Consider the following 115,343-nt stretch of genomic DNA (forward strand, 5'->3'; position numbering starts at 1 on the left):
GGCAATCCAGAGATTTCCCTTTACAGTTTGTGAATTCATGGTTTTTAGTTTTTTAGTAAAAGATTTTCCGGTTTCTGATTTTTAAAATATTTTCTTTTTCCATATTTTTTATCACCCGTATCACCGTTTCTACACAAAGCCCCGTAAGTGAAGCCAGTTGTTGCCGGGTCAAAGGGATCTGAAAAGAATAGGGCGTTTTATCTTCATGGTAGCTTTTAAGATAATCCATCAGCAACTTTAATTTAGATGAAGGATTCTGAAAGGAGAGGTTATAAAACATGATATATTTGTGATACATCCTGTCGGCAAGGCAATGGTAAATATTCATCGAAATGTCCTGGTTTTCTTTAATTAAATTAAAAAAACCGGATTTTGGCAATCTCAGAACGCTGCATGGGTTCAGGGCTATTGCATTCATAGGATAGGGTTTTTCTACAAATAAAATCGATTCTCCGAAGCTATGACTATCTGAAAAAATATTCTGAATAAACTCTTTTCCATCTTCGTTGTAATTATTCAGTTTAACTTTTCCTTTCAAGATCTGAAAATAATAATTCGAAAACTCACCTTCACGAAAAATTATTTCATTGGCTTTATAATTTTTAACATCGGCACCATAAGTAAGTAATAACTGTTCAGAAATCATGATATTTTATTTAAGATTATTACAAATGATTGATAATATTAATAATCATTTAAGTAAAGAGAGACTTATTTTATCAAAGATCCTAACAATAGCATACCACATACATACCACATCCGGGATATTATTTTTTCTTAAAATTACTGAAAACATTGATCATAGTCATAAAAAGTATACGAAATATTCAACTAAATTTGAAGCCTTGCCGGTAGAAACAATAAATTTCGGAAATAACATTAAAAATTAGGGTAACCACAGTATTTAAAAGGCTTCACGTGGTACCTATGTGGTATTTCAATTTGAGAAAATGCTAATCATTTTTTCTTACTTTGCCTTTATTTAAATATTATCAGAAAAAATCTGATAATATTTTTAACCAAATCAAAGGATATAATGAAATTTTGAAAAATCTATACGGTACAATTTATTGATTTACCAATTTCAGAACTGAAAGAAACGGTAAGAAAATGGATTTAATTCTGTAGTAGCCTAAAAATATGGATGGAAGCTACAGCACTTAGAGATGAGAAAAAGTATTATGAAAAACGAAAAACCTGAATTCAATTTAGAAGATTTAAACCAAAAAATTTTTGCTCAAGACGAAATTATAGCATTAGCCAAAGAAAATTCCCCTCGTTTACTGAACAAATTCAGACTGGTTTACCCTGTTTTTTTTGATAAATTATCTGCTATACAGCCTAATCTTAAAAATTCGGAATTGATTTTCTGCATTTATCTGAAACTCAATTTATCCACCAAAGAGATTGCAACCTATACGTATGTTACCCCCAAGGCTGTTCAAAACCGTAAAAACAGGCTCCGGAAAAAGCTTTACATTCCTTCTGAAGTTGATATTTACAAATGGTTTAACGATTTATAACCCGGATTAAAAAGTTAATACAGCCTGATCAAGATCATGATACAGCAGTATTTTCCAGTGTTTTTCTTCAGCTTCTTTTTGCCAGGTTTGCCTTAATTCCATTGCTTTTCTGCCGTCATAATCGCTTTTGTAGACAACGTGGTATTTCAGGTAAGATGCCTGTGGAAGATTGTCTGCCCCGTAGAAAGCAGTTCCTGTTTCATCGGTAATCCAGAAAACCTGCATAAAAGGGGTATGCCCACCCACAACTTCATAAGAAATTTCTTCTGTAATCTGTCCCTTATCGTCATTCATCCAGATAATATGAGGCAATTGGATCAGCCTTTCCAAAGCATCAAAATCAAAAGATGGGTTTCCTTTATTTTCCATTGCAAAATCCAGCTCACGTTTCTGGATGTATATTTCAGCATTGGGAAAAAAGGATTCGAAACCATTTTCCGTATGTTTGATGATTCCTTCAATATGATCTTTATGAAGATGGGAGAGAAGGACTTTCGTAATTTGACCGGGAGAAATATTTTCCTTTTCAAGAATTTCAGAAATAACCGTTATTCCTGCATTATTTTTCCACCCGATTCCGGCATCCAGAATGATATAATCCTTTTCCGTAATAATCAAAAACGGCTGTACAGACATTTTGATTCCTTTTACCTTATCAAAATTCTCTTCTGTCAGAAGTGTGAAATCCTTAGTCTTACCGGTCGAGAAATTGCCTTCTTTTAGTGGAATGATTTTCATGCTGCAAATTTCCTCAATATTTCTAAAACTGTAAAACGTTTTTTTCGATACCGATCATCGGTAAAACCGATGATTACAGCTCGTGAATCTCAGCATCTGTAAATACAAAAAACTTTCCATCTTTAGGAATGTTTTTTGTATCCAAACCTGTAAACTCACTGAAAGCCGGCAGCAACAGCTGATTGGAAGTCTGTACAAAGCAGGGAAGCCTAAGATTTTTCACAGTGGAATTTAATACAATCCCGGGATGAATATGCCCTGTAATCTGAAATTTCTGCTCTGCTTTATCAAAATCATGTACAAAAATAAAATGATCCGTTTCCAATAATTGGGCTTTAAAATCAAAACAAAGCTTTGCTTCAAGTTCTTTTGAGATCCGGTCGTGGTTTCCTTCAATAAGAAAGAATTTCAGCTCAGGATACTGATTTTTCCAGTTACAGAATTCATCCACATCAGAATTATCTCCGGCATGAAGCAGATCCCCAACCACAATAAACTGTTCAGGCTGAAAATAAGCGATCAGAACTGATAATCTCTCAAGATCATTTTTCATGATATGATTTGCCAGTGCAATACCGTTTTTCCGGAAATGAGCAGTCTTCCCGATATGAAGGTCAGACAAAATCAATGCTTTCTGCTTTTCCCAAAACACAGCACGCTGGTTGGTTAAAGTAAAAACTTCGTTTTGAAGAGTGATATTTTTGGTAGCAAGATTCATGATTTTGAGTTATGAGTTATGAGTTATGAATTATGAGTTGAGAGTTGAGAGTTGAGAGTTGAGAGTTTACAATTTACAATTTATAGATGATAATTGATAAGTAATGAGTTTTGAGTTATGAATTATAAGTTATGAATTATGAGTTATGAGTAATAAAGTCTTTAAGTATAAAAATGACTACCAGAACCTCCAGCTTCCAGCTTCCAACTTCTAACTTCTAACTTTTAACTTCTAACTCATAATTCATAACTCCTAACTTTTTCCCGCTTGTTGCAACAGCCGTTTTATCCTCGCATCCAATCCTTCGCTGGATAATGATTGACGGAGGCTGTCGATCTTTATCGGGAAGCTTAGCGGAGTAAAGGTATTGGAATATTTTAAAATAATTTTAGCTTTTTCGATTCTTTTGAAAGCTTCTACCAACCGCTGCTCCTGAAGCTGCATGTTAAATACTTCCGTATAAGCCTGCCGCACGAGAAAATGATTCGGGTCATAATCTTCCAGCACTTTGAAGATCAGTCCGGCAGAGCTTTGTAAAGCTTTGTTGGAGCGTTGCTGTCCCGGAAAATTTTGGATCACCATTCCTGAGATTACTGCAATATCCCTGAACTTTCTGCGCGCCATTTCTGCAGAATTAATGCTTGAAATCACATCGATCATTAAATTTTCCCGGGTTAAAATCCGGTCTAAATTTTCTTCTTTTAACGGAATTTCCTTATCACTGAATAGTTCAAAGCCATAATCATTCATAGCCATTGAAAAGGAAATCGGCGCCAGTTTTGCAATCCGGTATGCAATTAATGCAGCCATTACTTCATGTACCAAACGACCTTCAAAAGGGTACATAAATAAATGATAACCTTCGCGGTTTTTAATAAGTTCAACCAGAAATTCATCTTCCCTGGGAATATGAGATCTTTGCTCCTGACTGGCCAGTAAAGGATGGAGAAATTTCAGCTCTTTTTCTGAAGCTTTGGGATTTAACGCTCCGGAGAGCTTTTCTCTCAGAAAATGCCCTAAGTTGGAACTCAATGGTAATCTTCCGCCTAAATAACTTGGTGTTTGAGCTTTGCCTTTTGCTGAACGTACATACACCGTCATATCTTTTACCATAGCAACTTCGAGAGCTCTTCCTGCCAGGATAAATTTTTCTTCTTTTTTCAGCCTGGAAATAAAATATTCTTCAATCATGCCGATATAACCGCCCGAAATAAATTTCACTTTGAGCATGGCATCGCTTACAATGGCTCCCATATTCATCCTGTGAAGCATTGCGATTCTCCTTGAGGTTACTTTAAACAAGCCGTCATCCATCACCACGACTTTATGGTATTCTTCATAGCTTTTCAATACGCTTCCTCCGATCGTCAGGAAGTCCAGGATACTTTTCCATTCTTCATCCGTAATTTCCTGAAAAGTATAAACTTCTTTAATCCTTTCATAGGTTTCTTCAGGATAAAAGCCGTCACCAACAGCCAGAGTCATCAGAAACTGAACGAGAACATCGAAGCATAAAACCTGTGGCTCACGGGGCTCTATCACTTTCTGTTTGATTGCTTCTTTTAACGCTGCTACTTCAATTAATTCCAGAGAATGCGTAGGAACGCAATAAATGACAGATGTTTCAAAAGGGGAATGCCCGCTTCTTCCGGCCCGCTGCAGGAATCTGGCAACCCCTTTTGCCGATCCTATCTGAATCACGGTATCAACAGGTTTAAAATCGATTCCCAGATCTAAAGATGAAGTGGAAACCACGGCCTTTAATTTTCCGTTGCTTAAATTTTCTTCAATCCAGATTCGTAAATGAGCATCAATAGAACTATGATGAATCGCAATTTGTCCGGCAAAATCCGGATGCGCATTTAACAGCAGCTGATACCACATTTCGCTCTGGCTTCGGGTATTGGTGAATACAATGGTGGATTTTGAATTAAGGATGATCGGAACTATTTTATCTGCCAGTTTAGCTCCGAGATGGCCTGCCCACGGCAATGTTTCAACTTCATCAGGAAAAACGGAAAGAATTTCAATTTTCTTTTGTTCTTTAGCCGTAATTTTTGTCTTTTTAATATTATAAGGAATCAAAACTTCCATGGCTTCATCGAGGTTTCCGATGGTTGCTGTAATGCCCCAGATCTTAATTTTCGGGACATATTTTCTTAGCTGGGAAACAGCAAGTTCTACCATAACACCTCGCTTTGATCCTAATAATTCATGCCATTCATCTACAGCGATACAATGTAAGGCATTAAAAAATCTCGCATGATTTTTCTGGGCAAGAAGCAAATGAAGGCTTTCAGGAGTTACTACGAGAATTTCGGGCATGTTTTTAACCTGCTGTTGTCTTACTTTCGGATCTGTATCACCGTTTCTCACTCCGACAGCCCAATCCAGGCCTATCTCATCTATGGCTTCCTGCATTGCTTTTGCAATATCTTTTGCCAGGGACCGGAGTGGAGTGACCCAAATCATTTTAAGCCCTTTTTTATATCGGTCAGGATAGCTGAGATAATCTGAAATCAATGCTAAAAATACAGAATAAGTTTTCCCGAAACCTGTAGGGGCAATCACCATTCCGCTATAGCCGTTTGCATATTTCCGCCAGGTTTCCAGCTGAAATCTGAAAGGGGGAATACCTTTATCGGTCATCCATTGCTGAATGACTTTGAATCCGTCGGTATTTTCAAAAGCAGTCAATTTATTGAATCAGTTTTTTTATTTCTTCCAGGTTATCTATTTCATCTACGGTTTTATCTTTTCTCCATCTTACAATTCTTGGAAAGCGCAGGGCTACACCGCTTTTATGACGGCTGCTGAATCCTATTCCTTCAAAAGCAATTTCAAAAACCAATTCGGCTTTTACGGTACGCACCGGCCCGAATTTTTCAATGGCATTTTTATTGACGAAACGGCTGACTTCCATTATTTCTTTATCAGTTAACCCTGAATATGCTTTTGCAATCGTCACCAAAGAGTCTCCGTTTTTCACGGCAAACGTATAATCAGTATAATAAGCGCTTCGCCTGCCACTGCCTTTTTGAGCATAGATCAGCACGGCATCAAGCGTGAGCGGATTGATTTTCCATTTCCACCAGTCGCCTTTTTTTCTTCCGGAATGGTAAGGTGAGTTTTTTTGTTTCAGCATCAGTCCTTCGCTGTTGATCTCCCGGGAATTTTCTCTTATGGTATTGAGCTCTTCCCATTTTTCAAATTCAATAATTTTAGATATTGTGATTTTATCAGGGGTTTGATTGAGGAGTAATTCTTCCAGCATTGCTCTTCTTGCAGAGATCGGTTTCTCGCGCAGATCGGTTCCTTCTAGCTCTATTAAATCATAAACAAAAACTTCAACCGGAATGTCTGAAAGCATTTTTTTAGTGATATTTTTCCTGTTCAGTCTTTTCTGTAATTCGTTAAAATTTAAAACCTTATTATCCTTCACTGCAAGTATTTCTCCATCGAGGACAAAATTTCCGGTCATCGCTTTTACCGTTTCCACGATTTCAGGAAACTGTTCGGTCACAAGCTCTTCTCCTCTTGACCAGATAAACACTTCATCATTTCTCCGGATGATCTGTCCGCGGATTCCGTCCCATTTATATTCGATCAGCCATTCATCCGGTGCACCCAATTCTTCAAGCTCTTTTTCCAAAGGGTAGGCAAGGCAGAACGGATAAGGCTTTGAGTTGTCCGGATTTACATTTTCTGCTGAAATCAACTCTTTAAATGAAATTTTATCCGGTTCCCATTTCCCCATCATGCTGTGCATTAAGGTACTGGTTTCCTGCCCTGAATATTTGGTCAGCGCATTGATCAGTGTTTTTGATGAAACTCCGATTCTGAAGCTTCCGCCTAATAATTTATTGAAAATCAATCTTTCGGTATAGTCTAATCCGTTCCAGGATTGCAGGACAAATTCTTTTTTTTCGGCTTCGGTTTTATCTTTTAAGCTGATAATATCGGTCATCCATTGTGAAAGGGAACGGTCAATTTTTTCTGTTGGCTGCGGCAGGATTAATGAAAGGGTTTCGCCGAGATCGCCTACGGAAGAATAGCTTTCCTGGAAAAGCCAGAAGGGAAGTTTTGTAATTTCCAGTGCCCACTCTTTCATCAGGTTGGTATTGACATTCCTCTTGGGCCTTTTTCCTGTAAATAAAGCAATAAACCATACTTTATCGGCTTCCGGGGCGCGCTCCAGGTAATCGATAATGGCATCAATTTTAGCATTGGTTTTATTGGTGCTTTCGAGGGCATTGATGAGTTCTGCGAAATGTTTCATGGCTCCGGATTTTCTATGATTTCTTTTTCAGTTTCTTCTTCATCTTCGCCATATAATGTTTCCACGACATCAGCTTTCATTCCGATCTCATTGAGGTATTTTGAAAAGACTTCGGTCTGGCCGTGGGTAACGTGTACAATCTCGGCCTCGGTGGCTTTTACAGTCTGCAATAATCCGTTCCAATCGGCATGGTCGCTCATAGGAAATCCGGCATCGGCACTCCGCCATCTTCTGGCACCACGAACCTGCATCCAGCCTGAGCAGATTGCTGTTGCTGCGTCGGGTACTTTCCTGATAATGCTACTGTCTAAAAGCGCAGGCGGCACAATGACAATTTCATTCTGCAGATGTTTTGTACTTTCTTTAAAATCGGGGATTTCATAGTCGGGAAGGGTTATTCCCACTTTTTCAAAAGCTTCGTTCAGTTTTCCGATAGAGTAGTGAACGTGTATTTTTCCAAGACCTTCCACAGCTTTCATAATCCGTTGGGCTTTTCCAAGAGAATAGCCTATAAACACGGAAGTTTTTCCGTTTTCTTTATTTCTCAGTACCCAGTTTTGAAGTCTTTTATTAAGATCATCAATTTCGAACCAATTGTAAATGGGAAGTCCGAAAGTACTTTCAGTGACAAATTCATTGCATTTTACCAGTTCAAAAGGAGTGCTTAATCCATCATCCTGAATTTTATAATCTCCGGAGATGACGCTGATATAGCCTTTGTATTCTAATTTGATCTGTGCTGATCCTATGATATGTCCTGCCGGATGTAACGAAACTTTTACCCCATTGATATTAACCACTTCATTGTATTCTACACTCTGGCAATCAATATCGGCACCGATTCTCTGGTATAAAATAGGTTTTGTAAAGTGATGGCAAAGGTATTTTTTCATTCCCCACCGGGCATGATCGGCATGACCGTGAGTAATGACCGCCATATCAACAGGTCGCCACGGATCAATATAAAATTTTCCCTGCGGGCAATAAATTCCTTTTTTTGTGAATGTAATTAGTTTCAATGGTGTGATTTGGTTTGTATTTTATGATTCAAAAATCTAACCAAATTCTTAAAAACGGATGAGTTAATCCTATTTTTCATCCTTTTTTAAAAAGAAAATTCCATGATCATCATCCGGAATACTTTATGAAAAGAAATTCCTGAATTCTAAAGGCGACTGACTGGTTTTCTGTTTAAACAGTTTACTGAATGACTGCGGATGCTCAAATCCCAATTCATAGGCAATTTCGCTGACAGATAAAGCTGTTGTACTTAAACGTTCTTTGGCATATTCAATGATTTTATTCTGGATATGCTGTTGGGTATTTTGCTGGGTATGAATGCGTAACAGGCTTCCTAAATAGTTTGGGGAAATATTCATTTCTTCAGCGATGGCTTTTACTGTGGGAATTCCGTTATTGATGGATTTTTCATTTTGAAAATATCCGGAAAGAATTTCTTCAAAACGATCTAAAACTTCATGGCTTGTTTTTTTTCTGGTGATAAACTGCCGCTCATAATATCTTTCGGCATAAATGAGCAGTAACTCTACCTGAGCTACGATAAGCTCCTGGCTGAATTTATCAATATTAGACTGATATTCTTTTTCAATATTCCGGAGAATATCTACAATCACATTTTCTTCTTTATCTGAAAGAAATAATGCTTCATTAACCGCATACTGAAAAAAATCATATGATTTGATCTTTTTAGCGAGAGAAGTTCCCCACAGGAAATCGGGATGAATCAGTAACAGCCAGCCGGTGGGTTCTACTTTAGCCTCAGGATTGATTTCCACTTTTAAAAACTGCAACGGAGAAATAAAAGTAAGTACTCCTGAATCAAAATCATACTGCTGCTGTCCGTAATTGAATTTAGCATTGACATTCCGCTTCAACCCAACGGAATAGAAGTTCTGAATCCATTTCATCTCACTGTCATCCACCGGATAAGAGACCTTACTGTAATCAACAAGACTGATCAGCGGATGCTCAGGATTGGGAAGATTGCAGAAATTGTGGAATTCAGCGATTGAATTAAAGCGAAATGTCTTTTTCATATGCTAATTTAATGATCTGTTTTCTTTATACAAAATCATACCGCCATGGTATAAAATGTCGTTTTTAAATTCGCCGTCTGCCGTAAATCCTGTATCGTCTTTGTAATCGATATGATTTCCTGATACGGTGTAACTTCCCTGATAGGCGCTTTTTCGGCTGCCTCTTGCTTCATCATATTGGTTATCGGGCAATAATTCGTGACGGATATGGCCGTCTTTAGTCATCCACATTCCAATATATTCTTTTGTTTCTTCTATCGTTGTATTCATTTTGAGATGATCTATAATGATGTTGAAAGTGTGTGGTGTTTCCATTCTTCAGTATCTTTTTTAAGGATCTCGATTTTATTTTGAAGCATTTCATAGGCATCGGCTCCTAATAATAAATGTACCGGTGGATTTTGCTCTTTACTGACAGCGATTAATATTTCAGCAGCTTTTTCAGGGTCGTTGGGCTGGCTTCCATTGATGCTGTCAAGATGTGTTTTCTCAGACTGACGTGCCGTTTCATATTCCATGATCGGCTGTTTCGGCGTTTTCACAGAACCCTGAGTAAGAAAATCTGTACGGAAATATCCCGGATAAACAACGGTTACTTTTACTCCGAACTCCTTAGCTTCTTCTGCCAATGCTTCTGTAAATCCTGCTACTGCAAATTTAGTGGAGCAGTAAATTCCCCAGCCTGCAAAGTTTCCTAAAATACCTCCAATCGATGAAATATTAAATATATTCCCTGATTTCTGCTTACGCAAATACGGCATTACATTTCTGATGACATTTAGCGATCCAAATACATTGACATTAAAATTTTCTCTTAATTCTTCATCGGAAAGCTCTTCCAAAGTTCCTATCTGCGCATATCCGGCATTATTTACGATGACATCCAGTCTGCCAAAATGAGCAATGCTTTTTTCAACAGCCTGTTTTACACTGTTATTATCTGTTAAATCAACTTCCAGCGGCAAAAATGTTTCTGACGCATTTCCGATCCCGTTAATCAAAGATTCTGTATTGCGGCTTGTAGCCACCACTTTAAAACCTTCCTGTAATAGCTTTTTAATTAATGTAAGTCCCAAACCTTTTGAAGCTCCTGTGACCAACCATACTTTTTTTGTTTCCATTTTTTTAATTTTTAGTATTAAATTATGTTGCAAAGATGGTAAGGAAGAAAGTTTTCTATGTAACCAGATCCGTTGGTGATGTAATCAAATCGTGAATGGGACTTTAAAGTGTTAGATTTTTAAAGAGGTTAGGATATTATATAAGCTTCTATATCACCAGATTCTAACACTGATAATCTGCTCAATCTGCATAATCTGCGAGACTAAAAAAAAAACAAAATTTAATCTACAGATCATTATTTTTCAAAATTGTAGAAATTAATTCCGGCATCTTCATCTTTGGTCTTGCTTATTTTTGTGTTTAAAGGGTAAAAGAAAAACTCTCCGGCACCATTGATCTTAGCATCCAGAAGATGTCCTGCCAATGCCGTGTAGTCTTGTCTTCCTAAAGTAATATGTAAATGAAGCAGGGGTTTACCATCAATTTCAGATACATTTCCGGAAATATTGCTTACTTCCATCTGTTCATTGAAGGTTTTGTCAACATACTTTTTAGTAGAAGGCTGGAAGAAACGCAAGGTGGCTTCACTCACTGCTCCGATTCCGGTAACCTCGCCTGACTGAATGTGTTGGCTGACCACGAAATCAGTCAGGGATTCTATAATGCCGGATCCGTTTTTTAGGCTTACAACAAAGGTATTATCAACTTTTCTGGCGGTCCAGTTGTTGCCTTTGTAATTCTGTATTTCCATATTTGATTGGTGTAATTGATAATAATTGTCTTCAGCAGTTTAAACAGATTTGCTGCCTCAGATTTATTATTTTTTAAGATAATTGATAATTCCGATGACATCGTCTTCCCCGTAACCTTCATCGTGAGCTGCCTGATAGGTTTTTATCAAAGTTTCCGACAAAGGATAATCAGCCCCAGCATCTCTTGCCAGAAGAATATCTTTCAGCATCAGGTCTAATGCGAATGCCGGATCATAATTATCCTCAATCAGCAAAGGGGTTTTTACTTTTGTGGCACCGCTTCCGCTTGCACTTTCATTGATGATTTCCAACATGTCTTTCCGTTCTATTCCTAATTTACCGGCGAATAAAACCGTTTCAGCAAGCCCCTGATAAATTGTTGACAAAAAATAATTGACTGACAGCTTTGCGGCAATTCCTTTTCCGTTTTCTCCCAGATGCCTGATTATTTTTCCCAGTTTCTGTAAATAAGGTTCTGCCCGATGTACATCTTTTTCATCACCACCAACCATTATAATCAATGTTCCGTCGGCTGCCGGCTTTGTACTTCCTGCCACCGGTGCATCAATAAAGCCCGCTTCTTTTATTTTTACTGCACCGGCCATCTCATTGGTGGCATCCGGAGAAATGGTACTCATATCTATAAACAGCTTACCGCTGATATTCAAAGACAGGATTTCTTTATAGACTTCTTTCACAGCATGATCATTGGTAAGCATGGTAAATATGATATCACTGTTTTTTACCAGCTCTTCCACACTGCTGCGTACGATAGATTTGTCTTTAAAATCTTCTGCTTTTTCTGCCGTTCTGTTAAAAACCGAAAGTGTAAGCCCTGCTTTTTCTAAATTTTTTGCCATCGGATGCCCCATATTTCCTAATCCGATGAATCCTATTTTTTCTGTTTCCATTTGTTTTTTTATTAAGTGCTAAAGATTGTTAAACTATATGGCTTTAAAAGCACATGAATTTTATTTCCGTCCTTTTATCTCTTGTAAATTTAAAACATAAAATAAAAACAATCTGAACTTTTAGAAATTGATTTTTCTGTTTCTCGCGATCACAGATTTTAAAGTTCAGAATCCATTAATTACAAAAAAGTCCTGAACATCTAAATATTCAGGACTTATGAAGTACCTTACAGTTACTTTTTCTTACAGTTTTCAGGGGAATTTACAGGGTTGCACCTTGCGGTATCTCCTCCGGGCAGGGTTACATAATAATCGGTTCCGTAAGTATTTCCTTTTCTGAAAAAATCTGTCGATACCACTTGTGCACCACTTGAAAATGCCGCTTTTTCTCTTGTCCGGTCATTTACTTTGGCCTCATAAGTTTCTATATCAGACCGGGTTCTTACAAGATAGCCTTCTTTTACTACTTTCTGAATTTCACTTTGTCTTACAATTGCATTGTCATAAAGTATAAAAGCGGAGTAATCTTTTCCGGGAGCAGATTCTATGAACATCATTCTTCCTTTAAGTCCCGGATGTCCCGTTAAATAAGGGGATTCATTATTGCTGATTCCTGCACTGGATGGTAATAAAATGAATACAAATTTTCCTCTTGATTCATTTACTGTCGGCCAGTTGTTATGAAGTACAGCCTCATTCAGGGTATTATATTTACCTTTAACATCATCAGGTGTAATGATCTTATTCCTTCCCAATACTGAAACAACGTCCTGATCCAGCTCATCAAATGCTTTTTTATCAAACTTCAGAACTTCGGCAGCGTTAGGAAAAATAGGAAGCCCTGAATCTTTAGCCTCTATCTGTATGAAAATAGGAATATGATCCGGATTTTTATCAGACCAGTCTTTTAAAGCCTGCAATGCTTTTTTTAAAGTTGTATAATGGGTTCTGAAATCAATATCTGCCATATGCAATACCTTAAAGCCGGGCTTGTCTAAGTCTTCAGCAGAATAAGGGGCAAGATCGGTTACGCCCTGTTTTTTCAAAATTTCGTAAGAAGCAGGTTTATTAAATCGGTTTCCTGTAGGGTCATAGTAAACATCTATCTCAAGATTTCTCATACCTGCATTGAGCTGTTCATTAAAATCGGGATGATTATAATTCAGTGCTTCGGTAAAATCCAATCCGTTAGGATGATATTCTTTAAATTTAGCTTTTTCATCAGCAGACATGCTATCAAAAAATGAATCTTTGAATTTAGCCATAATCCCGGTTGCCAGATTAAGGACTCTTGGATCTACAGGCTTTGCATAGCTGTTGTGGGTTCCCAGAATCTGGATCTGATTAATTTTAAGATCTTTTGGATAGCCATTGAATTCTTTTTTGCTTTGTGCAATAGCCATAGCAGATAATAATCCGAATGTGGATATTATTATTTTTTTCATGTTGAAATATTTAGATTAAAAGTTTAATGAAACACCTACCTGTCCACGGAAACCTGTATAAGAGACGCTTTCTGTTCTTTCTTTTTCTCCGTGATAGAATCTGTTGGGTTCATTGAGTAAATTGTTGAGCTCTACAAACAGTCTTATTTTTTTTGAAAATGCATAAGAAGCCGTTGTATCCAATGTAAAGTTTTTATCAAACCACTGATAATGTTCAGGTCCGGCCAGAGAACGGATGGCATTGAGGTATTTTCCTTTATAGTTTCCGGCAAGTCTAATCATCAATTTATCGGTTTCATAAAAAACACTTGCATTGAAAATATGTTTTGCCTGTTTGGGCAGGGTAGTTTCAATTTTATTTACGGTTGTTCCGTTCTGATAGACCGGTATTTCTGTTTTTGAATCTACAAAGGTATAGTTTCCTTCAACCCCGAAATGCTGCAATAAACCGGGCAGTTCTGTAAAACGTTTGCTGAAATTGGCTTCCAATCCAAACAGCCATCCCTGTTCCAGGTTACTTGGTGAAGTTTTAAGATAAGTAAGGCCGTTTCTTTGTTCCGTAGTCTGGTCCTGGTAAATGATATTGCTGAGGCTTTTGTAGAAGCTTCCTACAGAGATGATCCCGAGATTGGAAAAGTATTTTTCAAACATCACGTCAAAACTGCTTGCATAGGTTGGTTTCAATCCGGCATTACCTTCTGTGATGGTTTGAAGTGCATCGTTGATCTGTAAACCCGGGTTCAGATCACTGAAATCGGGCCTTGCAAAAGATCGGGTATAGGATGCCCTGAAAATCGTATTTTCATCGAGATTATACTTCATATTGACCATCGGTAAAAAAGCATTGTACTTGTTTTCTTTTTCTACCGGCTCTGCACTTGTGGCATTTCCCTGTTGTACAACCCTGTTTCCTCTGAAATTGGTGACATTATATTCATTTCTCACTCCTCCGATGATGGTAAATTTATCCGTCAGCCTGAAATTCCCCATTACGTAAGCCGAATACACATTTTCTTTTCCCGAGTAGGAGGAAGCAAGGTTACTTGCCGTATTGGCTCCCTGAATGTTTAACATCGTATTACCGGCTATAAATTCCGGAGAATAAATCTGGTCGATCTGGCCATTTGTAATCTGGTTGATCAAAACATTATTGTAAGGATTGTCTAAGGGATTAAGAAACCCTCCGTTGTAAGGAAAACCTTCCGTCTGCAGCTGATTGAGATACACAAGAGGTGCTGCTCCGGGAATCCCCAACAGTTTTGAAGGCATCCATACATAAATGCTTGAAGCAAAGTCTTTATCTTTATTGATTAGTTTTCCTCCGGCTTTCAGATTGACCTTGTCATTAAGCTTATACTTAAAATTAAACTGGGCCCTGTAATCTCTTTCGCTGTTTTTATTCCTGCTGATAATAGTTTGATATAAATAAAGTTTAGAAGAGTCCAGCGCACTTAAGTTATGTGGCAAAACAATATCTGAAGCATCTCCGATACCGTCCGGAGAATCCATGGCCAGATATTTAAGCCCGTTACCTGAAAGATTTCCATAGGTCATATCCTGTCTGAAAAGCACAATAGGATAGCCTCTTTCATCTTTGCTTAAGTTTTTAGGAGAATTGAATTCGAAACTTGACCTTGAATTGACCAGGGACCAGTCTAATTTCAATTTATCTGATAATGTATGTTCACCACCCAAATCAAAAGAGTACAGATCAGTAATATAATCTGCATGTCTTGCCTGTAGCTGAACATTTTTAGTATTAAAGTTAAAATAAGATTCCCTTACAGATTGCCGATCTATATACTGGCTGTATAATCCCTTGAAATAAAGCTTATTATTTTTATTGATCTGGTAATCTAAAGCTCCATTAAAGCCTAATGTTCTTCTCCGGGCAACATAGTCTCTCAATTGTAACTGGTTGATTGCAAAGGATTTTACTTTATCCTGATTGTTGAAATCATACACCATCTGGAAATTATCAATGGCTGTTTCCCGGTCCCATATAACGGCAGAGGTGATAAATTTAAGCTTATCAGTTATTTTATTTCCATACACTACTGAAGCATTGTAGCTGGGAGACTGGGACTGGTTGACGTAGCCACCAGCAAGGTTTACAGAAAATGTTTCTTTGTTTACCGCTGTTTTGGTAATGAAATCTATGGATCCGCCAATAGCATCACCATCCATATCAGGAGTCAGGGTTTTAGATAATTTTACATACTGGATCAGTTCCGAAGGGAAAATATCCATCTGTAAGCCCCTGTTGGCAAAATCTCCGCTGGCACTCGGCATTCTGTTTCCATTAAGCGTAGATGAGCTCCACTGGATAGGTGTTCCCCTCACGGCAGCAAATCTTCCTTCTCCCATATCCCTTTCAATCGTTACGGCAGGCAGCCTTTGGATGGCTTCAGCAGCATTTCTGTCCGGCAGTTTTCCAATTGCATCTGAAGCCAATACATCTGAAATAGTTTCTGAATTCTTTTTAATATTCAGTGCCCTGGCCTGGGATGGTTTGTAAGCAGAAGTAATGGTAACCCCTTCAATACTTTTTACTTTTTCTCTGTTTTCTAAAACAATTACACCTACATCTGCAATTTTTGAATTTGCTGAGGGATGTATTTCGATCATCTTATCGGAATAGCCTTCATAAGTTACGATAATTGAAGTAGAACCTTCGGGAACGGTAATGCTGAAATTCCCCTGGTTATCTGTGAGAACAAAGATCTTGTTATCATTCGTTAAAACCTTAGCTTGCGGGAGTCTTCCCTGTGAATCTTCCACCTTTCCGCTTACCTGAATCTGGGCATAAGATTGTATAGAAGCAAAGAAAAGAGCAATGGCCAAAGTTGATGTCAGTTTTTTCATTTTTACAGGTACAGTTTGATTTGCTGCAAAACTATTCCGACTTTAATTTTGAAAAGTTCATTTGTATTGAGATGAACTTATTTCTACAAAATGAACTTGTAATTATTTGATTTAAAATAATTTCCCTTATTTTAATTATTTATTAACAGATAAACAGTAAATATTAAACAGGTGGTTCCAATTCTTTTTCTTCGAGTATTTTTTTTCTGTAATCGTTAGGATTTATTCCTGTTTCCTGTTTAAAATATTTATAGAAGGTGGCCTTAGATCTGAATCCGCATTGGTAATAAAGTTCACTGATCTGCAAATCCGGCTTTTGATTAATCTGTGCAATGAATTCTTCAATCCTGTACTTATTGATAAGATCATAAAAAGTTGTTTGAAGGCCTTCGGAAATGCATTGGGATAAATGGTTCTTAGAAACATGAATCATATTGGAAATATCTTCCATATTCAAATCTTCTTTGGTATAGATTTTTTTGTGTTTTAGCAGTTCTACTAATTGCCTGTTCGTATTATCAATATAATCTTTGCTGAGTATAGAAGTTTTGTATTTTATGTTTTTTTTCTGAACGGTTACGGTTTCCTGAACATCATTCACCACTATATTTTCATTTTTATGGTCTGTGCCGGGCAATTGCCTGTCTATTTGATTGAGCCTGATCAAAAGAGCAAACTGAATGAAAAAGGAAAAGGTATAGATAAGCCTTAAAAGCTCTTTGTCTGCTAATTTTCCGAATATGCAGACTGTATATATGATCACTGAAGCAAGAACAAAGCATAAGAATTTGATAAACAGCATCTGAAATGCATTATCCCTGTTTTTATGCCTGATCTGTACGACAAGTGCAGCAATGAGATAACCGCACCAGTATAAAGGATAAATTTTAAAGATCCATAAATAAAACCGGTGAAAACTCTGGGATTCCGTGCCTATAAAAAGAACTATAACATTACAGATGAATACCACAAAGAAAAGAAGAAAATGAAGATAATGCTTCCAGTTAATAGGATACTTTAATAAACACCTGCCGGCCAAAAATAAAAGCGGTCCCTTCAGAAGCCTGAAACTTGAAGGGTATGCGTCTATCAGTAAAGTACTTTTATTATCATAATTAAAAATAAAGTATTCCCAAAGAAGGTCTAAAGTTACCGTGACAATATAAAGTATTAAAAAGAGATTTTTCTTTGATTTTTCTTTTTTAATCAGAAAAAAGGAGAGAATAGCTTCTATAATGACGGCTAAAAAAGCCCCGGAAATTTCCATAATAAATTTATAAAATTTGGCAGAAAAGTAATCTTTTTTCGTAAAATTTTAATAGAACATTGAATTAAGATATTGTTAAATATATTTTGAAATGATTATCCGGAATTCGGGTAAAAGCTCATGAAAAAATATTCAATAACCCAACTTTCTGTTCCTGCAATTTTTTAAAACCGGAAAACTTACGGAAATTTGCAAAAAATAAATCAGGATAAAATGAAGATCATAGACCCGGAAAAATGGAACCGAAAAGAACATTTTGATTTTTTCTCCAATATGGCAAGTCCGTATTTCGGCTTTACGGCTGAGGTAGACTGTACTGAAGCTTATCGTACCGTAAAAGCAAAAGGCTATTCTTTTTTTGCCTATTATCTTCACAAATCCATGATTGCCATCAATTCTGTCGATGAATTAAAAACGCGGATCATCGATGACCAAATTGTCCTGTTTGACACCATTCATGCAGGAAGTACCATTGCAAGGGCAGACGGTACTTTTGGTTTTTCATACATTCCTTTTTCAGAAGATTTTGAAACTTTCAATGCTGAATTACAAAAAGAAATTGAAGCAGTACAAAATTCTACCGGCATCAGAATACATAATGATAGACTGGGAAAAGATCTCATAAGACACTCTGCAATTCCCTGGAATTCTTTCAGTGCTTTACTGCATCCTACCAATTTTGATAAAACAGAATCTGTTCCGAAAGTTACCTTCGGAAAATTCAGCATCCGGGACAGAAGGAAATATCTTCCTGTTTCTGTTGAAGCTCATCACGGTCTGGCAGACGGATTGCATATTGCGAGGTATTTTGAAGAGTTCCAGAAACAGCTTAATGCTATATAACTTTTATGATCCGGCAAAAACAGTTTGTTTCCGATTGATTTAATGAATTTCATCATTAATGATTAACAATTTGAAATAACCTCTAAATTTTACAATCTATCTTTAAATTTGAAGCAAAATTCCACTATGCAGATGAACTCTACCAACACCATTTCCCGAACGGTAATCTGGCTGATGGCCATTATTTCAGGACTTGTAGTAGCCAATAATTATTATAATCAGCCGTTACTGGCTCTTATTTCTGACGATTTACATATCTCTGAAAGTGCAGCAAGCAAAATTTCCGTTCTTACCCAGATAGGATATGCGCTGGGACTGCTGTTGATCGTTCCTTTGGGTGATAAATTTTTCCGGAAAAGGCTAATTCTTATCGACTTGTTTCTGGTTTTTGGTTCCTTATTATGGATGACCTTTGCCGATCAGTTGTGGATGTTATATGCAGCCAGTTTATTGATCGGAGCGACTTCGGTGATTCCTCAGCTGTTTGTTCCCATTGCAGCCGAACTCTCATCTGATAAGGAAAAATCTTCCAATATCGGACTGGTAATGTCCGGTTTATTGTTGGGAATCCTGTTGTCCCGTTTTATCGGTGGAATAGTTGGTGATATCTGGGGCTGGAGAGCCATGTTCGGCATTGCAGCAGGATTGATGGTTATTGTTTGGCTGGCCGTTTACAAAATGCTGCCCGAATTACAACCTAACTTTAAAGGAACTTATAAAGAGTTAATGCGTTCTGTCGCTCATTTAGCTAAAACACAGCCAATTTTACAGCTCGCTTCCTTCCGGGGAGCAATGGCTTTCGGATCAATGTGTGCTTTATTTACTACACTGGTTTTTCATATGGAGAAACCTCCGTTTAATGCTGGTTCTTCCGTAGCGGGAAGCTTCGGACTGGCCGGAGCTGTAGGTGCTCTGGCAGCAGCTAAAGTCGGAAAACTGCAGAAGTTTATGGATCTGAACCGGATCATTGTTTATTCACTGCTTATTGTATTGGGAAGCTGGGCATTCACTTATTTTGCGGGAGAAACCTATTGGGGATTGATTGTTGGGGTTATTCTTGTTGATTTAGGTGTACAGTCGAGCCATATTATGAATCAGACCAATTATTTTTTAATAAAATCCAATGCGGTCAACAGGCTGAATACCGTTTATATGGTTTCCTATTTTATAGGCGGATCATTGGGAACCTGGCTGGCTTCCGTTGCCTGGCAATATGCCCAATGGGATGGGGTTTGTTTTGTAGGAGCAAGTTTCGGTTTACTGGCCCTGATTGCCCATCTGTTATTCAGTCAAAAAGTGAACAGTACTTCTTCTTAATTATCCGGTTAAGGAATATTGTATTATATTTCGTTTGAAGGATCAGTTATCGGCATCAACTTCCTGAACTATACTTCGATGTTTGCTTCCCCATTTTTCAAGCTGTTTCCAGATTGGGATCAGCTCGCATGCAATTTCTGTTAATTCATAATCTACTCTTGGCGGTACCTGAGCATGTACGGTTCTTTTTACCAGACCTTCTTTTTCCATTTCCCTTAGCTGTAGCGTAAGCATTCTCTCCGTAATCCCGGAAATCCTGTCACGCAGCTCACTGAAACGTAATTTTCCGTCTTCAAGCTTACACAAGATTAATAATTTCCATCTTCCGCCAATTTTACAGACAGCATAGGTCAAATCACATTCCGTAAGATATTGTGCATTAATACTGTTCGTTGAATTTTCTTTCTTTTTACCCATTACTTACAAATTTGTTAGTACCATACAATTAGCTGTGTACGATGCAAATTTAAGGCTTAAAATTAATTTTGCACTGTAAAAAATAATCAACATGAAAAAAATAATCGGAGCCATCATGATAACAGGAATTATTTCATGCAAAAGTAGTAACAACCTTAACAAAACACCCATGCAATTAACACTCGAAATAAGTAAAATTCTAAGTCATTTGGAGAAAATAGAAGTGTTTGACGGACAGAATCCCTTAGATATAAGCCGTAAAAATTACGAAACAATGGCGCTTCAGTTAAGTGGCAGGAAAGAAAGTGTAGCCATGATCGAGGAATTTAATATCCCATCGGAAAATCATCAGATCGCCGCCAGATTGTACAGACCCGAGGGAAAAACCGGTTCAAAATCACCTGCTGTTGTTTACCTCCATGGAGGCTGGTTTATTTCAGGAAGCTATGAAACTCATGATGCAATCGTCCGGAAACTGGCTAATGCAACAGGTGCAGCTGTATTATTTGTAGATTATCGTCTTGCCCCGGAATATCCTTTCCCTGCAGGCCTTGATGATTGTGCAGCAGCTACAAAATGGCTTATAGATCACGCCGAATCTTTAGGAATTGATCTTCATCAGATAGGTGTGATAGGAGACAGTGCCGGAGCTGCTTTAGCTGTATCTGTAACCCAACAATTAAGAAATCAACTAAAATTCCAGGTTCTTATCTATCCGGCCACAGATCCTTCACTCAGCACAAAATCCTGGGATACTTATGCAAATGGCCCCGTATTGAATAAAGAATGGGGAAGGCAGGCCTGGAACTGGTACATTACAGAAAAGGATCGTGAAAATCCTTTAGCAGTGCCTGTCCTTATAAAAGATTTTAAAGAGGTTCCACCAACACTGATCTTATTGGCCGAACATGATCCTTTACATGATGAAGGTGAGCAGTTAGCCCTGAATATGAAAAACGCAGGAGTTTCTGTACAGACAAAAACATATAAAAATATGGTTCACGGGTTTATGCATATGGGCGGAGTGCTGCAGGAAACACAATCTGCAGTGGATGAAATAACTCTTTTCACAAATAACAATTTCAAAGCCATACAATAACAATGAAAAAATTTGCATACATAGGATGTTTAGGCTTTATAGCCGTAATCACCACTGAATTTGGAGTCATCGGAATTTTACCGCAAATGGCTGATCACTATAAAATAAGCATTGATAAAGCAGGATATTTACTCAGTGCTTTTGCTCTGATTATTGCTCTTACCGGACCTTTTATGACATTATTGACATCAGGATTTGACCGTAAAAAAATAATGTTTGCAGCCATTTCTATTTTTCTTATTACAGGAATTGTTTCATCTTTTTCACCTCCGTTCTGGTTGCTGATGCTGGTAAGAGTTTTACCTGCGTTCCTGCAGCCCGTCTATATTGCCACAGCGTTATCCGTAGCGGTTTCAGGAGCAGATAAAAAACACAGCAACCAATTGATGAGTATTGTATTTAGCGGTGTTGCCATTGCCATGGTGACCACAGTTCCGTTTGCGACGTGGGTGGCAAGTCTCTGGTCCTGGGAATATTCATTTATGATCCAGACTATCGTAAGCTTAGTCGCCTTGGTCATTATTTACTTTCTGTTACCAGCAATGCCTGTTAAAGAGAAAAAATCTTACGGAAGTCAGCTTAAAATACTCGTTCAACCCACTTTTATCATCAGTACCGCTATGAATTTTTTTATGATCACAGCCTGGTTTTCTACCTACAGCTATTTTGCAGATTATCTGAATAAAGCCAAAGGAATGGATGCTGCCATGGTAAGTTATATGCTTTTCCTGTTTGGGGTTATTGGGGTGTTTGCCAATTGGATAGCCGGAAAAATGCTCAGTAAAAATATCGTGCGTACAACGGCATTTTTCCTCTCAGGCACTATCATTATGCCCGTATTGCTTTATTTCTCTGACGGAAATTTAATGGCAACTATTTTTACTATCGGAATTTGGGGCTTTTTATATTCTCTCAGCTTTTTGAATGCATCCACTTATATGATTTCGTCAGTTCCCGATTCTTTGGAATTTGCCAATAGTCTGGCCACTTCATTCGGAAATTTAGGAGTAACTTTAGGAACAACGCTAGGAGGTTGGGTTATAGTTTCATATGGTGTTCAATACAATCCCTGGATTGGTTTTATCTTTGGATTGCTTGCCTTTCTAATGATGACATTAAGAAGCAGTATAGAACGAAAACAGAAGCTGACAATCTGCAGGGCTTAATAAAATGTAATACATTTCGTTACATTAAAAAACATCTGTAACTTTGCATTGATAATTAAAAATCAAAACAATGAAAATAGAAATTTGGTCGGATGTCATGTGTCCGTTTTGTTATATAGGAAAAAATAATTTTGAACAGGCCTTGGAAAAGCTCCCGTTTAAAGATCAGGTAGAAGTAGAGTGGAAGAGTTTTCAGCTGGATCCTACCTTAGATCCGTCGGAAACTAAAAATACCCTTACTTATTTCAGAGAGAAGAAAGGTTTTCTGGAAGCTCAGGCCAGTCAGATGATCAGCCAGGTAGCGCAGATGGGAAAAGGAGCAGGAATTGATTTTAATTTTGAAACCGCTTTAATTACCAATACTTTTCCGGCGCACAAGCTGCTTCACTTATCCAAAAAATATAATAAATCTTCAGAAATGGAAGAAGCATTATTTGATGCGCATTTTGTTGAAGGTAAAAATGTTGGGGATATTGAAACTTTAACTGCTCTTGCCGGGAAACTGGGAATCGATAAGGAAGAGGCCAGACTTGTATTAACATCTGATCAGTTCGATCAGGAAGTTAATCATGATATTTCCGAGGCTAAAAACAATGGGATCTCAGGAGTTCCGTTTTTTGTTCTGAATGGTAAATATGCCGTTTCAGGAGCTCAACCTGTAGAAGTTTTTGAAAATGCCCTTCAGCAAACATACAAGGAAACCGTTTCTCCCTTCAAAGATCTTTCCAATGGAGAAAACGCTTGTGACGCTGACAGTTGCAGCATATAAAAACACCAAAAGGTGGCTTCGAGAGCCTCAGCCACCTGTTTTATGCCCATTAAGAAATACCCAAATGATGACTAAAACTCACCAAACTGTCATTGCATTTAGAATCTTATTTTATAAATTAGCGTTACAGCAAATATAAACATCAAAGGTGGTTGAGGCTCTCGAAGCCACCTCTTATTTAACTCAGAAAATATGACCTCAATCATCATCAACAAAGCTTCTAATGAAGATCTTGAAACCTTACAAAGTATCGGAAAACAGACCTTTTCTGAAACCTTTTCAGCAGATAATTCGGAAGAAGCCATGAAAGAATACCTGGAAAAAAGCTTCAATACAGAGAAAATAAAAGCCGAATTAAACAACCCCGATTCTTTTTTCTTTATTGCCTGGGAAGAAGACAATCCGGTCGGTTATCTGAAGGTAAATTCAGGAAAAGCACAGACGGAATTGCAGGATGATGCATCTCTTGAAATTGAACGTATCTATGTAAAGAGCAGCCATCACGGGAAAAAAGTCGGACAACTCCTGTATGATCAGGCTTTGGAAACCGCTCAGAATTTAAATAAATCTTATCTCTGGCTGGGTGTATGGGAAGAAAACCTCAGAGCACTGAACTTTTACAGGAAAAATGGTTTCATTGAATTTGATAAGCACATTTTCAGATTAGGTACCGATGAACAGACCGACCTGATGATGAAAAAAACATTAGAATAATTCAATTAAAAATAATCAGACAAAATAAATCCTTTTTAAGCATAACGTTTAAAAAGGATTTATTATTTAAAATCAAATATCAGAGATCCGGATCTTTAAAGTTTCTTAAAGTTTTTACCCAGATGTTCTTCTATAACAAAAAACGGGTCTTCCGTAAGTGTATGTCCTCTCATCTCGATCAGGCTTACCTTACTCATCATCCGAAGCATGATCCTTCTTTCGCAGCTGTATTCCACACCGTCTATATTTCTTATCCCGGCCCGGAAAGCTGATCTTCCGTGAGCACATAAATGATTATTGACCAGGATCACATCTCCCGCCTGCGGAGTAAAATCTGAATACACAAGATGTTTTGCCTCTTCCCAGAACTTATTCAGAGCGTGATGCGCCAGATCAGTCTGCTTTATATTGGGATTGAATAACTGTTCAGCAGCATCAAAACGCATAAAAGGCAGTTCCTGATTACCATACAATACAGAATCCAAAGCAGCTTCCTCATCTTCTTCATTCTGCAGATTGGCATCTTTGGGGATTTTAAAGATAGGATTGAATAAAGCCCTGAATTCTTCTACCGATTCATGGGAACGGATGGAGTAGAGTGTAGAAGGAACCTGTTCTTCATTACGGATGTACATAAAGCTTAAAAAATCGGCCTGATTTTTAAGAAAAGCATCTTCCGTATGAACATATAAATCAGTTGCCGACCCCGATCCTGTTTGGGTTTCGCGCATTTTTTCATCCGGGATTATCGCATGGATCAGCCCTCCGCCTTTACGCTGTGAAAAATACTGTACAGGCTTGGAAGGTAAGGCACCATGCAACAATGCGCAAACAAATCCAAATAAATTGAATTTGGAATAATCAGCCGACTGCCAGTTGGGTGGCGTGCTTCCTATTTTATCCTGATCAATATCCATCATTCCCTTGAAAATAACAGCTCCGTATTGATCTTTGGAAAAGTCACTGGCAAAAGCAGCTGCCACACTGAGGATTCTTTCCGGTAAAAAATAAGATGCCAGTTGATGGACATGCGTTACAAATTCACGGTTTTCAAAGCTTCCATATTTTTTCTGAAGATGCTCTGCAGCCTCTTTAATCAGCTTACGTTCGGGAGCAGTGATTTCTATGGAGTAAGGAAGCAGTCTTTCTTCTGTAAGACTGTCACTTTCTAAAGTTTTTAAAGAATTCATGAAAAAAAATTTTGTGTTATGATAAAATTGTTATATTTGTTTTTAATTATTCTAAATAACAATAACGTTGTCAAATTTATGACTTCTTAATTAAAATCCAAGTAAAAAATGAAAAATTTTAAAACTTAACGTATTGAATACGTGTTAAATAACTATGAAATCAAACTAAGAATCAAATACACTTATTTTTCCAATCATCAGTACAAATACATATATGAATAACGAAACAATACCTCTCGGCGAGGTGATAAATAGTCCTTCACCTCACTTATTGGGGAAATTTAATAACATTTTCCATCAGAATAATTATGATCATTACCGATCCGCAATTAATGACACTTTAGACCTGGTAGGAGAGTTTCTTCACAGAAACGACAAACCATTCAGCGGAATAGAAGCCCAGAAAATGAAAACGATGGTTCATCATATCGATCTGAACCGTAAACTTTCTTCTTATGAAGAGCTCCTGAACGAGGTAGATGATATCTATGTAAAGCATGCGACAGCATTTCACCTTCCACAATATGTTGCCCACCTTAACTGTCCGGTTGTTATCCCGGCTCTGGCAGGAGAAATCCTTGTCAGTGCCATCAATTCTTCCCAGGACACCTATGATCAGAGCGCTGGCGGTACTTTTATGGAAAGAAAGCTGATCGACTGGACGGCAGAAAAACTGGGTTATAATCCTGATGAAAGCGATGGCGTTTTTACAGCCGGCGGATCACAAAGTAATTTAATGGGACTGGTGATGATGAGAGACTGCTTTTCTCAGAAAAACTTAAACCATAATATCAAACTGGACGGACTTCCTCCTGAAGCAGGACGTTTCAGAATTTTCATTTCAGATAAAGCACATTTCAGCAATCAGAAAAATGCATCTATTATGGGACTGGGCGAAAAATCTATTGTGAAAGTCCCTACAGATGAACGATTCCGCATGGATATCACCCTGCTTAAAAAATATATGAAACGGGAAATCCTGTTGGGAAATATCCCGATCGGAATTATTGCTACAGCAGGAACCACAGATTTCGGAAATGTTGACCCATTGGAAGACATCGCCAATATTGCCGAACAGCACAATATCTGGATGCATGTGGATGCGGCTTATGGCTGTGCATTACTGCTGAGTAACAAATACCGACATCTGCTTAACGGAATAGAGCGTGCAGATTCTGTAACGATAGATTATCATAAATCTTTTTTCCAGCCCATCAGCAGCAGTGCATTTATTGTTAAAAATAAAAGAGAGCTTCGAATCCTGAAACACCATGCCGACTACCTGAACCCGGAAGAGATGGATGAAGAAGAAATTCCTGCGCAGATCAACAAATCCATTATCCAGAGTACACGGCGGTTTGATGCCTTAAAACTATGGTTCACACTGAGAATGATGGGGCAGGAGCAATTGGCGGAATATACGGACAGAGTGATTGATCTTACCAAGGACGTAGCAGAAATGATTACGGAAGATCCTGAATTTGAGCTTTTATCCGATACCGATTTAAGTGTATTGGTATTCAGATATATGAGGACTGATATTGAGGATCTGAATGCTCTTAACCAGTTCATTAAAATGAAGTTGTTCTACAGCGGTGAAATCCTTGTGGCAAGCACTAAAGTTGACGGAAACCTTTATCTGAAATTCACTTTCCTCAATCCGATCACGACAACAGAAGATGTTCATCAAATTTTAAACAAAATCAAATCACATGGAGAAGACTTTAGTACAGACAAGTAAGTTTAAAGAAAGAGCGCAGGACATTACTTTCCGCATTCTGTTAAACGGAATGTTGAGGGAGCTTGGAAACGGAAAATTCTACGAGGGCGTTCCAAAGTATGATAAACTGACTGCTCAGGCATTACAGGATAGCAAGTATCCGCTTCACGTCAGATTTGAATTAAAACAAAGTGAAATCTTTTTGTTTGCGCCGGTTTCCTATCGCTCTGAAAGCGCTTTTCACGACTATGGATTTCCGCTACGGATCGTTGATCATAAAAATGAAAAAGTTTCTGAACCGGACGTTGATCAACTGATCCAACTGGTTTATAAAGAATTTTCTGAAAGTTTCAATGAATCCGGATTCCAAAGATTTACAGAAAGAATCCACAGCAGCATAAAAAATCTTGAATTTACTCTGGCAGCCTGTGCAAAAGAAAAAAAGCCGTTATCCTGTTCTTTTTTAGAATCGGAACAGCAGCTTCCTGTGGGACATAACCTGCATCCGTTCACAAAATCGAGAATGGGCTTTTCTAAGGAAGAACAATTTCAATTCGGGCCGGAATTCAATCAGGAAATCCAGCTGGAATATTTTTTAGCAGATAAAAATTCTATTAAAGAAAGCTCTGTTCTAAAGACACCTTTAAAGGAAATCCTGGAAAATATAGCTTCATTACCCGATGGTTTTGAACAAAACCTTCTCAAAGACGGTGAAAAAATTTCCGATTTTTACTGTATTCCCTGTCATCCGTGGGAAGCAAATTATATCCTTTCAAACGAAGAATATTCTCAGATGATTGAATCCCGGAAGCTAATCTACATCGGGGCATCGGGCGAAAGTTTTCATTCAACCTCGTCAATAAGAACCCTTTACAAAGCTGATGCTCCTTGGATGCTGAAATTTTCACTGCATGTTCTTTTAACAGGTTCCGTGAGAATCAACAGTGAAAAAGATCTAAAAAGAGGATATGCTTCCTCTCTGTGGTGGCAGAATTTTAAAGCTTCTTTTGAAAAAGAATTCAATCACTTTAAATTATTATTAGAGCCGGGAGCAGTAAGCGTACACAATAATGACAAAAATATTGACAGCCTTAATCTGCTGATCCGTGAAAATCCGTTTTTGCCGGAAGACAAAGTATTACTGTTGGCAAGATTGTGTCAGGATGAGCCTGCTGATGACTATACTTTTATCCGACGATTTTTTAAAGATGTTTCAGACCGTTTAGGAAAAGATCCGGAAGAAGCAATAACAATATGGTTTGAAAAATATATCAGACTGTTGATAGCTCCGTTAAATCATCTGTTCAGCCGCTACGGAATGGCCCCTGAAGTCCATCAGCAGAATTTAATGATCGGCCTTGATGATCATCTTTTGCCTGAAACTCTTTTTGTAAGAGACGGACAAGGTTACTTGCTAAAAGAAAGCAACAGGGAACAGTATCAGGATCTGATTAAAGAACATCCGGAAATTGAAGAGCTTTTCATCAGAAATGAACGTCTTCTGGATATTATTTCCCATCATTTGTTGGTAAGCAACCTGTCAGCTCTGATTGCTTCATTAGGGAAAACAGGCTGGATAAAGGAGAGAAAGCTTATCAATATTACCTACAAAGCATTCGAAAAATTGCATGAATCCAATCCTTCAGGCATCACTCATTATGCTTTGAACAGAAGATATTGGGGAACAAAATCAAATCTTAAATCAGCCGTTCTGGATATGGATGGCGGAGCCAATGCAGCTGCACTTTCATACGCCCGGATCCCGAATCTGTTTCATAAATATTTCTTTTCAGATCAACTGATACAGCCTAAAGGAAATGATGTGTTTTTCAAACGTTACTTCCCGAAAGAAGATGTTACTATCAGCATGCGTCCCATCGATCTTGAAAATGACCTCAAAATGTTGCACGAATGGTTTAACCGTGAACATGCGATTAAAATCTGGCAGATGAACTGGCCTATTGATGAGCTTGAAACTTATTACCGCATCATGTTACCGGGAGATGAAGCCCACAGCTATATTATCCTGAGCAATGGTGAACCTTCATGCAATATTGAAGTTTATTGGGCTTCAAAGGATATTGTAGGCGATTACTATGATGTTCTGCCGACTGATTACGGAACCCATCAGTTTATTGCTCCGGTAGATCCTAAGAAAAAATATGTGTCACCCTCCACCCAGTCTATGGTAGATTATGTATTTGCACAGCCTGAGGTCGGTAAAATGGTCGGCGAAGGTTCTGTAGATTCATTTGCATCGATGATGAATAAGGCCCATGTTGGTTTCAAAATCGAGAAAGTAATCGAAATGCCACACAAAAAAGCCAATCTCAATTTTTGTTACAGAGAATGGTACTGGGAAAAATTCCCGCAAAATAACGACGTAAAAATCACCACGAAAATCACGGAACATGAGCAAGGAACAAGTATATAATTTAATTGGAATCGGAATCGGCCCATTTAATCTGGGACTTGCCGCATTGAGTAATCCGATTACAGAACTGAAAACCCTTTTCCTGGATCAGAGAGACAGCTTTAACTGGCATCCGGGATTGATGATCGATCATGTAACCCTGCAGACACCGTTTCTGTGTGATTGTGTATCGATGGCTGATCCTGCGAATCCCTTGAGTCTTCTGAATTATCTTAAACAGACAGACAGGCTGTATCAGTTCTTTATCAGGGAAAACTTTTTTATCCCCAGAAAGGAGTATAACCGGTATTGTCAGTGGGTCGTGGAACAGCTTCCGCAATGTCAGTTTTCAACTCAGGTGACTGATATTGAATATGAGGACGGGCTTTACATCATCACCGCCTATCATACAAAAACTAAGGAAACCCTGGTTTACAAAACTGAAAGACTGGTATTGGGAACCGGAACGCAGCCTTCCGTACCGTCATTTATTCCTAAAGATGATCCACGTATTCTGCATACCGGAAATTATCTGTACCGTAAAGAAGAGCTCTTGTCTAAAGGTAAAAAGATAGCGATTATAGGTTCAGGACAAAGTGCAGCAGAAGTATTTTATGATCTGCTACAAAGCAGAAGTGAAGATACAGATTTGGGTTGGTATTCCCGTCCGGATCGCTTTTTCTCGATGGAATATTCAAAGCTGACATTGGAGCTGACTTCTCCTGATTATGTGGATTATTTCTATAACCGCTCGGAAACTGCACGAAAAGAGATTTTAAGCAAGCAGCAAAGCCAGTTTAAAGGAATCAACTACGATCTGATCAATGATATTTACGATTTTATTTATGATTTAAGTATTGACAATGCCGATCCTAAATTAAAAATTATCCCAAACAGCCAGTTAAACAGGGTAGACAACACAAACCCTGATTATCTGAATCTTGAATTTACCCAGCTGGAACAGGATGTACCTTATGACCAGGAAGCCGATTATCTGATCTTAGGAACGGGATACCGTTATCATGAGCCTTCATTCCTGAAAAATATACAGTCGAGAATTAAAAGGGATTCGGCCGGATTGTATGATATTAACAGGAATTATACGATAGACCTTGACGGAAACGGAATTTATGTACTTCACGCCGAAGTGCATACCCACAGCTATATTTCAACTGATCTGGGAATGGCTGCCTACCGCAATTCTTACATCATCAATGATATTCTCGGAAGAGAACATTATAAAATCGAAAGAAAAATCGCCTTCCAGGATTTCGATGTGGAAAAATACACTTCTTTACCAACCGCAAATATCTAATAAAAAATGAATACAATTTCAAACAATACCATAATCAATCATGAACACTGGAAACAGGCCAACAGAAACCTGATGGCAAAAACCATTGCCGAACTTATGCATGAAGAACTGTTAAAACCCATCATCGATTTCGAAGACGAAGCAGGATACACGGTATTCAGGCTTGAAACCGGGAATGAAACTGTGGAATATAGTTTCAGAGGACAGAAAAGACTAATGGATTACTGGCATATCGATAAAGACAGTATTACAAAAATTCAGAATAATGAAGTCAGCTCATCCCTTGATGTTCCGCAGTTCTTTCTGGAAATGCAGTCTATATTTGATCTGGATTCCAATACCCAGGCAAGATATACGGAAGAATTATTGCATACTTTATATTGCGACGCACTGATCCTGGCAAAAGGACCGTTATCTTCCGGAGAATTGGCAGAAGCAGGTTATCAGATGATAGAACATAATATGACAGGCCATCCGTGGGTGATCGTAAACAAAAGCCGTTTAGGTTTTTCACCTACCGATCTGCAGACTTTTGCGCCTGAAGCAGATCAGCCCTTAAAAGTGTTATGGCTCGCTGCACACCAGGACAGATCAAGCTTTCATGCTCTGGAAGATATTGATAAAGAAACGTTTTACCGTTCGGAAATAGGAAATGATTTGTATGAACGTTTTAAACAATTGCTTGCAGATAATGGAAAATCTATCGATAATTATAATCTGATCCCGGTACATCCATGGCAGTGGGAAAACAAGCTCAGGATCCATTTTGCAGGAGATATTGCAGAAGGGCTTTTAATTGATCTCGGGGAAGGAAATGACATCTACAGCCCGCAGCAAAGTATCCGTACTTTGTTTAATACAGAATACCCTGAAAAAAGATATTTAAAAACGGCCGTATCTATCTTAAGTACAGGGAATATCCGTGGGTTATCTCCAAAACAGATGAAGATAGCACCTTCCATTACCGATTGGGTAAAAAGCCTTATCAGAGACGATGAATATCTTGCAGACAAAGGAACTATCTTTTTAGGGGAAGAAGCTTCCACAACCTATCTTCATCCCCAATACGGAGCCATTCAGAACGTGCCTTACCAGTACAATGAATTTCTGGGTGCCTTATGGCGTGAAAGTACCGAATCATATCTGACCAAAGAAGAAGAAATGGTTACAATGGCTTCCTTACTTTATGTAGACAACGATGAGGTTTCTCTGGTTCAGGCTTTCGCAGAAAAAGCAGGGATCAGTATTCAGGAATGGATTGCCTTATACCTCAATGCTTATTTAACCCCTTTACTGCACATTTATTACACCCATTCGTTATGCGTTACACCACATGGTGAAAACATCATGCTGGTATTGAAAAACGGAATTCCGCAAAGGATTGTGATCAAAGATTTTGTAGATGATATTGTTCTGACCACAGAAGCCAGGGAAAAACTGCCTTCCCATCTGGCAGACGGTCTGATCCAGTCTTCCAACAAAGAAAATGTGCCGTTATTTATTCTTTTAGGCGTATTTGATGCCTTCTTCAGGTATCTGTCAGACGTATTGCACAGCTATTCGGATTTTAAAGAAGATCAGTTTTGGATGCTTGTTCACAGCTGTATTGAAAGCTATAAAAATGACAACCCTCATTTGCAGGAACGATATGAAAAATACGATTTGTATGTTCCGGCATTCAAAAGATTTTATATCAACAGCCTGCGTTTGAAAAACAACGGATACAGTGAGAATAAAGCATTTGCCATTCCAAAGAAAGACGGTGCTTTACCGAATCCGCTGTATCATGTCGCCAATAAAAACTCCGTAGCAGCGCTATGAAGAATTTCTTGCAGCTTCTGAAAGGAGGAATGGTTTTTATCTACGGAGCTTTGGCCGGAAAAAAGGTGGAGCTGACTTCCGGAAGTATCAACCGTTCCATTTTCAGCCTGGCAATTCCGATGGTGATGGAACTTGTGATGGAATCTGTTTTTGTAAGCGTAAACCTTCTGATTATTGCCAAATTAGGCGAGAAAGCCCTTACCCTTGTTGGCGTTACCGATAACTACATCAACTTCGCTTATGCCGTTGCCGTAGGTTTGGGAATTGCAGCCGCAACACTCATTGCAAGACGGGCAGGGGGGAAAGATAACGAAGGGATAAGTAAAACAGCACATTACGTCATTTTACTCGCTCTGATTTTCGCCATACTGATCGGTGGTTTGTCAAGCTATTTTGCCGCTTATATCGTGGATTTTCTTGGGGTAAAATCTGATATTGTAAGCCAGGGACTTTCTTTTTCCCGACTTGTATTTATAAGTATCGGACTGGTTATTTTACGTCTTTCCATCAACGGGCTTTTCCGGGGTGTAGGAGATGCTGATCTGGCTATGAAATCCCTTTGGATCTGCCATATATCCAATATCATATTGGCAGTAATCCTTGTATTCGGGCTGGGCCCTGTTCCTGCTTTCGGATTAATGGGATTGGCTTATGCCACAGTTTTATCAAGATTACTGGCCGTAATTTATCAGTTCTTTATTTTATTTTCAAACAGGACAAGCATCAATATCCTTGTGAAATTCCAAATGGATATGCCGTTGCTGGTGAAAATATTAAGAATTGCATTCGGAGGGCTGGTTCAATACATCATCCCGACTTCCAGCTGGCTGATCATGGTGAAAATTATTTCCACTTTCGGTACCACCGCACTGGCAGGATATATCATCGCTCAGCGTATTGCTTCCATTGCAACAATGCCGGCCTGGGGAATCGGAAATGCAACGGGAGTTTTAACGGGTCAGAACCTTGGAGCCGGAAACTATGACCGTGCCGAAAAAACAGTATGGCGGGCAGGTGCCATCAATATGACCTACCTCATTGCAGTGGCTTTATTCTGGCAGCTGGCAGCAGAACATGTAGTAAAAATTTTCACAACAGATCCTGATGTGGCTCATTATGCCGTACAGTACATTCATGTAGTGTCTATGGCGTATCTGCTGCTGGGTTTCACCATGGTGATCAGCCGTGCGCTCAATGCCGCCGGAAATATTATGCAGGTGACCTTGCTTTACATCATTATGTTCTATATCATCCAGCTGCCATTGGCATATCTCCTGGGAATACGGTTCCAGTGGGAACTAAAAGGAATATTTACGGCTATTGTTTCTTCGGAAATAGTTCTGGCCGTATTATTCTTATTGATTTTTAAAAATGGAAAACTATAAAAATTTAACATGCACACAACAGAAAAATTTTATGAAGTGATTGCAGGGGCAATTGCAGTAAAAAAAGAATTAATTGAAGAAGATCTCGCCTACCAGCAGATTCCGGAGTGGGATTCCATGTCTCACCTCCTGATTGTAGAAGCACTGGAAAATTCCTATCAGATCAAGTTTGAGTTTGATGATGTACTTGATATGGGAACCGTAGGGAAAATTCGTGAAAAAATGAAAAAATACGATATCGTCGTAGAAATCTAAACACTATGAAACTTTTAGAAAATATCATAGCCAACAGAAGCCTCTCCTTTGCAGAGGCTTCCGGTGGTAAAAATATTCCGGTAGGAACATTATACAGAACACTGGGATTAAACCCCGTTGAAAAAGGACTGATCTTTCTTTATAATGACAACCAATTACCCGGAATTGAGGTCCTTCTCAATTTTTACAGTACCGCTCATACCATTGCATTGCTGGGACAGAAGCTTCACCCGGAATTCAAAACCCGCATGGAAGCAGAATACCGTCCGAAATATATTTTCGATCCGGCCAGAAACGAAATTGAAGGCTACCAGTTAAAAAACTTCTCCGAAAGCATTGCCATCTTTGTAAGAGAAAATTATCAGCATGAAGTAAACATTCATCCTGAAATAAAAATCCTGCTGAGTACTTCCGGAACAACAGGGATTCCGAAATTAGTAAAGCTGTCTGATGAAAACCTGTATCAGAACGCATTGAGCATCCTTCAATATATGCCGATCCGTGAAACCGATGTGGTACCTTTAAATGTTCCTATTAATTTCGTATACGGGTTTTCTATTCTCACCACAAACTCTATGCGGGCAGGGAAAATTGTATGTACAGACAAAGACATTATGCAGAAAGCTTTCTGGGATGAAATGGAAGAACACGGCTACAGTACATTGGGTGGTGTGCCTTATCTCTATGAAAATCTCAACAGGATAGGATTCTTCAGAAAGGAAAACAAAAGCCTGAAATACATGACCCATACAGGCGGTGTGATCAATGGCGAACTGAGGAAAACCATTTTCTCTTACTGTCATCTGTATGAAAAAGAATTTTTTGCACAATACGGCCAGACCGAAGCAGGTGGAAGAATGGCTTATCTGACGACGGCAGGACTTCTTGAAGACGAAACTTCTATCGGAACGCCGGTGCATGGCGGAAGCTTTCAGATAGATACGGATACGGATGAATTATTGTTCTCACATCCCGGAATTTTCGGAGGCTATGCCAATAAGCTGGAAGACCTCGCAACTTATGAGCAGCCTCGGATCCTGCACACCGGAGACACCGCAAGGAAAGGAAAAAACGGCCTGTACTACATCACCGGAAGGATCAAAAGGATCATGAAGCTTTTCGGGATACGCCTTAATCTGGATGAGGTGGAATTTATCCTTAAAAACGAACTGGAAAGAAACACTTTCGTCTGCCTGAATTCCAATGATAAAAAGATCATCATTCTTTATGACAATCAGGATTTAGATCCGCAGGTAATTAAAGATATCATAAAGGACAAGCTTCGCATCAATCCGCAATACGTTAACGTCGAATATATAACCCATTTCCCCTTATCACAAAACGGTAAAATAAATTATCCACTGTTACAAACCCTACAGCATGAAAACATTTAAAACACTCATCTTCTTTTTTATTCTTGTAAGCTTTCCGGCTTTTGTTTCTGCCCAGCAGCAGGAACGTGTTCACGGCAAAATTATGCTATCTGAACAGGTACCTGTAAAAAATGCTGTTTTAAGATTAATAAACACTCCTTATCAGGCAAAAACAAACAGTTCAGGAGATTTTTATTTAGATCATGTACCTCCGGGAGATTACATTCTTCAGGTTCTGGTAAATGATATTGAACTCTTACAGGAAAAAATCCGGATAGAGAAAGATGTCTTCGAAATTCCTACTATCTATGCGGCGATGCACAGTGACGAGCTGGAAGGAGTAACGGTTTATGCTTACAGCAGGAATAAATTTCTCGATAAAGACAGTACTTCTGTCGCAAAAATGCCTCTTAAAAACCTGGAAAACCCACAAGCTTATACCACCATCAATCAACAGATCATAAAGGAACAGCTGACCACCGATCTTTCGGAAGCGCTTAAAAATGTTCCCGGTATCGTAAAAATGCAGGGTAGCCCGGGAAGAGCAGGAGACGGAAGTATTTATTACAGCCTGAGAGGATTTCCTACCAGAGTTTCTATGGTAGACGGAGTTCCGGCCAATACCAACGGAGAAATTGACCCTGCCGATGTTGAACGTATGGAAGTGATCAGAGGGCCATCCGGAACATTGTACGGCGGGGCGGTAACTTCTTTCGGAGGATTGATTAATATTGTAACTAAAAAGCCTAAAGATTATTTCGGTGGCGAGGTATCTTACCTGTTCGGAAGCTATAACCTTAATCGTGTAACTGCCGATGTTTACGGACCGATCACAGATTCCCGCAAGACACTATTCAGATTAAATGCGGCTTACCAGTATCAGAATGGTTTCAGGGATTCTGAATTCAGAAAGTCATTTTTTGTTGCTCCTAAATTCAACTATCAGGTGAATGACAGGTTACAGTTCAACCTCGGAGCCCAGATCTATAATTACGAAGGAACCAATACCCCGATTATTTTCCTTTCAAGATCAAGACCATTTTTTGCACGTACTCCTCAGGAGCTCGGGTTTGACTGGAAACGTTCTTATTCCAACAACGATATGACACTGAAGGCACCTTCAATCAATGTAAAAGCAGAGATCAATTATAAAATTTCCGACAACTGGACTTCTCAAACCATCATTTCGAGAAACTTCAAAAAAACAGAAGGGCTTTACCAGTACCAGTTTATCAGAGGAAATGCAAGTGATGCTCTACTGGAACGTAATGTTCAGCAACAGAATTCCGAAGCGGCTTCTACAAGCATTCAACAGAATTTCAACGGGCAGTTTCACATAGGAAAAGTGAAAAATAAAGTATTGATCGGGTTAGATTATTTGAACCAGTCATTGCGTAACAACAATTCTCCTATTATTAAATATGACACTATTAACGGGCAGGATCTTAAGAACAGTTATGGTGCCATTTCCAGAGATCTGGCAATTGAGAAAATCCAGAAATCAAAAGCAAGCATGGTCAGAGATTACACCTCAAGTAATATTTACGGAGCCTACATTTCTGACGCTATTTATCTGAGCGACAGATGGATCACTTTATTAAGCTTGCGTGTAGACCATTACGAAAGCAGAGGCCAGCTTAACCTGAATAATAATACCCGTTCAGGAGATTTTACCCAGACAGCATGGTCCCCAAAATTAGGAATGGTGTATCAGATATTCAAAGATAAACTGTCGGCCTATGCCAATTATATGAACGGATTCAGCTATGTAGCACCGGTAAGCCAGGAACTTCCTGATTACAGTGGAGACCTGAAGCCTCAGATGGCCAACCAGTGGGAAGTAGGTCTGAAAGCCAATCTATGGAGAAACCGTTTCAATTTCACCGTTGGATATTATGATATTTTAGTCAATAATATGTCCCGCGGAATCGAAGTGATCAGAGATGGGAAACCCTACAATATTACCATTCAGGACGGAGAACAAAGAAGCAAAGGGATTGAAATTGAAATGGTAGCCAATCCGGTTCAGGGATTGAATATTATGGCTGGATACACTTACAATGACAGCAGATTGATAAAAGCAGATGCCACGGTAGAAGGCCGAAGACCGGGTTCTACAGGTCCTGCCAATGTATTCAATTCATGGATCAGCTATGTACTGCCGATCGAAGGGTTACAGGGAATAGGAGTTGGCTTTGGAGTTAACCGTGTGGGTGAACAGGTTTCTGAAAACAAAACCACCACAGGACAATTCAGGTTTCCTGCATATACTTTGGTCAATGCTTCCGTATCTCTTGAAAAAGAAAAATACAGGTTCGGAATTAAAATGAATAATATAGGCAATGCCCTTTACTTTGCAGGGCAGGGAGTGGTAGTCGCTCAGATGCCGCGAAATTTTGTAGCAGAACTCAGCCTTAAATTTTAAACCATGGAGTTCAGAAAACTGACCTTTCAATTACATCTATGGCTCGGATTAACGTCCGGGCTTATAGTTGTCATCATAGCAGCAACAGGCTGTATTTTGTCTTTTGAGGAAGAATTAAAACTCAGCATTCACCCTGAAAGATATTTTGCAGATTCTGTAAAAAAAGAAAAACTATCACTTCCCGACCTTAAAGCTAAAGCTGAGCAGGCGTTACCTGACGAACTTAAAGTCAGCAGAGTAGAGATTTCATCAGATCCGAAAAGAAATTATGTATTCCGTACTTTGAAAATAGATGATGATGCGCTGACGTTTTGGGGATCTTACATTTATTATTACAGGGTGTATATTAATCCGTACACAGGAAAAATAGCCGAGGTGGAAAATGCCAAACAGGATTTTTTTGAAATCGTCCTGAACCTTCACCGGAGATTGTTGCTTGGTGAAAAGATCGGAAAAAATATTACAGGCTATACATCACTTTTTTTCCTGATCATTATTTTCTCGGGGCTCGTCATCTGGTATCCGCGTAAAATGAGTAAAAATATGCTAAAGGGAATGTTTATGATTAAAATAACCTCAAACCTGAAAAGACTGAACTACGATCTTCATAATGTATTGGGATTTTATGCAGCCGTTCCTTTGTTGTTGATCTGTTATTCTGCCGTGATATGGAATTTCAAGGATATCGATCAGTTTGTTCAGGATACCCTGAACGGAAAACACCAGAAAGAAGAAAAAGTTAAAAGCGATCTTTCAGCAGCAGATACATCAGACCGTAAAAAAGTCCTGACTATTGTTGGGAATACGGTAGAAAAAAGTCTTTCCGACAAAGAATCGGCACTCATTACTTTTCCGAAAAAAGAAGAAGGAATCTATTATGCTGAAATTAAATACGCCCATAAACAATATCAGAATGACCAGTACAATTTTGACCAATATTCAGGAAAGATTCTGAAATTTCAATCCTATAAAGATCAGAATATCGGAAACGGGACTGCTTTACGGGAAAGAAACTACGACCTTCATACAGGAACCATCTTCGGACGGACCGGACAGATTTTATATCTATTGGCAGGAATTATTGCCCTTTCACTTCCGGTTACAGGATTTATCATGTGGCTGAATAAAAAGAAGAAAAGCAAAAATTCAAAGAGAAAGAAAGCCCAAAGGCTGAGCCATAAAAAGAAAAAAGCATCTTTAGTTAATTAATAAACCAGGAAAACAAAAATTGAAAAACAAATAGAGAAAGTGCAACTTAACTTACACTTTCTTTTTATTAAAGCAAAGCTTTTACACTGTCAGAAAGAATTTCGATACTGTTTTTCATCTCATCAAAATTCAGATGGCCATATCCTAATCGCATTGCGGAAAGCTCTTTATTCTGATACAACAGCGTTTTAGGGATAAACAAATTGTTTTTAGAACATTCCCGTCCAAGCTGCATCAGGTTGATCGGAGTTTTCCATTCGGCCCAAACCGCAAGACCTCCCGAAGGTTTGTTGAATTCAATAAAATCTCCCAGATATTGATCTAAAAGCAAGGCAAAATAATCCCGTCTTTCCTGGTACACCTTCAATGATTTCTTCAGATAACGGTTGATTTCTCCCTCAGCAATCATTTCCCCCAAAACCTGTTCCATCAGGATATCGCCCTGTCTGTCGATAATTCCTAAATATTTACGCAGTTCTGCCATCAGGTTTTCAGGAGCAACAATAAATCCGGTCCGGAAACCGGGCGCCAGAGATTTCCCGAATGATCCGATATATACGACCATTCCGCTTGTGTCTGCACTGGCCAATGGAAGAATCGGGCTTTTATCATAATGAAAATCATAATCGTAATCATCTTCAAGAATAATAAATCCGTACTCATTGGCAAGATTCAGCAGCCCAAGTCTTCTTTGTGCACTCAGGGTAACCGTAGTAGGATAGTGGTGATGAGGCGTAAGATAAAGCATGCGTATTTTCTGTTTTTTGCAGGCTTCCCTTACACTTTCAACGATAATTCCTTCCTCGTCAATGGGAATCGATTGGATATTGACTCCGGCTTTCTGAAAGATCATATTCACCGAAAAATAACTCAAAGCTCCCACCAACACTGTATCGCCCTGAGACAGCAAAACCTCTGAAACAATGTAAATACTCATTTCCGTGCTGCGGGTGATCAGAAGATTATCTTTAGAAATCGGTAATCCACGGGATAAATTGAGATAATGGGACAGGTTTTTCTTAAAAAATTCACTTCCGTCGTGATTGTAATGTCCCAGCATCTTATGATGTGCCTTACGTTTAAGAATCGAGCTGTAAATTTTGGAATGCTGGTCAATCTGTGTTAATCTGATATCCGGAACACCGTCATTAAAAAGATATTCGCAGGCTGAATGCTCAAAAGGATTATCAAGGATATTGGAAGTTTTAAAAGAAAATCCGGTTATTTTAGGATAATGCTCAAGATGGGTTTTCTCAAAATCTTTAAACGACAGCGGTTTTTCTTCATTCTTTCCGATCACAAAAGTTCCTTTATTCGGAATACTTTCTACCCAGCCCTGTGCAAACAGCTCGTCATAAACTGCTACGATTGTATTCCGGTGAACTTCCAACGTCCGGCTCAGCGCTCGCGTTCCGGGAAGCTTGGTCCCGAAAGGAAGATAACCTCTCTGAATGGCATTGATCAGCTGATTGGCCACCTGCATATAAATCGAGGTGTCTGAAGCTCTGCTAATTTTCACAAAACTCTGATAAGGAATTTCAACCGGACTATCCATAATATTAAAACTGGCACCATTCAACCATCCGGCAATATACTACATTTGGCTCAAAATAAAAATAATGGAATTTCACAATCTATTACAGACCATTGTGCAGGATAATGAAACACACGCCAAATGGCTGAATACACTATCCTTCATGGAGAATGCCGGAGCCAGAAAAATCTCCGGCTGTGAGCATCCTACACAAGTGACTCAAATTCAGCTGAAACACGCCGCAGAAGAACACCGCCATGCTTATTATCTGAAAAAGCAGATCGGAAAACTGAATCCCGAGCTCTGTAAAAACTATGAACAGCAGGAGCTTTTAGCACCATCAGCTACAAGGCAATACCTTCATTCTCTGGATATCAAAACCTGCAAGTACCTCCAAAAAACGTTTCAGTTAAATAAGGAAGAGCTTAGATATGCCGCCTATCTTTTCGTAACCTATGCCATAGAGGTACGTGCCGATGAGCTTTACCCGGTTTATCAGGATATTCTTACCAAAGAATCATCCAAAATTATGGTGAAATCCATTATTCTGGAAGAAGAAGGACACCTGGAAGAAATGATTAACCAGCTGAATGATTTCTCAGACGACTGGAAACTGCATGCAGAATATGTTCAGCATATTGAAAAAGAGCTTCATGATCAGTGGCTGAATTCCATAGCTAAAGAAATAACACCGCTTAACTGATATGCCGGATCGTTATTTCTCCCATTGGAAAAAGGCATTGGATAAAAGGAATGCAGAAGGTACACTCAGGTCTTTACGCATAAAACCGGAAGGAATTGACTTCTATTCCAACGATTATCTGGGATTAGCAAGAAATAAAAACTTCCGGGAGCTACTGTTAAAAAAAGTATCAGACTACCCGGAATTATTATCCGGGAGCACCGGATCAAGGCTTATCAGCGGAAACAGTCCTGTTGCCACAGAAACTGAAGAATATATTGCAAAACAGCACCATTATCCTTCTGCCTTGCTGTTTCCATCAGGTTATAATGCCAACCTTGCTTTATTTTCGACGCTTCTGGGAAGGCTTGATACCATTATCGTTGATGAACAGATTCACAGGTCGGTACACGATGCCTGTACGATGTCCAATGCTAAAAAAGTAAAATTCAGACATAATGATCTTGCCAGTTTAGAAGAAAAGCTTCAAAGACAGAACGGCCAATGTTTTATTGCTATAGAAAGCCTGTATTCGATGGAAGGAGATATTGCTCCGATTCAGGAAATTGCACAGCTTGCTGAAAAATATTCTGCCGGGTTATTCGTAGATGAAGCCCATGCATTCGGGGTTTTCGGATACGGCCTGGTTGCAGAATATCAGCTGCAGGATAAGGTGATGGCTGCGGTAATCACTTACGGAAAAGCACTGGGATCGCACGGAGCAGCCATTTTAAGTAACGAATTGATCAAATCTTATCTGGTCAATTTTGCATCACCTTTTATTTACACCACTTCCGCGCAGGATTTTCAATGGTCAGCTATACAAACAGGATATGAATACCTGAATCATCATCCTGAATTCCAAAAAGAACTGCGAAAAAATATCAACCTTTTCAGAAAACAGGGATTAGATTCTCCATCTGCGGAAAACAGTCCGGTACAGGCGATTCTTGTTCCGGATAATCGACGTTTAAAAACCTTACAGCAAAATTTATCAGAAAACGGATTCCTGACTTATGCAGTGTATAGCCCGACCGTTAAAGAAGGTACGGAACGTCTCAGGATCTGCCTTCATAGTTTCAATACGGAAGAAGAAATTGGAAAATTATGTGAAATCATTAAAAGATCAGGCCATTAAAAGATGCAAAAAAAATTATTTGTAACGGGGATAGGAACTGAGGTAGGGAAGACGGTTTGCTCAGCAATATTAGTTCAATATTTTCAGGCTGATTACTGGAAACCGGTACAATCGGGAGACCTTCATTATACAGACAGCATGAAAATTAAAGACTGGGCAGGAGACAATATATTCTGCCATCCGGAAACTTACCGTCTGAAACTTGCTGCATCACCACATCAGTCGGCGGCCGAGGAAAATAAACTGATCCGGGTGGATGATTTTCAACTTCCACAAACCTCAAAACCTTTAATTGTAGAAGGTGCGGGTGGATTGATGGTTCCGCTTTCAGATAATGAACTGATGATTGATTTAATCGAAAAGCTGAAGCTTCCGGTTGCCCTGGTGGTCAGAAATTATCTGGGCTGCATTAATCATACTTTACTTTCAATAATGGCATTAAAGGAAACAGGATTAATAATAGACACCCTGATTCTCAACGGAGCTTTTCCACCTGATACGGAACGGATCATCATTAATTATACAGAAAAAGAAACAAAAATCATCAGGCTTCCTGATATGCATTCAATAACAAGAGAAAATATTACAGCAATAACAAAACAATTAACAAACTTATGATAACGGATAAAAAAACAGAAATCAGAAATAACTGGACTAAAGAAGAGATAGAGGCAATTTATCACCAGCCTTTAATGGAATTAATTTATAAAGCAGCTACCGTACACCGTGAATACCATGATCCTTCAGAAGTACAGATATCAACATTATTATCCATAAAAACCGGTGGTTGTCCGGAAGACTGTTCCTATTGCGGGCAGGCAGCGCGTTACCATACCAATATCAAAGTTCAGGCTTTGTTACCTACCGAGACCGTAATTGCCCATGCCCAAAAAGCAAAAGACAGTGGCTCATCACGTTTCTGTATGGCAGCAGCATGGCGTGAAGTGCGTGATAACCGTGATTTTGACCGTGTGATTGATATGGTAAAAGGTGTGAATGAATTAGGACTGGAAGTCTGCTGTACCCTTGGAATGTTAACTGAAGATCAGGCCGTGCGCTTACAGGAGGCCGGATTATACGCTTACAATCACAATCTGGATACTTCAGAGCAGTATTATGAAGAAATTATTTCGACCCGTACTTTTGACAACAGGATCAATACCATCAATAATGTAAGAAAAGCAGGAATCACGGTATGTTCAGGAGGAATTATCGGTCTTGGGGAAACTCACAGAGACCGCATCTCCATGCTGTTGACATTAGCAACCATGCCTAAACATCCGGAATCAGTTCCCATCAATGCTCTGGCAAGGGTAGAAGGGACACCGCTCCAGGACAATGAAAAAGTAGATTCCTGGGAAATGGTAAGGATGATTGCAACGGCTAGAATCGTAATGCCTTCTTCAATGGTGCGTCTGAGTGCCGGACGTATAGAAATGACGGAAACCGAGCAGGCATGGTGTTTTATGGCCGGAGCCAATTCTATTTTTACAGGAGAAAGAGAAACCTTACTGGTAACCCCAAATCCGGGAGTTTCCGAAGATATGCAAATGCTGGAAACATTGGGACTGAAACCGATGAAAGTTTGTTAGAAGTTATAAGTTATGGGTTTTGAGTTATGAGTTGGAAGCGGGAAGCTTGAGGCTGGAAGTTATGAAAATACACTTTTGCACCTCAAGTCTTTGCTAACAATTCATAATTCATAATTCATAACTCAAAACCCATAACTTATAACTCTTAACTCTTAACTCAAAACTAAAAACTAAAAACTCAAAACCCATAACTCATAACTCAAAAAAGCTCATGCACAACGATTTACAAAAAAGGGACCGGGCAGTCAACTGGCATCCCTATACCCAAATTAAAACAGCTGATGATGCAATTCCCATCGTTAAAGGAAAGGGTGTTTATCTTTATGATAATGAAGGAAAAAAATACATAGATGCCGTTTCTTCATGGTGGGTTACTTTACATGGCCATGCGCATCCTTACATTGCCCAGCGTGTTTCTGAACAGCTGAATACCCTGGAGCAGGTAATTTTTGCAGGCTTTACCCATGAACCCGCGATACAGCTTTCTGAAAATTTATTGAAGCTGCTTCCGGAAAATCAACAAAAGGTTTTTTATTCGGATAACGGTTCTACTGCTGTGGAAGTCGCCCTTAAAATGTGCATTCAGTACACCTACAATCTCGGAAAATCCAAAACAAAGGTACTGGCTTTTAAAAATGCTTATCACGGAGATACTTTCGGAGCAATGTCGGTGAGTGGCAGAAGTGCATGGACAAAGCCTTTCGGGGATATGCTTTTTGAAGTGGTCTTCATAGATACTCCAACAAAAGAAAACCTGGAAGATTTAAAAGAACAGATTGATCAGCTTGGTGATGAGGTCGCCTGTTTTATCTATGAGCCATTAGTACAGGGCGCTGCGGGCATGCTGATGCATGAGGCAGAAGATTTGAGTGAATTGATGAAATTTTGCAGAAGTAAAGATATATTGATGGTTCAGGATGAAGTTTTTACAGGATTCGGAAGGACCGGAAAACTGTTTGCTGCCGATCATCTTTCTGAAAAACCTGATATCATGTGTTTTTCAAAAGGTCTCACAGGCGGAACGATGCCTATGGGAATCACAACATGTTCGGAGGAAATTTACAATGCTTTTTTATCTGATGATAAATACAAAACCTTATTTCACGGCCATTCCTTTACAGCCAATCCGTTAGCCTGTACAGCTGCTTTAGCGAGTATGGAACTTTTATTACAGGAAAAGACACAGCTTGATATCCAAAGGATCGCAGAACAGCATTGCAGTTTTACCGAAATACTTAACCAACAAACTTTGGTGGAAAATGTCCGTCAGACCGGGACCATATTGGCATGGGAACTGAAAACCACTCAGCAGACTTCTTATTTTAATGAAACAGGTAAAATGCTTTATAATGAATTTTTGCAACGTGGGATCATTATTCGTCCGCTCGGAAATGTGATGTATCTGGTACCGCCATACTGCATTACTTCTAATGAACTTGATTTTGTATATCGGCAAATCACAGAAGTTCTCAATCAATATGTATGTACTGATTGAGGAAGTCAGAATATATTTCTCTCTTGGCGTATTTTTTGAATATTCTGTTGTAAATCATTTTCTATGTTATCCGTATTTCTCTTAGAACTTAACTGGAAAGAACTGTTAATGGGACACGAAGAATGGTCATTTCTTCTGGAAATTATCCTGCGTACTGCCATTATGTTTTTAACGATTATTGTAGGGTTAAGAGTTTTAGGAAAAAGAGGAGTCAAGCAACTTTCTATTTTCGAGCTGGTCGTGATTATCGGCTTGGGATCTGCTGCAGGAGACCCGATGTTTAATAAAGATGTTGGAATTATTTCCTCTGTTATCGTTTTTATAGTTATTATATTACTGTATAGCATCATTACCTATTTCATCGGAAAGAATAAAAAATTTGAACAGCTGATTGAAGGAAAATCGATTTGCCTGATCAAAGACGGTGAATTTTCCATAGAGAATTTTAAAAAGGAAAATCTGGGAAGTGACGAATTCTTTGCCGAGCTCCGTTTAAGGGGGATTTCTCATCTGGGACAGGTTGAAAGGGCAATCGAAGAAATTTCCGGGGAAATCAGCGTCTTTTTCTATGAAGATCATGATGTAAAATACGGACTTCCCATCATGCCGGATTCTTTGGAGAACCCTCTCAAACATATAGATAAAGAGGGCCATTATGCATGTACATTCTGCGGACATACAGAAGAAAAAATTACCGGCACAGCTGCAAATTGCCCGAAATGTAAAAAAGACGAATGGGTATTGGCTGATAACAAAAGACGAATTACTTAGCTTTCTGATTTCTGATAATATAAACCACGGATTACACAAATTTTCACAGATGATAACCTCATTATTAAAAAAACTGTGCAAAATCCGCGAAAATAGATCACCACAAATCACACAGATTTCCACAGATGATAACCTCATTAAACAATAAAAAGAATATGTTTAATCTCCGGAATCTAAAGAATAAAAAGAGAACTACATAAAATTTACCTTCATATTTTTCCTTACATTTGTTGTTATCAATATCTGCTTAAAAAAAATAATAAAAGTTTATTGATACACAATACACCTTTCTTATTCAGTATCAAAGCGATACTGTTTTAACAGGAGTCGAATAGTAAATTTTTATCCGTGAAGATTCACAATAAAAGAAAATACCTGAGCTTTCTCAAATTTAAAAGAGATTTTCAACAGTACGGCCTTGAAAAAGTGCGTAGTTATGAACTTATCCTGCACTGGCTCAGTAACAGGCTCAGCAGAAGCCAGTTTCTTATACTGTCGGGTATTCTTGTAGGATGTACGGCGGGATTTGCCGGAGTGGTTTTAAAGACCTTGGTACATACTATTCATTATTTTATTGTTAATAAAGTTCATTTCGAATATCAGATTCTTTTTTATATCGTTTTTCCTTTTTTAGGAATTGTTCTCACTACAAGTATTGTTCTTACCTTATTCAAAGGGCAGGACAGAAAGGGCATAGGTGCTATTCTATATGAGATCGCACAGAATTCAAGCATTGTTTCCTCGGTAAAAATGTATTCACAGATCGTTCAGAGTGCTATTACCGTTGGATTGGGAGGTTCCGCAGGATTAGAAAGCCCCATTGCCGTTACAGGTGCAGCCATTGGTTCCAATTATGCCCAAACTTATAAACTCGGGTATAAAGAACGTACCTTACTGTTGGCTGCAGGCGCTACTGCAGGGATAGCTTCTGCGTTTAACGCACCGATAGCCGGAGTAATGTTTGCGTTTGAAATTTTGCTTACCGGTGTGGTGTTTTCTGATTTCATACCTTTGGTCGTTGCTGCTGTATGCGGAAGCCTTTTGTCGAGAATACTCCTTCAGGAAGATATTCTTTTCAGGTTTCATGCCAGAGAATCATTCAATTACCATAATGTTCCTTACTATCTTATATTGGGAATTGTGGCCGGATTATACGCCCGCTATTTTGTTATTATCTCTCAAAAAGTAGAACATTTTATCAAAGGCCTCAAAGTCTCAAGAATACGTAAAGCTATGATAGGCGGGGCAGCTTTGTCTTTACTTTGTGTTTTATTTCCACCGTTATTTGGAGAAGGTTATGAGACGGTAAAAGATTTTACCAATGGAAACGCCCATTCAATTATAGAAAACAGTCTTTTCAGGTATTTTGAAATAGGAAACTGGACCGTTATTCTCTTTTTGGTGCTGGTTTGTCTTCTCAAAGCTTTTGCTTCTTCTATCACTATTTTCAGTGGTGGGAACGGAGGGAATTTTGCCCCTTCATTATTTGCAGGAGGCACTCTTGGTTTCTTATTTGCCATGATCTGCAAACAGATAGGTTTTGAAGATGTGCCGGTGACCAATCTTGTTCTTGTCGGTATGGCCGGAGCGATGAGCGGAGTTTTGTATGCACCGCTTACTGCGATATTTCTTATTGCCGAATCCAGTTTTGGATATGATCTTTTTATTCCGTTAATGATTGTTTCCGTGATTTCCTATCTTATTGCAAAATGGTTTTCAGTGGTTTCTCCGGAGCTGAAAAGCCTGGCAGACCAGGGGAAAATATTTACGCACGAACACGATAAAAACCTGATGTCTTCTTTAAAAATAAAAGATCTTATTGATTTCAATTCCCAGACGATCAATGATGATGCTCCGGTTACTGATCTTTTTGAACTCATAAAAAACGGGGATAAAAATATCTTTGCCATTACAGATTACGAAAAAAAGCTCAAAGGAATTTTAACATTGGATGATGTACGCCCGTTGCTTTTCAACAGAGATAAAGATGCTTCCATCAGTATTCAGCAGCTTATGAAAGCACCACCTGCTGTTATTCAGCCTGAAGATGAGCCTTTAAAAATCATTCAGCTTTTTGATGATACCGGTGTATGGAATTTACCCGTTGTCGATCACAACAATCGGTTTATAGGATTCATATCAAAATCCACAATTCTAATGAGTTACAGAGATCTTCTAAAGGAATACTCAGACTGATACATCCAAAATTCAACAATAAAAAATAAGCTTAATCCGCTAAATCTGCGGAATTAAACACTCCGGTTAAGAATCAAAAAACCATACGATTCAAGAGGAATGTAAAAAAATTCAATAAAATAATTTCATAAAATATACCAATCGGTATATTATTTATATCTTTGTCAGACTTTTTTGAGAAGCTAAAAAAAGCAGTAATATTTTTTTACACTAAAATATACCGATTGGTATATTAATTTAATTAAAACTTTCCTCACATGAAAAGAATCATTCTAATCATAACCGTAATATCCGCAGCCATCATGGAGCTTATCGATACTTCAATTGTCAATGTGGCTTTGAATTATATGAGCGGAAATCTGGGAGTCACCCTTGAAGATATTTCCTGGGTAGTTACTGCTTATGGTATTGCAAATGTCATTATCATTCCCATGACAAGCTTTCTAGTTAATAATCTGGGCCGGAGAAATTATTATATCGGTTCCATTATTTTGTTTACGGTCTGTTCTTTTATGTGCGGAAATTCCACCAATCTCTGGGAACTCGTCACATTCCGGTTTCTTCAGGGAATTGGTGGCGGAGCTTTATTATCCGTCTCGGCAATGGTTGTCTACGAATGCTTTCCTAAAGAACAGCAGAATATTGCCAGCGCCTTATTTGGAATAGGAGTATTTATCGGGCCTACGATTGGTCCTACGTTGGGCGGATATATCACTGACAATTTTTCATGGAGATGGATATTCTATATTAATATTCCGCTTGGTATACTGGCTACAATACTATGTTTCCGTTTACTCCCCGAATCACCCACAAGACAGATCATTAAAAAGATCGACTGGGCGGGAATCTTGTTGTTAATCATTGGTATTGGTTCTTTACAAACCGTATTGGATTCTCGGTTTCAATCCCGCTCAGGCCGGGGTATTATTACTGCCTGGATCCATTATCGCAGTCTTCGCATTGATCGTCACCGGAAAGCTGCTGCAAAGTGGTGTTCCACCTGTTTTAATTGTATTGCTGGGATTTGGTTGTTTTATTTATTTCAATTGGTCGATGTCCAGAGTAAACCTGGAGGTTTCATCGGCAACCATTTCCATTAACTTAATCTTCAGGGCACTCGGAATGGCATTACTTACCGTACCTCTCGCTACACTTGCTGTTTCATCCTTAAAAGCAGAAGACATGCCGCAAGGAACAGCAATCAATAATATGATGCGGCAACTCGGAGGATCATTCGGGATCTCAATCATCAATACCTATATTGCCCGGCGAATAGCTCTGCACCGCACCGATCTGATATCAAACCTGTCTGCTGATAACAGATTTGTGACAGACAGGCTGCAAAGTTATACTTCAGTATTTCAAAGCAGGGGATTCGGTTTTCCGGAAGCCCGGCAAAAAGCAATAGCCTTACTGGAGAAAATAGTGGTACAGCAATCATCATTCTTAAGCTATATTGATGCTTATTTAGCAATCGGACTGGCCTTCATACTTGTATTACCTTTATTATTATTTTTCATTAAAAAGAATAAAAACAAAAAAATGGTCATCGTATCTGCTGATCATTAAAATAAAAACATCAAACAATAACAAACAATCACAATGAAAGAAGTATTTATCGTATCGGCAAAACGTACTCCCATTGGCGGATTACTCGGCAGTTTATCAGGATATACCGCTACAGAGTTAGGGGCAATTGCTATCCGGAACACTTATGAAAGCATATCATTAGCTCCGGAATGGATCGACAGTGTATACATGGGAAATGTATTGAGTGCAGGCTTGGGACAGTCTCCGGCAAGGCAGTCCGGAATTTTTGCAGGTATTCCTTATGATAAAGATGCCACGACCATAAATAAAGTATGCGCATCGGGAATGAAAGCAACCATGATCGGAGCTCAGCAAATCCAATCCGGACTGGAAGACATTGTTGTAACAGGCGGTATGGAAAGTATGAGCAATGTTCCGCATTATGCTTTTTTACGAAACGGAAAAAAACTGGGTGATCTTGCCCTCACAGACGGAATGATAAAAGACGGACTGTGGGATGTTTACAACGATTTTCATATGGGAAGTGCCGCAGAATTAGGGGTCAAAAAATACGGTCATACCAGACAGGAGCTCGATGATTATGCTTTATCATCCTATCAAAAAACCCAAAATGCAACAGCTCAGGATAAATTTAAAAACGAACTGATTGCTATAGAAACCAAAAAAGGGAAAGAAACAGTAATTGTAGATAAGGATGAGGACATTTACAAACTCATTCCTGAAAAGATATCCCAGCTGCCACCTGTTTTTGAAAAAGATGGTGTACTCACTGCCGCCAATTCCAGTAACCTGAATGATGGAGCAGCAGCATTGATTCTCGCTTCCGAAGCCGCCGTTAAAGAATATAATTTAAGACCGCTTGCAAAAATTATAAGTTATGCAGACAGTGCACAGGCTCCGGAATGGTTTACCACTTCACCGTCTCTGGCTATTCCGAAAGCACTCAGACATGCAAATCTCAATCTGTCGGATATGGATTATCTGGAAATTAATGAAGCCTATGCCTCAGTGATTTTATCTAACCAGAAAATTTTAGGTTTCGATCCTGAAAAAGTAAATGTTTATGGCGGAGCAGTCGCTTTAGGACATCCGATTGGTGCATCAGGAGCAAGAATTCTGGTTACTCTTTTAAATGTACTCCAACAGGAAAAAGGAAAATATGGAGTTGCTGCCATTTGTAACGGCGGTGGCGGTGCATCGGCTATGGTGATTGAAAATTTGAATATTTAATCGCAAAAAAAATTCAAAATCATCCTAAACCCTCATTATTGGGATATTTATAATTTCAAAACCCTGTAAAATAAAAAGTGCCCCCTTGGGAGGAAGGCACTAAAAAACACAAATGATGAAAAAAAATTATTTCGTATGCGAATATAACGAAAAAATATGATGCAATGGATTACAAATTATTAATATTTCAAATATAAATTATTAATAATATCTTAATACCAACATAATCAAGACAATACAACTAATAAATCAAAGACCAGACTTCAAAATTTATCGAAAACAATATATTTCATTATTAGCCGAATGTTAGTTTTCAAAAGCAAATGAATATTGTACATTCCACAACAGACTTTTGTATTTTTGTCACTAAGCCGACAAATTTATCATAAAAAAAAGAAAAACACTACCGTAATTATTACTAAAATAAATTTACCGTATTTATACGGAATCGTAAAAAACAAAGCTATAACATTCAGTCAGTTATAGCTTTTTATCATCTATTCATTATCCGTATTTTTCAGGATTTAGCAGTTGATTTCAATGCCCAGACAATTAAAGGCACCTGCAAAAAAAGCCTTGCGAACCTGAGCCGGTCGGTATTAAGTCCGAAAGCATCCCTACGGTTTTTATACTGTGCAATATTTCCGGGAAGGACAGCGGTAAAAAAGCCTGCCAGAAATTTTCCCATCATACCCTGATATTTTTTTGGAACAGCAATCATTGCCGTTCCTAACACTATTTCCGTAATCTCTGAGTAAACTACGGTATCATCTTTTTTTAAAGGAACCCATTCCGGAACCTGTGCCTGAAATTCTTTCCGGGCAAACGTAAGATGACTGATTCCGGCACTTATCAGAAAAGCACCCAATGCTATTCTGGATATATTTTCCGTTTCCATAATCAATTATATTTAGTGATTCTATTGTGTTATCTGAACAGGATAAAATCCGTTCTTTTAGATATTTATGTGAATAAATCCACCAAAATTCAGACCATAGCAGGAAACACAAAACAGAATGGCTTGATTTTTACTGCCTTATACATACAGAATTCAATTTCTTTTTTCTAAACACCAACAAAATTTAACGTATGAAACCTAAACAAATTCCCGGCGTACCGGAACAGATAAAAGGTGGATTTCACGACACTGAAAGCCAGAAACAATATGAAGATTTAGCAACAGCTATTCAGAAGTTTGAAATCCTGAAGCAACGGTTTCTTTCTGTTAACCAGTGGAAAGTTTATACCGGGGAAAACTCAGCAGATTTCTGTCTGTATGATTCATCCGGTAACCAACTTCATGGCAAGCCGCAAATCGGAAATTATGTAAGAATCGATATTCCCGGGCCGGGAGAAGCTGAAGCAAAAGGCTATGACTGGGTAGAGATTGTAGATATTTTCCATCGTCAAACCGATGAAGCCGAAAATCTATTAATGACCTGCAGGCCTTCGAAAATCCCTGCCCAGCAAAAAAATAATCATATTGCCCATTTTTATTCAGAAAAATCAATTTCTACTTTTATGGTTTCACGAAACGGTACGGCAATCCAGGCTGCTGTTTACGGCCGGAATGAGGTTCCCAATATGAAAGCTAAATTTTTTGACAAGATAAGAAACCTTGCCATTGCTATCGGAGGAATAATGGGAGTCTCTAAAATACAGTGGAAAGCACTTGCCGACGGTTTACTCAACTTTGATTGATTTCTTTTCAAATTTTGTATAAATTTTCAATCAATTTTAGCTATAACGACTATAGTCATAATGATCATAAAAGCCCTGTCTGCAAGCTTTAATCCGGGACAGGATTTCTTACCTTAGCTGAAATTAATATTTTAAATCTAAATCATTTTTATGAAAAAGAGAAATATAAAGAACACCGATCTGTCAATTGCACCCATTAATTTCGGGGGAAATATTTTTGGCTGGACATTAGATGAAAAACAATCTTTTGAAATTCTGGATAAATTTACAGATGCCGGATTTAATTTTATAGATACCGCGGATACTTATTCCTGGTGGGTGAACGGTAAAGGCGGACAGTCCGAGGAAATTATCGGTAAATGGATGAAGAGCAGAAACAACCGCCAAAGCCTCGTAATCGCTACAAAAGTAGGATCTGAAACTAAAGAACACGGCTTTGACATCAGCAGAAAACATATCTTAAAATCTGTAGATGAATCATTACAAAGACTTCAGACCGATCACATCGACTTATATTACACCCATTTTGATGATCATAAAACTTTGGTAGAAGAGACCTTATCAGCTTATGATGACATTATCAAAGCAGGAAAGGTTCGTTATATTGCAGCCTCAAATTTATCTCCCGAACGGTTAAAAGCGTCTTTCGAAGCAGCTGAAAAAAATAACCTCCCTAAATATGTAGCCTTACAGCCCCATTATAATTTAATGGAACGTGAAGGTTTTGAAAAAAACTATGCCCCATTGGCAGAGCAATTCGATTTAAGTGTATTCCCATATTGGTCACTGGCTGCAGGATTTTTAACCGGAAAATACCGTAATGAAGCTGATCTTACGAAAAGCCAACGTGGAGAAGGTGTGAGAAAATATCTTAATGAAAAAGGGCTCACCGTTTTACAGGCGTTGGATCAGGTAAGTACTAAATACAATACCACACAGGGTAGTGTAGCATTAGCCTGGCTTCTGGCAAACCCGTTAATTACAGCACCGATTGTAAGTGCAACAAGTGAAAGCCAGCTTGAAACTTTATTCAATGCACCCAACCTTGAACTAAGCAGCGATGATATCGATCTTTTAAACAAAGCCAGTCAATAATAGCGGAATCTTTTGGTTTCGCTTTTATATTTAATTTTTGCTACGTAATTCTGTGCTATTCTTCCGCTGAAATGGACTAAACCTTTTGCCCGCCTCTGCAATAACTTTGTCTCATCAAAATAAATAACAATCACCATTAAAATTTACAACAATGGCAAAAACAGTTTTTATCACAGGGGCATCAAGAGGCTTTGGAAAATTATGGGCGGAAGCATTTTTAAAAAGAGGCGATAAGGTAGCCGCGTCTGCAAGGAATATTTCTACGCTCAATGACCTGGTAGAAAAATATGGCGACAATATTCTTCCGGTACAGTTGGATGTTACCCAAAAAGAAGAAGTAACAAAAGCAGTAGAAAATGTGAAGCAGCATTTCGGAAGCATAGATATCCTGATCAATAATGCAGGATATGGATTATTTGGAACAGTGGAAGAAACATCGGAAGAGCAGGCGAGAGCACAGATGGAAACCAACTTTTTCGGATTATTATGGGTTACACAGGCAGTTCTTCCTGTAATGAGAGCTCAAAAAAGCGGACATATCATCCAGGTTTCAAGCTTTTTAGGTTTAACGACACTGCCCATGCTGGGATTATATAATGCTTCAAAATTTGCAGTAGAAGGCTTAAGTGAAACCATTGCTTCAGAAGTGGCCCATTTAGGAATAAAATTCACATTGATTGAACCTAACGGATATGCAACGGAATGGAGCGGAAACTCAGCCATCCAGACAACTTCAGATATTGCAGATTATAATCCTGTACGTGAAGGTTTTGCTGAAAGTGGTGACAATGCAGATATCTGGGGCAAACCGGAAGCAACCGTAGAACCCATTCTGATGATCGCAGACAGCCCGAATCCGCCACAAAGATTATTATTAGGAAAAATTGCTTATCATGCAATGCAGAATATATACACTAACCGTCTTAAAGAAATCGAAGACTGGAAAGAGGTAAGTATTGCGGCACATGGGCATTAATTAGTGATGAGTTGAGAAGTATGAGTTATGAGTTGGTAGAGTGTGGAGAATCTCAATGATGTAGGTAAATGGAAAAATCAAACTTATTCTGTATCTGAGTAATAAATCCAGAATTTATATTTAAAAATGCCCAACTCATAACTCATAACTCATAACTCATAATTTATAACTTATAATTCATAACTCTAAAAAAGAACCGATGAAACATTACAAAACCCTTACGGAATTACATCTGGAAAATGGCTGGGAAGCTCCGCAGCATCCGCTTTTCGGCATAGTTAGTTGTCTGGCATCCTGTCCTTTGGGAGATCGGGAATTTACTACGGATTGTTATATTATTGCATTTAAGAAAATAAAATCGGGGATATTCATGTATGGCCGTACGCCTTATGATCATGATAACGGCTGCCTGTTTTTTACAAAGCCACGACAGATCATTGAAATGAAAGATCTTGAGTTTGAAGAAAGGGGATATATGCTGCTCATTCATGAAGATTATCTTAACGGTCATGAACTTCACAAATCTATTGATCAATACGGTTTTTTCGATTATGAAGTAACGGAAGCGCTCCATCTTTCACCTAAAGAAGAGCAGATCATTCTTGAATTGTACGATAAAATTAACGGCGAATATTCTAATAATCCGGACGAATACAGCCGGGAGATTATTTTAAGCCATATTTCATCTATTTTAAAATATGCACAAAGATTTTATAAGAGACAGTTTATAGACCGGTCACAGATTATAGGAAAAACAGCATCCAGATTTAATGATGCCTTAAGAAAATATATAAATGAAGGAAATCTGGAAAAAGACGGACTTCCCAATGTAGCTTACCTTGCAGATCATCTTGCGATCTCTCCACGTTATCTAAGTGATCTTCTGAAACAGGAAACGGGGAAAACAGCCATAGAGCTGATTCATATCTTTTTGATTTCGGAAGCCAAAAATTTACTGCGCATCGGCGAAAAAGGAGTTTCCGAGATCGCTTATGAACTCGGTTTTGAGAATGCCTCTTATTTTACCCGCCTGTTTAAAAAACAAACCGGTATGAAGCCGTTGGAGTTCAGGAAAATGAATTTAAATTAATCGATAGTATTGAATACCCCTGCATGATGTTGGGGTTTTCTTTTTCTTTACTATTTTTGAGCCTGACACGTTATCAGAAATTAAAATTAACACCATACAGAATATGAAAGCAATCACATTAAAATCCACGGGCGGAGTAGAAAACCTCGAATATACCGAAATCGAAAAACCGACACCCGGAGAAGGGGAAGTCCTTATAAAAGTAAAAGCAATAGGCATTAATCCGATTGATGTAAAAACCCGCTCCGGAAAAGGTGCTTATGAAAAGCTTAAAGAAGAGAAGCCATTGATATTAGGTTGGGATATTGCAGGAATTGTGGAAGAAAGCCAAAGCCCGTTATTTAATACAGGTGATGAAGTTTTTGGAATGATCAATTTCCCCGGCCATGGAAAGGCTTATGCAGAATATGTTGCTGTACCGGCTGATCAGTTAGCATTAAAACCCTCAAATATTTCATTTGAAGTCGCTGCAGCAAGTTCGTTGGTAACTTTAACGGCTTGGCAGGCTTTGGTAGATCATGCCAATGTTCAGGAAGGGCAGAATGTCTTGATCCATGCTGCGGCGGGAGGTGTAGGCCATGTTGCTGTACAGATTGCAAAATATCTCGGAGCAACCGTTACCGGAACTTCTTCGTTAAAAAACAGGGATTTTGTGCTTAGTCTCGGAGCCGATCAGCATATAGATTATCATAATTTTGACTGGGATGCCGCGCCTCGTAATTTCGATTTTGTTTTAGATACCATTGGTGGTGACAATATCGATAAATCACTAAAGGTAATTAAAGAGAGCGGGACCCTTATCAGCATTCCCAGTGGTATGAACGAACAAGTAACTGAAAAAGCAGCAGCTAAAGGTGTCAAAGGATATCCCACAAAAGTGCACTCTGATGGTGAAGATATGAAACAAATCACTTCACTGCTTGAAAAAGGAATTATTAAACCTCATGTTTCCCATATTTTCCCTTTTGACAAAATAAAAGAAGCCCATCTTGAGCAGGAAACCGGAAGAACGGTAGGAAAAATTATCATCAACTTCTAATTCAAAATCTGTAGAATTAAAATTCATAGGAGCAAATACTTAAAAACTTTTAATTAGTATTTAAAAAATAATGAAAAATATTGATTTTAAGTAGGTTTAAGTTTATTATTTATTATTTTCCAACAAAAATTATATTGTTATTTTTGTATGATAAATCTCTAAACTATGAAAAAAATTCTATTACCCTTTTCCATCCTGATAGGGATATTTGCCAATGCACAGGAAGTAAAGCCTGAAGCTCCTGCAATAGATACAACAAAAGCATGGAGCATCCAGGGACAAAATACTTTGATGCTTAACCAGGCAGCTTTTTCAAACTGGGTTGGCGGGGGAGCCAATAATGTGGGCTGGCTTGCCGGAGTGAACTACAATCTTACTTATGAAAAAGGAAAAGACCTTTGGGAAAATATTATTATTCTTGGCTACGGACAAAATAATACAAAAGGAATAGGAACCCGAAAAACCCAGGATGTAATCAATCTTTCCACCAATTATGGAAGAGAATTTGCAAAAAACTGGTACCTGTCCGGCGGACTTGGCTTACAGACCCAGTTTGCAGCAGGTTATGAAGACGGTAACAATCCTGAAGCAGCTAAAATTTCGAATTTTATGGCTCCCGGTTATCTGAATATCGGAGTAGGAGTTACGTACCGCCCCAATGATAATCTCACTGTAACATTACGCCCGGCGAATGCAAGGTGGACCTTCGTATTGGATGAGGATCTTCAGCATGCCGGAACTTACGGATTGAAAAATGACGGCGATTCTTCTTTGTTCCAGTTCGGTTTCCTGGGAACAGCGATCTATAAGATCAAAATCATGGAAAATATCAACCTGACCAACACCGCTTCAGTATTTTCAAATTATTTAGACCATCCGGAAAGACTGGTCCTTTCTTACAGCGGAATTTTAAATATGAAGATCAATAAATTTATTTCCACCAATATCACCCTGGATCTGCTGTATGATCATAACCAGATTCAGAAGACCCAGCTGAAACAGACTTTAGGCGTAGGATTTGCCTACAATATTGACAACGGTAAAAAACGTTCTGAAAATAAGAATAACCAGACCTGGTTAAAATAATATAACAGAAAAAGAGGCTTAATCGCCTCTTTTTTTATTTAGCAGCTTTACTGTTTAAAGCCGTATCTGCAATTTTGGTGAGCAGCTCATCACATTTCTTTTCTTCACCGAGCGTTTTTAAAAGTGCCTTGAGACATTTGTCTTCTTTAAGAATCTTGGCATAGGCAGCTAGCGTACCGTAAGTTGCAATCTCATAATGTTCCACTTTTTGGGCAGCTGCAATAATACCAACATCTCTTACTGCGCCAGGTTCAGTTTCTTCCATAATGCTTTTACCTTCATCGAGCAGTCCCTGCATCGCATCACATTTTTTAGCCTGGGCTTTTTTTCCTAATGCTTTAAAACATTCTTCAAGCCTGGCCACGTGCATTTTTGTTTCAGCAAGATGGCTTTCTATCGCACTTTTTAATTTCTCGCTGGTTGCATTTTTCTGCATTTTAGGAAGTGCTTTAGTTAATGCTTTCTCTGCCCAGTAAATATCCTTTAATGAATCTTCAAAAAGGTCTTTCAGTTGCTTGGCAGCATCTTTTTTGGCTGGCGTTTTACCCGTAGCTTTTGAAGCGGTTGTTTTTTTAGCCGGCGTCTTTTTTACAGCCGCGCTTTTACGTGGTGTTTTAGTTTCCATAATAATATGATTTAGTGATTAGAATTGTGATAAGATTAGTCTATTACCTACAATTATAAGACCAAAAACAGTCATTATACCGTATTGAAGCCAGATGTGGTATGTATTTTTTTAATAAATAAAATTAAACTTCCCTCGATAATCCATACGAAAAAGCTAATCCTTGCTCGAATTCCGGTCAGGGTAAAGGATCAGTCTGATGGATGGGTTATTGGTGATGAATAACCTGAACCAATCCATTGCAAGACGAATTTTATTTCCAAATCCCACCAACGGAATGATATGAATAAACAGCCAGGTCAGCCAGGCAATAAAACCTTTAAATGAAAATTTCGGAAGATCTACAACCGCATTGAATTTTGAAATAATAGCCATGCTTCCCTTGTCATCATATTCAAACGGAACCAATACTTTTTCATCTTCTATCCGCTTAAAATTCCTTCCGAGATTTTTACCCTGCTGGATTGCGACCTGTGCAAGCTGTGGATGACCTTTGGGATATTGATCGGTAAGCTGAAGGCACAGATCTCCCAGTACATAGATGTTGGACATCCCTTCTACCTGATTGTACGCATTCACCAGGATTCTTCTGCCATGTCCGACACGATCTTCCGGGATACCGGGAACTTCACGTCCTATGACACCCGAAGTCCAGATCAGCGTTTCTGTTTCTATTGATTTTCCGTCAGACAGAATGACTTTCCTATCAACATAGTCTTTCACTGAAACATTCAGAATAATTTTCACGCCGAGTTTCTCCAGGGTTTGATAAGCCGTTTCCTGTGCTTTTTTGCTCATGGGTGAAAGCAGGGTAGGCAACGCATCAATAAGATACAGGTTAGAAAGGGCCAGCTTGATTTCCGGATATTCTTTTTCAGCAATATACCTTCCCATTTCGGCCAGCATTCCCGCCAGTTCCACTCCGGTGGGACCACCACCTGCAATGACTACATTCTGGAGCTTCTGGGCTATTTTTAAATCTTTATTCCGGGCTGCTTCTTCGAGGTTAAGAAGAATATGATTTCTTAAATAAAGTGCTTCTTCAATATTTTTCATAGGAAGTGCATATTTCTGCACGTTTTCCATTCCGAAGAAATTCGATTCTGTTCCCAGAGCAAGAACGAGATCATCATAACTCAGGTTTCCCGTATCGGTCTCAATAGTTTTACTTTCCGGAATGACTCTGAGAAAATTCCCCATATGAAAACGTACATTTTTATTGTTGGAAAACAGCTTCCGGAACGGATAACTGATATTCGATGCCTCAATAAACGAAGTAGCAACCTGGTAAATGAGCGGTGGAAAAAAATGATAATTATTTTTATCAACCAGCGTAATGAGAAACCTCCCGTCGTTCTGTAAGGCTTTGATTAGGTTGATTCCTGCAAATCCTCCGCCTACAATGATAATATGTTTTTTCATAATAGATTGATATTGAATTGGTCATCATATTCCTTCAATAATAAGACCAAAGATTCAATCTGTAAAACATAGAAAATACAACTTTATTTTATTTACGTGTATTCATTTATTTCTGATAAATGCATGATGTTTGCATCTTATGTAAAACCAAACACTTTAAATATTACAATTATGAAAACAGACATTCTAACAAAAACGCACAGGCTTGGACTGGGAGGAGTTGCCATAGGAACCGCTTTTGAAAATGTAACGGATGAAGAAGCTCATGATGTTTTACAGAAAGCATGGGATCTCGGGATCAGGTATTATGATACATCACCCTGGTATGGCCTTACGAAAAGTGAAAGACGGTTTGGAGAATTTCTGGCCGGTAAAGACAGATCTGATTTTATATTTTCTACAAAAGTAGGAAGGCTGTTTAAAGAAGTCCCGGAATCTGATGTTCCGCCTACCATGTGGAAAAAACCACTGAATTATGATTTTAAGCATGATTATACTGCCGATGGTATCAAAAGATCCATTGCAGGCAGCCTGGAAAGAACGGGGCTTAATCATATTGATATCGTTTATATTCATGACCTTTCGGAAGACCAGGTAGGAGACCGTTATCCGTATTTTTTGGAACAGGCAAAAAAAGGGGCGTTTAAGGCACTCTCGGAATTACGGAATCAGGGCATTATCAAAGCCTGGGGAATGGGCGTCAATAAAATCGAACCGATCCTGGATTGTATTGAAGCTGCTGACCCGGATATCTGTCTTTCGGCTACACAATATTCGATTTTGGAGCATGAAGATGCGGTAGACCGGTTACTTCCGGCTGTAAAGAAAGCAGGTGTAAAGCTTGTTTCGGGAGCAGGATATAATTCCGGGTTTATAACGGGAAGAGACCGCTATAATTACAAAGAAATTATTCCCAAAGGAATGACAGAAAAGCGTGACCGGATTAATGAAATTGCAAAAAAGTACAATACCAATGTTGTACACGCTGCTCTTCATTTTGTTTTGGCTGCAGACGAGTTTGCATCGATTATTCCGGGGGCAAGCAAAACTGAACAGGTTCAGGATAATGTAAATGCCCTTCACGAAAATATTCCGGCCGATTTCTGGAATGAATTGAAAGCTGAGGGATTGATTTATCAAAAAGCCCAGACTCCGGAATAATCCATTGAGTTTTACTAAAAAAATGTGAGTCTGTCATGGGCTCACATTCTTTTTATCTGTTAAAGTGTATTCAGGATTCAGAATTTCTACAGAATTGGATGGGAATTTTGAATCAAAAATGAAAACAGTAAATAAGGTAGCCGCAGTAACCGTTCTTTTCTGGTTAATGAAAATTGTGGCGACGACATTGGGGGAAACTCTGGGAGATTTTTATTTCCATGACGCTCAATTTAGGCTATACTATAGGGATTGTCGTCACTTTACTATTTTTCAGCATCATTATATCAGTACAATTAAAGGTTAAAAGATATATTCCGTTTATTTATTGGATGGTCATTGTGGGAACAACAACCTTAGGCACGGAAATTTCTGATTTTATCGACAGAACCTTAAAAGCAGGATATTTAATCGGCAGCTTATTATTGGTGGGTGGGCTTCTTTTCACTCTTTTTCTATGGTACAAAAAATACCGCAGCCTTGAAGTTTATCCTATTTTTGAAAGGAATAAAGAGGTCTATTACTGGATTGCCATTCTTTTCTCAAACAATTTAGGGACGGCATTCGGAGATTTCCTGAGTGATAATCTGGGTTTAAGTTATCTGAACGGAGCCGCTATCACCGGAATCATTATACTGCTCGTGATTCTGCTTCATTATTTCACAAAAATCAATCAGGTGGTCCTCTTCTGGATTGCTTTCGTTTTCACAAGGCCTTTCGGTGCCACTTTTGGAGATTTCCTCACTAAACCGATTGTTCATGGCGGGCTTAATCTCGGTACTCTCAATGCATCTCTGGTTTCCCTTGTCCTTCTTTTTTTAATGATTTTCATTTCTCACTCCCAACAGGGAAAAGAAAGGCTTCAAAACTAGATATTCAAAATTTCTTCTAAATCAGTCCGCATTATTGTACTATAAAATTAAAATTCTTAAAAGAGTTTAAAGATAAAAACAGAATGAATAAAATACGATTTTTACTTTTCCTGATGCTAATTGCTTTTTCTTGTACAGCCTTTGCGCAGGTCACCTCCGTTACACTTTCCGGTTTGGTAACTGATAAGGACAAAGCTACACTGCCTTACACTAATATTATTTTAAAAACATCAAAAGACAATACATTTGTATCCGGAACCATCACCAATGAAGAGGGAAGGTTTTCTATTACAGGCATAAAACCTGACAATTATAACCTGGAGATTTCCATCCCGGGATATGATGTGCAAACACAGCCTGTTTTTATCGGCAGCTTATCCGAATTCCTTGAAATCCCTGTGGTTGAACTTGAAAAAAAACAGGAAAAAGAAACAAAAATCGAAGAAATCGTTTTAACAGGTTCCAAAAAAAATGAAGTAAGCAGCCAGCTTGATAAAAAAACCTATTCTGTAGCCGACAATATCAGCCAAAGCGGAGGTTCCGTTTTGCAGAGCATGCAGAATTTACCGGGTATAACTGTTCAGGACGGGAAAGTACAGCTAAGGGGAAATGATAAAATAACTGTTTTAATTGACGGCAGACAAACCGCACTTACAGGTTTCGGAAGCCAGACCGGACTGGATAATATTCCGTCTTCCGCAATCGATAAGATTGAGATCATCAACAATCCGTCATCAAAATATGATGCCAATGGTAATGCAGGAATCATCAACATTATCATGAAAAAAAACAAGCAAAACGGATGGAACGGTAAAGCCGGCTTCACCACGGGATTAGGAGCTCTCTGGGTAAAAAAAGAAAACCTTCCCGGCATAAGGCCGCAATATACTTTAACCCCGAAAATCAATCCTTCGGTTTCTCTTAATTACAGAAAAGATAAGATCAATATTTTTCTTCAGGCAGATAATTTGTACACGCATACTCTTAACAAGAATGAATTTGTAACCCGTACCTATGACGATGGTACCATGATCAATTCCCAGTTAAAAAGAAACAGAAACACCAATTTTCTTACAACCAAAGCAGGAATAGACTGGAACATCAATTCTCAGAACACATTAACCGTTTCCGGGCTCTACGGAAGTGAAAAAATTATAGACCGGGGAGATCAGCCTTTTTTTAACGGAGACCTTTCTCAACGGCTCCGGCTATGGCAGTTTCTGGAAGACGAACTGAAAACCACGGCTATGGCTACCGCTTCTTATCAGCATAAATTCAAAGAAGCCGGCCATGTACTCAATGTCGGATTCAATTACACGTTTCACAGAGAAGACGAAAAATATTTCTATGACAATTATCTTCCGAATTCTACGGGTACCGATGCCTTTAAACTCCTTTCTGATGAGCAGGTATACGATTTCAATATTGACTATGTAAAACCGTTGAAATACGGCCGGATTGAAACAGGAATCAAGCTGAGAAACAGAAATATTCCTACTGATATGAATTTCATTCCGGGCACCAATTCTGTCTTAGATGCCAATGCGGGCGGCTGGGCAGATTATAAAGAATTAATTCCTGCTGTTTACGGGAATTATATTTTTGAAAATAAAAAATGGGAAGCCGAGCTTGGTGTAAGGCTTGAATATGTGAAAATTCAATATGATGTAAACCCCAATCATCCCACCTATAAAAGTGACGGCTATCATTATACCCAACCGTTTCCCAATCTGAGGCTGGCTTATAAGCTGAATGATCGTCATAAACTTTCCGTGTTCTACAACAGAAGGGTAGACCGACCCAATGAAGTAGATATCCGGATTTTCCCGAAATATGATGATGCCGAAATTATAAAAGTAGGAAACCCGGGATTACGGCCACAGTTTACCAATTCCATCGAGCTCGGGTATAAATACAATTGGGATAATGGCTATTTGTATTCGGCATTGTATCATCGTTTTGCAGATGGCACCATTACAAGAATCTCAAGTACCGTTCCTCAGAATACGCTTATTTATGCTGTGTTCCAGAACGCAGGGAAAAGCTATAATACAGGCCTGGAAGCCATCTGGAACCAGAAAATATCTTCTGTTTATTCATTGACCCTTAACGGAAACATATACAGGAATCAGATCAATGCTTTTTCAGTAGAAAATCTGTATCCGGAACCGACCCTGTTTTCAGCGGAAAAGCAGTCTGCCATTTCCGGAAATGTGAAACTGAATAATGTATTCCATTTTGCCAAAGGGCTTGATGTGCAGGTTTCCGCAGTTTATCTGGCTCCGAATGTCATTCCGCAGGGCAAAACCAATTCCAGGTTTTCTGTAGATATGGGATTGAAAAAATCAGTTCAGAAAGGAAAAGGAGAAATATTCCTGAATGCCACCGATCTGCTGAATACCATGGTTATTAAGAAAAACATCCGTGGGAACGGATTTGCTTACACAAGTAATGATTATTATGAAACCCAGGTTGTAAGGCTGGGATATAATTATAAATTTTAAAACAGTACATCATGAGTACAAATAATTTAATAGAGAATGTAAGCGGTTTCGTAATTCCGTTTCTTACCGAAAATCTTTCAGCCAATCTGCATTTCCATACAATAGATCACACTTTAGATGTCGTGCAGGCAGCAGAAGAAATAGGAATACAAAGCCGTCTTTCTGAAGAGGAAATGACAGTTTTACGGGTTGCGGCCTGGTTTCATGACTGCGGCTATGCTCATACGTATAGCGGACACGAAGAGGAAAGCAAAAAAATAGCAGTAAATTTTCTGAATAATACCGGATGTCAGCAGGATTTCATCGAAGCTGTTTTAAGCTGTATTGAATCTACAAAATATCCTCAGAACCCATCTTCATTGGTAGAAAAAGTGCTCTGTGATGCGGATTTTTATCATTTTACAAAACCCTGTTATCCGAGATACGAACAGGCTATAAGACAGGAATTTGAAACCTTCTTCGGACTGGTGTATACTGATGAAGAATGGTGCATCAAAAACTGTAGCTTTCTTATTCAGCATCAGTATTATACAGATTATGGGAAACAGGTGCTTTCCAGGTTTAAAGAAGTCAATATCCAATTGTTACAACCTAAATAAATATCTGAATTATGTGGTTTTATTACGCTTTATTATCAGCTTTATTTGCGGCATTCACAGCCATTTTCGCAAAAATAGGAGTGAGTAATATCAATTCCAACCTGGCTACCGGCATCAGAACGGTGATCATTCTCGTCATGGTATGGAGTATCGTATTGATAAAAGGGGAAGGCCAGGAAATCGGTTCCTTGTCAAAAATAAACATCATTTTTCTCGTCCTGTCGGGCATCGCTACCGGCTTGTCGTGGTTATTTTATTTTAAAGCTTTACAAATCGGAAATGTCTCACAGGTTGCTTCTGTCGATAAATTAAGTGTAGCTATTGCAATTATTTTATCGGTCATCTTTTTTAAAGAAAGTCTAACATTGAAAACCGTAATCGGTGCATTACTTATCATCAGTGGTACGCTGGTTTTTGCCTGGAAGTAGATCGAGGGTAATTATCTTCATCTTTTCGTAAAAATATTTCAACCAATTCTCGCATAACAATTATTCATTTATAATCATACAGCCGTATCTCATAACAAATATTTAATAAAAAATAAAAATAAATTTATTTTTTTCATTTACATATTTTTATATTTTTGCTGAAAACTAAGTAACATTAAAACTTTTAAATAATTATTATGAGACAAACTTTAAGTGTCGTATCTTCAGTAGCAATGGTATTTTTTTTAACAGGATGCCAGAATGAATCTTTTTCAACGTCACCGGACGCTTCAACATCTAAAAACATAACTACCGGTTCGCAATTAGTAAACAGCAGTTTCCATTTCACTGAAACCAGTTTAGCAGTTGCCAACTCGTTAGATGAAAATGGTTTCAAACCTGATACAGAAATCACAAAAGAATTGATTGACAAGTCTTTGGCTGGTGTTGAATTTCAGGGAAAAGAATTGGTTACTGTTGAGATGGTGAACAAGATTATCAGCTATGTTCCTTTGATGAAACAAAGCGGATTAAAAGGTCTTAGCCTGGAGCTGCAACATTCTGAATATTTTGCCCAGCAAATGGGACTACTTGAAAGCGGTCAGGATATTTCATCAAGCCTTGAAAGTACTGAATTCAGTGCTTTATCTCAGGAAGAAAAAGACTTATTAAAAGACATCGTGTACTTCCAGCAGGATTATATACAATATTCAATAGCTCACCCGAATTCAGCAAGCAGAGTTCTTGATCCTGTTTTAGGATTTGCAACAGGCTGTCTGTATGCTATAGGTGGAGCTGAGATCGGTTCTCTTTTTGGCCCTTGGGGAACTGCTGCAGGTGCTGTTATCGGCTTTGTGGTAGGTTTCTTTGTAGGTGGAAATAAATAATCATCTGAAAAAACATAGGAGGTAATTTTAAAGGAGCTCAATTCTTCTTAAAAATTACCTCCATTTTTAATATGTATTGGTAAGGGGTCAAATAGCTAATCTGTTTTAATGTATAAATATTCTTTAGTCTTGTTAATGCTTCTGGGAATAGGCTGCAGCAAGAAAAAAATGTTAGGCGATAATATAAAAAAGATCATTCCGGAGAAAAACCGTATTTATTTATTTTACAGAAAGACCGATTCCAAAAACGGGATTATTGCACAATCTTACAATAAATGGGGCTCTCAAATGTCTCATATTGCAATTGGCCTTACAGACGAAAAAAATAAGTTCACCATTTATCATATCCTGGAAAAAGACGTAAAGAAAACCAAAAACGACATCTGGTCTTCCACAGTCGAAGACTTTTACCAGGCCAAAAATGAAAAAATAATCGGAGCCGAAGTCTGGAAAAGCCAGGAAAAAATTTCTGACGCCCAGTTAAGTAAATTAAGATCTACTATAGACAGCCTGCAAAAAACAAATACAAAGTTTGATTTCGATTTTGATTTTAATGATCATCATAAAATGTATTGTTCTGAATTTGTTTATTATCTTCTTCATTCTATCAGTCAGTTCAAAATAAGCCCGTCCCTGAGTGAAAAAAAGCTGAGCGGAATCAATAAAACCTTTCTGGGCAGGTCAACCTTACATTATTTACCGGTAGATTTCTTACGTACAAATAAAAATTTTGTAGAAATTTATTCAGAATTTGATACGGAAAGTAAAAAATAATGACAAAACTGGAGCTGATCTTTTAAAATTGTAAATTTTTCTATCTCACAAATTTCCCGAAAATATAACCTACGCTTATTCCTAAGACGTGTACTTTGTTTATTTCATGCCACTGCATTTCAAAATTCAAACTAGGTTTTTTGTCTTTGTCTTTCAAACTTACGGGAATTCCAAGCTTCCAGTTTAAGGCATCGTAGGTTCCGAAGTTTTTTTCAAGGGCAGCACTTACCCCGATTGTATTATTAAAAAATAAAGAAGCTCCTTCTAATTTTAAAGCGGTAGTTGCAAACCTCTCATAATCTCCGATAAATACCAGATCGGCAGGATTTAAAATTTGCTGGGTTGAATTCTGGTCGGCAATTGTTTGAAAAGTCACTGCGCTCGTATTATTGGCTATGAAATTATTATTGTTAAAAACCGAACCAGATATTCTTCCGTTCAATGTAGTTCCCTTCAGGTAACCCGGAATATGGTATAAGCCGTTAAAGAACAGTTCCGCTTTCCAGCTGTAGAATTCTTTACTATCAAAGTTTCCGACCGTTTTTGTTGATTTTACATTGATCACTTTTTTCGTTAATGGTACACTCACATTTACACCCCACCAACTTAACTTATAACTACTGAATAAGGTATTATCCTTTATATTTTTGACTTCTTTGTCTGCAATCTTTTTATAATATTCATAATACTTTTTCCCAATATCAACATTTGAGGGATCTTTCAATTCTTCATCTTTCTCAAACTCAGATTGTAAATACTTTTCAATTTTTTCATTTCTGAATTTTTCAATCTGGGTTCTATGTTTATTATAAGTCCCGATAATATTATTATTGATATGGGTAAACTTGAAGTTCAAACTGATTTCACTGGCAAAATCATATTCATTGGTCTTATTGTTTTTAGAATAGATTTTGGAGAAACTTTTATCTATACTTGAAGTTGCGCTTACAGAGAGCATATTGGAAATTTTTCTTAAATCTTTATCCGGCCTGTTCTTGTTATTCTGTAAATTGATATTTCTCCCGACGGTAAGCGTTTTATTGTCCGTATTTACACTTACAATATTCGGATCTAAGGAAAGATCTTTCATCGTTACGGCAAAAGAATTGATTTCATTATTGAAAAAGACAGCTAACATTTGATTATTGAAAACCCATTTGTCATCCTCTTTTCTTGTTCTTATAAATTTTTTATTCTCTTTTTCATTCAAACTATCAATATCATTTTTATAATATTCGAGTGTACAATATTTAAGTTCATCTAAGATTAAAGGCTTATGATAACTTACATAATTATTCTTGTCTTTTTGAGAAAATAACACAGAATAAAAGACCAGACTACAGATAGTAAGGGTTGATTTAAAAATTTTCATGGTATCAGGTTTTAGTTTATTACAAAATTTCAATTTTTTCTTCCCGATATCAATACCCCATAAGGGTGATTTTTTACTTTATAAAAAGAAGCTAAACACAAGTAAAATCAGGTCATTTTCCCATTAAACTATATTTCAAAATAAACATTTATAGCAGGTTATTTATCAATGTAATTGAAAAAATAGGGTTTTCCCCATACCACATATGGGGTTTCTACTACGATTTAAGTAATTGATATACAGCAAATTTGTCTGTATAAAACTACTACCATGAAAGTCACAGATTTTCTTTCCAAAATTGTTTCCGCTGTCAATGCTGAAATAGTGGGAGCCCCGATTGTTGAATTAGCCAATATAGCGACGCTTAATGATGGTGATGAATTTCTGTCTTCCAAATCATCCATTATTTTATCCGTTGTCAATATAGAAGAAGATAAAGTACTTAAAAATCAGTCTTTATACAAAAATTACATTTCACCGGACAATGGTATAGAAAGATATAAAAACCCTGCCCAGAATTTAATTTTATCACTCTTATTTGCCTCTTACAATATAGACCAGTCTAAATATGCCGAAGGAATAGACAAACTGGAGGTTGTGATCCGGTATTTTCAAAATCAGCGTATCTTCTACTGGCAGTCTCCGAATTTATCGGAAACCATACCGGCTAGTGGTTCTTATGATAAGCTGATATTTGAAATGGTAAGCTTAAAAACCGACCAGCTCAACCAGATGTGGTCTTACCTCGGCGCGAAATATATGCCTTCAGTTCTGTATCAGGTGCAGATGATCCCTATTCAGGCCAACGAAACTTCCACAGACGGAATCATTAAAAAAGCTAAAATCCAGCTCTGGGAAAATAATCCTCATGATTCTACCGGACATCTTGAATCCGGAACCTTTACTAAAAATGAAAACAACGAAATCATAGAAACTAATTAAAATTAATTATCATGAATATTAGTGCCATTAAAACCCCGGGAGTATATATCAATGAGATTGATGCATTTCCCCCATCTATCGCTCAGGTAGCGACTGCCATTCCTGCATTTGTAGGCTATACCCAAAAAGCATCAGTTTCAAATGTACCTACGAGAATCTCTTCTTTACTGGAGTACGAACAAAATTTTGGCGGAGCTCCGGCCCCTGCAGAGATTACAGTAGATCTTGACAGCAATTTATTACCTACAGACAACAGCTCTGTTACGGAAAGTAAATTTAAGCTTTACAACAGCCTCCGGTTATTTTATGCCAATGGAGGCGGAGAATGTTATATTGTTTCCGTCGGGTTGTATACGGATAATCCTGCTTTTGATGCCGGAACAAAAACCAAATTTACAGAAGGGATCGATACATTAAACAAATTTGATGAGCCCACTCTGATCTTATTTCCTGATGCGATTAATCTGTCTGCTGCTAATTTAGGTGCAGTGCAGGTACATTCTTTAATGCAGTGTGGAAAACTGATGGACAGATTCACCATTATGGATGTAAAACAAACGGCAAATCTGAAGGACGACAGCGAAGATTTCAGAGATGAAATAGGAAATCAGAACCTTAAATACGGTGCTGCCTATTATCCTTATCTACAGGCTAACTTCCCTTATCAGTTCAGGTTCAATGACATCAACGGAAGTGCTCCCGGCAAAGTGGATTTCGCCTCCGTTTATGCTACAGATTTAGCCATAAAGCCATTATTGGACAGCTTTGATATTACTTATAAAAAAGTCTATCAGAATGTAGCTCCTAATGATACAAACAACGGATTCAGTGTAAAATGGGGTGAAAAGAATAAAGATAAAGTAACCATTGCCAATGATTTCAGCAATACGGCCACTTATGTAAATAAATTATTGGGATTCCTTGGAGTTCTGGGACAGACCACTTCTCTTGTTAACCCTTTTAAAACCTATGTGCAGGGGCTTATCTCTGTATCTCTTAAACAGTACGCTCAGAAATTAATTGATTTTACAGATGCGTATCAGGGTTTGAAAACCGTTGACGCAGATGCAGATTCAAATCCTGATGATATTGCTGACATTGTTCTTAATCCTGATCCTAATGTTACATTTGAAGACCATGTATGGAGAAACGGCTCTTTTGCTGCCACAAATCCTAATCCGTATACAGAAACATTAATTACGGGAGGCCTTGCCGATAAAGCAAAAATACAGGCAGCCCTGGATAAATTACATGCCCAGATCATAGCTGCAATGAATTCTGCAGTGAGCGCTTTGGAAAACTATGTATCAACAGAAGAAAATAATCTTACCTCTAACATTCCTATCTACTCAGCGATCGTATCCAAGCTGTCTCAGTCGATGAATACCGTTCCGCCTTCAGGAGCCGTTGCAGGGATTTATGCCCAGACCGATGCCACACGCGGCGTATGGAAAGCTCCGGCTAATGTGAGTGTAAACGGAATTATCGGATTGGCAGATGACATCAATGATAAAGACCAGGAAGAGATGAACATCCATGAAACAGGAAAATCCATCAATGCCATTAGAAAATTTACGGGCAGAGGAAATCTTGTATGGGGAGCCAGAACTTTAGCAGGAAACAGCAACGACTGGCGTTACATCAACGTAAGACGGCTTGCCAATATGATTGAAGAATCTGTGAAAAAAGCATGCATGCAGTTTGTATTCGAGCCGAATGTTGCCCAAACCTGGGTTAACGTAAAAGGAATGATCGAAAATTACCTGACCACCCTTTGGAATGACGGCGCATTAGCCGGAGCTAAACCGGAACATGCCTTTTTTGTTGCGGTAGGACTTAATCAAACCATGTCTGCACAGGATATTTTAGAAGGCAGAATGATCGTAAAAATAGGATATGCACCTTCAAGACCTGCAGAATTCATCATCCTTGAATTCAAACAAATGCAACAAAAATCTTAATTATTTAACCTTAAAAACTATACATCATGCCAAATACAGATTTTCCGCTACCAAAGTTTCATTTCAGTGTAGAATGGGGCGGTAGTAAAATAGCTTTTACAGAAGTTTCCGGATTAAATAAAGAAATGGATGTCATCGAACATCGCGTAGGCTCAAGTCCCGAGTTCTTTAAAAAGAAAATGCCGGGAATGCTTAAACTTAGCAATATTACCCTTAAAAGGGGCGTATTTGCCGGCGATAATGAATTCTATGACTGGTACAATACCGTTGCTCTGAATACGGTAGAACGTAGAAATATCACCATTTCATTACTGGATGAAAATCACGAACCCAAAGTGGTATGGAAAGTAAAAGACTGTTTCATTGTTTCTTTAAAATGCACCGATATGAAATCTGATGCGAATGAAGCGGCAATAGACTCAGTGGAAATTGCCAATCACGGGTTTACCGTAGAACACGTTTAAACTGAATGCCATGCCTGACAGCAATCCCATACCCGGTTTTTACTTTTCCGTCATCTTTGAACTGTTGCCGCAGTTTAGCATTGATACAAAATTTCAAAGTGTTAACGGATTAAAAGTGACAATGGAAACCGAATCCTATACCGAAGGAGGGCAAAATAAATTTAAACATCAGCTGCCGCTCCGTTCCGGATATCAGGATCTGGTTCTGAAACGAGGATTAACTTCAGATATGTCCGGTTTATCAATGTGGTGCAATCAGGCATTGGAAGATTTTGTTTTTTACCCGGCCAATCTGGTGGTTTCTCTATTAAACGAAAAAGGAAATCCTCTGAAAGTCTGGTATGTATCACACGCGATTCCCTTGAGCTATGAATTCAGTGATTTCAATGCTGAAGAAAACAAAATGGTCATTGAGACCATCACATTGAAATACAATTTTTTCAAAGAGCTCCCGGTACCTAACTTTTAATACGTACTGAAATGCCTATCCGGATCAAAGAATTACACATCAAGGTAAAAATAGAGGAGGAGCCGGTAAATTCTGCCCGCTCCCAGCCGATCAGTCCTTTAAAATTGCAGGAATTAAAATCGCAGCTCATTAAAGAGTGTACCCGTGAAGTATTAGAAAAACTTAAAGAAAAAAATGAACGATGATACAAGCAGCATTAGGGATTATAGACAAAATGAGGATTGAAGTATATGAAAACAATAAATATACAATGCCTAAGAAGACCATTTTTGTTCAGCTTAACCCTGAAAAGTATACGCTTAAGCATAACGTGGTTTTTTGTGAAGGCCAGCCCATAGGAGCCTCTTCCAATGATTTAAGTTTTAACAGGATTGAAGGGGAAGAAGTAACATTTGACTTTGTTTTTGACAGCTCAGGCGTTGTACCTCCCGGAAAAATAAAAGACGGGAAAGGAGAAATGTCTTTACTGGATAAAGCAGGAGACGTGCTGGATGCTTTGAAGCCCGCCATTGTAAACCCTTTTGCAGAAATAAAATCTGTAGAAGAAGATGTGGAAGCATTTAAAAACCTCATCATGGGATACAACGGCAGTACCCATCAGACAGCCTATCTTCAGCTTCTCTGGGGCGGATACAAACTGCAGTGCCGGTTAAAAAGCATGGATATTGAATACATGCTTTTCAGAAAAGACGGTCGCCCTATCAGAGCAAAAGTAAAATGTGTTTTCAAAGGAACTGCCACCTATGAAGTGATGGTTGCCCAGCAAAATAAAACATCACCTGACCTTACCCACGTAAGAACCGTGAGTATGAATGACAGGCTGACTCTTATAGCAGAAAACATTTATGAAAACCCATCATTTTACATAGACGTAGCCCAGACCAACCGATTGTTGAGCTTCAGAAAAATAAATACCGGACAAAACATATCATTTCCACCCGTTAAATAATCAGAATCATGCCCGTTCAATCTTACATATCAACCGATGACCTGCTAAAACTCGAGTTTTTAACAGACGGTGTCAATAATGGTCTTGATTCTTTATTAACAGAAGGGCAGGTTACTTTTGAACTGAACAAAATACCTTTTGCAAAATTCACTTTTACGGCATCCAATCCAGGTGTAGATTCTCAGACGACCCTACCTTCGGATCAGCTGAAAAAAGGGCAAAAAATAGAAATAAAGGTAACCGTCAGCAAAAAGCCTCAAACCCTGTTTAAAGGATTTATCAAGTCTATTGAAAAAACAATCAGCGAAAGCTGTGTAACCGTAAAAGTAGAATGTAAGGATGATGCCTATCAGCTGACCACTCCTTCAGAAGAAAGAGAAAATAACAATCAGACCTTTGAAGATAAGCTGAAATCATTTACCCGGCCTCTGGTATTGGGGAATACCCTTACCGGGCAGGATTGGGGGCAGGAAAAAATTTCCCATAATCTTCATACCATCCCGTGGGATTATCTGGTCGGATTTTTAGACTCCATCGGAATGATCGTAGCCGTAAGAAACGGAGAGTTTAATGCTTTAGATCTGTTAAAGCCTCCTCCTGATGAAAAATATACCGCTGAAAACGGAATTAATGTCTTTCGTTTTTCAGGGAGGGAAGATGAATCTAAAAAATTGAGCAAAGCCTCTATTGAATATTGGGATGCGTCTTCTCAGGCTCTGGAAAAAATAGAAGCCGAACAGGAAGCTGAAAAGAATCTCAAAGTTCTTACCCTCAATGAAAGCCGGCTTTTAGCTTCAACCATGACCCGGATGGTGAAAACTTCCCTGGAGCGAAGCAATCATGCCGTGATACAGGCCCAGGTAACCACTTTCGGGAATTTAGAAGCCAAAATAGGTGATTTTCTCAGCTGTAATAAAGTAAATCAGGAAATAGACCACAAAAAATTACTGATCAGTAAAGAGGTTCATACCATTGAAAACGCCTGCTGGAAAACAGAATATACACTGGGAATAGAAACAGAACAAACCTTTGCAGAAAGCAGTTCGCCATCAATTCCTGCTCAGCAGGCACAGACAGGGCAAACCAATTCTGTAAGCGGATTACAGATCGGAACTGTTACCCAGATCGAAGAAGATCCGGACAACCAGTTCAGAATAAAAGTAAGAATCCCCACACTTTCTGAAAGCGGAGAAGGGGTTTGGGCAAGGCTGGCCACCTTATTTGCAGGCAACGAAATGGGCGGTTATTTTATTCCCAATGTAAATGATGAAGTGATCGTAGGCTGTCTGGGAAATAACCCGGATACGCCGGTGATATTGGGAAGCCTGCACAGCTCACAAAACCCGATGCCGTTTCCTCTTGAAAAAGAAAATTACACTAAGGGGATTGTGACCAAAGAAGGTACAAGAATACAACTGGACGATCAAAAAAAATCAATTGAATTAAGCACCAAAAAAGGCAATAAACTTCTGATCAGTGATGACGAGAAAGGCTTCATACTCGAAGATGAAAACGGAAATAAGCTGATCATGAATACAGACGGAATCACTTTGGATAGTAGCAAAGATATTATCCTGAAAGCAAAAAAAGATTTTAAAATGGAGTCGGCAAAAGCAGAACTCACAGCTTCTGCCACGCTCGATGTAAAAGGTTCAATCATAAAACTTAACTGATATGCCCGCAGCAGCAAGAACAGGTGACATGCATGTATGTCCCATGACCACAGGAACGGTACCTCACGTTGGAGGTCCGATATTACCCGGCGGAGCCACTGTACTGATCGGCGGAATGCCTGCATCGGTAGTAGGAGACAGCTGTGTCTGCACAGGACCTCCGGATACTATTGTAAAAGGTTCGTCATCCGTATTGATTGGAGGTAAGCCGGCCGCAAGAATGGGAGATTCCACAGCACACGGAGGCAGTATCGTAGCCGGTTGCCCGACAGTGATTATAGGAGGTTAACAAAAACTAAAACATGAAAACAGACGATTTTTTAGGAACGGGATGGGGCTTTCCGCCCACATTCAATCCTGTAACAAGAACGGTTGAGACGGTTTCCGACGAACAGGACATCCATCAAAGCCTGCAGATCCTTTTAAATACACAACTGACAGAAAGAGTGATGCGTTCCGATTTCGGATGCGATCTCAGTCCGCTGTTATTTGAAAATATTACAGTGACCTTACTCACAAAAATCAAAGGCATTATTGAACATGCCATTTTAATGTATGAACCCAGAATTGATCTGAATGATATTTATTTCGCCTCTGAAAACAATGATACACAAGGTATGATCAGAATTGAAATTGAATACACCATCCGGACAACCAACTCAAGACATAATTATGTATTTCCTTATTATTTAGAAGAAGGAACTTATATTAAAACTTAGCATCATGGAAAATTGTTCTTCAAAAATATCTATTCCTCAAGGCATGGGAACTACCCAAGGCGATAGATTTTTGTCTGCCCTTAAAACCGATTATTTTTTATTAGAGGAAAGGGGTGAAATCGATCATATCGTCTTAGCCCGAAAAATGTCCGAATATCTCAGATATTTTGATGAATTCAATTTGGAGCAAGGGAATTGGTCTTCGTTTTTCACATGGGAATCCACAGCCGTTTTAGCCGGAATTTACACATGGGATATCAAAGCCTATGAAAAAAAATATGAGACCGGGAAAAAACTGATTCCTTTAATCAGCGACAATGAAGGACAAAAAGATATCCTTAAAGAAATTTTCGGAGGTCTTCAGCATGATTTAACCGAATTAACAAAAAAAATACCTGCATTAGATGATACCATTACCGTGAAGGAATTTCTGGTAAGCTCCCAGGGTACTATTGAAAGCCAGCTAAACGCCATTATCCTTAAAATAAATACTGAAACCTCGATCCTTACTTTATTACAAAGCTATCAGTTCAACAAAAGTATTCAGCAGCTTTTCGGGCTTCTTTTACACTGGAAAAACACAACGGAGGAAACACTCAGACAGCAATTGGAATCTTATCCTTCCCATTCACCGCATTATGCCCTGTTTCTGGCTTTCTTAAAGCTGTTGGGTATTGCAAAAAATCATCTGAATGAATTTACCAAAAGACATCTTGATTTTTATTACAAGGATATTCTTCAACTGTGTTCTCAAAAGGCACAGCCGGATCATGTACACTTACTGATAGAACCTTTTGCGTCAGCCGATTCATTTTTACTTCCTAAAAATACCATTTTCTCGGCAGGAAAAAACGGGGCAGGAAAAAATAAATTTTATGCCTCCACTTCCGATCAGGCGATTAATTCTACAAAAATTAAATCTTTTTTAAGCCATTATACTGATAAAACCTGGAAAAAAACAGATCTGTTTCCTCTCAACGGAACCAATACCCCTTTTTCTGCATTTCCCGTTTCAGCTGAAGATACCCAAACAGGCTTGCTTCTGGCCAGTCCTTTATTTTATTTAAAAGGCGGAACCAGAATCATCACCCTTAAATTTGACACCCAAAACTTAAGTCCCGATCTTTTTGATTTCCGGATAACCGGAGAAAAAAAATGGATTGAAATTTCCAAAACAGAATTAACCCAGGATAAAAGCATACAGCTGACCATTCCGGCCACTGAAAAAGCGATTGTCCCGTTTGATCATAAAATTCATGACGGAGATATCATCAATACCTTACATCCGATCCTTAAAATCATTCCTAAAAACAATACGATAGCCATAAAATGTCAGAGCCTTGACATTAAAATAAAGGTAACAGGCCTTAAAAATTTTATTGTTGCAACAGACACAGGAGTTGTAGATATCAATAAGCCCTTCAGACCTTTCGGGGATTTCCCGAGGAACGGAAACGGCTTTACGATTGGCTGTAATGAATTTTTCATGAAAAAAGGAGCTGCCGCCACATTCTCGATCAACACGAATATCCTCAGGTTCCATAGCAATACCAGCAATAATCAACAGAATTTGATTGCATACAATGAAGGTTGGCAGATGGAAAATACGGTGGCCAAAATGCAGGCCGTTGAAAATGAATCACTGATGTGGTTCGAAAATTTTGCACCTCAGGAGTTTACTGTGATGGCAGGGGTTTTCAAAAGTCTTGTCGATGATTCTTTATTATATGAAATGTATGACGGACAGTTTATTAAAACAGCCGATACTTTTAATTCTTCTTATACCAATAATTATAATTATCCCGTATCAGAATATCTGGAAGATGAAATTCCCGATCAAGAAAGTGTTTCAGGATATATAAGAGTTCAGTTGGATGATTCTGAATATGTAAAAGAGAAGTTTCTGCAGGATTATATTGCGGCAGCCAAAACAGCAAGCCCGGTATTGCCTGAAGTTCCCGTTATTCAATCCATCGTAATGAATTATTCCGTCAGTCAGAAATATACGTTCAAGGATTCGGACAATAGCTTAAACACCATAGAATATTATCATTTATCACCATTTGGCTATAAAAGAATAACACCAAAATCCTCTTTAACATTAATTCCTTCATTACCCCAACAGGGAGAAATCTATATCGGGTTTGAAAATGCACAGCCGGGAAACGGATTAAGTATTCTTTTCCAGATGGCAGAAGGAACAGCCAACCCAAGAAAAGACCCCGCAAAAATATCCTGGGCTTATTTAAACAACAATGAATGGGAAACCATAGATCCGTATGAAATAGGAGATGAGACCTTAGGTTTACTGCAGTCGGGAATTATACAATTAACCGTACCGGAGTTTGACAATACACAAACCACACTCTTACCCAATGCTCTTTTCTGGATCAAAATTTCAGTGGATGGATTAGACCGGATCTGTAATTTCACAGGCATTCACGAACAGGCTTTGAAAGCCGTTCTGACCGATTTTGAAAATAACGGAAGTCAGTTTCTGGAAACAACTCCGGCCGAAACTATTTCAAAACTCTATCAGCCTCATCCATTCGTAAAAAAAGTAAAACAACCTTACCCGTCTTTCGGAGGCAGAAAGCAGGAAGACGACAGTTTATTACACCAGAGAAGCAGTGAAAGGCTGCGTCACAAGCAGAGAGCGATCACTTCATGGGATTATGAAAGGCTTATTTTACAGGAATTCCCGGAAGTGTACAGAATAAAATGCCTGAACCATTATCGTTATGATACAGGAAATGTTTCCAATGTTTCCGCAGGATATGTTACCCTTATTCCTGTTGCAGGATCTCTCAGTTCATCAGCCGTCTGGGAATGGAAACCTTTACTCAGCCTGAGTACTTTGCAGCGCATTAAAAACAGGATAATTGAAATGTGCTCGCCCCATGCCCGCCTCAGTGTAAAACCTCCTGTTTTAGAAAAGATACAGATCACCTGCAAAGTAAAATACCGGGAAATTCCCGGTGCCGATACCCGGTTGTATGCTGACCTGCTGAAAGAAACCCTGAATAAATACATCAGTCCGTGGGCTTACAGCAACCTCGATATTGATTTTGCAAAAAAAATAGAGCTTTCTTCACTGATCCAGTTGATTGACAACCAGAGTTTCGTGGATTATGTCGTTGATTTCAAAGTCAATCAGATGATACTTGATGATACGGAAAATATCGTGAAAAGAATAATATCCGATGTAAAAGAGATCCTCCCGCAAACCGATTACACTTTGTTTATTCCTAATGATGTGCATGAAATAGAAGAACTTAAAAACAATTGCTAACCATGAACCCAACATATTACATACCATCAGAAAGAGTACTGAAGCCGTCGCAGGATTATGAATTTTTGCGAAAAGAAGGCTTGAAGCATGTTGAAAAACTTGGGAACAGATTATGGACGGATTACAATGCCCACGATCCGGGAATCACCATTTTGGAAGCCCTTTCTTTCATGATCACGGAACTTGGATACAGAACCGATTTTGACATTAAAGATTTACTGACCAATAAAAACGGACAGATCCAAAACCAGTCATTCTTTACAGCCAGAGACATCATGACCAATGCTCCTGTCACAGAACTGGATTACCGTAAGCTCTTAATCGATATTGAAGGTGTTTCTAATGCCTGGTATCTGGCCACAAAAAAAGAATCCGATCTATACGGATACCATTTACCCCATAAAGCAGAAAAAAACATCTACATCAATGTTCTGGAGGATAAATTAAGCTTTACTCCAAAAGATAAGAACAATAAACTGCTGGAACCTTTAGCTGTAAGAGGTTTAAATAAAATAAAAATAGAACTGGCTGAAGATCCCGTTCTCGGAAACCTGAATACCACAGAACTGGAATTTGTATTTCTGCAATCCGGAAAATGGGTACAGGTAAAGATTATACCGGATTTTTCCTTATGGAATGATTCTAAAGCGCTTCTCCTTGCCAAAATGGATAAGCCCACCAAAATAAAAAACAAAAAAACAGAGCTGAAAGACAATACGGTTGTGATTACCGTTATGCGGACTTTCCAGGAGAATGACATTCTGAAACTGGTCATAGAACCTTTTAACAGCAATGAAATCAATGAAGTAAAAGAATATTTCAGCACTGAAAAACCCGTCTGCGAGATCATCAGTTTATTAAAAGATAAAAAAATAAAGGCAGACCGTATCTTCAGAACCGTTCAGCAAAGACTGCACCAGAACAGGAATCTTACAGAAGATTTCTTATGTGTGGAAACCATCGAAACCGTTGATATAGGTTTTTGTGCAGATGTGGAATTAGCTCCAGAAACCGATTCCGTGGAAACAATGGCCAGGATTCAGATGGCAATTGAAAACATTCTGAATCCTCCGGTACGTTTTTACACTTTATCACAATTGACAGAGCAGGGATTAAATTCCACCGAAATATTTTCAGGCCCAAAACTTGAACACGGCTTTTTAAAAGACGAAGAGCTCAGAAAAGCCCAGTTACCGACCAGCATTCATGCTTCGGATATTATTGCTGCTCTGATGGAAATTGAAGGAATAACCTCAGTGGAAAACCTGTTGATGACTGCCTATAATTCCCTCGGAAAACCTATTGCAGGAAGTACCAATCAGAAATGGTGCCTGCATTTATCCGGTGAAGAAAAACCGGTATTTTCCAATGAACGATCAAAAATATTATTGTTTCAGAAAAACATTCCGTTTCTCTTATCTGAAACCAACCAGATGCTGGTGGAACAAAAAGTCTTACAGCTTAAGGCACAGCTGCAGAATTACAAACTTTATTCCGTGCAAAATGATTTGCCGGTTCCGCAGGGACAGTTTTATCAGCTGGATGAATACTACAGCATTCAGGAAGAATTTCCGATCACGTACGGATTAGGTAAAAATCAGCTTTCCGATAAAGTTCCTGAAAAAAGGAAAGCACAGGTAAAACAACTTAAAGCTTACCTGCATTTCTACGATCAGCTGTTGGCAGATTTTTTCAGCCAGCTGTACAATGCCAAAAATATATTTGATCTGAAACCGCTTCAGCAAACGTATTTTCCTAATTATCTGGATATAGATCCGAAAACGGGAGCAGACTTTTACGGTAAAGAAATATATGGCGACGAGTTTAAAAATAAGCTGTTATCCGGAGAAACAGATACCGATGTTTCATTAGAGGAAACGCAGGTTGTTTTTTATGACAGACGGAACAGGGTATTAGATCATCTGATGGCCCGTTTCAGTGAAAGCTTCAATGATTATGTCTTTATGATATACCGGGTAAGTCAGGATGCAGGCGGACTGGGAGAATTTTCTTTTCAGCCGCAGGATCTGATCAACGATAAAGAAGCATTTATAAAAGATTATGCAGAAACCAGCTATAAAAGAGGTCTCGGAATAGATTATCTGCATGCCGGACTGATCAATAATACATTTGATTTCCAGGATTTATGGGATACGGATCACAGCGGCGGATATGAAAGAAGAGTTGCAAGACTCTTGGGAATTAACCATATCGGGCTCAGAGATATCGTTACTGAAACCGAAGTACAGACCCAATGGACGCTGCCCGTGAAAATAGATCATGAAAGTGTGGTGTACAAGATTGTACAACCCGCTACGGATCTGGAAGAAAAATGGAAATGGGCACAACAGAATTTATTGAACCCAACTGCCTATTTCATTCATAAACAAGGCAATAAATTTTTTATTTACCTGGGAATACAACCTAAAAAAACAGCAACAGTAGATAAAACCTTTACAAGCCATGAGAAAGCTTCAGAATACTTTTATCAGCTGATGCAGGCTTTAAATGAAGCTTATGAAAACTTCTACTGCCTTGAGCATATTCTGCTGAGACCATTTTCGCATCTTGCTGATGATACCGAAGATTTGTTGTCGGTCTGTTTAAAAGATGACTGTAAAGATGAAGCCAATAACGATCCTTATTCCTTTAAAGCGACGATCGTATTACCGGGATATTTATCAAGGTTCAGAAGCATTGCTTTCAGAAGGTATGCAGAACAGATTTTCAGACAGGAAGCCCCGGCTCACGTACTTTTAAAGATCTGCTGGGTTAATTCCGAAGATATGTGGGATTTCCAGGAAGCCTATAAAAACTGGCTGGCAAACTACCGGCATTTCAGACTCAGATACTGCAGTAAAACCCTGTTGAAAAAAGATTTTACCCAATATACCAAATACCATAAAGCTTTGCTGAAAAGCCTTAAAAAACTCAATACCATTTATCCTGAAGGAAATTTATATGATTGTCAGCTCAGTGAAACCACAAACCCCATTATATTAGGAAGCACTTCGTTAGGAACCCTTTAAAAAAACATTACCATGAAAGCATATACACCATCCAAATATCCCGTTTTTGAAGCAGACCAGGTGCTCAGTCAAAAACATCTGAACCGTGCCATAAGTTACCTGGAAGAGCAGGACAGGCTTACCCGCGCAGGCGGAATCGGAATCGGAATTCTCTGCGGGCTGGACATTTCACACCCCAAACCGAATCAGATCACCATAAGCTGCGGAACCGCCATTACTTCCCTGGGATATCAGATTCAGTGGGAAGAGCAGACCTTCAGCTATTATCATTCCATAGAGCTGTCCTCTGATTTTTTAGCACCTACTTTTATAGATGGTGAATATCTGGATATGATTTTCCCGTACACAAAAATGTATGAACCGCTGAAAAAGTCTATAGAACTGCTCCCGACAAATACCCTGGAAGCCGACAGGATTGCGATTCCCGATCAGTTTTTCGAAAATAAAATAGTTGTTCTTTTACTGGAAGCTTCTTTAATCGATGAAAAAAACTGCGTCACCACCAATTGTGATGATAAAGGCAAAAGAATCGAATTTAAAATCCGTCCGTTACTTATTTCAGTGGATAAGCTGAACGCTTCCTTATTCCCGGAATATCCAAAAGAAATATCATTTGAAAAAGTTTCTTTACCTAGATACAATGTTCCTTACAACCCGTTAATTACCGGAACACAGGTCTTGAACGAATTCAGGAAAATTGTCAGCAGTTCTACTGTTGATACCCTGTCCAATAAGATCAGCGAGGTTTATAAACATTACAAACAACGCATCAGTCCTAACGTTGATTTTAATGCTCTGGAAAATGTTAAAACCACTCTTGAAACCATTATCAATACCCATAAAAATACAATCAATGTACAGTATTTATGGGATTGGATGTTTGATATTGCTGCTGCATATAATGAGATTGTAGACTTCAATATTCAAAATCCGTCCTTATGCTGTGTGGATGTAAGCATGTTTCCTTTTCATATTGTTGTCGGGGAAGCTGACGGTTCAGGTACTGAATACCGAACTCCTTTTTTCTCAACACAAAATACATCAGGAAAAAATGACAAGAAAAAACAGGAGCTCACTTTATTATTTGAAAGACTCGTTCATATTATAAAATCCTGGAAAATACAGAACAACGGTATTAAAGTAACGCCTTCCGTGTATGGAGATATTCCGCTTTCCGGAAAGTCAATCCCTTTTTATTATGAGGGGATTTTAGACTTAAATAAAAAATGGAGCCCTAAAAAAACGATAAAAAATAAAAACAACGAAATACTTTCTTATCATTCTGAAATACCTGGATATACCAACCTGGATAATGTAAAAAAACCTTTGCTTTATGATCTTGAAACATTTAATTTCTTCAGAATTGAAGGCCATTTGGGTAAAAAATATACTGATGTGGCTGAAGAGCTGAACATTATTAAAAACAGTTATAATCTTCCCTTCAAAATCACGGCTTTAAATGCCATTAATTATATCGGAAAAGAACTTGACATATCTAAATTTGAAGGCAGATGGGATGATCTGGAAACCGATTATGACCTGGCAAGAAAAAGACTGTATAACATCACGGAGTTTGTCATCAATTGGATCTCACAAAATAAAACCACTCTGGTTAACCAGAAATTATTAACGAATGAAAGTATCGACAGCTTTAAAAATATACTGCAGCAGATCAAAAATCTACTCACCAATGACCTGAAAGATTTTCTGCCCAATTTCATAAGCTTCAATGAGGTTTTCAAAGAACTGAACCAAATATTCCTGATGCACAGATTCTGTATTCAGTTTCTGAATAAAGACAAGCTGTCAATGATTGCGGAAGACCTGATAGACCGTTTTGATGATATCAATGAATTGTTTTTGGAAGATCCTTTTGCCGTTATTTTTGAAGAATCACAGATCAGATGGCAGAAAATATTTAAAGATTTATTCTTTTCAACCTTTATCCAGAAACATCCCGGAATTGATCATAAAGCCGGAGTTACCAAAGGCGGAACTTTTATACTGGTTTATGTGGACAGTTCCGTATTTAAACCTAAAACTCCTGTAAAACCATTATATCAGTTATTGGAATCTATAAAGATTTATAAAAAGGGATTTAACCTGGAAGAGAGTGTGATGCAGGATATTACTTCAAGCATTAAATTCAAAGATTATACTTCCCAGATTGTAAACCCGCCGATTGAAGAGCTCGATAAATGTAAGCAGGAAACGGAAAATATCAAAGCCAATATCCTTAAACTGGCAGATTATAACCTGTCTCCGGCATACACCAAAGAAATGAAAGCTTATCTGTTGGGAAATCTTTCATATGCCATGCAGTATTATTATCCTAATCAGCAGCCTCAGGATATTCCTAACCAGCAACTGGTCATTGCAGATTTTTTCCTTCCGTACCTGTGTTGCGGAGAAGGAAATACCATTGAACTGAAAATCGAGAAAAAAGACCCGCTTTCCATTTCATTGAATACCCTGAAATACTGTAATACCGACGATAAAGAATATGAAATAACCGTCAAAGGCAATACCGACGGAACTTTTACAGGAACCGCCAAAGACGCAGTGATTAAGAGAAGCGATAAATTCTTCCTTCAGCCTAACCACGCATCAATCGCAAGCCCTGCAAAATATACTTTACAATACGAAAGCGAAGGCGAGGTGAGCAATACCCTGGAATTTGAAATATTCAAGCCTGTTGAAATCTCTAACTGGAACGCTGCCAGAAACTCCAGAGATATTAATGCCTTTGAATTTACCAATTCCGACCAAAGTGATACCCATGAATATGAAATAGACTTTGGCGATAAATCAGATAAAATAACCACTGATAAAAAATTAGTCAGACACACATTCCCTTTCAATGAAAAGGTGAAAACATTTACCGTAACCATCAGACAATTAGGCGAAATATGTGACAATATGCAGAAAATCACAGTTGCTGCCGTCAGAGATTTCAACAATCCTGATTTTAATGACAAAGATTTCGATACTCAAAAATAATAACCACTTTAAAACTTAATATCATGGCAACAAGAACCGAAGTAGAAACAAGAATAGCAGCTATCAACGATAACGGAAATAATACGGCAAAAGAAGTACGCGATGTACTCACCAGTCTGCTGGATTATACAGAGAATACGGATAACGGCGCACAATTACCTTTATTTGATCTCTGGGATCAGAACCCCGTTGAAGACCCTAAAGGAACGGCAAGTTTATGGTATTCTTTCAGGGGAATAGAAAAAACAACCGTCAATTTTACGTTCAGATTGCTGATAAGAGAAGCATCTGTTACCAGCTTCCAGTTTCAGCCGGATCCTAAAATCATAGAGACACTTACCCCGCTTTTTCAGCAATATCACAATACGGTCATGTCTTTTGCCGTACCTGTAACGGATATAGAGAAAAAAACATGGCGGGTATGGACCCTGTTTTTCCGGCTTGTGGAAAACACATTAAGGATCAGCTTAAGACCAAACCCTTTTACAACCAATGAGATTATAAGGGCAGGAGATGAAGTTTTCACCTCAATCCAGTTTCATTGTCCGCCGTTTAATTTTGACGAAAAGAAATAAATAATGCATCTTCTCGGGCAACATATCATCGATGTTCAGTGCTCTTCCCAGCCTTTGGGAAAGGAGATACAGAATACGTTATCCGATCTGCTGGAGAAAACATTCTATCCTCAACTTGAAATTTTATTAGACCGGTATTCCGTTCAGAATTATAACTGGGAAATAGATCATTTAAGCGTCCAGCTGCCTGACATTTCTCAGAAAGAATGGAAAAAAGAGCTGATAGAGCAGTCATTGATTCAGGTCGAAGAATATCTGAAGAATAATTCCATAACTACAAAGTCCAATATCAACGAAAAAATTCATGTAGAGCAGGGCTTCATACCACAAGCTGCATATCTTGAAAATATTTTCACTGAATATTTAAAAACAGGAATCCTTAAAGAGAATTTATTTTCAGATCGTATTGATGAAATCATAGCAGCAATAGAAGTGTCCGAAGTTTTTATCAAAGAACTTCTTACGGTATTATACGAAAATAAAAAAGCCCTTATACGGTATTATTTTAATGTCCCTGATTTTTTTAAAGAAAAAATTAAATATGAACCAGTAAATAACTATATTTATGATGATTCAATTAAAATTTTTAATTTTTTAAACAGTAATACCGAATTTTATTCTACAGAAGAATTGGAATCCTATATTGAAGCAGCAGGATTGTACTCTGAAAATAAAAAAGAGAATTATTCATCATCCGAAAAAGATCATCACCCGGATTTTGAAAAAAATAAACTGAATCATCAGGAACTCAACGGGGAAAATACTCCGGATACTGGGAAAACCATAGAAAAAAATACAAAGAGCACCGAAATTACTGAAGATCAGGATTCATTCATCAACGTTAAGGAAACCCATCTTCAGGAGAAACAAGAAAATACTGATCTTACAGAAGACAGCAAACAAAGAAAAATAAAAGAAAAAAGTAGCAGATCAACCAAGTCTTTTCAGCAATCAGAGAAAAAATTAGAAAAAAACCATTATACGGTTTTACCATCTTCATCCCTTTATATTGAAAATGCAGGCTTGGTGATTCTCCACCCGTTTCTTCAGACTCTTTTTAAAAAGCTGAATCTGTGTACAGAAAACGACTGGAAACAAAAAAACAGCCAACATAAGGCAATTATGATTACCCAATACCTGGTTACCGGACAGGAAATTTTCTTTGAAAACGAACTGGTTTTAAATAAACTTCTCTGCGGCTTTCCTATAGATGATGTCGCTAATACCAGACTAAAAATCAGCAAAAAAGAAAAAGAAACCTGTAATGATTTATTATCAGCTGTAACAGAACATTGGTCCACATTAAAAGGATCATCTGTACAGGCACTCAGGGAAACTTTTTTACAGAGATCCGGTAAATTATCACTCAACACTCAATCTTCCTCCGAATTGTGGGTAGAAGAAAAAGGTGTCGATGTTTTGTTAGCCGGCTTGCCCTGGGGAATCGGAATGATTCAGACTCCATGGATGGAAGCCTTTCTTAATATTTACTGGAGATATTAACCCCAAAAAAAACAAATAATCATGATAACAGCACAGCAAAAATCAAAAATATTACAGGTCATTAATGTTTTTGAAACAGGAAGTAAAGAAGGTAAGTATGACACTCTGGTCATTTATGCCGATGGCAAAAACGGAACCCGGCAGATTACTTACGGCAGAAGCCAGACCACCGAACAGGGAAACCTGAAAGCCCTGATTGAAATGTATATTGCAAAAAAAGGCCTTTTCGCAGAGCAGTTCAAAAAATTTGTAAAACTGATCGGAAAACAGTCTTTAGTAGATAACACGGAATTTAAAAACCTGTTAAGAAAATCTGCACGTGAAGATCTCATGATGAGAACCTGCCAGGATGAATTTTTTGATATCCTTTACTATCAGCCGGCTTACCATTTCTTCCAGAAAAACCAGTTCACAAAAGCATTAAGCATGCTGGTGATCTATGACAGCTTTATCCATTCCGGAGGTGTTCCTTCTTTTTTAAGAGAAAGATTTCCGGAAAATATTCCCCTGAACGGCGGGAATGAAGAAAAATGGGTCACCCAGTACGTCAATACAAGACATAATTGGCTGGCCAATCATTCCAGACAGATACTCAGGAAAACAATTTACAGAACCCAGTGCTTTAAAGACCAGATCGCTAATAAAAACTGGGATCTGTCCAAAGAAATTATAGCCAATGGTGTAAAAATAAATTAAGGACATGGAAGCAGTAAAACAACCCAAAGAAGCTGCTGTAACCTCAAAACAAAAATCCACTTTTTTTATGCCTAATCTTCAGAAGAAACTGAGTGTTGGCTCTGCCAATGATTCTTATGAAGCAGAAGCGGATCAGGTTGCAGACAAAGTCATGAAAATGCCGGATTCTTCACCGCAGGTTGCCCATACCGGAGCATTGCTCCAAAGAAAATGCGCAGCTTGCCAGGAAGAAGAGAAAAAGCTTCAGATGAAACCATTATCTGAAAGCATTACACCTTTAATCCAGCGTTCATCAGAAAGTTCCGGAGAATCTCATGCTCCGGATCATATAGAAAGCAGGATCAACGCCAGCAAAGGCAGTGGAAGCCTTATGGAAAACGGAACCAAAAACTTTATGGAACAACGTTTCGGAGCTGATTTTTCCAATGTGAGAATTCATACGGGAAGTGAAGCCGTACAAATGAGCAGGGATCTCAATGCGCAGGCTTTCGCTGTAGGAAATAACATTTATTTCAACGAAGGAAAATACAATCCGGGAACCAGTTCCGGGCAACATTTACTGACTCATGAGCTGACGCATACAATTCAGCAGGGAGGAGGAGTTGCAACAAAAAGAATTCAACGTCTTCCTTTTTCTCACGGTGATCCAATTCATGATCCACTTTTAGATCAATTCAGTAATGACACTGGTTTACCAAGAGATTCTGTATCACAACACGATCCTTTATATGCACAATGGCTGAACAGCCAGAGTATAAGTCCCGGAAATATTACCGGAGGAGTTACCGGTTTACGGATGAATGTCACTTCTACATATTCTAGTTGTGGAGCCTGCCGCGATGGTCTTGAAGCAATCCAGGTTTTTTGGGGAACAAGGCGGACCGATGGTGTTCAGGTTGGAACTCATCAGACTGTATTTCCACCTTTAGCCGCCACCTATGACAGTTTTGTTGATGGAGGTATTAATTCACCTGGTGGAGCAACATATTCCGGTAACCATCCTTACTATATTGGCCTCCCGGCTTTACCTTCCAGTTATGGTTATAATCCTTCTATGGGAAGTGCGGGAAGTGCTTCCGGCTGTACAGTTAATCCAGAAGATGCACCCAGTGCAGCACGTTTACATGATGAAGCATATTTTGAAACTGCTTTTGTCTGTTTAAATTATCTGGGCACTAACCATGACAAGCTACTTGAATCATTTAAGTGGGGATTTGCCAATCGGGGTACTACTTTTAAATCAAGTCCGACAAATGCAGCTGGAGGAGGAATTGTAACAGCATCCTCTCCGAGTACTGAATTTTTGAATACCCTTGCTGCTGACTATCCCGGTTATCCATAAATATTAAACCAATGAATTTATCAGAATACCATAACATCATTAAAAAATATTCAAAAGATATTGATGATAGAAAAAGATTTACCCCAAATGAATATCTAATCATCGGTAAGCTCTGGAATACGATTTGTTATTATGCAAAACTTCAATCAACAAATGATGGAAAAAAATTCTATCGTCTGGTGAGGGATGTGCTGATACCTGAAATGATCAAAGCTCTTGATATGACGGTTTCCAGAGGTTACTCCTTTTATTCTGAAAAGTATGATTTTACATTAGGAGGAATTTTAGAAGAGAGATTCCGGTTTATCATTGAGGACATTGAAATAGATTAATAAGGTTCAATATACCCATTGAAAATAATGGAAAATACTGAATCCTCCCAACTCAATACCCTAACTAAAAATATATGAAATATTATGTTGCATCAACACCAATACAAAAACGGTTCTTTCGAAAATAACAATAATACAACGTTTTTCAAACCCGTCGTTCAGAAAAAACTGAATATAGGCTCATCCAATGATTCCTACGAAGCAGAAGCAGACCGTGTTGCAGACCAGGTAATGAGTAAGCCGGGATCATCAGCTCAGGTAGCACAGAAAGGAACATCCCTTCAAAAGTGTGCAGCCTGTGAGCAGGAAGAAAAGCTCCGAATGAAACCTCTCGCCGAAAGTATAACACCAATGATTCAACGTTCTGCTACAGAAACGGCAGGAGAGTCCCATGCACCGGATCATGTAGAAAGCCGGATCAATTCCAGCAAAGGAAACGGAAATACAATGGACCACAGCACAAAAAGCTTTATGGAAAACAGGTTCGGAGCCGATTTTTCGAATGTAAAAATCCATACCGGGAGTGAAGCGGTACAAATGAACCGGGATCTCAATGCACAGGCTTTCGCTGTAGGTAATGATATTTATTTCAATGAAGGAAAATACAGCCCGAATTCCGATAAAGGGAAACATTTGCTGGCTCATGAGCTGACCCACACCATACAGCAGGGAGGGAATATCAGTAAGAAAATCCAGAAATTAAGTGCTGCCAGTTGTTCTGCCGACTGCTCAGCAAAAGATGGTACCCAAAGTAAGATTGACAAAAATAAACTGGTTATAAATGTTGATAAAGAGGCTGATTTTTTAACCATCCCGCTAAAAAAAGAAAAAGACGGCAGCAAATCCTGGCCTGTAGGTCATTCATGGATAACATTAATTAAAGCAAACGGGGATTACTGGACCTATGGCTTCTGGCCGGAAACCGGTTTTAATTCATCCGAACCTTTTAAAAGTGTAAACGGATGTGTACATCATCCGGATACAGCACATACCGCATCCTCTACCCAGGAATTTACACTGACAGATACGGAATTTGATACCGCCAAAAATGCTGCAATTAATTTTTGTAATACCAAACCTGATTATAATTTATATGATAATCAATGTACAAGTTTTACCAACCATATCCTAAAATCTGTGAAAAAAAATCCTATTGGAGGTTATGGCTTAATATGGGATTCTCCCAATTCTTTATCCGGCTGGATGAACGGAAGTAGGAAAACCTTTGGTATAGGGTATGATTTCAATAGCAATTCTTTTCAAAATCAATCCAGTGGGATTTCATTGCAGGGATCATATGTGCATCAGTTTTATTCTATCCTGGGAAATAAAATCAGATTCCAGTCATTAAACCAGGCATCAATCGGGTTTTCTTCCAAAGCACCTTCTTACCTCAGCTCAAGTCTGCAGATAGAATTCAAGCCTCAGAAAATAGTGTATTTACCCGATTTTTATATTTATGGAGGTGGAGCTGCCGGTTTGCTGTCTCCGAATTCAGGAACAAATGTTTTTGATGGTAATAGATGGGGAGCCGGTGTGCAGGCCGGTGCCGGACTTAACTATAATATTCAAAATTCATTAATGATCGGTTTCGAATATGGATTAATCAAAAACCTTGTAAAAAATGACCCTATACTGCAATCGTTGTCTTTAAAAATAGGTTTTGTTTTCCAATAATATCAATTTTAAGAATTTAATCTCATGCTTTTTACAGATTTAAAAAAATACATCATCAATGCCCTGGCTCCCGGTCAAAACAACTCGGAAATATCTTTTCATAATTATTTCTCCGAAGTTTTAAAGAGGGAAACGAGTCATGAAGAAGCAGCGATTCTATTGATGGCATTGGTTCCTCATGTGCTGCCTCATTTTTTTGATGATATCATTAAGGAGCTTTATCCTGAAGGCGGCGAATTCCCCGAGTTGGGCGGCGTCCGTCTGGAAAACCACAGAGGAATGTTACCTACCGGCGAAACCGTTCAGTATATTTTAGCACACGAAAATATCGAACCCCGTTTAAAAATCCAGCAGCTGTTTGATCCTTCCCATTGGTTTTTTAAAGAGCAGATCATGACAATAGATGTTGTAAAAGAGGGTGAACCCCTGATGAGCGGACGGATTATTTTAAAACCGGAAACCATACACCTGCTTTTATATGGTGAAAAACTGAAACCGAAATTCAGCCCTGATTTTCCGGCCAAAGAAGTTTTCACCCAACTGGAATGGAAAGACCTGATTGTAAATCCTGTCATACAGGAACAGATACACCAGATAAGGCTTTGGGTGAAGCATCACCGGACCTTACGCGAAAACTGGGGGATGGGAAAACATATTCTCCCGGGATACAGAGCGTTATTGTACGGGCCTTCCGGCACAGGAAAAACCCTTACAGCTACTTTGTTGGGCAAGGAATTTCAACGGGAAGTCTACCGGATAGATTTATCCCAGGTCGTATCCAAATACATCGGTGAAACAGAAAAAAACCTGGAAAAAATATTTACCCAGGCCGAAAATAAAAACTGGATCCTGATATTTGATGAAGCGGATGCTTTATTTGGGAAAAGAACCCAGACCAAATCTTCCAATGACCGGTACGCTAATCAGGAAGTGAGCTATTTATTGCAAAGAGTGGAAAATTTTAACGGACTAATCATCCTAACCTCCAATTTTAAAAATAATATTGATGATGCTTTTCTGCGCCGTTTTAACTGCCTGATCAGCTACAAAAAGCCCAGCACAGCAGAAAGACTGCTGTTGTGGCAGAACATTCTTCCTGCAAATATAGCTTTGGAGGATTCGGAAATTTTAAATCAGCTGGCATTACACTACGAGCTGACAGGTGCCCAGATCGTGTCTGCTATGACCTACGCGTGTTTGCAGGCCATTGAAGAAGAAAGCACCGTTCTTAAAAATTCATTTTTATTAAAAGGAGTAGAGGCCGAATATCAGAAAGAAGAAAAAACATACCATTCTATATTTCCCGAATTAAACGGAAGGTAAGATTGATACGGGGCTGCATAGCTTTTGAAGATTTGGCGATGCGATGTTCCCAATGCAATTGCAGATCGCCTTTCATGATCAGTAATGAGCCGTGTAAGAGTGGCAGGCTGTATTTCTGCCGGTGGTCATCAAATTTCCGGAAATCAAAATTCCGGACCTGTCCCAGACTGACGGATGCAATGACAGGGCGGTTGCCCAGTTCACTTTCCTTATCCCGGTGCCAGGCGACCGAATCATTACCATTCCTGTATAAATTAAGCAAAACAGAATTAAACCGGTAGCCGGTAGATCGTTCTATACGCTGTTTTAGTGTCAACAGTTCGGGAAGCCAGGGATTAATCTGAATATCATTGCCCCCCATATGATACCGTTTGTCCTCATCACCATACCAGGCGGTCAGGCGCGGGGTCAGTACCGTTTTATCGTACATTTTCTGTGACGTTTGTTTCCACGGGGCGGTTTCTAACAACAAATTCTGTAACAGTGTTGCTTCATTCGGTGATAAAAAATGTTCTGTGTATTCCAGCAGTTCTTTTGGAAACTGGTAATATTCGTCTGCATTAAATAAGCTCAACTGATCCATGACGAAAGTATAATAGTGAATATAATCTTACAAATTTACTCATGAAATAACAATCCCCGCCAAAAGCAGGGAATCTTGTTTATTTTTCAAACTCTTCTTTTCTGAAACTGACGACTTCATACTCATCATTGGAACAGAATTCGATGCAGCTTGTATCATCAAACTCATCCGGATTCTTCATAAAAGCCTCAATATGTTTCAGGCTTTCTTCAGTATCCGCTGGTGTAATAATCAGATGATGCGTTTTTAATACAGATTCATCAGCTTTCTTAAGAGCTTCTTTCTTATGCTTAACGGCTTCTTTGTAATTCATACTTATATCAATTTACTTTTCAAAAATAAACCTTCCGTTAAATGGTTCGCTCCAGACGATAAAAACACGGTCATCCTCTCTCGTTATTTCTGCAGTCACCACTTCATAGCTGCCGTCTGCTTCCTGTCTTTCTACTATTAAATTGGATCCCAGTCCGATTTCTTCTGTTGTATATTCAATTTTATAATTACCATCTTCGGTTTTTATAAAATCTTCCTCTTTAAAATTCACTTGTGCCATAGTTTAGGTTTTAATTTTATGTTTCGAATTTCAACTGAATTAATTTTGGGAACTATATATTATTTTACACTCATCATTTTTTTTAACGCAAAGCTTTTAAATTCGTCTATTATATTTTTAAGAAAAGCAGCAAAACTGTTATGAAGCATTCTTCAGAAATCTATTTATATAGATTAAAAAACTTTGCTCATCTTAGAATGGGTCCAATTCATAATTTTCTTTGCGATAAAATTATAATTGAAAGAAACCTGAAACAATAAGTGTAAAATAGTATATAGTTACCTTAATTTTAATCAAGAGGTTTTCTGCCCGTAATAATATTATAAAGAATTACAATAATGGCAATAACCAATAAAACGTGAAGTAAATACCCTGTGCTGATACCCGGTACAACATTTAACATTCCTAGCAGCCAAACGATAATACAAATGACTGCGACTAACCATAATAAACTTCTCATAATCGTAAATTTTTAAAGTTATTTATTAAAACCATGCATATTTTATGCCTTTTGTTGTTTAAAAAGTCAATATTTTCATCAGAAATGGAATTATCAAAGATAAAAACCCAAGCAGAAAGCTAAAACATTTATCCGTAAATCCTTTTGTATACCTATAAAAGCCGTTGATATATCATACTCATTTCTTCTTTTCATGAATCTCTACTTTTGATTTCATGAAAAAGAACTTCTTCCTCCGTCTGGCGCTGTCAGTGATCTTACTGATGCATAGTGTGATTTCCATATTCAGCGGTGATGTCAATAATTTCGGGCTTCAGTTTCTGAACGGTATTGGCTTTAACCCGCTTGGACTTTATATCGCATGGGCCGTTAAATTGACTCATCTGGTTTCAGTTCCTTTGCTTTGGTCAGACCGGTACATTAAACCTGTTGCCGTATGCAATATTCTGATTTTTGTTTTCGGGATCTATTACGTTCACTGGCAAAACGGCTGGTTTGTAGTAGGAGGTGGCACCAACGGGATTGAATTTAATTTCCTTCTTATTTTCTGCTTTTTAAATCTCATGTTTCCCAATATCTCATTTCCTCGCAAAAAAACAGGTCGTTTGTAGACAGATGCTTTGATTTCATAGTTTTTATCTTTTTATATTGAGCCGAAAGGTATTACTTTGTAATTTAAATCACATCAGACTTGAAACCCAATATACAGTCAAAATTATACATTCATCTGCTCTTCTGGATATTGTATTATATTCTGGAGGTTTATCTTGATTTTTACTGGTCAAGGTACCAGTTTCCGGAGTTCAGATGGCAGGTGAGGCTTCAGAATACCCTTTTACTGGAGCTGGGATATTTTCTGGTTAAAATCCCGCTTGCTTACTCCTTACTGTACATTTACGAAAAACTGAACATCAATAAGCTTTTGAAGTATATTCTCTGTATTCTTGTTATTATCGCTGCCGTATTGGCGCACCGTTTTTTTACCCATTATATTATTTATCCCTTTATCTACGGAGTTACGGAAACTCTTGATGGCAAGCAACCTTCCGGATTCATCAACGGATTGGTAGCATTCAACTCGTTTATGGATCTCATTTTTATGGTAGGCCTGATATTTGGGATCGAAATTACAAGACAGAAAAACCTGCTGAAAGATCAGATTTTAAAACTTAATTCAGAGAAACTCGATCAGGAGCTTACCATGCTGAAGGCCCAGATCAATCCTCATTTCCTCTTCAATACCCTCAACAATATCTACGGAATGGCATTGAAAAAGGCAGATGAAACCCCCGATATCATCCTCCAGCTTTCAAAAATAATGCGGTACAATATCTACGAAGCGGCAGAAAAAAGTATTTCCGTTGAGAAAGACATAGAAAACATTAAAGATTTCATACAGATTCAGAAAATCCGTCACCGTCATCTTACCGTAAACTTTCATGAAAACATTGATCATCCCGAACAGGAAATTTCACCGCTTATTTTGATTCAGTTTGTTGAAAACGCTTTTAAGCACGGAGTCTCCGAGAGTTTAGGCAATTCCTTCATTAATATTGACATCAGATTGAAAAACGGAATTCTTGATTATTGTATTGAAAATTCCAAAGAAGAAAGACCCAAAGGAAATTCAACCAAAATAGGATTGAAAAACATCCGCAGGCAGCTTGAGCTGATTTATCCCGGCCATATGCTGATTGTAGAGGATAAAAGTGACCGATATATTGTAAAACTAACCATCAACTTTAATGACTCATTCAGCATCTAAAAAATACAACTGCATCATCGTAGAAGACGAACCGATTGCAGCAGAAATTCTTGAAAATTTTGTTTCTCAGGATCAAGAACTCAATCTTGTAGGGAAATGTGCCGATGCCGTTTATGCAAGCAGTCTTTTAAGCATCCATAATGTTGACCTCATGTTCCTGGATCTTAATCTTCCCGTCATAAAAGGATTTGACTTCCTGAGAAAAATAAAAAATCCGCCACTTGTGATTGTTACCACAGCTTACCATCAATATGCCGTAGAAGGCTATGAGCTTGATATTGTTGATTATCTGATGAAACCAATTCCTTACAGCAGATTTCTTACAGCTACCGGTAAATTTAAACATCTGATGGAAGTGGAGGATGCATTGCTTGAAATAGCAGACCGTGATCATATTTTCATCAGCAGCGGAAAAAAACAGATCAGAATAACCCTGCAGGACATCTTTTATATCGAAAGCCTGAGAGAATACATCAGCATCCATACGAAAGCAGAAACTTTCACCATCAAAATGCCTATCAGCAAAATAGAAGAAAATTTAAACCCCAATCTGTTTCTCCGTATTCACAAATCCTACATTATCTCCAAATCGAAAATCGAAGTAAAATCAGCCAACATGGTTCAGATCAATGGCAAAAAGCTTCCTATCGGCAGGACTTACAAGCCTTTGATAGAATTTTAAAATGATATAGATCCTGAAAAACACCTGTTAGCCGGGTGTTTTTATTTTATAGACCTTAATCTGCTGTTGATATATATTTTTTCACACAACGTTGACAATTATTGAATTTTGATTAACAGTTAAAAATCAATAATTATGAAATATAAATTAAAGCTCCTGAGTGCCGGTGTCGTATTTTTTATGGGGCAAGAGCTGTTTTTCAGTCAGGAAAAGCAGGACACGCTTAAGACCCAGGATATAGAAGGCGTCGTCGTGACGGCTTTAGGGATAAAAAGAGAAAAAAGATCTCTGGGATATTCTACACAGGAAGTAAAAGGCGAGGATATCAATAAAAATCCGACCACCAACTTCCTTAACAACCTTTCCGGGAAAGTGGCAGGCCTTGAGATCAAACAGTCAACTAATTTCGGAGGTTCGGTAAATGCGGTTTCCAGAGGCTATAAATCTATTTTAGGAGATAACCAGGCTCTTTTTGTTGTCGACGGAGTTCCTATGATCAACAGAAACATCAATACGGCATTTCAACTGAACGGCGGCGGCGGATATGATTACGGAAGCCCTGTATCAGACATCAATCCCAATGATATTGAAACAGTGAATGTTTTAAAAGGTGCGGCTGCCACAGCTTTGTACGGTTCACGGGCGCAGAACGGAGCGATTATCATCACAACCAAAAAAGGGAAGAAAAATTCCAAAGGTATCGGCCTTGAATATAGCGGAAGCTTCTCTGTATCTACCATTGATAAATCTACTTTCACTGAATATCAGACAGAATACGGGCAAGGTTATTTCGGAAATGTTTTCGCATCCTATCAGAATGAGCCCAGGGCTTTTTTTGCTCATGATGCCTCTTACGGAGCTCCTTATGACCCGAATCTTATGGTATGGCAATATGACGCCTTTATTCCCGATTCTCGTAATTCCGGTAAGAAAACACCCTGGGTAATGGCGAAAAACGGACCTATCACATTTTTTGAAAAGGCAATAAACCAGACCAACAATATTGCGTTAAGTGGCGGAGACGAAAAAGCAACTTTCAGACTGAGTTATTCCAATACCAATGCAACAGACATTCTTCCCAATTCTTCTTTAATCAAAAATAATTTCGGCGGAAATGCCTCTTACAAAATTACAGATAACCTTACGGCCTCTATTTTTGCCAATTATATTACCCAGAGCACGAAAGGAAGAAACTCTACAGGCTACACCGATAATCTCATGGGGAATTTCCGACAGTGGTGGCCAACGAATATTGATATTCAGTATCAGAAATACCTGTATGAAACGTTCGATAAAAACTATACATGGAACATCAAATCGACCAGTGACCTGGCTCCAAGCTTTTGGGACAACCCTTATTTCAGCCGCTATAAAAATTATCAGAACGATAAAAGAGAGCGTTTTGCTGGGAATTTCAGTCTGAATTATGATGTTTCAAAAAACCTCAATATATTGGGTAGGGTAGGCATTGACGGATATACGATGATGATTGAAGAAAGAAGAGCCGAAGGGTCCATCCCTGCCTTTTTCAGCTTTAATCCCATCGAACAGCCTTCAGGATATGCGGTGACCAATCTTCGTTTTACAGAAACCAATTATGACCTAATTGCGACTTACAAAAAGAATATCGGTGAAGATTTCAATATTCAGGCGTTATTAGGCGGAAATATCAATGTTCAGTCCAATTATTCCAATGCGCAGACTACATCAGGCGGATTGTACATTCCGGGGCTTTATACTATTTCCAATTCTGCAGCCACTCCTGCAAAACCCATTATTACAGATACCTCAAAATATATTTACGGCGCCTTTGTCCAGGCATCTTTAGGGTATAAAAACACTTATTACCTTGAAGGAACTTTCAGAAGGGATCAGTCCAGCTCACTGCCTGAAGGAAAAGAAGCTTATTACTATCCTTCAGTTTCGGCAAGTGTGGTATTTTCCAATCTGCTAAAGCAAAAATGGCTGAACTTCGGAAAACTCAGGGCAGCTTATGCAGAAGTAGGTTCTGATACCAATGCAGACCAGCTGAGAAACAGGTTTATTGTACAGTCTTCCTTTGGTAACAATCCGGTTTATTCCTATAATACCACATTGAGGAATGCAGATCTTATTCCCCAGAAGTTAAAAAATCTTGAGATCGGAACCAATATGCAGTTTTTCAAGAACAGGATGGGTTTCGATGTATCATGGTTCCGGAACATTGCATTTGATCAGATTCTCCCGCTTCCTATTTCTCTGGCCAATGGTTCGGGAAGTAAGATTCAGAATACCGGTGAGCTTACGACAAAAGGATTTGAAGTTTCTTTAAATATGACGCCTTTAAAATCAAAAGATTTCACCTGGGATGTAGCGCTCAACTGGTCAAATCCTAAAACCAGGGTTACCGCTTTACGCGAAGGGATTGAAAATATTACCATCGGCTCTTTACAGGGCGGAGTTACCATTAATGCACCGCTCAATGAAGATTATGGAAGTATCTGGGGAGCTGATTTTGTCTATGATTCCGGCGGAAATAAAATCGTGGGCGAAAACGGGGCTTATCTGCATACCGACGATACCAATCACAAGCTGGGAAATTTTCAGCCGGACTTTTTTGCAGGATTAAACAATTCTTTTACCTATAAAAATTTTAACCTCAGCTTCCAGATCGACTGGAAAAAGGGAGGGGATATATTTTCTTTAGACCAGTATTATGCTTATGGGACCGGTCTGCAACCTGATTCCGTAGGTCTTAACGATCTGGGAAACCCTGTCAGAAATACGCTTGCCAATGGCGGTGGGGTTATTTTACCCGGCGTGATGGAAGATCCCAATAATCCGGGACATTATATTCCCAATACCATCCGTCTGGACCGCTCCCTCTCCAGCCAGAGCCTTGAGACAGATCCGCCTGCAGCTGCATTTGTATATGATGCAAGCTTTATAAAACTCCGCCAGGTATCTGTTTCTTATACATTTGACAAGAAATCTTTAGGAAATATCGGGATCCAGAGCCTTACCCTGGGCCTTGTAGGAAGCAACCTCTGGATCATTCACAAAAATCTTCCTTATGCAGATCCCGAAGCAGGCCTTTCGTCCGGAAATATCCAGGGATATCAATCGGGAGTAATGCCTTCTACAAAGAATTTCTCCTTTAATCTGAAAGTTAATTTTTAAAAACGATTACAATGAAAAATACCCTTATCATAAGTTCTATTTTGGCACTCGTAATGACAGGCTGCACACCGGATGATGTGAATACAGATCCTCATGTAACCTACAATACGATACCGGAAACGCTTATTACTTATGCAGAAAAAGAGCTCAGCGATTATATGAATACGCCAAGTGTGAATGAAAACAACTTCCGGCTTACCATGCAGTACTGGCAGGAAGCGATCTACGTCAACGAGAGCAATTACAATTTTACGGCAAGAAATGTTTCAAATAATGTATGGGGCGATAATTACGTGAATGTTCTCAACAATCTCAACAAAGCTAAAGAACTCATTGAGCAGTATCAGCCTGTACCTTCGGAAGTAAATACCTGGCCTGCAAAAAAACAGAACCAGTTAGCAATTATTGATATACTTTCTGTCTATACTTTTCAGACGTTGACAGATACTTTTGGGGATATACCTTACAGCCAGGCCCTCAATAACAGTCAGTTTCCTCTTCCCGGATATGATGATGACAACGAGATTTATGAAAGTCTTATTTCCCGTCTTAAAACTGACATCAATAAGCTTCAGGATGGGGAAGGAACGTTTGGGACCGGAGATATTTTATATGGCGGAGATATTACAAAATGGAAAAAATTCGGCAATTCTCTTCTTCTGAAACTGGGAATTACCATTGCCGATATCAATCCCTCACTTTCTCAATCCACTATCAATACTGCTATTTCCGGAGGAGTCATGAGTGATGAATCCCAGAGCTGTATTTTCAGATACCTGGCGGAAACACCCAATTTCAGTCCTATTTTTGAAAATGTTGCCAATAATCACCGGAATGATTTTTTTGGAGGAAAACCTTTTATTGATTTTCTGAATACCACTGCAGACCCACGAATATCAAAATATTTCCAGACTGTGAACGGAGTCTATATAGGCCAGGTAATTGGCTTACCCGGAGAGTTTTCAGATTTTTCAGCGCCGGGTATTTTTGCCTATACTCCTGTTACTCCCGGAAATCTCATCACGTATACCGAAGTTAATTTTTATCTTGCTGAAGCAGCTGCCAGATTCGGAATTGGCGGAAATCCCGAGACTCTTTACCAAAATGCAGTCCAGGCCTCTTTTTCAGAATGGGGATATTCTGCACAGGAAGCACAGGCTTATCTTGCCAATCATCCTTACAATGCTTCAAACTGGAAAAAATCTATCGGCGAACAGGCCTGGATTGCTCTATACAATCACCCCGTCATATCATGGAATTTTTACCGCCGCCTTGATTATCCTGTGTTACAGGCTCCACCTACTGCGATCAACAATGCAGATGGAAAAGTTCCGGTAAGGCTGCAATATCCTATTTTGGAGGCAACAACCAACGGAACCAATTATGCCAAAGCAGCCGCAGCCATCGGTGGAGATAAACTTACCACCAAAGTATTCTGGGATATCCATTAATTAATATTCAAAAAAAATAAGACAAGTATATACTATTTTACACTCATCATTTTTCATTAACGCAAAGTTTTTTAAATCCGATTGCTATATTTTAAGAAAAGCAGCAAAGCTGCCATGAAGCATTCTTTTAAAAATCTATTTTACATAGATTAAAAAACTTTGCTCATCTTAATAAGTCTGATTCATCATTTTCTTTGCGATAAAAACCGATCAAAGAAGCAAGAAAAAATAAGTGTAAAATAGTATATAGTTCCCAAAAATAAAATATCATAGTGTTTTTTCATATCAATTATTTTTTGCCAACTGTGATTTTTAGCCTGCTTCCCAACGCAGGCTTTTTTTAGCTGATATCTTTTGTAGACTATATCTTTTCGTTGATAGATATTTTTTCCTGTCCGGTTATAGTTTTCTCAAATTTGACTCATCAAATCAATCAATACAGAACATCAAAACAAAAAAAATAAATTTAAAAATTATGAGTGTAATCAGAATTCACAAATGGATGTACAAACTTTTTTTAATCCTTTTTATCGGTGCAGTTTTTGTCAGCTGCAATAATGATGACGATGATAATTCCAATCCGGCAGCAGATAACAGCATCAATGCAGTAACCGGAACTTTTAAAGGAACCCTTAATATTGGCGGACAGGATTATTACAATGCTATCGTTACCGTAACGAAAGTGGATAATTCGCACGTTAAGGTTCAGGCTAAATCCGGGGAAGCTTATTCATCCGTAACCACCAAAACACTCAGTGCGGTAAATCCGGTAGGTGTATCAATTGTAGGCTCAGACAGCGAGGGAAGTATAAGCTATCTCATGTCGACAAAAGCATTAACGGTAAGCACCCAGAAGACTTCTGCTACCGATATAATATATCTTTTCCAGGGAACTCAACAATAATAAAAGAATGTGGATAGGTTGATATTTCTACTATTGAATTATCAGTTTGGCTTAATGAGTATTTACTCTTAAGCCATTTTTTTTGCTGCTTGATATTATGGTTTTATTCCTATATTGTCATTGGTTTTCAACTAAACATAAAAAACAGGTGCCTTTTAAAACACTACATCAAGAATTTGATCCTCCTGAAGAACTTCAGGATGTCATAAAGTGTTTCTGGTACAACAGAAGAGATTCCGGGGAAACAGAATCGGGTTTTGAGGTGATACCGGATGGCTATGCAGAAATTATTTTCCATTTCGGAAGTACCTGCAGTATTTCTTATAACGGAGCTCTGCAACCGTTGCCATCACCTTTTATGGTGGGATTACTCAATAATCCGGTCACTTTCTATACCAAAAACCGTTTTGAAATTATCGGTATCCGGTGTTATCCATGGATGGTCTTCGATCTTCTTGAACTGCCCTCCAATAAAGATGAGCTCCATACTTTTGAGCATCCTATTGCACAGCTTCAGACGGAACTGAACTCCCTGATTCATTCGGCCAGGATAAATGAAGCAATCGATTGTGTAAAACAGTATTTCCTGAATAAACGGTCACACATTGCTCCGGACACCATGTTATCCAAAGCTGGAGTTGCCATGAGAAAAGCTAAAGGTACGATGCCTGTCAGTCAGATAGCAGCTGCTGCTCATGTCACGGTTCGTACACTGGAAAGAAAATTCAAAGATTCTACGGGCTATACGGTTAAAGATGTATCAGGGCTGATGCATTTTGAGCAGGTTCGTAATCGATTATGGCAGCATCCGGATTCCAATCTTGCGGCTTTAGCAGCTGAGCTTGGATATGCGGATCAATCCCATTTAAGCCGGGAGTTTAAACGGTACAGCGGAACCACTCCGGCAGCATTTGCACGAAACACAAAAAAAAGACAGGAAACCAGCAATGAGTTGGTTACATTTATAAAAGATAAATCCTGAGTGATTGTACAGCTGTTTTATGAGTTTACACGGACGCTTAACATTTATAAATATTTTCCCGAAGTAGAAGAGGTTTCATTCATTATATTATCTTTACGCGTAAATAAATAACAGCTTAATAAATGAATATCATCATTACTATTTTATTTGCAGTGGCAGGCATTATCGCCCTGTTATTAATCATTGCCCTTTTCATGAGGAAAAAGCATTATGTCAACCGTACTATTGTCATCAATGTTCCCCGGCAAAAAGCATTTGATTATATAAAACTGCTCAAAAACCAGGATGAATTCAATAAAGGAGCTATGGCTGATCCTGACCGGAAAAGGGTATTCAAAGGAACGGACGGAAATGTCGGATATATTTATTCCTGGAGCGGAAATAAAGAGGCAGGAGAGGGTGAAAAAGAAATTATGAAACTTGTTGAAGGAGAAAGAATAGAAACAGAAATCCGTTTTATAAAGCCGATGAAAGTAAGTGCCTATACCGTGATGGCAACAGAATCATTATCAGCTGATCAGACAAAGGTATCGTGGAGCAATGCCGGCCTGTTAAAATTTCCTTTCAACATCATGATCCCGGTAATGGAAAAGATGATTGCAAAAGACATGGATTCCAGTTTATTGAACCTGAAAAATATTCTCGAAAAATAAAAAAAGACTAAAGATAATCTTCAATTTTGTCGTATTTGTACAAGCCTGCTTCAAAAGCATTTCAGAATTTTGTCTCTGTAATTAAACAGACATAATATGTTACTGAAAGATAAAAGAATAGCCATTATCGGTGCAGGACCGGTGGGTTTGACTATGGCGAAACTATTGCAGCAAAAAGGAGTAGAAGTAGCCGTCTACGAAAGAGATAAAAATGCACAGACAAGAATCTGGGGTGGTACGCTTGACCTCCATAAGGATTCAGGGCAGGAAGCAATGATAAAAGCCGGATTGCTGGACAATTATTATGCACTGGCGCTTCCGATGGGAATCATCATTGCAGACCAAAAGGGCAACAAATTATTTACCAAAGAAATTACCCCCGAAAATCAATATGACAACCCGGAAATAAACAGAAATGATCTAAGAAAAATGTTGCTGAACAGCCTGGCAAAGAATACAGTAATCTGGGACAGAAAACTTACCGGGCTTGAGCCACATGACGGAAAATGGCTGTTGACATTTGAACATCAAGCTGATACAACCGCAGATGTTGTGATTATCGCCAATGGAGGCAGATCCAAAGCCAGAGAATATATTACCGACACTGAAATTGAAGATACCGGAACGTTTATCATTCAGGGAGATGTACCTCAACCGGAAATCAACTGCGCTGAATTCTATCAGTTCTGTGACGGAAAAAGACTGATGACTTCCCACCAGGGCAATTTACTGGTTGCCAATCCTTTTAATAACGGAGCATTAACCTACGGCATTATTTTTAAAAGCCCCGAAGAATGGCTTCATACCAATGGATTGGATTTTCAAGACAGGGACAGTATTGTCGCATTCCTCACAGACAGATTCTCAGACTGGGATCAGAAATTTTTAAACTTATTCCGGGCAACGTCTTTTTTTGTCGGGTTACCAACCAGAAAATTACCGTTGGATAAACCCTGGAAAACCGGACGGCCTTTGCCGGTAACACTGATCGGGGATGCCGCCCATCTGATGCCGCCTTTTGCAGGGCAGGGTGTCAATTCCGGATTGGTGGATGCTTTGATTTTATCGGATAACCTGACCAATGGAACGTTTGGAACCATAGAAGCTGCTATTCAGGATTATGAGCAGAAAATGTTTGTCTACGCTTCGGAAGCCCAACTGGAATCCAGCCGGAATGAATTGGAAATGCGCAATCCCGACTTTTCTTTTATGCATTTTTTCAATTAAATATAAAACGGCAAGCTCATTTTTCAAGCTCGCCGTTTTTTTTTGGCAAGTATATATTATTTTACACTCATCATTTTTTTATTAACGCAAAGCTTTTTAAATCCGATTGCTATATTTTAAGAAAAGCAAAGAAAAGCAACAAAGCTGCTATGAAGCATTCTTTTAAAAATCTATTTTAATAGATTAAAAAAACTTTGATCATCTTAATAAGTCTGATTCATCATTTTCTTTGCGAGAAAAACAATCAAAGAAGCAAGAAAAAATAAGTGTAAAATAGTATATAGTTACCTTTTTATAAAGTTTGAAACCGTGATCTTGTAGAATTATTCAACAATTGAAAAATCATATTTTGTCCAGATTCCCCGGAAATCTCCGCAATTTCTTGGCGAAACATCCCACATTCCCTCATTATAATAGGGTTGTGTCATTCCCAGGTTTGCAGCAGGACTGGCCGTTGCTGTAAATGTTACTCCGGGAATAGTAAAGGCAGAAGTCGCTGAACCCACTTTAGAAGCCGTTGCCCATGTAAATCCATGTACCTGTACATTGGTAAAACTAAAGTCTGCAAGGTTTACAGGAGCAGCGCTTGCCGTTTCCAATAAAATTCCCACAGGATATCCGGTGACTACAGAATTATTTAAAGTCAGCTTGCCGTTTCTTCTCACATGAATTCCGTTTTCGTACCATGACCCCTGATAAGCATTTCTGGGGCCTATGATGGTCATATTATTAAGTACCGGACGGGTGATCAATGTTGTAGAGCCGGCATTGTAATTATTATCCAGCTCCACACCGTTGGAATCCGGAGAATACCCCTGAGTTATACTGTGAAGTGAGTTGTAATCAGCCAAAGCAAGCGCACAGGAAACAGTTCCGGTATACCCGTTATCAAAATCATAACTGTCATCCTGAGGTGCTAAAGAAATCAGATTGGAAGCATTAACGGTTCCGCCGAAAAATTCAAAAGAATCATCAAGACTGTAAGATACCTGAATATGATCCAGAACAGTTCCGTTTCCAACACCCCCAAGCGTCAGTCCGTTAATTTCATTTCCGGAATTAGGCCCCAACAGATCATACCCGGCAAATTCAATGCGTACATATTTTAATATGCCTGAATTATCATTAGAACTGTAACCTCCAAATTTATAAGGTGTAGACCCAATAAAACCTTCAATTCCAGGATCGGATGTCAAATTGGTCGGAGCCTGCCCCAAGATGATCACTCCTCCGAAATCTCCCGGACTGGCTGTAGTATCTTCATTACCATCCAATAACCTGTAGCTTGTAAAAACGATAGGCTGGGCTTCCGTACCCACAGCATTTATTTTAGCTCTCTTAGAAATGATCAGAACTCCACTGGGTCCGTAATCAGAATCCCGTTTTCCTTTAATGAAAGTTCCCGGCAATATCGTAAGAGTAGCACCTTCTTTTACCTCTACAACTCCTGTGATTTCGATAACACCGCTCCATGTGGTATTCTGCCATATCGATCCGCTCACGGTCGTCACCGGAAGTTCTGATACAGTTAAATATTCTGCCGAAGTTCCCTGCATTTCAAACGGGGAAGGTTCCGTTAAATTGTCATACTGATGACAACTGCTGATTGACAATATTGCCAATAAAATGAATCCTAATTTTCTCATGATTATTTTCATTGATGATTAAAGCTTTATCTATAAAACATGAGATCAGGAAAAATTTCCCGGGCAGGGTATTAACATTATTTTAATACAGACCATTAAAAAATGACACATTACCAACTGATTACCAATAAAATACAAACAAATACAAACTAAAAATCCCGATTATCACGAATTATTAATATTACATCCCTGAAAATTTAACAAAAACATAACTTTGAATTTTTATATCAATTTAATCATTTGATTAAAATATTTGTTTAATGCTAAAAAATTTATATAACTTTGCATCAGAAAGAAAATTAAAAATGAAAGAAGGATCAAAAAAACTGGATGCCACGACAGAAGAAAAAATAAAATCTGCAGCCCGTATCGTATTCTATAAAAAAGGATTTGCGGCCACCCGAACGCGGGATATTGCTGAAGAAGCAGGAATAAACCTTGCTTTACTGAATTATTATTTCAGAAGTAAGGCGAAATTGTTTGAGCTGATCATGATAGAAACCATGTCAGGATTTTTCCGCAATTTAATGATTGTTTTAAACGATGAAAAAACATCTCTTGAAGAAAAAGTAGAAGATGCAGTTGCCAGATACATCGATCTTATTATCAAAGAGCCCGAGATTCCTACCTTCATTATCAGCGAGCTGCGTAACAACCCTAATCTGCTGTTGCAGAAAATCCCTTTAAAAGAAGTCATCAAAACATCGGTGTTTTTAAAGCAGCATCAGGAAGCCGTAAAAAAAGGGCAGATTCTTGAACCGAACCCATTGCATTTTTTAATCAATATGTTAGGTCTTACCGTATTTCCTTTTATAGCCAAACCTATGCTGATGGGAAGCAGCGATCTGAGTGACAAAGAGTTTGAATCGCTAATGCAGGAACGTAAAAAGCTTATCCCGGTCTGGATCAAAGCAATCATGTCTGCAGGATAAATTTTTTTACCCTTAAATTAATCAAATGATTAAAACTTAAATTTAAAACGACTGATTATAAAATATAATTGATTTTCAACCCAAATTATCAGTTCTTATGTGTAGAAACTTTCAAAAATATGTGTTGGTATTCTTATTGGGGTTTGCTTCAGCATTACCCATGAAGGCACAATCTGAAAAACTAAGTCCGGAAGAATGTTACCGTCTCGCAAAAGAAAATTATCCTGTGATCCGGAAGATTGGAATGATTGCAAAAACAGCCGATTACACAATAGAAAATGCCAATAAAAGATATCTTCCCCAGGTTTCTTTTTCCGGACAGGCAACCTATCAGTCCCAAACCATCAATTTTTCCGATGCGCTCGGCTCACTCCCTGTAAGTACATCACTTCCTTCATTAAGTAAAGACCAGTACAAGATTCAGGGTGAAGTAGATCAGATGCTCTATGACGGTGGGGCGATACACAATCAAAAAGAGCTTATAAAAGCCAATACAGAACTGCAGACACAGAATATTGAAACCAATCTTTACGCCTTAAAGCAGAGAATCAACACCCTATTTTTCTCCATTCTTTTAATGGATTCCCAGTTGAAGCAAAATGACCTCAACAAAGCCAATCTTCAGACCCAGGTTCAAAAAACAGAAGCTGCCTTAAAATACGGCGTCGCTTACCGCAGTAACCTGGACGAACTGAAAGCTGAGATCATCAATATAGAAATGATAAGCACCGAATATACAGCCAACCGTGCAGCTTATCTGAAAATGCTCGCTATTTTTACAGGTAAGCCTCTCCCGGATTCAACGGAACTTGAGGTACCGGATCAGGAACTTCCGCAATCAGAAATAAACAGGCCCGAGCTTAAAGCTTTTGATCTTCAGAAATCAGTTTATGATCTGGAGGAAAAACACCTGAAATCTGATCTTTTACCCAAAGTGAGTGCTTTTTTCCAGGGCGCTTATGGCAGGCCTACGCTTAATATTATTGAAAATAAATTCGGCCCCTGGTTTATTGCAGGCATACGGTTTAACTGGTCCTTAGAAAGCCTATACACTTCTTCAAATAAAAAAGAAATACTGGAACTGAACAGAAAAACAACAGATATAGATAAGGAAACCTTTTTGTTTAATACCCGGATTGATCTTACCCAGCAGGACGAACAGGTAAAAAAATATACCGAACTGATTGAGCAGGATGAAAAGGCAATCGCCTTACGCCAATCTGTAAAACAATCTGCCGAAGCCCAGTTGGCCAATGGCGTTATCACTGTCCATGAATATATTCAGAAACTCAACGCAGAACATCTAGCCCGGCAAACATTGATTCTCCATCAGATCCAATTATTACAGGCAAAATATAATCAGAAATTTATAACCGGAAATTAACAATCAATGAATCTAATGAACAAAATTATAGCATTTTTAAGCGCCGTTTTATTCTTAAGTGCCTGCCAACAGAAAAATGATTTTGATGCTTCGGGAAACTTTGAGGCAGATGAAGTGATTGTTTCTGTACAACAAAGCGGTGAGCTGATTTCGTATTCCGTGCAGGAAGGAGCGCAGCTTAAAGCCGGAGCACAGATCGGGCAAATCGATATTAAAACGGCAAAGCTTCAGAAAGAGCAAATAGAAGCAAGCATCCGGGCTTTACAACAAAAAACCAGCAATTCTGATGAACAGGATCTATTGGTAAAAAAACAGTTGGCAGTACAGGAAGCACAGCTTGACCACCAACTTCATGAGCGTGCCCGTACCGCAAACCTCGTGAAAGCAGATGCTGCAACCCGTAAACAGCTCGATGATACAGATGCCGCTATTGTACAGCTAAAAAAACAGATCGCAGTTACCCGTCAGCAGCTTTCAGTTAATAATTCCAATATCAGTACGCAAAACAGGAGCATTCTAAGTGAAAAAGCCCCTCTGGAAAAAACGGCAGCCCAGTTTCAGGAGCAAATTGATAAAGGCCAGATCATTAATCCAATTACCGGAACCGTGCTCATCAACTATGCTCTTCAGGGTGAAATGCAGGTAACAGGAAAGCCGCTGTATAAAATTGCCAATACCAATATACTGGATCTGAGAGCTTATATAACCGGAACACAGCTTCCGCAGATTAAGATCAGTCAGAAAGTAAAAGTGAGAATTGATCAGGGAGAGAAAGGTTATAAAGAATACCCGGGAATAATTACATGGATCTCGGATAAATCCGAATTTTCCCCGAAAACCATTCAGACCAAAGATGAAAGAGCCAATCTTGTATACGCCATAAAAGTAAGGGTGAAAAATGACGGATACATTAAAATAGGAATGTATGGAGAAGTGCTTTTTTAAGTCAATGGTGAAAGGTCAATTGTGAATTATTTACGTCTTTTATTAAATTGACTATTCACTATTCACTATTCACAATTGACATTATTAACCATCTCAAAGCCATTAAAATGAATTCCGTAATCGTAAATAACCTCACCAAAACCTATGGAAACGTGACAGCCGTTGATGATGTTTCGTTTGAAGTGAAAAAAGGCGAGTTATTCGGGCTTATCGGGCCTGATGGAGCTGGAAAAACTTCTATTTTCCGTATTCTTACGACGCTTTTGCTTGCCGATAACGGAACAGCAACCGTTGAAGGGCATGATGTTGTAAAAGAATTCCAGACCATTCGTAATAAAGTAGGGTATATGCCCGGAAAATTTTCATTATATCAGGATCTTACAGTTGCTGAAAATCTTAACTTTTTCGCTGCGATCTTCGGAACCACTATTCAGGAAAACTATGATCTGATCAAAGATATTTATGAACAGATCAAACCGTTCAGCAATCGCAGGGCCGGGAAACTTTCAGGCGGAATGAAACAGAAATTAGCTCTATGCTGTGCTTTGATCCACAAACCTGAGGTTTTATTTCTTGATGAACCTACCACAGGAGTTGATGTGGTTTCGCGTAAGGAGTTCTGGGAAATGCTGGGTAAGCTTAAGGAACAAAATATCAGTATCGTTGTTTCAACGCCTTATATGGATGAAGCAAAACTCTGTGACCGGATTGCCCTGATTCAAGGGGGAAAAATCATGTCTGTAGACCGTCCGGAAACCATTGTAGGGAATTTTCCCAGACCTCTTTTTGCGGCCAAAGCCGGAAACATTTATAAACTGCTTGAGGAGTTGCGCTCGGATAAAGCGATTGAAAGCTGCTATGCATTCGGAGAATATATTCACCTGACATTGACGGATGAAGGAGCCACAGAACAAAACGCGAAAGAACTGGTACTGAAATATCATCCTGAAGAACCGGAAGTTATAAAGATCACTCCAACGATTGAAGACAGCTTCATACGACTGATGCGTGAACAAAAAGATATAAAAGAAACGGCCCATGGAAAATAAAGCGATTATCTGTAAAGACCTTACCAAACAGTTTGGAGATTTTAAAGCCGTCGACGGTATTTCTTTCGATGTGGATCAGGGTGAAATTTTCGGATTCCTGGGTGCTAACGGAGCCGGAAAAACCACAGCAATGCGGATTCTCTGCGGACTGTCTTATCCTACTTCAGGAACAGCAACGGTAGCAGGCTTCAATGTTTATAAACAGCAGGAGCAAATCAAAAAAAATATCGGCTACATGAGCCAGAAATTTTCGCTGTATGACAACCTTACGATATTCGAGAATATTGAATTTTATGGTGGTGTATACGGAGTTTCCCGCTCTGAAATAAAAACACGGAGCAATGAACTTGTTTCCAGATTAGGACTGGAAAATGAATCGAAAAAGCTGGTCGGTGCATTACCCTTAGGCTGGAAACAGAAACTGGCATTTTCAGTCGCTATTTTTCACAGACCGAAAATTGTTTTTTTAGATGAGCCTACAGGTGGCGTTGATCCCATTACAAGACGGCAGTTCTGGGATATGATTTATCAGGCCGCAGCGGATGGAATCACAGTATTTGTAACGACCCACTATATGGATGAAGCCGAATACTGTAACCGGATCACGGTTATGGTAGACGGAAGGGTAGAAGCACTGGATACTCCTGCCAATCTGAAAAAACAGTTTGATACCCATTCTATGGATGACGTTTTTTATCAACTGGCAAGAAGCGCCAAAAGATCAGGAGATTCATTATGAAACAACTACTCGTATTCATCAGAAAAGAATTTTACCATGTATTCAGGGATCGCAGGACCCTGCTGATCCTTTTCGGTTTGCCGGTAGTACAGATCATACTTTTCGGTTATGCTTTAAGCAGTGAGGTAAAAAACATAGGAATTGCCGTTATGGATAATGCGCATGACATCCATTCAGAGCAGATTATTTCCAAGATACAATCCAGCCCTTATTTTAAAATGCAGGAACCGGTTCTCAATTATCCGGATATCGAGAAAAGATTTAAAGACGGAAGCATAAAATGTGCAGTCATATTCCCGGTGCATTTCGGCTCAGACCTGTACCGTCCCGGAGGCGCACAGATACAGATCATTGCAGATGCTTCAGACCCGAATACCGCTACGATTCTCAGTCATTATCTTGAGGCAATCATTAAAGATTACCAATCGCAGCTCAATCCTTCAATACAGCTTTCTTACCAGATTATTCCGGAAATAAGACAGCTTTATAATGAGGAACAGAACGGATCATTAAATTTTATTCCCGGCGTTATCGCTTTAATTTTTATGATCGTGTGTACTGCACTTACTTCAGTTTCAGTCGTCAGGGAAAAAGAAATGGGAACCATGGAAATTTTACTGGTTTCTCCATTTAAGCCCGTGATGGTTTTAATCGCAAAAGCAATTCCTTATCTGGTGCTTTCGCTGGTCAATTTTATTATCATTCTGCTTCTTTCAGTCTATCTGCTTGATGTAGAAATCCGGGGCAGCCTTCTTTTATTATTTGCCGAAAGCATATTATTTATTATCACCTGTCTTTCATTAGGCTTACTGATCTCAAATATTACAGATTCACAGCAGACTGCAATGCTTATATCGATGATGGGCATGATGCTTCCTACCTTGCTGTTAACCGGATTTATGTTTCCTATAGAAAATATGCCTCTGGTATTTCAGATCATATCCAAGATTCTTCCTTCCAAATATTACTACGATATAATAAAAGCTGTCATGCTCAAAGGCCTTGATTTCAGTTATGTCTGGAAAGAAACACTGATTCTGTTCGTGATGTCGGCTGCATTATTAACACTGGCCTTAAAGAAATTTAAAATCAGGCTGTCATGAAGGTATTAAGCTTTATATTGAAAAAAGAATTCCGTCAGATTTTCCGGGATAAAATTATTCTGGCGATGATGTTTCTGATGCCTACCATTCAACTCATCATTATGCCTTTGGCGGCAAATTTTGAAGTTAAAAATATCAACATTGCCTTTGTAGATCATGACCACAGCAGCTATTCCCGCAAACTGATCAATAAAATAGCATCATCCGGTTACTTTAAAATTGCCGGAAACCCCGTATCTTACAAGGAAGGCTTAAAAATGATCGAAGACAGCGACGCCGATCTGGTCCTGGAAATTCCTGTCAGCTTTGAACGGAATTTAGTACGTGAAGGCGGCCAGAAACTGAATCTCTCCGTAGATGCCATCAATGGGACAAAATCATCATTGGGAGGCAGTTATTTAATGGCTGTGATCTCAGATTTTAACGGCAATCTGGATATTAATATCAAATCTCCGAATGCAAAATTACCTATATCTCCTGCTGTCATTACTATTGCTGATTCCAATTGGTACAATCCAAGAGCAGAATACAAATATTATATGGTACCCGGTATTTTAGTGCTACTTCTTACTTTGATAGGCGGGTTTATCACGGCACTGAATATTGTAAAGGAAAAAGAAATAGGGACTATCGAGCAGATCAATGTAACCCCGATCAAAAAATGGCAGTTTATTTTAGGAAAGCTGATTCCTTTCTGGATTGTCGGGATGACTGTTTTTACGATCGGATTGATTGTGATGTATGTTATATACGGGATCTTCCCGGAAGGCAGCCTTTTAACTCTTTACCTGTTTGCAGCAGTTTATCTTATTGCTCTTTTAGGCCTTGGACTGCTGATTTCCACTTTTGTAGATACACAGCTACAAGCCATGTTTATTGCATTTTTCTTTATGATGATCTTCATGCTGATGAGCGGCTTTTTCACCAATACCGAAAGCATGCCCAATTGGGCAAGACAAATGTCAAATTTCACTCCGGTAACGCATTTTATTAAGGTGGTGAGGCTTATTGTATTGAAAGGAAGTGGATTTCATGAGGTAAAAACCGAATTATTCTACCTGGCCGGTTTCGCGGTCGTTCTCAATGGCCTGGCTATTTTTAATTACAGAAAAACAAGTTAGAACAGTTTCTGAAATAACCTTAGCTGTTTTATCATTTCTCTCTTATTTATTTCCCAAATTCATTTATACAGCTGATCTTACGGCTGAAAACAGGTGTATGTAATTCCGAATTATACCTGTCGGTTTTCTGAATTATGCACCATATCCTCTTGTAAAAAAAAGGATAATAGGATACGTTTGTACTGTTACACAGATCTGAATCTGTGATTTACATCCCTAAAGAGTAAAACATTCTCAATATTTAAAGTACTCAACCTAAATCCTGAAAGAGATGCTCTACAAGAATATACATATAGGCTCTGTCATCAAACAGAAAGTAAAGGAATCCGACATCCACACGTTACGCATCTGCAATTTCCTTAAATGCACTGAAGCAGATATAAAAGCAATGTATGAAGTCCAGTCTATGGACACCGGACTGCTTCTCAAATGGTGCAAGCTATTAGAATACGATTTGTTCAGGATCTACTCTCAGCATCTGCTGCTGTATGCCCCGCAGAAAAGACAAACGGAAGTTCCCGAAAAACCCAAAAGCAGCCTGCCGGTATTCCGTAAGAATATTTATACGAAAGAGGTCATTGATTTTATTATTGAACGTATTGCTAATAATCATATGACCAGACAACAGGTAATTGATGAATACAAAATTCCTAAAACCACTTTACACAAGTGGCTTCATAAATATCAGCCGAAATAAATGTTTCCTCAAAAAAAATAAATCATGAAAAAACTATACAATGTATTGCTCTGTATCACAGGAATCGGAATATATGCACAGATAGGCATTTCCAGGGATCCCAACAACCATCAGCCACATCTGAATGCCATACTGGATGTGAAATCAACAGTTCCGGCATCTGCTGTATTATTACCCAGAGTACCCCAGATAAGCAATGCCATAGATCCGGACGGTGATGAAGTATTTAAGGGCGCTATCGTCTACAGCAGAAACAATGCTACAATATACGAACATGACGGCACCAACTGGCAAAGCGTATATGATTATGTAGTGGAAACCAAACCACAATACCTTGCGCATTTTTCCCGGACAGCTTCTTTTGCATTGCCGGCCTGTACTTCCTTATTGGGATGTTCCGATAACAGGGCGGTTATTCCTTTGATTTCCAATGGCAGCTCAGATTTTATGGGAAGCCTTATGAATCTAAGCCTTGCCTCGAATGTTGTCACGGTAAA

The 115,343-nt window shown here is 38.6% G+C and carries 103 protein-coding genes (2 of these 103 cut by a window edge); 76 read left to right on the forward strand and 27 right to left on the reverse strand.

Annotated features, from left to right (window positions below; all coding sequences use genetic code 11):
* Both AB8P06_RS11060 and AB8P06_RS11065 read right to left on the reverse strand, forming a co-directional pair.
* On the reverse strand, positions 1-39 hold the start of the coding sequence (locus tag AB8P06_RS11060) for a PCC domain-containing protein (protein WP_369841535.1). The gene continues 429 nt to the left of window position 1, outside the view; 39 of the gene's 468 nt are visible here — the first part of the coding sequence; its start codon is at positions 37-39; its stop codon lies beyond the left edge, outside the window.
* Positions 40-52: 13 nt separating this feature from the next.
* On the reverse strand, positions 53-646 hold the full coding sequence (locus AB8P06_RS11065) for a Crp/Fnr family transcriptional regulator (RefSeq protein ID WP_369841538.1): 594 nt from the start codon (positions 644-646) through the stop codon (positions 53-55).
* Positions 647-1,181: 535 nt separating this feature from the next.
* Between AB8P06_RS11065 and AB8P06_RS11070 the strand changes: the two genes are divergently transcribed.
* Positions 1,182-1,523, forward strand: coding sequence for a helix-turn-helix transcriptional regulator (locus AB8P06_RS11070; RefSeq protein ID WP_369841541.1), 342 nt, complete (start codon positions 1,182-1,184; stop codon positions 1,521-1,523).
* Between the two features lie 6 nt (positions 1,524-1,529).
* On the opposite strand, the gene AB8P06_RS11075 is transcribed toward AB8P06_RS11070, so the two are convergent.
* From AB8P06_RS11075 to AB8P06_RS11135, 13 genes are all read right to left on the reverse strand, one after another.
* Positions 1,530-2,261: an MBL fold metallo-hydrolase gene (locus AB8P06_RS11075; RefSeq protein ID WP_369841543.1), complete on the reverse strand. Its 732-nt coding sequence runs from the start codon at positions 2,259-2,261 to the stop codon at positions 1,530-1,532.
* A 73-nt stretch (positions 2,262-2,334) separates the two neighbouring features.
* Positions 2,335-2,979: a ligase-associated DNA damage response endonuclease PdeM gene (gene pdeM, locus AB8P06_RS11080; RefSeq protein WP_369841545.1), complete on the reverse strand. Its 645-nt coding sequence runs from the start codon at positions 2,977-2,979 to the stop codon at positions 2,335-2,337.
* A gap of 252 nt (positions 2,980-3,231) precedes the next feature.
* Complete coding sequence (locus tag AB8P06_RS11085) at positions 3,232-5,676, reverse strand: ligase-associated DNA damage response DEXH box helicase (RefSeq protein WP_369841547.1); 2,445 nt, start codon at positions 5,674-5,676, stop codon at positions 3,232-3,234.
* A 1-nt stretch (position 5,677) separates the two neighbouring features.
* Complete coding sequence (locus AB8P06_RS11090; protein ID WP_369841549.1) at positions 5,678-7,258, reverse strand: ATP-dependent DNA ligase; 1,581 nt, start codon at positions 7,256-7,258, stop codon at positions 5,678-5,680.
* Positions 7,255-8,277 carry a ligase-associated DNA damage response exonuclease gene (locus AB8P06_RS11095; RefSeq protein WP_369841552.1) on the reverse strand — a complete coding sequence of 341 codons (1,023 nt, stop codon included), beginning with the start codon at positions 8,275-8,277 and terminating at the stop codon, positions 7,255-7,257. The genes AB8P06_RS11090 and AB8P06_RS11095 overlap by 4 nt, the downstream gene beginning before the upstream one ends.
* A 123-nt stretch (positions 8,278-8,400) precedes the next feature.
* The gene (locus AB8P06_RS11100) at positions 8,401-9,315 is read right to left on the reverse strand and encodes a helix-turn-helix domain-containing protein (RefSeq protein ID WP_369841554.1); all 915 of its coding nucleotides are present in this window, start codon (positions 9,313-9,315) and stop codon (positions 8,401-8,403) included.
* A 3-nt stretch (positions 9,316-9,318) separates the two neighbouring features.
* On the reverse strand, positions 9,319-9,630 hold the full coding sequence (locus AB8P06_RS11105) for an Atu4866 domain-containing protein (RefSeq protein WP_369841557.1): 312 nt from the start codon (positions 9,628-9,630) through the stop codon (positions 9,319-9,321).
* Positions 9,597-10,436 (reverse strand): SDR family NAD(P)-dependent oxidoreductase, encoded by an 840-nt coding sequence (locus tag AB8P06_RS11110; protein WP_369841559.1) that lies wholly within the window; start codon positions 10,434-10,436, stop codon positions 9,597-9,599. Before AB8P06_RS11110 ends, AB8P06_RS11105 begins: the two co-directional genes overlap by 34 nt.
* A gap of 236 nt (positions 10,437-10,672) precedes the next feature.
* A complete protein-coding gene (locus tag AB8P06_RS11115) occupies positions 10,673-11,128 on the reverse strand; it encodes a PPC domain-containing DNA-binding protein (RefSeq protein ID WP_369841562.1) in 456 nt (151 codons plus the stop codon).
* A 66-nt stretch (positions 11,129-11,194) separates the two neighbouring features.
* On the reverse strand, positions 11,195-12,040 hold the full coding sequence (locus AB8P06_RS11120; RefSeq protein WP_369841564.1) for an NAD(P)-dependent oxidoreductase: 846 nt from the start codon (positions 12,038-12,040) through the stop codon (positions 11,195-11,197).
* A 233-nt stretch (positions 12,041-12,273) separates the two neighbouring features.
* On the reverse strand, positions 12,274-13,485 hold the full coding sequence (locus tag AB8P06_RS11125; RefSeq protein WP_369841566.1) for a Ca2+-dependent phosphoinositide-specific phospholipase C: 1,212 nt from the start codon (positions 13,483-13,485) through the stop codon (positions 12,274-12,276).
* A 15-nt stretch (positions 13,486-13,500) separates the two neighbouring features.
* Positions 13,501-16,350 carry a TonB-dependent receptor gene (locus tag AB8P06_RS11130; protein ID WP_369841569.1) on the reverse strand — a complete coding sequence of 950 codons (2,850 nt, stop codon included), beginning with the start codon at positions 16,348-16,350 and terminating at the stop codon, positions 13,501-13,503.
* A 163-nt stretch (positions 16,351-16,513) separates the two neighbouring features.
* On the reverse strand, positions 16,514-17,617 hold the full coding sequence (locus AB8P06_RS11135; protein ID WP_369841572.1) for an AraC family transcriptional regulator: 1,104 nt from the start codon (positions 17,615-17,617) through the stop codon (positions 16,514-16,516).
* A 213-nt stretch (positions 17,618-17,830) separates the two neighbouring features.
* Between AB8P06_RS11135 and AB8P06_RS11140 the strand changes: the two genes are divergently transcribed.
* Complete coding sequence (locus tag AB8P06_RS11140; protein ID WP_369841575.1) at positions 17,831-18,460, forward strand: CatA-like O-acetyltransferase; 630 nt, start codon at positions 17,831-17,833, stop codon at positions 18,458-18,460.
* Between the two features lie 132 nt (positions 18,461-18,592).
* Entirely contained in the window at positions 18,593-19,777 is a 1,185-nt protein-coding gene (locus AB8P06_RS11145; RefSeq protein WP_369841578.1) for an MFS transporter, read from the forward strand.
* A gap of 42 nt (positions 19,778-19,819) precedes the next feature.
* Here the strand turns inward: AB8P06_RS11145 and AB8P06_RS11150 are convergent, their stop codons facing one another.
* Positions 19,820-20,194, reverse strand: a complete 375-nt coding sequence (locus AB8P06_RS11150; RefSeq protein WP_369841580.1) for a winged helix-turn-helix transcriptional regulator — start codon at positions 20,192-20,194, stop codon at positions 19,820-19,822.
* A 91-nt stretch (positions 20,195-20,285) separates the two neighbouring features.
* On the opposite strand from AB8P06_RS11150, the gene AB8P06_RS11155 reads away from it, so the two are divergent.
* From AB8P06_RS11155 to AB8P06_RS11170, 4 genes are all read left to right on the forward strand, one after another.
* Positions 20,286-21,293, forward strand: coding sequence for an alpha/beta hydrolase (locus AB8P06_RS11155; protein ID WP_369841583.1), 1,008 nt, complete (start codon positions 20,286-20,288; stop codon positions 21,291-21,293).
* Positions 21,294-21,295: 2 nt separating this feature from the next.
* A complete protein-coding gene (locus tag AB8P06_RS11160) occupies positions 21,296-22,459 on the forward strand; it encodes an MFS transporter (RefSeq protein ID WP_369841586.1) in 1,164 nt (387 codons plus the stop codon).
* A 70-nt stretch (positions 22,460-22,529) separates the two neighbouring features.
* Positions 22,530-23,228 carry a DsbA family oxidoreductase gene (locus AB8P06_RS11165; RefSeq protein ID WP_369841589.1) on the forward strand — a complete coding sequence of 233 codons (699 nt, stop codon included), beginning with the start codon at positions 22,530-22,532 and terminating at the stop codon, positions 23,226-23,228.
* Between the two features lie 192 nt (positions 23,229-23,420).
* Positions 23,421-23,942: a GNAT family N-acetyltransferase gene (locus AB8P06_RS11170; RefSeq protein ID WP_369841591.1), complete on the forward strand. Its 522-nt coding sequence runs from the start codon at positions 23,421-23,423 to the stop codon at positions 23,940-23,942.
* Between the two features lie 95 nt (positions 23,943-24,037).
* On the opposite strand, the gene AB8P06_RS11175 is transcribed toward AB8P06_RS11170, so the two are convergent.
* Positions 24,038-25,132, reverse strand: coding sequence for a Fe(II)-2OG oxygenase family protein (locus AB8P06_RS11175; RefSeq protein ID WP_369841594.1), 1,095 nt, complete (start codon positions 25,130-25,132; stop codon positions 24,038-24,040).
* 214 nt (positions 25,133-25,346) lie between these two features.
* Here AB8P06_RS11175 and AB8P06_RS11180 point away from each other — a divergent pair, with 214 nt between their 5' ends.
* Genes AB8P06_RS11180 through AB8P06_RS11220 form a run of 9 tightly spaced genes read left to right on the forward strand, consistent with a single transcriptional unit; the run spans position 25,347 to position 39,048 of the window.
* Positions 25,347-26,873 carry a pyridoxal phosphate-dependent decarboxylase family protein gene (locus tag AB8P06_RS11180; RefSeq protein WP_369841597.1) on the forward strand — a complete coding sequence of 509 codons (1,527 nt, stop codon included), beginning with the start codon at positions 25,347-25,349 and terminating at the stop codon, positions 26,871-26,873.
* Positions 26,845-29,286 carry a GNAT family N-acetyltransferase gene (locus AB8P06_RS11185; RefSeq protein ID WP_369841599.1) on the forward strand — a complete coding sequence of 814 codons (2,442 nt, stop codon included), beginning with the start codon at positions 26,845-26,847 and terminating at the stop codon, positions 29,284-29,286. Before AB8P06_RS11180 ends, AB8P06_RS11185 begins: the two co-directional genes overlap by 29 nt.
* Entirely contained in the window at positions 29,264-30,580 is a 1,317-nt protein-coding gene (locus tag AB8P06_RS11190; RefSeq protein ID WP_369841601.1) for a lysine N(6)-hydroxylase/L-ornithine N(5)-oxygenase family protein, read from the forward strand. Before AB8P06_RS11185 ends, AB8P06_RS11190 begins: the two co-directional genes overlap by 23 nt.
* A 6-nt stretch (positions 30,581-30,586) precedes the next feature.
* On the forward strand, positions 30,587-32,401 hold the full coding sequence (locus AB8P06_RS11195) for an IucA/IucC family protein (RefSeq protein ID WP_369841604.1): 1,815 nt from the start codon (positions 30,587-30,589) through the stop codon (positions 32,399-32,401).
* Positions 32,398-33,786: an MATE family efflux transporter gene (locus AB8P06_RS11200; RefSeq protein ID WP_369841607.1), complete on the forward strand. Its 1,389-nt coding sequence runs from the start codon at positions 32,398-32,400 to the stop codon at positions 33,784-33,786. The genes AB8P06_RS11195 and AB8P06_RS11200 overlap by 4 nt, the downstream gene beginning before the upstream one ends.
* Before the next feature lie 9 nt (positions 33,787-33,795).
* Positions 33,796-34,041, forward strand: a complete 246-nt coding sequence (locus tag AB8P06_RS11205) for an acyl carrier protein (protein ID WP_369841610.1) — start codon at positions 33,796-33,798, stop codon at positions 34,039-34,041.
* Positions 34,042-34,046: 5 nt separating this feature from the next.
* Positions 34,047-35,435, forward strand: coding sequence for an AMP-binding protein (locus AB8P06_RS11210; protein ID WP_369841613.1), 1,389 nt, complete (start codon positions 34,047-34,049; stop codon positions 35,433-35,435).
* Positions 35,422-37,839 (forward strand): TonB-dependent siderophore receptor, encoded by a 2,418-nt coding sequence (locus tag AB8P06_RS11215; protein ID WP_369841616.1) that lies wholly within the window; start codon positions 35,422-35,424, stop codon positions 37,837-37,839. Before AB8P06_RS11210 ends, AB8P06_RS11215 begins: the two co-directional genes overlap by 14 nt.
* Before the next feature lie 3 nt (positions 37,840-37,842).
* Positions 37,843-39,048 carry a PepSY-associated TM helix domain-containing protein gene (locus AB8P06_RS11220; RefSeq protein WP_369841619.1) on the forward strand — a complete coding sequence of 402 codons (1,206 nt, stop codon included), beginning with the start codon at positions 37,843-37,845 and terminating at the stop codon, positions 39,046-39,048.
* 67 nt (positions 39,049-39,115) lie between these two features.
* Here the strand turns inward: AB8P06_RS11220 and AB8P06_RS11225 are convergent, their stop codons facing one another.
* Positions 39,116-40,603: an aminotransferase-like domain-containing protein gene (locus AB8P06_RS11225; protein ID WP_369841622.1), complete on the reverse strand. Its 1,488-nt coding sequence runs from the start codon at positions 40,601-40,603 to the stop codon at positions 39,116-39,118.
* Between the two features lie 64 nt (positions 40,604-40,667).
* Here AB8P06_RS11225 and AB8P06_RS11230 point away from each other — a divergent pair, with 64 nt between their 5' ends.
* From AB8P06_RS11230 to AB8P06_RS11275, 10 genes are all read left to right on the forward strand, one after another.
* Complete coding sequence (locus tag AB8P06_RS11230; RefSeq protein WP_369841625.1) at positions 40,668-41,285, forward strand: hypothetical protein; 618 nt, start codon at positions 40,668-40,670, stop codon at positions 41,283-41,285.
* Between the two features lies 1 nt (position 41,286).
* Positions 41,287-42,402, forward strand: a complete 1,116-nt coding sequence (locus AB8P06_RS11235) for an aminotransferase class I/II-fold pyridoxal phosphate-dependent enzyme (protein ID WP_369841628.1) — start codon at positions 41,287-41,289, stop codon at positions 42,400-42,402.
* Positions 42,403-42,405: 3 nt separating this feature from the next.
* Positions 42,406-43,020, forward strand: a complete 615-nt coding sequence (gene bioD / locus AB8P06_RS11240) for a dethiobiotin synthase (protein ID WP_369841631.1) — start codon at positions 42,406-42,408, stop codon at positions 43,018-43,020.
* A complete protein-coding gene (bioB, locus tag AB8P06_RS11245) occupies positions 43,017-43,994 on the forward strand; it encodes a biotin synthase BioB (RefSeq protein ID WP_369841634.1) in 978 nt (325 codons plus the stop codon). Before bioD ends, bioB begins: the two co-directional genes overlap by 4 nt.
* A gap of 211 nt (positions 43,995-44,205) precedes the next feature.
* The gene (gene bioA / locus AB8P06_RS11250; RefSeq protein WP_369841637.1) at positions 44,206-45,489 is read left to right on the forward strand and encodes an adenosylmethionine--8-amino-7-oxononanoate transaminase; all 1,284 of its coding nucleotides are present in this window, start codon (positions 44,206-44,208) and stop codon (positions 45,487-45,489) included.
* Positions 45,490-45,552: 63 nt separating this feature from the next.
* On the forward strand, positions 45,553-46,260 hold the full coding sequence (locus AB8P06_RS11255) for a DUF421 domain-containing protein (RefSeq protein WP_369841640.1): 708 nt from the start codon (positions 45,553-45,555) through the stop codon (positions 46,258-46,260).
* Between the two features lie 348 nt (positions 46,261-46,608).
* Positions 46,609-48,456, forward strand: coding sequence for a chloride channel protein (locus AB8P06_RS11260; protein WP_369841643.1), 1,848 nt, complete (start codon positions 46,609-46,611; stop codon positions 48,454-48,456).
* Positions 48,457-48,713: 257 nt separating this feature from the next.
* On the forward strand, positions 48,714-49,556 hold the full coding sequence (locus AB8P06_RS11265) for an MFS transporter (RefSeq protein ID WP_369841646.1): 843 nt from the start codon (positions 48,714-48,716) through the stop codon (positions 49,554-49,556).
* Complete coding sequence (locus AB8P06_RS11270) at positions 49,510-50,025, forward strand: MFS transporter (RefSeq protein ID WP_369841649.1); 516 nt, start codon at positions 49,510-49,512, stop codon at positions 50,023-50,025. Before AB8P06_RS11265 ends, AB8P06_RS11270 begins: the two co-directional genes overlap by 47 nt.
* Before the next feature lie 33 nt (positions 50,026-50,058).
* The gene (locus AB8P06_RS11275) at positions 50,059-51,237 is read left to right on the forward strand and encodes an acetyl-CoA C-acyltransferase (protein WP_369841652.1); all 1,179 of its coding nucleotides are present in this window, start codon (positions 50,059-50,061) and stop codon (positions 51,235-51,237) included.
* 517 nt (positions 51,238-51,754) lie between these two features.
* Here AB8P06_RS11275 and AB8P06_RS11280 read toward each other — a convergent pair.
* Entirely contained in the window at positions 51,755-52,135 is a 381-nt protein-coding gene (locus AB8P06_RS11280; protein WP_369841655.1) for a DoxX family protein, read from the reverse strand.
* Between the two features lie 191 nt (positions 52,136-52,326).
* Here AB8P06_RS11280 and AB8P06_RS11285 point away from each other — a divergent pair, with 191 nt between their 5' ends.
* The 6 genes from AB8P06_RS11285 (at position 52,327) to AB8P06_RS11310 (ending at position 58,224) form a co-directional block, all read left to right on the forward strand.
* Entirely contained in the window at positions 52,327-52,938 is a 612-nt protein-coding gene (locus tag AB8P06_RS11285) for a hypothetical protein (protein ID WP_369841657.1), read from the forward strand.
* A 150-nt stretch (positions 52,939-53,088) separates the two neighbouring features.
* Complete coding sequence (locus AB8P06_RS11290) at positions 53,089-54,033, forward strand: aldo/keto reductase (RefSeq protein WP_369841660.1); 945 nt, start codon at positions 53,089-53,091, stop codon at positions 54,031-54,033.
* 151 nt (positions 54,034-54,184) lie between these two features.
* The gene (locus AB8P06_RS11295; protein WP_369841663.1) at positions 54,185-55,009 is read left to right on the forward strand and encodes an SDR family NAD(P)-dependent oxidoreductase; all 825 of its coding nucleotides are present in this window, start codon (positions 54,185-54,187) and stop codon (positions 55,007-55,009) included.
* 199 nt (positions 55,010-55,208) lie between these two features.
* A complete protein-coding gene (locus AB8P06_RS11300; RefSeq protein WP_369841666.1) occupies positions 55,209-56,099 on the forward strand; it encodes a helix-turn-helix domain-containing protein in 891 nt (296 codons plus the stop codon).
* Positions 56,100-56,202: 103 nt separating this feature from the next.
* Entirely contained in the window at positions 56,203-57,138 is a 936-nt protein-coding gene (locus AB8P06_RS11305) for an NADP-dependent oxidoreductase (protein ID WP_369841669.1), read from the forward strand.
* A gap of 165 nt (positions 57,139-57,303) precedes the next feature.
* Positions 57,304-58,224, forward strand: a complete 921-nt coding sequence (locus tag AB8P06_RS11310) for a DUF3078 domain-containing protein (protein ID WP_369841672.1) — start codon at positions 57,304-57,306, stop codon at positions 58,222-58,224.
* Positions 58,225-58,258: 34 nt separating this feature from the next.
* Here AB8P06_RS11310 and AB8P06_RS11315 read toward each other — a convergent pair whose 3' ends face one another.
* Both AB8P06_RS11315 and AB8P06_RS11320 read right to left on the reverse strand, forming a co-directional pair.
* Complete coding sequence (locus AB8P06_RS11315) at positions 58,259-58,849, reverse strand: YciE/YciF ferroxidase family protein (protein WP_369841675.1); 591 nt, start codon at positions 58,847-58,849, stop codon at positions 58,259-58,261.
* A gap of 156 nt (positions 58,850-59,005) precedes the next feature.
* Positions 59,006-60,271: an NAD(P)/FAD-dependent oxidoreductase gene (locus AB8P06_RS11320; RefSeq protein ID WP_369841678.1), complete on the reverse strand. Its 1,266-nt coding sequence runs from the start codon at positions 60,269-60,271 to the stop codon at positions 59,006-59,008.
* A gap of 171 nt (positions 60,272-60,442) precedes the next feature.
* On the opposite strand from AB8P06_RS11320, the gene AB8P06_RS11325 reads away from it, so the two are divergent.
* From AB8P06_RS11325 to AB8P06_RS11355, 7 genes are all read left to right on the forward strand, one after another.
* Positions 60,443-61,432, forward strand: a complete 990-nt coding sequence (locus tag AB8P06_RS11325) for an aldo/keto reductase (RefSeq protein ID WP_369841681.1) — start codon at positions 60,443-60,445, stop codon at positions 61,430-61,432.
* A gap of 173 nt (positions 61,433-61,605) precedes the next feature.
* The gene (locus AB8P06_RS11330) at positions 61,606-62,301 is read left to right on the forward strand and encodes a COG4705 family protein (RefSeq protein ID WP_369841683.1); all 696 of its coding nucleotides are present in this window, start codon (positions 61,606-61,608) and stop codon (positions 62,299-62,301) included.
* Positions 62,302-62,384: 83 nt separating this feature from the next.
* Positions 62,385-64,805 carry a TonB-dependent receptor domain-containing protein gene (locus AB8P06_RS11335; RefSeq protein ID WP_369841686.1) on the forward strand — a complete coding sequence of 807 codons (2,421 nt, stop codon included), beginning with the start codon at positions 62,385-62,387 and terminating at the stop codon, positions 64,803-64,805.
* 11 nt (positions 64,806-64,816) lie between these two features.
* Positions 64,817-65,404, forward strand: a complete 588-nt coding sequence (locus tag AB8P06_RS11340) for an HD domain-containing protein (RefSeq protein WP_369841689.1) — start codon at positions 64,817-64,819, stop codon at positions 65,402-65,404.
* Between the two features lie 11 nt (positions 65,405-65,415).
* Positions 65,416-65,832, forward strand: a complete 417-nt coding sequence (locus AB8P06_RS11345) for an EamA family transporter (RefSeq protein WP_369841692.1) — start codon at positions 65,416-65,418, stop codon at positions 65,830-65,832.
* 197 nt (positions 65,833-66,029) lie between these two features.
* The gene (locus tag AB8P06_RS11350) at positions 66,030-66,719 is read left to right on the forward strand and encodes a hypothetical protein (protein WP_369841695.1); all 690 of its coding nucleotides are present in this window, start codon (positions 66,030-66,032) and stop codon (positions 66,717-66,719) included.
* Positions 66,720-66,827: 108 nt separating this feature from the next.
* Positions 66,828-67,493: a hypothetical protein gene (locus AB8P06_RS11355; protein ID WP_369841697.1), complete on the forward strand. Its 666-nt coding sequence runs from the start codon at positions 66,828-66,830 to the stop codon at positions 67,491-67,493.
* 40 nt (positions 67,494-67,533) lie between these two features.
* Here AB8P06_RS11355 and AB8P06_RS11360 read toward each other — a convergent pair whose 3' ends face one another.
* On the reverse strand, positions 67,534-68,865 hold the full coding sequence (locus AB8P06_RS11360) for a hypothetical protein (protein ID WP_369841699.1): 1,332 nt from the start codon (positions 68,863-68,865) through the stop codon (positions 67,534-67,536).
* Positions 68,866-69,135: 270 nt separating this feature from the next.
* Here AB8P06_RS11360 and AB8P06_RS11365 point away from each other — a divergent pair, with 270 nt between their 5' ends.
* The 19 genes from AB8P06_RS11365 to AB8P06_RS11455 all read left to right on the forward strand — a co-directional run bounded on the left by AB8P06_RS11365 (position 69,136) and on the right by AB8P06_RS11455 (position 92,811).
* Entirely contained in the window at positions 69,136-69,807 is a 672-nt protein-coding gene (locus tag AB8P06_RS11365; RefSeq protein WP_369841702.1) for a Pvc16 family protein, read from the forward strand.
* Positions 69,808-69,818: 11 nt separating this feature from the next.
* Positions 69,819-71,768 carry a phage tail sheath C-terminal domain-containing protein gene (locus AB8P06_RS11370; RefSeq protein WP_369841704.1) on the forward strand — a complete coding sequence of 650 codons (1,950 nt, stop codon included), beginning with the start codon at positions 69,819-69,821 and terminating at the stop codon, positions 71,766-71,768.
* A 26-nt stretch (positions 71,769-71,794) separates the two neighbouring features.
* A complete protein-coding gene (locus tag AB8P06_RS11375; protein ID WP_369841707.1) occupies positions 71,795-72,232 on the forward strand; it encodes a phage tail protein in 438 nt (145 codons plus the stop codon).
* 10 nt (positions 72,233-72,242) lie between these two features.
* Positions 72,243-72,701 (forward strand): phage tail protein, encoded by a 459-nt coding sequence (locus AB8P06_RS11380; protein ID WP_369841710.1) that lies wholly within the window; start codon positions 72,243-72,245, stop codon positions 72,699-72,701.
* Positions 72,702-72,712: 11 nt separating this feature from the next.
* Complete coding sequence (locus AB8P06_RS11385; RefSeq protein ID WP_369841712.1) at positions 72,713-72,886, forward strand: DUF5908 family protein; 174 nt, start codon at positions 72,713-72,715, stop codon at positions 72,884-72,886.
* Positions 72,883-73,650, forward strand: a complete 768-nt coding sequence (locus tag AB8P06_RS11390) for a CIS tube protein (protein WP_369841713.1) — start codon at positions 72,883-72,885, stop codon at positions 73,648-73,650. Before AB8P06_RS11385 ends, AB8P06_RS11390 begins: the two co-directional genes overlap by 4 nt.
* A gap of 8 nt (positions 73,651-73,658) precedes the next feature.
* Positions 73,659-75,323: a phage baseplate assembly protein V gene (locus AB8P06_RS11395; RefSeq protein ID WP_369841715.1), complete on the forward strand. Its 1,665-nt coding sequence runs from the start codon at positions 73,659-73,661 to the stop codon at positions 75,321-75,323.
* Between the two features lies 1 nt (position 75,324).
* On the forward strand, positions 75,325-75,612 hold the full coding sequence (locus AB8P06_RS11400) for a PAAR domain-containing protein (protein ID WP_369841717.1): 288 nt from the start codon (positions 75,325-75,327) through the stop codon (positions 75,610-75,612).
* A gap of 13 nt (positions 75,613-75,625) precedes the next feature.
* On the forward strand, positions 75,626-76,042 hold the full coding sequence (locus AB8P06_RS11405; protein ID WP_369841720.1) for a GPW/gp25 family protein: 417 nt from the start codon (positions 75,626-75,628) through the stop codon (positions 76,040-76,042).
* A gap of 4 nt (positions 76,043-76,046) precedes the next feature.
* Entirely contained in the window at positions 76,047-79,334 is a 3,288-nt protein-coding gene (locus tag AB8P06_RS11410; RefSeq protein ID WP_369841722.1) for a baseplate J/gp47 family protein, read from the forward strand.
* Positions 79,335-79,336: 2 nt separating this feature from the next.
* On the forward strand, positions 79,337-82,363 hold the full coding sequence (locus AB8P06_RS11415; protein WP_369841724.1) for a baseplate wedge protein: 3,027 nt from the start codon (positions 79,337-79,339) through the stop codon (positions 82,361-82,363).
* A 12-nt stretch (positions 82,364-82,375) separates the two neighbouring features.
* Positions 82,376-85,363 (forward strand): hypothetical protein, encoded by a 2,988-nt coding sequence (locus AB8P06_RS11420; protein WP_369841727.1) that lies wholly within the window; start codon positions 82,376-82,378, stop codon positions 85,361-85,363.
* A 23-nt stretch (positions 85,364-85,386) separates the two neighbouring features.
* Positions 85,387-85,938, forward strand: a complete 552-nt coding sequence (locus tag AB8P06_RS11425) for a hypothetical protein (protein WP_369841729.1) — start codon at positions 85,387-85,389, stop codon at positions 85,936-85,938.
* 3 nt (positions 85,939-85,941) lie between these two features.
* Positions 85,942-87,441, forward strand: coding sequence for a contractile injection system tape measure protein (locus tag AB8P06_RS11430; protein WP_369841732.1), 1,500 nt, complete (start codon positions 85,942-85,944; stop codon positions 87,439-87,441).
* 21 nt (positions 87,442-87,462) lie between these two features.
* Positions 87,463-88,137: a chitosanase gene (locus tag AB8P06_RS11435; protein WP_369841734.1), complete on the forward strand. Its 675-nt coding sequence runs from the start codon at positions 87,463-87,465 to the stop codon at positions 88,135-88,137.
* A gap of 4 nt (positions 88,138-88,141) precedes the next feature.
* The gene (locus AB8P06_RS11440) at positions 88,142-89,479 is read left to right on the forward strand and encodes an eCIS core domain-containing protein (RefSeq protein WP_369841736.1); all 1,338 of its coding nucleotides are present in this window, start codon (positions 88,142-88,144) and stop codon (positions 89,477-89,479) included.
* Between the two features lie 11 nt (positions 89,480-89,490).
* On the forward strand, positions 89,491-89,811 hold the full coding sequence (locus AB8P06_RS11445) for a hypothetical protein (protein WP_369841739.1): 321 nt from the start codon (positions 89,491-89,493) through the stop codon (positions 89,809-89,811).
* An 84-nt stretch (positions 89,812-89,895) separates the two neighbouring features.
* Entirely contained in the window at positions 89,896-91,488 is a 1,593-nt protein-coding gene (locus tag AB8P06_RS11450) for an eCIS core domain-containing protein (protein WP_369841741.1), read from the forward strand.
* Positions 91,489-91,512: 24 nt separating this feature from the next.
* Entirely contained in the window at positions 91,513-92,811 is a 1,299-nt protein-coding gene (locus tag AB8P06_RS11455) for an ATP-binding protein (RefSeq protein WP_369841744.1), read from the forward strand.
* On the opposite strand, the gene AB8P06_RS11460 is transcribed toward AB8P06_RS11455, so the two are convergent.
* The 4 genes from AB8P06_RS11460 to AB8P06_RS11475 form a co-directional block, all read right to left on the reverse strand.
* Positions 92,783-93,394 (reverse strand): alpha-ketoglutarate-dependent dioxygenase AlkB family protein, encoded by a 612-nt coding sequence (locus AB8P06_RS11460; protein ID WP_369841747.1) that lies wholly within the window; start codon positions 93,392-93,394, stop codon positions 92,783-92,785. The genes AB8P06_RS11455 and AB8P06_RS11460 overlap by 29 nt on opposite strands.
* A gap of 79 nt (positions 93,395-93,473) precedes the next feature.
* Positions 93,474-93,707, reverse strand: a complete 234-nt coding sequence (locus AB8P06_RS11465) for a hypothetical protein (protein ID WP_369841750.1) — start codon at positions 93,705-93,707, stop codon at positions 93,474-93,476.
* A 12-nt stretch (positions 93,708-93,719) separates the two neighbouring features.
* Positions 93,720-93,947 carry a glutathione synthase gene (locus AB8P06_RS11470; RefSeq protein WP_369841753.1) on the reverse strand — a complete coding sequence of 76 codons (228 nt, stop codon included), beginning with the start codon at positions 93,945-93,947 and terminating at the stop codon, positions 93,720-93,722.
* A 289-nt stretch (positions 93,948-94,236) separates the two neighbouring features.
* Entirely contained in the window at positions 94,237-94,407 is a 171-nt protein-coding gene (locus AB8P06_RS11475; protein WP_369841756.1) for a lmo0937 family membrane protein, read from the reverse strand.
* Between the two features lie 215 nt (positions 94,408-94,622).
* On the opposite strand from AB8P06_RS11475, the gene AB8P06_RS11480 reads away from it, so the two are divergent.
* The 9 genes from AB8P06_RS11480 (at position 94,623) to AB8P06_RS11520 (ending at position 105,230) form a co-directional block, all read left to right on the forward strand.
* Positions 94,623-95,018 (forward strand): DoxX family protein, encoded by a 396-nt coding sequence (locus AB8P06_RS11480; RefSeq protein WP_369841758.1) that lies wholly within the window; start codon positions 94,623-94,625, stop codon positions 95,016-95,018.
* An 80-nt stretch (positions 95,019-95,098) separates the two neighbouring features.
* Entirely contained in the window at positions 95,099-96,172 is a 1,074-nt protein-coding gene (locus AB8P06_RS11485; RefSeq protein ID WP_369841761.1) for a sensor histidine kinase, read from the forward strand.
* Entirely contained in the window at positions 96,153-96,854 is a 702-nt protein-coding gene (locus AB8P06_RS11490; RefSeq protein ID WP_369841764.1) for a LytR/AlgR family response regulator transcription factor, read from the forward strand. The genes AB8P06_RS11485 and AB8P06_RS11490 overlap by 20 nt, the downstream gene beginning before the upstream one ends.
* A gap of 135 nt (positions 96,855-96,989) precedes the next feature.
* Positions 96,990-100,013, forward strand: a complete 3,024-nt coding sequence (locus AB8P06_RS11495; protein ID WP_369841767.1) for a SusC/RagA family TonB-linked outer membrane protein — start codon at positions 96,990-96,992, stop codon at positions 100,011-100,013.
* An 11-nt stretch (positions 100,014-100,024) separates the two neighbouring features.
* On the forward strand, positions 100,025-101,464 hold the full coding sequence (locus tag AB8P06_RS11500; RefSeq protein WP_369841770.1) for a SusD/RagB family nutrient-binding outer membrane lipoprotein: 1,440 nt from the start codon (positions 100,025-100,027) through the stop codon (positions 101,462-101,464).
* A 475-nt stretch (positions 101,465-101,939) separates the two neighbouring features.
* On the forward strand, positions 101,940-102,368 hold the full coding sequence (locus AB8P06_RS11505) for a hypothetical protein (RefSeq protein WP_369841773.1): 429 nt from the start codon (positions 101,940-101,942) through the stop codon (positions 102,366-102,368).
* A gap of 148 nt (positions 102,369-102,516) precedes the next feature.
* Positions 102,517-103,350: an AraC family transcriptional regulator gene (locus AB8P06_RS11510; protein ID WP_369841776.1), complete on the forward strand. Its 834-nt coding sequence runs from the start codon at positions 102,517-102,519 to the stop codon at positions 103,348-103,350.
* A 122-nt stretch (positions 103,351-103,472) separates the two neighbouring features.
* On the forward strand, positions 103,473-104,003 hold the full coding sequence (locus tag AB8P06_RS11515) for an SRPBCC family protein (protein ID WP_369841779.1): 531 nt from the start codon (positions 103,473-103,475) through the stop codon (positions 104,001-104,003).
* 96 nt (positions 104,004-104,099) lie between these two features.
* Positions 104,100-105,230 carry an FAD-dependent oxidoreductase gene (locus tag AB8P06_RS11520; protein WP_369841782.1) on the forward strand — a complete coding sequence of 377 codons (1,131 nt, stop codon included), beginning with the start codon at positions 104,100-104,102 and terminating at the stop codon, positions 105,228-105,230.
* A 323-nt stretch (positions 105,231-105,553) separates the two neighbouring features.
* On the opposite strand, the gene AB8P06_RS11525 is transcribed toward AB8P06_RS11520, so the two are convergent.
* Positions 105,554-106,876 carry a beta-helix domain-containing protein gene (locus AB8P06_RS11525; RefSeq protein WP_369841786.1) on the reverse strand — a complete coding sequence of 441 codons (1,323 nt, stop codon included), beginning with the start codon at positions 106,874-106,876 and terminating at the stop codon, positions 105,554-105,556.
* Between the two features lie 260 nt (positions 106,877-107,136).
* Between AB8P06_RS11525 and AB8P06_RS11530 the strand changes: the two genes are divergently transcribed.
* From AB8P06_RS11530 to AB8P06_RS11570, 9 genes are all read left to right on the forward strand, one after another.
* Complete coding sequence (locus AB8P06_RS11530) at positions 107,137-107,808, forward strand: TetR/AcrR family transcriptional regulator (RefSeq protein ID WP_369841788.1); 672 nt, start codon at positions 107,137-107,139, stop codon at positions 107,806-107,808.
* 97 nt (positions 107,809-107,905) lie between these two features.
* Entirely contained in the window at positions 107,906-109,192 is a 1,287-nt protein-coding gene (locus tag AB8P06_RS11535; RefSeq protein WP_369841790.1) for a TolC family protein, read from the forward strand.
* 15 nt (positions 109,193-109,207) lie between these two features.
* The gene (locus tag AB8P06_RS11540; RefSeq protein WP_369841793.1) at positions 109,208-110,137 is read left to right on the forward strand and encodes an HlyD family secretion protein; all 930 of its coding nucleotides are present in this window, start codon (positions 109,208-109,210) and stop codon (positions 110,135-110,137) included.
* A 107-nt stretch (positions 110,138-110,244) separates the two neighbouring features.
* On the forward strand, positions 110,245-111,186 hold the full coding sequence (locus AB8P06_RS11545) for an ABC transporter ATP-binding protein (protein ID WP_369841796.1): 942 nt from the start codon (positions 110,245-110,247) through the stop codon (positions 111,184-111,186).
* The gene (locus AB8P06_RS11550; protein ID WP_369841798.1) at positions 111,176-111,925 is read left to right on the forward strand and encodes an ABC transporter ATP-binding protein; all 750 of its coding nucleotides are present in this window, start codon (positions 111,176-111,178) and stop codon (positions 111,923-111,925) included. The genes AB8P06_RS11545 and AB8P06_RS11550 overlap by 11 nt, the downstream gene beginning before the upstream one ends.
* Complete coding sequence (locus AB8P06_RS11555) at positions 111,922-113,028, forward strand: ABC transporter permease (RefSeq protein WP_369841800.1); 1,107 nt, start codon at positions 111,922-111,924, stop codon at positions 113,026-113,028. The genes AB8P06_RS11550 and AB8P06_RS11555 overlap by 4 nt, the downstream gene beginning before the upstream one ends.
* Positions 113,025-114,149 carry an ABC transporter permease gene (locus tag AB8P06_RS11560; protein WP_369841802.1) on the forward strand — a complete coding sequence of 375 codons (1,125 nt, stop codon included), beginning with the start codon at positions 113,025-113,027 and terminating at the stop codon, positions 114,147-114,149. The genes AB8P06_RS11555 and AB8P06_RS11560 overlap by 4 nt, the downstream gene beginning before the upstream one ends.
* 271 nt (positions 114,150-114,420) lie before the next feature.
* Positions 114,421-114,846 (forward strand): transposase, encoded by a 426-nt coding sequence (locus tag AB8P06_RS11565; protein ID WP_369841805.1) that lies wholly within the window; start codon positions 114,421-114,423, stop codon positions 114,844-114,846.
* Between the two features lie 24 nt (positions 114,847-114,870).
* Positions 114,871-115,343 carry the 5' portion of a phage tail-like protein gene (locus AB8P06_RS11570; protein WP_369841807.1) on the forward strand. It continues 340 nt past the right edge of the window, so 473 of the gene's 813 nt are visible here — the first part of the coding sequence; it begins with the start codon at positions 114,871-114,873; its stop codon lies beyond the right edge, outside the window.

The organism is Chryseobacterium tongliaonense (assembly GCF_041224435.1).
GTDB lineage: Bacteria > Bacteroidota > Bacteroidia > Flavobacteriales > Weeksellaceae > Chryseobacterium > Chryseobacterium tongliaoense.

Bases quoted from the DNA above. Each gene is read 5' to 3' on its own strand.
- AB8P06_RS11065 (WP_369841538.1), bottom strand. From the start codon at position 646: ATGATTTCTGAACAGTTATTACTTACTTATGGTGCCGATGTTAAAAAT.
- AB8P06_RS11070 (WP_369841541.1), top strand. From the start codon at position 1,182: ATGAAAAACGAAAAACCTGAATTCAATTTAGAAGATTTAAACCAAAAA.
- AB8P06_RS11075 (WP_369841543.1), bottom strand. From the start codon at position 2,261: ATGAAAATCATTCCACTAAAAGAAGGCAATTTCTCGACCGGTAAGACT.
- pdeM (WP_369841545.1), bottom strand. From the start codon at position 2,979: ATGAATCTTGCTACCAAAAATATCACTCTTCAAAACGAAGTTTTTACT.
- AB8P06_RS11090 (WP_369841549.1), bottom strand. From the start codon at position 7,258: ATGAAACATTTCGCAGAACTCATCAATGCCCTCGAAAGCACCAATAAA.
- AB8P06_RS11100 (WP_369841554.1), bottom strand. From the start codon at position 9,315: ATGAAAAAGACATTTCGCTTTAATTCAATCGCTGAATTCCACAATTTC.
- AB8P06_RS11105 (WP_369841557.1), bottom strand. From the start codon at position 9,630: ATGGAAACACCACACACTTTCAACATCATTATAGATCATCTCAAAATG.
- AB8P06_RS11110 (WP_369841559.1), bottom strand. From the start codon at position 10,436: ATGGAAACAAAAAAAGTATGGTTGGTCACAGGAGCTTCAAAAGGTTTG.
- AB8P06_RS11115 (WP_369841562.1), bottom strand. From the start codon at position 11,128: ATGGAAATACAGAATTACAAAGGCAACAACTGGACCGCCAGAAAAGTT.
- AB8P06_RS11120 (WP_369841564.1), bottom strand. From the start codon at position 12,040: ATGGAAACAGAAAAAATAGGATTCATCGGATTAGGAAATATGGGGCAT.
- AB8P06_RS11125 (WP_369841566.1), bottom strand. From the start codon at position 13,485: ATGAAAAAAATAATAATATCCACATTCGGATTATTATCTGCTATGGCT.
- AB8P06_RS11130 (WP_369841569.1), bottom strand. From the start codon at position 16,350: ATGAAAAAACTGACATCAACTTTGGCCATTGCTCTTTTCTTTGCTTCT.
- AB8P06_RS11135 (WP_369841572.1), bottom strand. From the start codon at position 17,617: ATGGAAATTTCCGGGGCTTTTTTAGCCGTCATTATAGAAGCTATTCTC.
- AB8P06_RS11140 (WP_369841575.1), top strand. From the start codon at position 17,831: ATGAAGATCATAGACCCGGAAAAATGGAACCGAAAAGAACATTTTGAT.
- AB8P06_RS11145 (WP_369841578.1), top strand. From the start codon at position 18,593: ATGAACTCTACCAACACCATTTCCCGAACGGTAATCTGGCTGATGGCC.
- AB8P06_RS11150 (WP_369841580.1), bottom strand. From the start codon at position 20,194: ATGGGTAAAAAGAAAGAAAATTCAACGAACAGTATTAATGCACAATAT.
- AB8P06_RS11155 (WP_369841583.1), top strand. From the start codon at position 20,286: ATGAAAAAAATAATCGGAGCCATCATGATAACAGGAATTATTTCATGC.
- AB8P06_RS11160 (WP_369841586.1), top strand. From the start codon at position 21,296: ATGAAAAAATTTGCATACATAGGATGTTTAGGCTTTATAGCCGTAATC.
- AB8P06_RS11165 (WP_369841589.1), top strand. From the start codon at position 22,530: ATGAAAATAGAAATTTGGTCGGATGTCATGTGTCCGTTTTGTTATATA.
- AB8P06_RS11170 (WP_369841591.1), top strand. From the start codon at position 23,421: ATGACCTCAATCATCATCAACAAAGCTTCTAATGAAGATCTTGAAACC.
- AB8P06_RS11175 (WP_369841594.1), bottom strand. From the start codon at position 25,132: ATGAATTCTTTAAAAACTTTAGAAAGTGACAGTCTTACAGAAGAAAGA.
- AB8P06_RS11180 (WP_369841597.1), top strand. From the start codon at position 25,347: ATGAATAACGAAACAATACCTCTCGGCGAGGTGATAAATAGTCCTTCA.
- AB8P06_RS11185 (WP_369841599.1), top strand. From the start codon at position 26,845: ATGGAGAAGACTTTAGTACAGACAAGTAAGTTTAAAGAAAGAGCGCAG.
- AB8P06_RS11190 (WP_369841601.1), top strand. From the start codon at position 29,264: ATGAGCAAGGAACAAGTATATAATTTAATTGGAATCGGAATCGGCCCA.
- AB8P06_RS11195 (WP_369841604.1), top strand. From the start codon at position 30,587: ATGAATACAATTTCAAACAATACCATAATCAATCATGAACACTGGAAA.
- AB8P06_RS11200 (WP_369841607.1), top strand. From the start codon at position 32,398: ATGAAGAATTTCTTGCAGCTTCTGAAAGGAGGAATGGTTTTTATCTAC.
- AB8P06_RS11205 (WP_369841610.1), top strand. From the start codon at position 33,796: ATGCACACAACAGAAAAATTTTATGAAGTGATTGCAGGGGCAATTGCA.
- AB8P06_RS11210 (WP_369841613.1), top strand. From the start codon at position 34,047: ATGAAACTTTTAGAAAATATCATAGCCAACAGAAGCCTCTCCTTTGCA.
- AB8P06_RS11215 (WP_369841616.1), top strand. From the start codon at position 35,422: ATGAAAACATTTAAAACACTCATCTTCTTTTTTATTCTTGTAAGCTTT.
- AB8P06_RS11220 (WP_369841619.1), top strand. From the start codon at position 37,843: ATGGAGTTCAGAAAACTGACCTTTCAATTACATCTATGGCTCGGATTA.
- AB8P06_RS11225 (WP_369841622.1), bottom strand. From the start codon at position 40,603: ATGGATAGTCCGGTTGAAATTCCTTATCAGAGTTTTGTGAAAATTAGC.
- AB8P06_RS11230 (WP_369841625.1), top strand. From the start codon at position 40,668: ATGGAATTTCACAATCTATTACAGACCATTGTGCAGGATAATGAAACA.
- AB8P06_RS11235 (WP_369841628.1), top strand. From the start codon at position 41,287: ATGCCGGATCGTTATTTCTCCCATTGGAAAAAGGCATTGGATAAAAGG.
- bioD (WP_369841631.1), top strand. From the start codon at position 42,406: ATGCAAAAAAAATTATTTGTAACGGGGATAGGAACTGAGGTAGGGAAG.
- bioB (WP_369841634.1), top strand. From the start codon at position 43,017: ATGATAACGGATAAAAAAACAGAAATCAGAAATAACTGGACTAAAGAA.
- bioA (WP_369841637.1), top strand. From the start codon at position 44,206: ATGCACAACGATTTACAAAAAAGGGACCGGGCAGTCAACTGGCATCCC.
- AB8P06_RS11255 (WP_369841640.1), top strand. From the start codon at position 45,553: ATGTTATCCGTATTTCTCTTAGAACTTAACTGGAAAGAACTGTTAATG.
- AB8P06_RS11265 (WP_369841646.1), top strand. From the start codon at position 48,714: ATGAAAAGAATCATTCTAATCATAACCGTAATATCCGCAGCCATCATG.
- AB8P06_RS11270 (WP_369841649.1), top strand. From the start codon at position 49,510: ATGTCCAGAGTAAACCTGGAGGTTTCATCGGCAACCATTTCCATTAAC.
- AB8P06_RS11275 (WP_369841652.1), top strand. From the start codon at position 50,059: ATGAAAGAAGTATTTATCGTATCGGCAAAACGTACTCCCATTGGCGGA.
- AB8P06_RS11280 (WP_369841655.1), bottom strand. From the start codon at position 52,135: ATGGAAACGGAAAATATATCCAGAATAGCATTGGGTGCTTTTCTGATA.
- AB8P06_RS11285 (WP_369841657.1), top strand. From the start codon at position 52,327: ATGAAACCTAAACAAATTCCCGGCGTACCGGAACAGATAAAAGGTGGA.
- AB8P06_RS11290 (WP_369841660.1), top strand. From the start codon at position 53,089: ATGAAAAAGAGAAATATAAAGAACACCGATCTGTCAATTGCACCCATT.
- AB8P06_RS11295 (WP_369841663.1), top strand. From the start codon at position 54,185: ATGGCAAAAACAGTTTTTATCACAGGGGCATCAAGAGGCTTTGGAAAA.
- AB8P06_RS11300 (WP_369841666.1), top strand. From the start codon at position 55,209: ATGAAACATTACAAAACCCTTACGGAATTACATCTGGAAAATGGCTGG.
- AB8P06_RS11305 (WP_369841669.1), top strand. From the start codon at position 56,203: ATGAAAGCAATCACATTAAAATCCACGGGCGGAGTAGAAAACCTCGAA.
- AB8P06_RS11310 (WP_369841672.1), top strand. From the start codon at position 57,304: ATGAAAAAAATTCTATTACCCTTTTCCATCCTGATAGGGATATTTGCC.
- AB8P06_RS11315 (WP_369841675.1), bottom strand. From the start codon at position 58,849: ATGGAAACTAAAACACCACGTAAAAGCGCGGCTGTAAAAAAGACGCCG.
- AB8P06_RS11320 (WP_369841678.1), bottom strand. From the start codon at position 60,271: ATGAAAAAACATATTATCATTGTAGGCGGAGGATTTGCAGGAATCAAC.
- AB8P06_RS11325 (WP_369841681.1), top strand. From the start codon at position 60,443: ATGAAAACAGACATTCTAACAAAAACGCACAGGCTTGGACTGGGAGGA.
- AB8P06_RS11335 (WP_369841686.1), top strand. From the start codon at position 62,385: ATGAATAAAATACGATTTTTACTTTTCCTGATGCTAATTGCTTTTTCT.
- AB8P06_RS11340 (WP_369841689.1), top strand. From the start codon at position 64,817: ATGAGTACAAATAATTTAATAGAGAATGTAAGCGGTTTCGTAATTCCG.
- AB8P06_RS11345 (WP_369841692.1), top strand. From the start codon at position 65,416: ATGTGGTTTTATTACGCTTTATTATCAGCTTTATTTGCGGCATTCACA.
- AB8P06_RS11350 (WP_369841695.1), top strand. From the start codon at position 66,030: ATGAGACAAACTTTAAGTGTCGTATCTTCAGTAGCAATGGTATTTTTT.
- AB8P06_RS11355 (WP_369841697.1), top strand. From the start codon at position 66,828: ATGTATAAATATTCTTTAGTCTTGTTAATGCTTCTGGGAATAGGCTGC.
- AB8P06_RS11360 (WP_369841699.1), bottom strand. From the start codon at position 68,865: ATGAAAATTTTTAAATCAACCCTTACTATCTGTAGTCTGGTCTTTTAT.
- AB8P06_RS11365 (WP_369841702.1), top strand. From the start codon at position 69,136: ATGAAAGTCACAGATTTTCTTTCCAAAATTGTTTCCGCTGTCAATGCT.
- AB8P06_RS11370 (WP_369841704.1), top strand. From the start codon at position 69,819: ATGAATATTAGTGCCATTAAAACCCCGGGAGTATATATCAATGAGATT.
- AB8P06_RS11375 (WP_369841707.1), top strand. From the start codon at position 71,795: ATGCCAAATACAGATTTTCCGCTACCAAAGTTTCATTTCAGTGTAGAA.
- AB8P06_RS11380 (WP_369841710.1), top strand. From the start codon at position 72,243: ATGCCTGACAGCAATCCCATACCCGGTTTTTACTTTTCCGTCATCTTT.
- AB8P06_RS11385 (WP_369841712.1), top strand. From the start codon at position 72,713: ATGCCTATCCGGATCAAAGAATTACACATCAAGGTAAAAATAGAGGAG.
- AB8P06_RS11390 (WP_369841713.1), top strand. From the start codon at position 72,883: ATGATACAAGCAGCATTAGGGATTATAGACAAAATGAGGATTGAAGTA.
- AB8P06_RS11395 (WP_369841715.1), top strand. From the start codon at position 73,659: ATGCCCGTTCAATCTTACATATCAACCGATGACCTGCTAAAACTCGAG.
- AB8P06_RS11400 (WP_369841717.1), top strand. From the start codon at position 75,325: ATGCCCGCAGCAGCAAGAACAGGTGACATGCATGTATGTCCCATGACC.
- AB8P06_RS11405 (WP_369841720.1), top strand. From the start codon at position 75,626: ATGAAAACAGACGATTTTTTAGGAACGGGATGGGGCTTTCCGCCCACA.
- AB8P06_RS11410 (WP_369841722.1), top strand. From the start codon at position 76,047: ATGGAAAATTGTTCTTCAAAAATATCTATTCCTCAAGGCATGGGAACT.
- AB8P06_RS11415 (WP_369841724.1), top strand. From the start codon at position 79,337: ATGAACCCAACATATTACATACCATCAGAAAGAGTACTGAAGCCGTCG.
- AB8P06_RS11420 (WP_369841727.1), top strand. From the start codon at position 82,376: ATGAAAGCATATACACCATCCAAATATCCCGTTTTTGAAGCAGACCAG.
- AB8P06_RS11425 (WP_369841729.1), top strand. From the start codon at position 85,387: ATGGCAACAAGAACCGAAGTAGAAACAAGAATAGCAGCTATCAACGAT.
- AB8P06_RS11430 (WP_369841732.1), top strand. From the start codon at position 85,942: ATGCATCTTCTCGGGCAACATATCATCGATGTTCAGTGCTCTTCCCAG.
- AB8P06_RS11435 (WP_369841734.1), top strand. From the start codon at position 87,463: ATGATAACAGCACAGCAAAAATCAAAAATATTACAGGTCATTAATGTT.
- AB8P06_RS11440 (WP_369841736.1), top strand. From the start codon at position 88,142: ATGGAAGCAGTAAAACAACCCAAAGAAGCTGCTGTAACCTCAAAACAA.
- AB8P06_RS11445 (WP_369841739.1), top strand. From the start codon at position 89,491: ATGAATTTATCAGAATACCATAACATCATTAAAAAATATTCAAAAGAT.
- AB8P06_RS11450 (WP_369841741.1), top strand. From the start codon at position 89,896: ATGTTGCATCAACACCAATACAAAAACGGTTCTTTCGAAAATAACAAT.
- AB8P06_RS11455 (WP_369841744.1), top strand. From the start codon at position 91,513: ATGCTTTTTACAGATTTAAAAAAATACATCATCAATGCCCTGGCTCCC.
- AB8P06_RS11460 (WP_369841747.1), bottom strand. From the start codon at position 93,394: ATGGATCAGTTGAGCTTATTTAATGCAGACGAATATTACCAGTTTCCA.
- AB8P06_RS11465 (WP_369841750.1), bottom strand. From the start codon at position 93,707: ATGAATTACAAAGAAGCCGTTAAGCATAAGAAAGAAGCTCTTAAGAAA.
- AB8P06_RS11470 (WP_369841753.1), bottom strand. From the start codon at position 93,947: ATGGCACAAGTGAATTTTAAAGAGGAAGATTTTATAAAAACCGAAGAT.
- AB8P06_RS11475 (WP_369841756.1), bottom strand. From the start codon at position 94,407: ATGAGAAGTTTATTATGGTTAGTCGCAGTCATTTGTATTATCGTTTGG.
- AB8P06_RS11480 (WP_369841758.1), top strand. From the start codon at position 94,623: ATGAAAAAGAACTTCTTCCTCCGTCTGGCGCTGTCAGTGATCTTACTG.
- AB8P06_RS11490 (WP_369841764.1), top strand. From the start codon at position 96,153: ATGACTCATTCAGCATCTAAAAAATACAACTGCATCATCGTAGAAGAC.
- AB8P06_RS11495 (WP_369841767.1), top strand. From the start codon at position 96,990: ATGAAATATAAATTAAAGCTCCTGAGTGCCGGTGTCGTATTTTTTATG.
- AB8P06_RS11500 (WP_369841770.1), top strand. From the start codon at position 100,025: ATGAAAAATACCCTTATCATAAGTTCTATTTTGGCACTCGTAATGACA.
- AB8P06_RS11505 (WP_369841773.1), top strand. From the start codon at position 101,940: ATGAGTGTAATCAGAATTCACAAATGGATGTACAAACTTTTTTTAATC.
- AB8P06_RS11515 (WP_369841779.1), top strand. From the start codon at position 103,473: ATGAATATCATCATTACTATTTTATTTGCAGTGGCAGGCATTATCGCC.
- AB8P06_RS11520 (WP_369841782.1), top strand. From the start codon at position 104,100: ATGTTACTGAAAGATAAAAGAATAGCCATTATCGGTGCAGGACCGGTG.
- AB8P06_RS11525 (WP_369841786.1), bottom strand. From the start codon at position 106,876: ATGAGAAAATTAGGATTCATTTTATTGGCAATATTGTCAATCAGCAGT.
- AB8P06_RS11530 (WP_369841788.1), top strand. From the start codon at position 107,137: ATGCTAAAAAATTTATATAACTTTGCATCAGAAAGAAAATTAAAAATG.
- AB8P06_RS11535 (WP_369841790.1), top strand. From the start codon at position 107,906: ATGTGTAGAAACTTTCAAAAATATGTGTTGGTATTCTTATTGGGGTTT.
- AB8P06_RS11540 (WP_369841793.1), top strand. From the start codon at position 109,208: ATGAACAAAATTATAGCATTTTTAAGCGCCGTTTTATTCTTAAGTGCC.
- AB8P06_RS11545 (WP_369841796.1), top strand. From the start codon at position 110,245: ATGAATTCCGTAATCGTAAATAACCTCACCAAAACCTATGGAAACGTG.
- AB8P06_RS11550 (WP_369841798.1), top strand. From the start codon at position 111,176: ATGGAAAATAAAGCGATTATCTGTAAAGACCTTACCAAACAGTTTGGA.
- AB8P06_RS11555 (WP_369841800.1), top strand. From the start codon at position 111,922: ATGAAACAACTACTCGTATTCATCAGAAAAGAATTTTACCATGTATTC.
- AB8P06_RS11560 (WP_369841802.1), top strand. From the start codon at position 113,025: ATGAAGGTATTAAGCTTTATATTGAAAAAAGAATTCCGTCAGATTTTC.
- AB8P06_RS11565 (WP_369841805.1), top strand. From the start codon at position 114,421: ATGCTCTACAAGAATATACATATAGGCTCTGTCATCAAACAGAAAGTA.